General features: G+C 38.0%; 103 protein-coding genes and 1 tRNA gene (2 of these 104 cut by a window edge). 46 read left to right on the forward strand and 58 right to left on the reverse strand.

From position 1 onward, the window contains the following. A protein-coding gene (locus DI076_RS08820) for a hypothetical protein (RefSeq protein WP_108959577.1) crosses the window boundary here: on the forward strand, positions 1-808 show its 3' portion. The gene continues 41 nt to the left of window position 1, outside the view; 808 of the gene's 849 nt are visible here — the last part of the coding sequence; the start codon falls outside the window, past its left edge; its stop codon occupies positions 806-808. On the opposite strand, the gene DI076_RS08825 is transcribed toward DI076_RS08820, so the two are convergent. Next, entirely contained in the window at positions 759-968 is a 210-nt protein-coding gene (locus DI076_RS08825) for a hypothetical protein (RefSeq protein WP_100718732.1), read from the reverse strand. The genes DI076_RS08820 and DI076_RS08825 overlap by 50 nt on opposite strands. 60 nt (positions 969-1,028) lie before the next feature. Continuing rightward, on the reverse strand, positions 1,029-1,925 hold the full coding sequence (locus DI076_RS08830; RefSeq protein WP_108959578.1) for an aldose 1-epimerase: 897 nt from the start codon (positions 1,923-1,925) through the stop codon (positions 1,029-1,031). Between the two features lie 55 nt (positions 1,926-1,980). On the opposite strand from DI076_RS08830, the gene sppA reads away from it, so the two are divergent. From sppA to DI076_RS08845, 3 genes are read left to right on the forward strand one after another with little or no spacing between them, the layout of a single operon-like run. Beyond that, positions 1,981-2,979 (forward strand): signal peptide peptidase SppA, encoded by a 999-nt coding sequence (gene sppA, locus DI076_RS08835; protein ID WP_108959579.1) that lies wholly within the window; start codon positions 1,981-1,983, stop codon positions 2,977-2,979. Positions 2,980-2,999: 20 nt separating this feature from the next. Beyond that, positions 3,000-4,427 (forward strand): MBOAT family O-acyltransferase, encoded by a 1,428-nt coding sequence (locus DI076_RS08840; RefSeq protein ID WP_108959580.1) that lies wholly within the window; start codon positions 3,000-3,002, stop codon positions 4,425-4,427. Further along, entirely contained in the window at positions 4,393-5,106 is a 714-nt protein-coding gene (locus tag DI076_RS08845) for a hypothetical protein (protein WP_174705044.1), read from the forward strand. Before DI076_RS08840 ends, DI076_RS08845 begins: the two co-directional genes overlap by 35 nt. A 62-nt stretch (positions 5,107-5,168) precedes the next feature. Here the strand turns inward: DI076_RS08845 and DI076_RS08850 are convergent, their stop codons facing one another. The 3 genes from DI076_RS08850 to DI076_RS08860 all read right to left on the reverse strand — a co-directional run bounded on the left by DI076_RS08850 (position 5,169) and on the right by DI076_RS08860 (position 9,253). Then, positions 5,169-5,609, reverse strand: coding sequence for a tetratricopeptide repeat protein (locus tag DI076_RS08850; RefSeq protein ID WP_100718736.1), 441 nt, complete (start codon positions 5,607-5,609; stop codon positions 5,169-5,171). Between the two features lie 267 nt (positions 5,610-5,876). Beyond that, positions 5,877-8,294: a penicillin-binding protein 1A gene (locus tag DI076_RS08855; protein WP_108960876.1), complete on the reverse strand. Its 2,418-nt coding sequence runs from the start codon at positions 8,292-8,294 to the stop codon at positions 5,877-5,879. Between the two features lie 5 nt (positions 8,295-8,299). After that, positions 8,300-9,253, reverse strand: coding sequence for an MBL fold metallo-hydrolase (locus tag DI076_RS08860; protein ID WP_174705069.1), 954 nt, complete (start codon positions 9,251-9,253; stop codon positions 8,300-8,302). Positions 9,254-9,311: 58 nt separating this feature from the next. Between DI076_RS08860 and DI076_RS08865 the strand changes: the two genes are divergently transcribed. From DI076_RS08865 to glyA, 3 genes are read left to right on the forward strand one after another with little or no spacing between them, the layout of a single operon-like run. Then, on the forward strand, positions 9,312-10,136 hold the full coding sequence (locus DI076_RS08865; RefSeq protein WP_108960877.1) for a rhomboid family intramembrane serine protease: 825 nt from the start codon (positions 9,312-9,314) through the stop codon (positions 10,134-10,136). Then, positions 10,133-11,002, forward strand: a complete 870-nt coding sequence (locus DI076_RS08870; protein ID WP_108959582.1) for a lipoate--protein ligase family protein — start codon at positions 10,133-10,135, stop codon at positions 11,000-11,002. Before DI076_RS08865 ends, DI076_RS08870 begins: the two co-directional genes overlap by 4 nt. Then, positions 10,999-12,249 (forward strand): serine hydroxymethyltransferase, encoded by a 1,251-nt coding sequence (gene glyA, locus DI076_RS08875; RefSeq protein ID WP_108959583.1) that lies wholly within the window; start codon positions 10,999-11,001, stop codon positions 12,247-12,249. The genes DI076_RS08870 and glyA overlap by 4 nt, the downstream gene beginning before the upstream one ends. Positions 12,250-12,253: 4 nt before the next feature. Here glyA and DI076_RS08880 read toward each other — a convergent pair whose 3' ends face one another. Next, positions 12,254-13,048, reverse strand: a complete 795-nt coding sequence (locus DI076_RS08880) for an NRDE family protein (RefSeq protein WP_108959584.1) — start codon at positions 13,046-13,048, stop codon at positions 12,254-12,256. Positions 13,049-13,152: 104 nt separating this feature from the next. On the opposite strand from DI076_RS08880, the gene DI076_RS08885 reads away from it, so the two are divergent. The 3 genes from DI076_RS08885 to DI076_RS08895 are packed head-to-tail and all read left to right on the forward strand — an operon-like array spanning position 13,153 to position 15,870. Next, positions 13,153-13,764 carry a DUF4254 domain-containing protein gene (locus DI076_RS08885; RefSeq protein ID WP_108959585.1) on the forward strand — a complete coding sequence of 204 codons (612 nt, stop codon included), beginning with the start codon at positions 13,153-13,155 and terminating at the stop codon, positions 13,762-13,764. Then, positions 13,761-14,819, forward strand: a complete 1,059-nt coding sequence (locus DI076_RS08890; RefSeq protein ID WP_108959586.1) for a glycosyltransferase family 9 protein — start codon at positions 13,761-13,763, stop codon at positions 14,817-14,819. The genes DI076_RS08885 and DI076_RS08890 overlap by 4 nt, the downstream gene beginning before the upstream one ends. Positions 14,820-14,865: 46 nt before the next feature. After that, positions 14,866-15,870 carry a hypothetical protein gene (locus DI076_RS08895; RefSeq protein ID WP_245918353.1) on the forward strand — a complete coding sequence of 335 codons (1,005 nt, stop codon included), beginning with the start codon at positions 14,866-14,868 and terminating at the stop codon, positions 15,868-15,870. Here DI076_RS08895 and DI076_RS08900 read toward each other — a convergent pair. Both DI076_RS08900 and DI076_RS08905 read right to left on the reverse strand, forming a co-directional pair. Then, positions 15,867-16,493 carry a hypothetical protein gene (locus DI076_RS08900; RefSeq protein WP_108959588.1) on the reverse strand — a complete coding sequence of 209 codons (627 nt, stop codon included), beginning with the start codon at positions 16,491-16,493 and terminating at the stop codon, positions 15,867-15,869. The two genes, DI076_RS08895 and DI076_RS08900, sit on opposite strands and share 4 nt — an antisense overlap. Beyond that, positions 16,490-17,779, reverse strand: coding sequence for a glycosyltransferase (locus tag DI076_RS08905; RefSeq protein ID WP_108959589.1), 1,290 nt, complete (start codon positions 17,777-17,779; stop codon positions 16,490-16,492). The genes DI076_RS08900 and DI076_RS08905 overlap by 4 nt, the downstream gene beginning before the upstream one ends. A 49-nt stretch (positions 17,780-17,828) precedes the next feature. Between DI076_RS08905 and DI076_RS08910 the strand changes: the two genes are divergently transcribed. The 3 genes from DI076_RS08910 to DI076_RS08920 are packed head-to-tail and all read left to right on the forward strand — an operon-like array spanning position 17,829 to position 22,992. Beyond that, positions 17,829-19,166: an O-antigen ligase family protein gene (locus tag DI076_RS08910; RefSeq protein ID WP_108959590.1), complete on the forward strand. Its 1,338-nt coding sequence runs from the start codon at positions 17,829-17,831 to the stop codon at positions 19,164-19,166. Then, positions 19,163-21,139, forward strand: a complete 1,977-nt coding sequence (locus tag DI076_RS08915) for a glycoside hydrolase family 5 protein (protein WP_108959591.1) — start codon at positions 19,163-19,165, stop codon at positions 21,137-21,139. The genes DI076_RS08910 and DI076_RS08915 overlap by 4 nt, the downstream gene beginning before the upstream one ends. Next, complete coding sequence (locus DI076_RS08920) at positions 21,136-22,992, forward strand: adenylate/guanylate cyclase domain-containing protein (protein WP_108959592.1); 1,857 nt, start codon at positions 21,136-21,138, stop codon at positions 22,990-22,992. The genes DI076_RS08915 and DI076_RS08920 overlap by 4 nt, the downstream gene beginning before the upstream one ends. A gap of 3 nt (positions 22,993-22,995) precedes the next feature. Here DI076_RS08920 and DI076_RS08925 read toward each other — a convergent pair whose 3' ends face one another. The 10 genes from DI076_RS08925 to DI076_RS08970 form a co-directional block, all read right to left on the reverse strand. Further along, positions 22,996-23,640, reverse strand: a complete 645-nt coding sequence (locus tag DI076_RS08925) for a hypothetical protein (RefSeq protein ID WP_108959593.1) — start codon at positions 23,638-23,640, stop codon at positions 22,996-22,998. Next, positions 23,627-29,515 carry a TIGR04388 family protein gene (locus DI076_RS08930; RefSeq protein WP_108959594.1) on the reverse strand — a complete coding sequence of 1,963 codons (5,889 nt, stop codon included), beginning with the start codon at positions 29,513-29,515 and terminating at the stop codon, positions 23,627-23,629. Before DI076_RS08930 ends, DI076_RS08925 begins: the two co-directional genes overlap by 14 nt. A 33-nt stretch (positions 29,516-29,548) precedes the next feature. Beyond that, the gene (locus DI076_RS08935; RefSeq protein ID WP_135358385.1) at positions 29,549-32,086 is read right to left on the reverse strand and encodes an AcrB/AcrD/AcrF family protein; all 2,538 of its coding nucleotides are present in this window, start codon (positions 32,084-32,086) and stop codon (positions 29,549-29,551) included. 131 nt (positions 32,087-32,217) lie between these two features. Then, positions 32,218-35,196 carry an efflux RND transporter permease subunit gene (locus DI076_RS08940; RefSeq protein ID WP_108959596.1) on the reverse strand — a complete coding sequence of 993 codons (2,979 nt, stop codon included), beginning with the start codon at positions 35,194-35,196 and terminating at the stop codon, positions 32,218-32,220. Beyond that, positions 35,193-36,623, reverse strand: coding sequence for an efflux RND transporter periplasmic adaptor subunit (locus DI076_RS08945; protein ID WP_245918354.1), 1,431 nt, complete (start codon positions 36,621-36,623; stop codon positions 35,193-35,195). Before DI076_RS08945 ends, DI076_RS08940 begins: the two co-directional genes overlap by 4 nt. Beyond that, a complete protein-coding gene (locus tag DI076_RS08950; protein ID WP_135358386.1) occupies positions 36,587-37,195 on the reverse strand; it encodes a hypothetical protein in 609 nt (202 codons plus the stop codon). Before DI076_RS08950 ends, DI076_RS08945 begins: the two co-directional genes overlap by 37 nt. A 5-nt stretch (positions 37,196-37,200) precedes the next feature. Next, positions 37,201-37,722 (reverse strand): hypothetical protein, encoded by a 522-nt coding sequence (locus DI076_RS08955; protein ID WP_108959598.1) that lies wholly within the window; start codon positions 37,720-37,722, stop codon positions 37,201-37,203. Beyond that, on the reverse strand, positions 37,719-38,240 hold the full coding sequence (locus tag DI076_RS08960; protein WP_108959599.1) for a hypothetical protein: 522 nt from the start codon (positions 38,238-38,240) through the stop codon (positions 37,719-37,721). Before DI076_RS08960 ends, DI076_RS08955 begins: the two co-directional genes overlap by 4 nt. Then, positions 38,237-39,601: an Ig-like domain-containing domain gene (locus DI076_RS08965; RefSeq protein ID WP_108959600.1), complete on the reverse strand. Its 1,365-nt coding sequence runs from the start codon at positions 39,599-39,601 to the stop codon at positions 38,237-38,239. The genes DI076_RS08960 and DI076_RS08965 overlap by 4 nt, the downstream gene beginning before the upstream one ends. Further along, positions 39,588-41,120, reverse strand: a complete 1,533-nt coding sequence (locus tag DI076_RS08970; protein ID WP_108960879.1) for a TolC family protein — start codon at positions 41,118-41,120, stop codon at positions 39,588-39,590. Before DI076_RS08970 ends, DI076_RS08965 begins: the two co-directional genes overlap by 14 nt. Before the next feature lie 142 nt (positions 41,121-41,262). Between DI076_RS08970 and DI076_RS08975 the strand changes: the two genes are divergently transcribed. The 4 genes from DI076_RS08975 to DI076_RS08990 are packed head-to-tail and all read left to right on the forward strand — an operon-like array spanning position 41,263 to position 44,350. Then, positions 41,263-41,985: a FecR family protein gene (locus DI076_RS08975; protein WP_108959601.1), complete on the forward strand. Its 723-nt coding sequence runs from the start codon at positions 41,263-41,265 to the stop codon at positions 41,983-41,985. Positions 41,986-41,987: 2 nt separating this feature from the next. Further along, positions 41,988-42,905 (forward strand): DUF4384 domain-containing protein, encoded by a 918-nt coding sequence (locus tag DI076_RS08980; RefSeq protein WP_108959602.1) that lies wholly within the window; start codon positions 41,988-41,990, stop codon positions 42,903-42,905. A gap of 41 nt (positions 42,906-42,946) precedes the next feature. Next, positions 42,947-43,150 (forward strand): hypothetical protein, encoded by a 204-nt coding sequence (locus DI076_RS08985; RefSeq protein WP_108959603.1) that lies wholly within the window; start codon positions 42,947-42,949, stop codon positions 43,148-43,150. 3 nt (positions 43,151-43,153) lie between these two features. Continuing rightward, a complete protein-coding gene (locus tag DI076_RS08990; RefSeq protein ID WP_108959604.1) occupies positions 43,154-44,350 on the forward strand; it encodes an LIC_12337 family protein in 1,197 nt (398 codons plus the stop codon). A gap of 133 nt (positions 44,351-44,483) precedes the next feature. Here DI076_RS08990 and DI076_RS08995 read toward each other — a convergent pair whose 3' ends face one another. After that, a complete protein-coding gene (locus DI076_RS08995) occupies positions 44,484-45,629 on the reverse strand; it encodes a phosphoesterase (RefSeq protein ID WP_108959605.1) in 1,146 nt (381 codons plus the stop codon). Positions 45,630-45,747: 118 nt separating this feature from the next. On the opposite strand from DI076_RS08995, the gene DI076_RS09000 reads away from it, so the two are divergent. Further along, positions 45,748-47,211, forward strand: coding sequence for an ArnT family glycosyltransferase (locus DI076_RS09000; RefSeq protein ID WP_108959606.1), 1,464 nt, complete (start codon positions 45,748-45,750; stop codon positions 47,209-47,211). Here DI076_RS09000 and DI076_RS09005 read toward each other — a convergent pair. After that, the gene (locus DI076_RS09005) at positions 47,208-47,606 is read right to left on the reverse strand and encodes a thiol-disulfide oxidoreductase DCC family protein (protein ID WP_108959607.1); all 399 of its coding nucleotides are present in this window, start codon (positions 47,604-47,606) and stop codon (positions 47,208-47,210) included. The two genes, DI076_RS09000 and DI076_RS09005, sit on opposite strands and share 4 nt — an antisense overlap. Before the next feature lie 73 nt (positions 47,607-47,679). On the opposite strand from DI076_RS09005, the gene DI076_RS09010 reads away from it, so the two are divergent. After that, complete coding sequence (locus tag DI076_RS09010) at positions 47,680-49,626, forward strand: M3 family metallopeptidase (protein ID WP_108959608.1); 1,947 nt, start codon at positions 47,680-47,682, stop codon at positions 49,624-49,626. On the opposite strand, the gene DI076_RS09015 is transcribed toward DI076_RS09010, so the two are convergent. Then, complete coding sequence (locus tag DI076_RS09015; protein ID WP_108959609.1) at positions 49,597-50,172, reverse strand: SCO family protein; 576 nt, start codon at positions 50,170-50,172, stop codon at positions 49,597-49,599. The genes DI076_RS09010 and DI076_RS09015 overlap by 30 nt on opposite strands. Further along, positions 50,169-50,654, reverse strand: coding sequence for a copper chaperone PCu(A)C (locus DI076_RS09020; protein WP_108959610.1), 486 nt, complete (start codon positions 50,652-50,654; stop codon positions 50,169-50,171). Before DI076_RS09020 ends, DI076_RS09015 begins: the two co-directional genes overlap by 4 nt. Here DI076_RS09020 and DI076_RS09025 point away from each other — a divergent pair. Continuing rightward, positions 50,614-51,633, forward strand: coding sequence for an alpha/beta hydrolase (locus DI076_RS09025; RefSeq protein WP_108959611.1), 1,020 nt, complete (start codon positions 50,614-50,616; stop codon positions 51,631-51,633). The genes DI076_RS09020 and DI076_RS09025 overlap by 41 nt on opposite strands. On the opposite strand, the gene DI076_RS09030 is transcribed toward DI076_RS09025, so the two are convergent. Then, entirely contained in the window at positions 51,613-53,514 is a 1,902-nt protein-coding gene (locus DI076_RS09030) for a hybrid sensor histidine kinase/response regulator (protein WP_108959612.1), read from the reverse strand. The genes DI076_RS09025 and DI076_RS09030 overlap by 21 nt on opposite strands. A gap of 23 nt (positions 53,515-53,537) precedes the next feature. On the opposite strand from DI076_RS09030, the gene DI076_RS09035 reads away from it, so the two are divergent. The 3 genes from DI076_RS09035 to rktP all read left to right on the forward strand — a co-directional run bounded on the left by DI076_RS09035 (position 53,538) and on the right by rktP (position 55,692). Next, positions 53,538-53,807 (forward strand): Sec-independent protein translocase subunit TatA/TatB, encoded by a 270-nt coding sequence (locus DI076_RS09035; RefSeq protein ID WP_108959613.1) that lies wholly within the window; start codon positions 53,538-53,540, stop codon positions 53,805-53,807. Positions 53,808-53,878: 71 nt separating this feature from the next. Further along, a complete protein-coding gene (gene tatC, locus DI076_RS09040; protein ID WP_108960880.1) occupies positions 53,879-54,595 on the forward strand; it encodes a twin-arginine translocase subunit TatC in 717 nt (238 codons plus the stop codon). Next, a complete protein-coding gene (gene rktP, locus DI076_RS09045; RefSeq protein ID WP_108959614.1) occupies positions 54,592-55,692 on the forward strand; it encodes an Arg-Lys translocation region protein phosphatase RktP in 1,101 nt (366 codons plus the stop codon). The genes tatC and rktP overlap by 4 nt, the downstream gene beginning before the upstream one ends. Here the strand turns inward: rktP and DI076_RS09050 are convergent. The 9 genes from DI076_RS09050 to DI076_RS09090 all read right to left on the reverse strand — a co-directional run bounded on the left by DI076_RS09050 (position 55,669) and on the right by DI076_RS09090 (position 63,021). Continuing rightward, positions 55,669-55,950, reverse strand: a complete 282-nt coding sequence (locus tag DI076_RS09050) for an MBL fold metallo-hydrolase (RefSeq protein ID WP_245918355.1) — start codon at positions 55,948-55,950, stop codon at positions 55,669-55,671. The two genes, rktP and DI076_RS09050, sit on opposite strands and share 24 nt — an antisense overlap. Before the next feature lie 111 nt (positions 55,951-56,061). Beyond that, complete coding sequence (gene clpX, locus DI076_RS09055) at positions 56,062-57,342, reverse strand: ATP-dependent Clp protease ATP-binding subunit ClpX (protein WP_108959615.1); 1,281 nt, start codon at positions 57,340-57,342, stop codon at positions 56,062-56,064. Between the two features lie 12 nt (positions 57,343-57,354). After that, positions 57,355-57,957 (reverse strand): ATP-dependent Clp endopeptidase proteolytic subunit ClpP, encoded by a 603-nt coding sequence (gene clpP, locus DI076_RS09060; protein ID WP_100716412.1) that lies wholly within the window; start codon positions 57,955-57,957, stop codon positions 57,355-57,357. 3 nt (positions 57,958-57,960) lie between these two features. Beyond that, positions 57,961-59,307 (reverse strand): trigger factor, encoded by a 1,347-nt coding sequence (tig, locus tag DI076_RS09065; protein ID WP_108959616.1) that lies wholly within the window; start codon positions 59,305-59,307, stop codon positions 57,961-57,963. 62 nt (positions 59,308-59,369) lie between these two features. Next, positions 59,370-59,441 (reverse strand) — tRNA-Gly (locus DI076_RS09070). Positions 59,442-59,592: 151 nt separating this feature from the next. Beyond that, the gene (locus DI076_RS09075; protein ID WP_108959617.1) at positions 59,593-60,288 is read right to left on the reverse strand and encodes a TenA family protein; all 696 of its coding nucleotides are present in this window, start codon (positions 60,286-60,288) and stop codon (positions 59,593-59,595) included. 11 nt (positions 60,289-60,299) lie between these two features. After that, entirely contained in the window at positions 60,300-60,962 is a 663-nt protein-coding gene (locus tag DI076_RS09080; RefSeq protein WP_108959618.1) for an arylesterase, read from the reverse strand. Between the two features lie 93 nt (positions 60,963-61,055). Then, complete coding sequence (locus tag DI076_RS09085; protein ID WP_439957309.1) at positions 61,056-62,174, reverse strand: hypothetical protein; 1,119 nt, start codon at positions 62,172-62,174, stop codon at positions 61,056-61,058. Positions 62,175-62,334: 160 nt separating this feature from the next. Next, positions 62,335-63,021 carry an OmpA family protein gene (locus DI076_RS09090; protein ID WP_108959620.1) on the reverse strand — a complete coding sequence of 229 codons (687 nt, stop codon included), beginning with the start codon at positions 63,019-63,021 and terminating at the stop codon, positions 62,335-62,337. Positions 63,022-63,321: 300 nt separating this feature from the next. Between DI076_RS09090 and DI076_RS09095 the strand changes: the two genes are divergently transcribed. Beyond that, a complete protein-coding gene (locus tag DI076_RS09095) occupies positions 63,322-66,090 on the forward strand; it encodes a hypothetical protein (protein WP_108959621.1) in 2,769 nt (922 codons plus the stop codon). A gap of 74 nt (positions 66,091-66,164) precedes the next feature. Here DI076_RS09095 and DI076_RS09100 read toward each other — a convergent pair whose 3' ends face one another. After that, on the reverse strand, positions 66,165-67,334 hold the full coding sequence (locus tag DI076_RS09100) for a DUF3095 domain-containing protein (protein ID WP_108959622.1): 1,170 nt from the start codon (positions 67,332-67,334) through the stop codon (positions 66,165-66,167). 91 nt (positions 67,335-67,425) lie between these two features. On the opposite strand from DI076_RS09100, the gene DI076_RS09105 reads away from it, so the two are divergent. Then, complete coding sequence (locus DI076_RS09105; protein WP_108959623.1) at positions 67,426-69,192, forward strand: glycoside hydrolase family 3 protein; 1,767 nt, start codon at positions 67,426-67,428, stop codon at positions 69,190-69,192. A gap of 7 nt (positions 69,193-69,199) precedes the next feature. Here the strand turns inward: DI076_RS09105 and DI076_RS09110 are convergent, their stop codons facing one another. After that, positions 69,200-70,342, reverse strand: a complete 1,143-nt coding sequence (locus tag DI076_RS09110; RefSeq protein ID WP_108959624.1) for a hypothetical protein — start codon at positions 70,340-70,342, stop codon at positions 69,200-69,202. A gap of 44 nt (positions 70,343-70,386) precedes the next feature. Between DI076_RS09110 and murA the strand changes: the two genes are divergently transcribed. From murA to DI076_RS09135, 5 genes are all read left to right on the forward strand, one after another. Then, positions 70,387-71,691, forward strand: coding sequence for a UDP-N-acetylglucosamine 1-carboxyvinyltransferase (murA, locus tag DI076_RS09115; protein ID WP_108959625.1), 1,305 nt, complete (start codon positions 70,387-70,389; stop codon positions 71,689-71,691). Beyond that, on the forward strand, positions 71,692-72,378 hold the full coding sequence (locus DI076_RS09120; protein ID WP_108959626.1) for a 4Fe-4S dicluster domain-containing protein: 687 nt from the start codon (positions 71,692-71,694) through the stop codon (positions 72,376-72,378). A 169-nt stretch (positions 72,379-72,547) separates the two neighbouring features. Further along, a complete protein-coding gene (locus DI076_RS09125; RefSeq protein WP_015678495.1) occupies positions 72,548-72,862 on the forward strand; it encodes an LIC10235 family protein in 315 nt (104 codons plus the stop codon). A gap of 90 nt (positions 72,863-72,952) precedes the next feature. Beyond that, the gene (locus tag DI076_RS09130; RefSeq protein WP_108959627.1) at positions 72,953-73,783 is read left to right on the forward strand and encodes a hypothetical protein; all 831 of its coding nucleotides are present in this window, start codon (positions 72,953-72,955) and stop codon (positions 73,781-73,783) included. A 76-nt stretch (positions 73,784-73,859) separates the two neighbouring features. After that, complete coding sequence (locus tag DI076_RS09135; protein ID WP_108959628.1) at positions 73,860-75,224, forward strand: FliI/YscN family ATPase; 1,365 nt, start codon at positions 73,860-73,862, stop codon at positions 75,222-75,224. A 1-nt stretch (position 75,225) separates the two neighbouring features. Here the strand turns inward: DI076_RS09135 and DI076_RS09140 are convergent, their stop codons facing one another. Beyond that, positions 75,226-78,423, reverse strand: coding sequence for a SpoIIE family protein phosphatase (locus DI076_RS09140; protein ID WP_108959629.1), 3,198 nt, complete (start codon positions 78,421-78,423; stop codon positions 75,226-75,228). A gap of 31 nt (positions 78,424-78,454) precedes the next feature. Between DI076_RS09140 and fliJ the strand changes: the two genes are divergently transcribed. Together fliJ and DI076_RS09150 are read left to right on the forward strand one after the other, a co-directional pair. Continuing rightward, complete coding sequence (gene fliJ / locus DI076_RS09145) at positions 78,455-79,054, forward strand: flagellar export protein FliJ (RefSeq protein WP_108959630.1); 600 nt, start codon at positions 78,455-78,457, stop codon at positions 79,052-79,054. After that, positions 79,054-79,704, forward strand: coding sequence for a periplasmic-type flagellar collar protein FlbB (locus tag DI076_RS09150; protein ID WP_108959631.1), 651 nt, complete (start codon positions 79,054-79,056; stop codon positions 79,702-79,704). The genes fliJ and DI076_RS09150 overlap by 1 nt, the downstream gene beginning before the upstream one ends. A 38-nt stretch (positions 79,705-79,742) precedes the next feature. Here the strand turns inward: DI076_RS09150 and DI076_RS09155 are convergent, their stop codons facing one another. From DI076_RS09155 to flhF, 9 genes are all read right to left on the reverse strand, one after another. Beyond that, complete coding sequence (locus DI076_RS09155) at positions 79,743-80,312, reverse strand: guanylate kinase (RefSeq protein WP_108959632.1); 570 nt, start codon at positions 80,310-80,312, stop codon at positions 79,743-79,745. Beyond that, entirely contained in the window at positions 80,309-80,593 is a 285-nt protein-coding gene (locus DI076_RS09160; RefSeq protein ID WP_100716396.1) for a DUF370 domain-containing protein, read from the reverse strand. Before DI076_RS09160 ends, DI076_RS09155 begins: the two co-directional genes overlap by 4 nt. Before the next feature lie 12 nt (positions 80,594-80,605). After that, on the reverse strand, positions 80,606-81,481 hold the full coding sequence (locus DI076_RS09165; RefSeq protein WP_108959633.1) for a hypothetical protein: 876 nt from the start codon (positions 81,479-81,481) through the stop codon (positions 80,606-80,608). Positions 81,482-81,527: 46 nt separating this feature from the next. Beyond that, positions 81,528-81,818, reverse strand: coding sequence for a hypothetical protein (locus DI076_RS09170; RefSeq protein WP_108959634.1), 291 nt, complete (start codon positions 81,816-81,818; stop codon positions 81,528-81,530). A gap of 12 nt (positions 81,819-81,830) precedes the next feature. Next, positions 81,831-83,822 (reverse strand): FapA family protein, encoded by a 1,992-nt coding sequence (locus tag DI076_RS09175; protein ID WP_108959635.1) that lies wholly within the window; start codon positions 83,820-83,822, stop codon positions 81,831-81,833. A 6-nt stretch (positions 83,823-83,828) separates the two neighbouring features. After that, positions 83,829-84,629: an RNA polymerase sigma factor WhiG gene (gene whiG / locus DI076_RS09180; protein WP_012387953.1), complete on the reverse strand. Its 801-nt coding sequence runs from the start codon at positions 84,627-84,629 to the stop codon at positions 83,829-83,831. A 97-nt stretch (positions 84,630-84,726) separates the two neighbouring features. Beyond that, a complete protein-coding gene (locus tag DI076_RS09185; RefSeq protein ID WP_108959636.1) occupies positions 84,727-85,200 on the reverse strand; it encodes a hypothetical protein in 474 nt (157 codons plus the stop codon). Next, positions 85,201-86,124: a MinD/ParA family protein gene (locus DI076_RS09190; RefSeq protein ID WP_108959637.1), complete on the reverse strand. Its 924-nt coding sequence runs from the start codon at positions 86,122-86,124 to the stop codon at positions 85,201-85,203. A gap of 35 nt (positions 86,125-86,159) precedes the next feature. Then, positions 86,160-87,500: a flagellar biosynthesis GTPase FlhF gene (gene flhF / locus DI076_RS09195; protein WP_108959638.1), complete on the reverse strand. Its 1,341-nt coding sequence runs from the start codon at positions 87,498-87,500 to the stop codon at positions 86,160-86,162. A gap of 181 nt (positions 87,501-87,681) precedes the next feature. Between flhF and mnmC2 the strand changes: the two genes are divergently transcribed. Together mnmC2 and mnmC1 are read left to right on the forward strand one after the other, a co-directional pair. Beyond that, complete coding sequence (gene mnmC2 / locus DI076_RS09200; protein ID WP_108959639.1) at positions 87,682-88,410, forward strand: tRNA (5-methylaminomethyl-2-thiouridine)(34)-methyltransferase MnmC2; 729 nt, start codon at positions 87,682-87,684, stop codon at positions 88,408-88,410. A 5-nt stretch (positions 88,411-88,415) separates the two neighbouring features. Beyond that, complete coding sequence (gene mnmC1 / locus DI076_RS09205) at positions 88,416-89,612, forward strand: FAD-dependent 5-carboxymethylaminomethyl-2-thiouridine(34) oxidoreductase MnmC1 (RefSeq protein ID WP_108959640.1); 1,197 nt, start codon at positions 88,416-88,418, stop codon at positions 89,610-89,612. On the opposite strand, the gene lpxK is transcribed toward mnmC1, so the two are convergent. Together lpxK and hisE are read right to left on the reverse strand one after the other, a co-directional pair. Further along, on the reverse strand, positions 89,548-90,657 hold the full coding sequence (gene lpxK / locus DI076_RS09210; protein ID WP_108959641.1) for a tetraacyldisaccharide 4'-kinase: 1,110 nt from the start codon (positions 90,655-90,657) through the stop codon (positions 89,548-89,550). The two genes, mnmC1 and lpxK, sit on opposite strands and share 65 nt — an antisense overlap. A gap of 28 nt (positions 90,658-90,685) precedes the next feature. After that, positions 90,686-90,964 (reverse strand): phosphoribosyl-ATP diphosphatase, encoded by a 279-nt coding sequence (hisE, locus tag DI076_RS09215; protein WP_015678552.1) that lies wholly within the window; start codon positions 90,962-90,964, stop codon positions 90,686-90,688. Positions 90,965-91,063: 99 nt separating this feature from the next. On the opposite strand from hisE, the gene DI076_RS09220 reads away from it, so the two are divergent. Next, positions 91,064-91,885 (forward strand): thioredoxin fold domain-containing protein, encoded by an 822-nt coding sequence (locus tag DI076_RS09220; RefSeq protein WP_108959642.1) that lies wholly within the window; start codon positions 91,064-91,066, stop codon positions 91,883-91,885. Between the two features lie 43 nt (positions 91,886-91,928). Here the strand turns inward: DI076_RS09220 and DI076_RS09225 are convergent, their stop codons facing one another. The 4 genes from DI076_RS09225 to DI076_RS09240 are packed head-to-tail and all read right to left on the reverse strand — an operon-like array spanning position 91,929 to position 95,509. Beyond that, positions 91,929-93,233, reverse strand: a complete 1,305-nt coding sequence (locus tag DI076_RS09225) for a UDP-glucose dehydrogenase family protein (protein WP_108959643.1) — start codon at positions 93,231-93,233, stop codon at positions 91,929-91,931. Positions 93,234-93,292: 59 nt separating this feature from the next. Continuing rightward, the gene (locus tag DI076_RS09230; RefSeq protein ID WP_108959644.1) at positions 93,293-94,480 is read right to left on the reverse strand and encodes an ABC transporter ATP-binding protein; all 1,188 of its coding nucleotides are present in this window, start codon (positions 94,478-94,480) and stop codon (positions 93,293-93,295) included. A gap of 6 nt (positions 94,481-94,486) precedes the next feature. Next, on the reverse strand, positions 94,487-95,236 hold the full coding sequence (locus tag DI076_RS09235) for an ABC transporter permease (RefSeq protein ID WP_108959645.1): 750 nt from the start codon (positions 95,234-95,236) through the stop codon (positions 94,487-94,489). A 57-nt stretch (positions 95,237-95,293) separates the two neighbouring features. Next, positions 95,294-95,509: an LIC12298 family protein gene (locus DI076_RS09240; RefSeq protein ID WP_100716383.1), complete on the reverse strand. Its 216-nt coding sequence runs from the start codon at positions 95,507-95,509 to the stop codon at positions 95,294-95,296. 302 nt (positions 95,510-95,811) lie between these two features. Here DI076_RS09240 and DI076_RS09245 point away from each other — a divergent pair, with 302 nt between their 5' ends. Continuing rightward, positions 95,812-97,353: a hypothetical protein gene (locus tag DI076_RS09245; protein WP_174705046.1), complete on the forward strand. Its 1,542-nt coding sequence runs from the start codon at positions 95,812-95,814 to the stop codon at positions 97,351-97,353. On the opposite strand, the gene DI076_RS09250 is transcribed toward DI076_RS09245, so the two are convergent. The 8 genes from DI076_RS09250 to DI076_RS09285 all read right to left on the reverse strand — a co-directional run bounded on the left by DI076_RS09250 (position 97,350) and on the right by DI076_RS09285 (position 105,040). After that, positions 97,350-97,832 (reverse strand): LIC_11959 family protein, encoded by a 483-nt coding sequence (locus tag DI076_RS09250; protein ID WP_439957310.1) that lies wholly within the window; start codon positions 97,830-97,832, stop codon positions 97,350-97,352. The two genes, DI076_RS09245 and DI076_RS09250, sit on opposite strands and share 4 nt — an antisense overlap. Before the next feature lie 101 nt (positions 97,833-97,933). Then, positions 97,934-98,881 carry a HEAT repeat domain-containing protein gene (locus DI076_RS09255; protein WP_108959647.1) on the reverse strand — a complete coding sequence of 316 codons (948 nt, stop codon included), beginning with the start codon at positions 98,879-98,881 and terminating at the stop codon, positions 97,934-97,936. A gap of 109 nt (positions 98,882-98,990) precedes the next feature. Beyond that, positions 98,991-99,464 (reverse strand): response regulator, encoded by a 474-nt coding sequence (locus tag DI076_RS09260; protein ID WP_108959648.1) that lies wholly within the window; start codon positions 99,462-99,464, stop codon positions 98,991-98,993. Between the two features lie 49 nt (positions 99,465-99,513). Then, complete coding sequence (locus tag DI076_RS09265; RefSeq protein WP_108959649.1) at positions 99,514-102,027, reverse strand: glycogen/starch/alpha-glucan phosphorylase; 2,514 nt, start codon at positions 102,025-102,027, stop codon at positions 99,514-99,516. Positions 102,028-102,079: 52 nt separating this feature from the next. Next, a complete protein-coding gene (locus tag DI076_RS09270) occupies positions 102,080-102,544 on the reverse strand; it encodes a DUF192 domain-containing protein (RefSeq protein ID WP_108959650.1) in 465 nt (154 codons plus the stop codon). Between the two features lie 11 nt (positions 102,545-102,555). Continuing rightward, the gene (locus tag DI076_RS09275) at positions 102,556-103,320 is read right to left on the reverse strand and encodes an enoyl-CoA hydratase-related protein (RefSeq protein ID WP_108959651.1); all 765 of its coding nucleotides are present in this window, start codon (positions 103,318-103,320) and stop codon (positions 102,556-102,558) included. An 11-nt stretch (positions 103,321-103,331) separates the two neighbouring features. Continuing rightward, a complete protein-coding gene (locus DI076_RS09280) occupies positions 103,332-104,699 on the reverse strand; it encodes a PP2C family protein-serine/threonine phosphatase (protein WP_108959652.1) in 1,368 nt (455 codons plus the stop codon). Then, positions 104,696-105,040: a hypothetical protein gene (locus DI076_RS09285; protein ID WP_100716376.1), complete on the reverse strand. Its 345-nt coding sequence runs from the start codon at positions 105,038-105,040 to the stop codon at positions 104,696-104,698. Before DI076_RS09285 ends, DI076_RS09280 begins: the two co-directional genes overlap by 4 nt. Before the next feature lie 19 nt (positions 105,041-105,059). On the opposite strand from DI076_RS09285, the gene DI076_RS09290 reads away from it, so the two are divergent. The 10 genes from DI076_RS09290 to DI076_RS09335 all read left to right on the forward strand — a co-directional run. Next, entirely contained in the window at positions 105,060-106,082 is a 1,023-nt protein-coding gene (locus tag DI076_RS09290; RefSeq protein WP_108959653.1) for a hypothetical protein, read from the forward strand. A gap of 25 nt (positions 106,083-106,107) precedes the next feature. Continuing rightward, positions 106,108-107,379 carry a hypothetical protein gene (locus tag DI076_RS09295; protein WP_439957311.1) on the forward strand — a complete coding sequence of 424 codons (1,272 nt, stop codon included), beginning with the start codon at positions 106,108-106,110 and terminating at the stop codon, positions 107,377-107,379. A gap of 97 nt (positions 107,380-107,476) precedes the next feature. Further along, on the forward strand, positions 107,477-109,222 hold the full coding sequence (locus tag DI076_RS09300; RefSeq protein WP_108959655.1) for a HAMP domain-containing methyl-accepting chemotaxis protein: 1,746 nt from the start codon (positions 107,477-107,479) through the stop codon (positions 109,220-109,222). Positions 109,223-109,231: 9 nt separating this feature from the next. Continuing rightward, positions 109,232-109,735, forward strand: a complete 504-nt coding sequence (locus tag DI076_RS09305; RefSeq protein WP_108959656.1) for a chemotaxis protein CheW — start codon at positions 109,232-109,234, stop codon at positions 109,733-109,735. A 3-nt stretch (positions 109,736-109,738) separates the two neighbouring features. Further along, a complete protein-coding gene (locus DI076_RS09310; RefSeq protein WP_108959657.1) occupies positions 109,739-111,670 on the forward strand; it encodes a chemotaxis protein CheA in 1,932 nt (643 codons plus the stop codon). Next, a complete protein-coding gene (locus tag DI076_RS09315) occupies positions 111,667-112,710 on the forward strand; it encodes a protein-glutamate methylesterase/protein-glutamine glutaminase (RefSeq protein WP_108959658.1) in 1,044 nt (347 codons plus the stop codon). The genes DI076_RS09310 and DI076_RS09315 overlap by 4 nt, the downstream gene beginning before the upstream one ends. After that, on the forward strand, positions 112,707-113,963 hold the full coding sequence (locus DI076_RS09320) for a sensor histidine kinase (protein ID WP_108959659.1): 1,257 nt from the start codon (positions 112,707-112,709) through the stop codon (positions 113,961-113,963). Before DI076_RS09315 ends, DI076_RS09320 begins: the two co-directional genes overlap by 4 nt. Position 113,964: 1 nt before the next feature. After that, complete coding sequence (locus tag DI076_RS09325) at positions 113,965-114,324, forward strand: response regulator (RefSeq protein ID WP_108959660.1); 360 nt, start codon at positions 113,965-113,967, stop codon at positions 114,322-114,324. 1 nt (position 114,325) lies between these two features. Beyond that, positions 114,326-114,706 carry a response regulator gene (locus DI076_RS09330; RefSeq protein WP_108959661.1) on the forward strand — a complete coding sequence of 127 codons (381 nt, stop codon included), beginning with the start codon at positions 114,326-114,328 and terminating at the stop codon, positions 114,704-114,706. After that, a protein-coding gene (locus DI076_RS09335; protein ID WP_108959662.1) for a PAS domain-containing sensor histidine kinase crosses the window boundary here: on the forward strand, positions 114,693-115,343 show its start. 1,836 nt of this gene lie beyond the right edge of the window; 651 of the gene's 2,487 nt are visible here — the first part of the coding sequence; its start codon is at positions 114,693-114,695; its stop codon lies off the right edge, out of view. Before DI076_RS09330 ends, DI076_RS09335 begins: the two co-directional genes overlap by 14 nt.

Genomic DNA, 115,343 nt, shown 5'->3' on the forward strand with positions numbered 1-115,343 from the left:
AGAACATCTCCCTATGGTAGAAACCAAATTACAAAAAAGGATTCTCGATTGGGAAGAATTTGGATTTCAAAACTTCCATCCCTACCAAGTTACCTCATGGAAAACCAAACCGGAAGCATTGTCTCATTCGAGTGTTTCCTTCGATTTTCTTTATGAGTTCTCGAATTTTGATTCAATTTCCTTTTTTTTATTTCCCAAGTCCTTTGAAACTAAGAGAAAAACTCAATTAACGGAAGTTTTACGATCAAACATCGAAAATAAAACAAAACCGAAAAACAAACCAAAAGTTTGGGAATCCATAGAACTATGGTGGAAGGAACCATCCCTGTTAGAGTTAGGAAATGTAAGCATTGTGAATGCCAGTTTGGATATGGATGGATTCAAGAATCCCATTGACCATCGCCATTTACAAATGGTTTCAGGGGCATCCAAACTTTTACTGAGGATTGGATATTTAAAGGGAATCCAATACAAATTTCATAAAAAAACGTTTAAGCCACCTTACCCAAAATTTGGTGAGTGTTACATCAAAACGAGAGACACTCATTTGGACAAAAGTTTAGGTAAGGTTTACTTTAGTTTTTTAGGTTATTTTTTCGAAAACCAAACTGACGAATACTTATTACCTTTTTTTGGATTAAAACCACTGGTTCCAACTTCCATTCGATCCCAAATCCCAAATGAAATTTGGAACCAATGGAACGAAGGAGAAACAACAGATTGGATTGAATCCAACTTAAACGGAGAAGAATTTGAATTTAGGCCTGTCTACCAGGTTTCCATTTCTTCGCAGCATCATCTAAAATAATGAAACGCGAATTTTTTCCAATCACTACTTCATTGATTTTTTGGTCTTGTAAAGCTCGGTAAACAGAAGTTCGGCTAGTGTTTTTTTTCTCTGCGAAATATTTGATTTCCAAAAGGTTTTTACTAATTTGTTTACAAGTATTCACTAGGGCATCTGACATTGGGGGACTATCCTCTTTTTTTTTGTTAGACAGTTTGTTCGATAAAGAGAATTTTTTTTTTTAGAATTGATCCAAACGAATCGAAAATTCGATTTTTTTTTCGGAATGTGCTTTGATAAGACTAGGATTTGCACCAGGGAAATGTAAAAAATTGCCAGTGCTTGTCATAGGTTCAATCGCAATCGACCTTCTGTCTTGTGGCGTGTACACTTGGTAAAAATTTCCACCGGAGATGAGTAACTTCTCCTTTTTGTTCATCGAGAAGAGTCCTATATAAGGAATTTCATTTCCAGTGGCTCCATACAAATCATCCAAATTTTTTCCCATCAGTGACAACTCACCATTGAGTAACAACTCACCACCTAATACACGTTCAGGCAAAAGGTAATCTCCTAGTTTGATTTGGTGGAATCCAGACCCAATGAGAAACAAATCATCAATACTTTCTTCTTCGTTCCAACGGAAATAAGGATGGATTCCAAGTGCAAAGGGAAATTCTTCTTCTGATTGGTTCTTTAATTCATAAATGATTTTGAGTTCCGATGAGGTAAGTTGGTACACTTCCGTCACTTGGATTTTGGAAAGTAAGGTCCCTTCCCAAGTTTCAGGAATCACCATGGAAAATTTAACGGTAGATTCCATGTCTCCTTGTGTTTCGGAAAGGATGGTTCTTGGAAGGTTGTGAAATAGCCCATGGAGTGGGATTCCGTTCCCGTCTGTCAGCCAATGGATACTGGGATAAAAGGGTTCTCTTGCCCATGGATTTGGTTCCAATCGATTGACCCATGGGAACATCAAAAACGAACCTGAGGCAAAAAATGGATCCGGGGCTTTGTGGCCTGCAACAACAGAGACTTTGGAGCCATCTACGGGAGAATGGAGATTCAAATGCAACCATTGCCCACCTCCAGTGGGTTCTGTCCCAAAACTAGAGTATTTTGTTTTCAGTAGGTGCAAGATTTATCTCCCAAAAATGATTGAAGTCAGAGTTTGCCATCTTAGAAAGGTTTGTATGCCTTTAAGAAAGTTTGGTCTAATTAGTTCCGTCGTTCTTCTTTCGATTCTTTTTACAGAATCATGTGTCATTGGGAATAGTATGAATTTATTCCCTCCAACAGCTAAGTCTGAATTCGAAGAGAAACTCATTGCTGGAAAGGATCAAGAAAAAATCGTAATTATCTCCATTGAAGGGATGATTTCTGATGAAGGAAGAGAATCTTTTTTTGGACCTTCTTCTGATTCTATGGTCGTCCGAGTGAAAGAATCACTGAAACGTGCCGAGAGAGACCCTGATGTCAAAGGTGTGATCTTAAAAATCAACTCTCCTGGTGGAACTGTTACCGCAAGTGACATCATCTACCAAGAAGTGAAAAAATTCAAAGAACGAAAAGGGATCCCTGTTTTTGCAGGATTTATGGATACTGCAGCAAGTGGTGCTTATTACATTGCAATGGCAACAGATTCCATTGGTGCCCACCCAACAACTGTTACAGGTTCTGTGGGAGTGATCATGTCTGGGATCAATGTGAAAGAAGGTTTAGACAAAATTGGCGTCAAAGACCAATCCTTTACCTCTGGTCCAAACAAAGCACTCGGTTCACCTACAACAGAAATGACTGCGGAACAAAGAAAAATTTTACAGTCCATCATTGATAGTTTGTATGCTCGATTTTTTGATGTCGTGAAAAAAGGAAGGCCTAAAGTTTCTGAATCCAGACTCAAAGAAATTTGTGATGGAAGGATCTTCACAGCGGAACAAGCACAGAAAGAAGGGATGATTGATTTTATCGGTTACTTTGATAATTTTGTGATCGAACTCATGAAACACCCTAAGTATGAAGGGAACCCACAAGGATCACCTCGCATTGTTACTTACCAAAGAGGAAAAGTGCCTGTGGAAAATATTTACCAAGCAACTGACGTGAAAGGAAATCCTATTTCATTTGGTATCGCTGATAAACTTCTTGGAACAAATACAAACTCGAAGTTTTTATACCTCTGGGATATCTAAATTTTAAGGTTACCTAATTCATGTTATTCAATTCGATTCCGTATTTAATTTTATTTGCGCTTACCTATTTAATTTATTGGAACATTCCACAAAAGGGGAGAAAACCCCTTCTTGTGGTTTCATCTCTTATTTTTTATGCCTATTTCAGTTTTCCATTTTTATTTCACTTCCTTTTAGTCATTCTTGTTAACTACGCGTTTAGCGAATGGATGTTTCGGAAAAAAGAAAAAAGCGAAAATCACAACAGTGTTTTATACACAATTGTCGTTTTAAACGTATTGAATTTAGCGTTTTTTAAGTATTTTTACTTTATTACCGATTCATTATATTCTTTAACAGGGTATCCAAGTTTTAAAGAAATTGCTGGTTCATGGAGTATTTTTTTACCACTAGCGATTAGTTTTTATACCTTTCAGATCATTGCTGTACAAGTGGACATCCACCGCGGGATCATAGAAAAAAGAATGTCCACTGTGGACTACTTCTTGTTCATTTTGTTTTTCCCTCAGCTCATAGCAGGTCCGATTATGAGGTCACAGGATTTCCTCCCTCAACTCGACCACCCAACCATAGACCAAGACCGAATGAAAAAGGGAATATTCCTCATCATAGGTGGATTATTTAAAAAGGTTATCATTGCAGAAAACATCGCACCGATCATTTCTCCTTTGTATCTGGACCCAGCGAAATACGATAGTTTTTCGATTTTCTTTAGTGTTCTTGCCTTCGCGATCCAAGTGTATTGTGACTTTTCTGGGTATACGGATATGGCAAGAGGATCTGCTAATTTACTGGGATACGAAATTCCAGAAAACTTCCAAGGTCCATTTTTTTCACAATCCTTCAGAGAACTTTGGAGCAGATGGCACATCACATTGTCATCTTGGTTACGTGATTACATTTACATTCCGTTAGGTGGGAGTAAAGGAAGCATTTTCCGATCCAATTTAAATTCCTTTATCACCATGTGCCTTGGAGGGTTGTGGCATGGAGCCAATTGGGCCTTTGTCCTTTGGGGTGCGTATTTAGGAGCATTGATTTGGATCGAAAGGTCTTTATACCTCCACCGCGGGAAAAAGAAATTCATACCAGATACCTTTCCACTTGCAGGAATCATTCGAACCATTGTGATCTTCATTGTATTTACATTCTCTGGAGTGTTTTTCCGTGCGGCAGCAAGAGGAGCAGAATCCTTAAATGTTGCCTATGAAATTTTTAAAGGTGTTTTAACCCTTCGCAATACTGGTGATACCTTAAGCCGAGTTGATGAACTTCCCACTTTCATTGCCTTAGGACTCATGTTCAACTGGTTCCAATACTCACCGTTTGTGTATGAAAAACTAAAACCCTTTCAAAATATTTTACTCCCCATTTTATCCGTCGTAATCTTACTTTTACTCGGAATTTTTGGAGATGGTGGACAAGATTTTATTTACTTCCAATTCTAAATCAAATTGTAATTCCAATTTGATTTTAGTACTAAGCCAAAAGAAGAAATTCCTTCTTCTTTTGGTGTTTTGCCTCCCACTCTTTTGCACACCAAAACTTGGATGGATTCGGACTTTACCAACAGAATTTCCAAAAGATTCAGACTTACTCCTTGGGTCATACAAGAGGCCTACCGAAAAAAAATCAGCGATGGGATCAAAAGACTTCCAACTCTTTTGGACAGAGTCCATTTACATCGAACCAAATCTCGAATTTAAAAAAATATGGAGAGAATGGAAGGTATACAAAGACCACTTCCAATTTCGCCAAATCGTTGGGAAAGGTTCCATTGAGAAATCAAAGGAATGGGTCCTTTTAACAACAAAAGAATTGAATGTAAAAGAATGTCGTTGGGAACAAACCAATATCCAAATCACAAAACAATTCACAAATCGGATTCCATGCGAGGTATTTGCAGTCGATTCCACAAAAAACTACCAACATAAACTACTCTATTATTATGACGGAAAATCTTTATACCCACTTCAATATGAATCTGGTTATACAGAAGCCAATTTTGGGATTGCTTGGGAATCAGACATCCCTTATGAGAAATCGAGATTATTTGAAATTGCGATACGTAAGTATGGAAAAAAAGAATTCCAACCTCACGTGTATCATCACGTGAAGTTGGATTGATTCGAAGGAAGAATCAAAAAAGGGTAACCATCTCTAGAAAGAATCATAACAACAAGTATTGATTAACGAACTGCCACCACTGCACAAGCCTTTGCAAATTCTTTTGACTCCAATTCAGCTTTGTGTTCGAATTTAGAAATTCCATGTGCACGGAAAGCATCACTTGCTTTTTTTGCATAAGTAGAAGCTTCACAAAAGTTACCAGCTTTTGAATAGGCTTGGCTTGCTAGGTATTGGATTGAAGCAAAACTTTTATGGGATTTCATACCAATAGCTTCACGAATTTTAATCGCACGGTCATAATGAGTAGAGGCTAAATCAAACTCTCCCATTCCTTCTTCTTCGTTCGCCATTTTCACAAGTTCATTGGAAATGGCAGCCAAGGTTTCGTTATCGTATTGGCCAATGAGGGAAGCTACATCATCATTCAAAAAGGAGGACTCTCCAGCTTTCACTGAGAAGTTGATTGCTAAAATGATGATGGTTAAGAGTAGTTTTTTCATATTCCCTCCGAACTGCTGTTCATGAGAATAGATGCAACTATCGTGCCAACATGAGATCCCTCTAAAACCCCATAGATCTGCCTTTTGCGGAGATTCGGAAAGGATTGGGCCCTTCAATGTGCTGAAAATTTACGCAGATTGAGTGGTTTGCAAGAAATTGCCTAGAAAAACAGGGAAAACAAAGCAAATCCCCCTCCTTCCTTGGTTGGGAAGAAGGGATTTGATTCCCATGTGACTGGTCTTGGTAGGTTGATTTTGAGCTGAAACTTACTTCAATTCGTCGTCAGAGATTTCCAATTCACGTTGTAAGAAGTCATTTAGGTCCATCGATCTGTAGTGGTCTCTGTCCCCATCACATTGCCGTCCACCAGGGACAGACAAGGTTCGGCCCGCAATTGTGATTGGTTTTAAGAATAAATTTCCGGTGAGAGGGCAATTTGGTCCTGGTGAAAGTCCGTTAAATGCACAAGTTGCCCCTTTGACCACATCGGCAGGAATTTCATCCGATTTGCCATTGGGGTAAAAACTTGGATAAGGCCCTTCGTTGTAAAAACGAGAATACATTTTCCCCCAAATGGGCGCTGCAACACCAGCCGCTGTGACTCCTTTTCCAAGAGAAAGAGAAGATTTATCAAAACCCATCCAAACAATGGATGTGTATTTTGGATCAAAACCAGCATACCAAACATTGGTATAAGAAGATGTAGAACCTGTTTTTCCACCAGATTCCCCTTTATAATTCCCTTTGTCTGCAGCACGCAGGGCCTGGGTTGGTGTTCCTCCCATGGCCACACCAATTAACATTTGTTTGATAATATAAGCTGTGGCTTCTGGAATGATTTGGATGGTTCCATTTTTGGCTTCTTCTGCCAAAGTTTCTTGGACTTCCTTTTCTTTATTATAAACAACAGTTCCACTTTGATTTAACACATAACGAACACTAAATGGGATTACATCTTTTCCTTTGTTTGCTAGGATAGAATATCCAAGAGCCATTTCATAAGGTGTGAGTTCTGCTACACCCAGTGCAAGAGCAGGTCCTGTTGGGAACCTGGCTTTATTTGTTTTTGTGACTTTTGATGCAAAATCAATGACTGAATCTGTTCCTGTTCGCATGAGAACTTGGACTGAAACGATGTTAAGTGATAAAGATAAAGCACGAGATAATGGAACCATTCCTCGGAAATCACCAGAAATGTCTTGAGGGGAATACCCTTCCCCTTCTTCCGTAATGGTTGTAAGTGGTGCATCCATAATTCCCGTTCCCGATCCAACGGCCCGGTTTTGGATGGCAGCTGCGTATACAAATGGTTTGAATGCAGAACCTGTTTGGCGTCTTGCTTGCATCGCACGGTTAAATTGATTTTTAGGAGAGAACCTTGAACCACCCACCATGGTTTGGATATAACCAGTTTGGTGGTCGATGGTAATGATAGCACCTTCTACGTGTAAGTTGGAAGAAAATACAAGAGAGGATCTTTGGAATTCTTTAACAGCTGCACTTTCGTTTTCGGAAGGGATAAAATCCGTTAACAATTCCAGAGCCGGTGCCATTTCTTTTTCTAAATGCAAACGAAATACTTGTCTATCATCCAAACTTGTTACGTATGGAACACCAACTGGAAAAATAGATCCGAACAAATTGTATAAAGAAACAAGACCTCGATCGGCACGACCCGCATAACGGAAGTTTGCACCAAAAGCGGATTTGTCTTGTTCGATAAGACCCATTCTCAGTTCTTCTTCTGCAATTTCTTGTTTTCTCACATCAAGTGTGGTATAAACGCGAAGCCCACCAGTGTATAAAGCCTCTTCTCCCAATTCCTTCTCCAAAATTTGGCGTACCCACTCTGTAAAATATGGGGCACGGTTCAGTTTGGCACCCCAAGTAGAACGAGATGGTGATTGAGTGATGACAACTGGCCAATACCGTTCCCAAAAATCATCGTGGATCTTTTTTACTTGGTCTTTGGGAATAAAACCATTTTTTGCCATGAGTCCAAGCACAACCATATGAGCTTGTTTGGCTTCTTTCGGGTTTTTGAAAGGGGAATAGGTAACAGGTGCCTTGGGAAGTCTTGCTAAAAGTGCTGCTTCGGCGATACTTAAGTCTCTAACATCTTTTTGGAAATAAACATTGGCTGCAGACGACAAACCAGTTGTTCCATGGCCCAAATAAATTAAGTTAAAATAAATTTCTAAGATTTCTTCTTTGGTGTATTCTTGTTCAATTTGTAAGGTAAGAAGTGCTTCGAGGAATTTACGTCCAAACGTTTTTTTCCTTTGTTGTAAGATGGTTTTTGCTAACTGTTGGGTTAAGGTGGATCCACCTTGTACAATCCGTCCTGCAAAAATATTCTTGATCGCAGCCCTTACAATGGCTAAAAAATCAATACCAAAGTGATTGAAAAAATTATCATCCTCTACTGATAAAAATGCATGGATCACATGAGGTGGAATATCACTGTATTTTAATAATTCTTGTTTGTGGCGGTATAACTCTGCAAACAAAACTCCATTGGTATCATATAATTTAGTAGGAGTAGTTGGTTGGTAAGATGCTAGTTTTTGTAATTCTTTCCCTTTGTTCACTTCGGAAAGAATGTATCCAAAAAAGAGTCCTCCAAGAAGTGCGATACTAAAGAAGGTAGTGATGGTAATTCGAAGTGTTTTTTCTTTGTTCATAGTCATTATAAGTGGAATCTAAGTCCTTCTCTTGCTAAATGAATTTTCAATTTCTTCTCGCCTAACTGCTGCTGGTGGAGTTTTGCGTTTTCATAAATATCATAAATTTTTTCATCAGAGTAACTTGGTTCATGGTGAGTGAGCACTAAGTTTTTCACACGCCAAGAAGAAGCACAATTTACGGACATCGTATAAGCCGTGTGGCCCCAATCAAATTTGGAAAAGGATTCATCCAAGGTGTATTGCGTATCTAAAATGAGTAAGTCTGCATCCGCAAAAAAAGGCAAACAGTCGTGGATGAGGTCCATATCAGCTCCCGTAAATTCTGCATCCGTAGCAAAGATAAAAATTTTACCGGCACGGTTTGTGAATTTATACGCAAACGACCCACCTGGGTGTTTTAGAGGGTAACACTCTACTTTGAGACCTGATGGAAATTCCAAAACATCCCCAGGGAAAAAGAGTTTGAACTCTTTGGCTGAACCAGTTCCGTCCAGTGGGACAGGAAAAAATTCTGGTTCTTGTTGTCTTTGTAATCGTTTTTCTAAATCAGCATAAGGAGAATAAAAATGCAAATGGAAGTCTGGGAAATAAATAGGCTTAAAAAAAGGAAGGCCTTGGATATGATCCCAATGGGTGTGTGTGATAAAAAAGGAGACCGTTTTTTTCAATTGGTTTGTGAAATATTCAGAAACAAGTTCATCACCTAAATTGCGAAGTCCAGTCCCCATATCCAAAACATAGGTTTGCCCATCATCATCAGTCACCGAAACACAGGTTGTGTCAGATCCTGTGACAAATTTTAAGTGGTAGGGAAGATTTTGCCAAAACTCATCCACAGATCCCACAGCCCCTGATTGTTTGTAGAGGTCCAGAATCTCGATTATCTTTTTGCGGTAGTCTTGGTTTCGGAGTGGGCTCGCAATGGAACCGCGGACTCCGTAGAGTTGCACAATCACTTCCTCGATGCTAGGAAATCGACTTTCCTTGTCACTCAAGATTTACGACCTTGAATTTATGGCCTCTCGTACCCCAGGATATGAACTCCGATTTGGACCACCTATGGTTCCCGTTGTCCGAACTCTAATTTTAGTCAATGTCATCTTTTTCATTCTGCAACTTTTGACAAAACTCAGCTTCCATACTCCCCTTGTGGAACTCTATTTGGGTCTCTCACCCGAACTTGTGTTCCGAGGATGGGTTTGGCAACTCGTGAGTTATGCATTTTTACACGGAAGTTTTATGCACATCCTATTCAATATGCTGAGCCTTTGGATGTTTGGCTCAGAACTTGCTGAAATTTGGGGGGAACGTGCTTTTCTCAAATTTTATTTTTTCACTGCTTTTCTCGGTGGGATTGGAACGATCACAGCACAATATTTGGGAATCCCACAAGGTGTCGTAGTCGGAGCAAGTGCCAGTATCTATGGCCTACTTGTTGCGTATGGAATGACATGGCCAAACCGCGAACTTTTGGTATTTCTCATTTTTCCCATGCGAGCCAAATACTTTGTGATGATTGTGATGCTTATGGTACTGTTTGCACAAGGAGAACGAGTCGCACACTTTGCTCATTTGGGTGGGGCGATCGGCGGACTCATCCTTATGAAATTGTACACAGGTTGGAAAGGCACAAAATCCTCCCTTCCCACTTGGTCACTTTCTCGTTACCTACAAAAACGTAGGTTTATGCGGTACCAAGAAGAAATGGCAAAACGAGAAAATGCCAAAACCAAAGTGGATGAACTGCTTGAAAAAATTTCGAAAAACGGAATGGAGTCTTTATCCCGAAAAGAACGTAAGTTTTTAAACGAAGCCTCACAGAAATACTTCAACGAGTGACAAAAAAAGTTTTTTTCTTTCCCCCTACTCCTCCAAGATCGCCTTACTACAATTTGGCGATTGAAGAATCCGTTGCCATCCAAATGGTAAGTTCTGGGATCACAGCAGGGATCAGGTTATGGAAAAATCCGGATTCCATCATCCTTGGGCTTTCTGAAAATCCTTACCGCAATATCAAAGAAAATGTAGTGAAAACCTATGAGAATGAAGTAAGGTCATTTGGATTTGGGAAAAAACCAAAACCAAACTTCTGTTACATCGCTAGGCGTGCCTCGGGGGGAGGGACAGTTTTCCATTCCCTTTCTGGGAATATCAATTATTCGCTTTATTTTAACTTAGAGGAACGAAAGGAATTATTCCCTGTCAAAGAAAGTTACGACCGTATTTTAGGAATCATTTCCAAATCCCTCTCCCACCAAAACATCAACTCTTTTGCCAAAGGCAAATCAGATCTTGTGTTAGAAAAAGATGGAGTTTTTAAAAAAATCTCAGGAAACGCACAGTTTCGAAAACGAAATTGTATTGTCCAACATGGAACTCTCATCTTAGAAGAAAGTCTCATTGAACGTGTCTCCGAAGTATTACACCACCCACCCGAAGAACCAGATTACCGAAAGGAAAGAGGCCATAAGGATTTTTTAACCTCCATTCCTGGTTTTTTTTCCGAAGAAAAGTGGGCCATCGATTTGGTTAGGGAAGTATTTTTGTATTTAGAAGAGCCACTTCCGTCAGATTTTTCAAACATTTCCTTCTTTGGCAGGGACTTTTCTACTTTTCGGAAACAAGTGCTCAGAGAATCTGAATTTATTCGCAAGAAGAAATACCAAAATCCAGAATACACACTCCACAGAGAAATTCCGACATGAGTTATTTACAAAAACAAGATCCTGAAGTTTATGCTGCCCTAAAAAAAGAAGACGAAAGACAAGAACATTCCCTCGAAATGATTGCGAGTGAAAACTTTGTTTCTCGCCCTGTTCTCGAAGCTTACCACTCTACACTGACCAATAAATATGCGGAAGGTTATCCTGGAAAACGATACTACAATGGCTGTGAAAATGCTGATAAAGTAGAAGAACTCGCTATTGAAAGAGCCAAAAAAATGTTTGGTGCCGAATATGCAAATGTACAACCACATAGCGGTGCTCAGGCGAATATGGCGGTATTTCTTGCCACTCTAGAACCGGGTGATAGTTTCCTTGGAATGAATTTGGCACACGGTGGCCACCTAACACATGGTAGCGCAGTCAACATCAGTGGTAAATATTTTAAACCAATCCCTTACGGTGTGGATGAAAAAACAGAAACTATCAACTACGATGAAGTGGCAAAACTAGCAAAAGAACACAAACCAAAACTCATCGTTGTTGGTGCATCTGCTTACCCTCGCATTATCGATTTTAACAAATTCAGAGAAATTGCAAATGACATTGGTGCCAAAATCATGGCAGACATTGCACATATCTCTGGTTTGGTGGTCGCTGGCGAACACCCAAGTCCCATCGGAGTTTGTGATTTTGTAACTACTACAACTCACAAAACATTACGTGGACCTCGTGGTGGACTCATTCTGTCTTCATCTGAAAACGAAAAAGTTCTCAATTCTCGAGTCTTCCCAGGAATCCAAGGTGGACCTCTTATGCATGTGATCGCAGCAAAAGCAGTTGCCTTTGGGGAAGCTCTCCAACCAGAATTCAAAACCTACATCAAACAAGTTGTGAAAAACGCGAAAGTCCTTGCAGAAGTATTCCAAAAACGAGGATTTCGTGTTGTGTCAGGCGGAACAGACAATCATATCGTTTTACTTGATGTGTCTGTAAAAGGTCTCACAGGTAAAGATGCAGCAGATGGACTTGATCATATCGGTGTGACTGTGAACAAAAACGCGATCCCTTTTGATAAAAACCCTCCTGCAGTTGCGTCAGGGATCCGACTCGGAACTCCTGCTCTCACCACAAGAGGCCTCAAAGAAAAAGAAATCGAAGCCGTTGGCAATTTGATTTGTGATTACCTAGATCATTTTGGCGATACAACTTGGGAATCAAAGGTAAAAGCAGCTGTAAAAGAAATCACAGATGCTTTCCCGATGAAACATTTCCGATTGGAAGACTAAAAACCTACCTAACCAAAACATTTCTCCGTTCCGTATATCCATCGGATAACGGATCGGAGAAGGTTCTCTCAACCAACTCTAAAGATTCTCTTCCATAAAATACTAAAGTGGAAGCTCTTGTTCCATACTGAGGAGTTTTGATGCGGACAGAGGAAAGACCCCTTTCCCGTTCAAGCCCAATCCCTGTATCTGGTAAGGACTCGTCCTCTCTGACAAGTTCCGCATCATTTAACGAACGAAAGAGTTCCCATTCGATTTCGGATTTGGAAATATTTTTCTCCTGCCATCTCGCTACCAATGGTTTCATTTGGGACAAAAGTTTTTCCGTTTTTGGCCAATGGGTATCCCAACTGGCATTACTCACTGCATGAAACCCAAACTCCACTTTTTGAGTGGTAAACGGATCTCCACCAAGTACGATAGCCTCCTTTCCATCAAAGAGAAATAAATTGAATCCTTCATACTGGTTCTGGTTGGCCTTCACTTCGTCTGCATAAAGAGATGAGGATACGGAATCACTTGATTCTAAAAAACGAATCACAAGTTCCCCTCTGGATTTTGGGTTGGGATGGTGGGGTTTTCGGAAATTACGAACATTTGTGAGAAAAGCAACTTTCCCATCTTGGTTCGCTCCAAGCCAAGTCCCACCCGCTTTTAGGTCTTTGCCTGCAATGATGGTAGGTTCTGTTTTCCAAATATGTAACACTTCAGTGGGACGTTCAAAAAATTCATCACGGTTGGAGGCAACTACCAAAGGAAAATCTGGATGGATGCCATAGGCAATACCAACTAAACACATCTTTTTTCAAAAGATCTTGTGCTTTGGTAAAAGAAAGCGAAAAACCTAAGAAATATTTGGATTGAACCCCAAAAACCATATGAAAACGTGAATTGCATTACGATATGAAAGCATTGGAAGCCATAAAAGCCGTCGCTATTTTCCAAGAATCTGTTTTGGATTGGCATAAAAAAGAAGCCCCCCATCCCAATCCCTATCCTGAGGGAACTTTAGAATTCACACTATACCAAAAAAACCACATCGATACCATCCAATGGCACATCGAAGATGAAATCCGTAGACCAGACATTGCTTTAGAAGAAGTTGTGGCTCTCAAACGAAAAATCGACAAACTGAACCAAGACAGAACTGATATGGTAGAAAGGTTGGATGATTTTGTCATCGAGATGTTTCAAACAGTGTCTCCAAAACCAGATGCAAGGCTCAATTCTGAATCGCCTGCTTGGTTACTCGATCGAATGAGTATCCTAGAATTAAAAATTTACCATATGGAAGAACAGGTAAATCGGAAAGATTCATCTGCCACCAAAGAACACATTGAAAAATGCCAAGCTAAGTTAACGGTATTACTCGACCAAAGAGAAGACCTAAAACAATGTTTAGAGGAATTGTTTGATGATTATGCCAAAGGAATCAAACGAGTCAAAGTATACCGACAAATGAAGATGTACAATGACCAAAATCTAAACCCATCTCTTTATAAGAATCAAAAATGACAAACCTTCTTGTACTTCGGTTTTCAGCGATGGGGGATGTTGCCTTAATGACACCAGCACTCATTGCAATCGCCGCAAAATACTCCAATACTCAATTAACGGTTGTTACAAGAGGAAACTTCGCACCATTTTTTTACAATATCCCCAACTTAAATGTTTTAGGTATCAATCTAAAAAAATACAAAGGAATCCTCGGTTTATGGAGGATGTACAGAGACATTGATAAACTCGGTCCTTTTGGTTATGTAATCGACCTTCATGGTTCTTTACGTTCCAGACTCATTGCCTTTTTTTTCCGATTAAAAGGTGTACCTTATTCTAAAATCATCAAAGGTCGTAGAGAAAAATTAGCACAAACTAGACGTTATAATAAAAAATTAAACCAACTCCCCCATACTGTGGAACGTTACTTAAATGTATTTCGGAAATCAGGATTTGATGCACCCATTCGAAAAGGTCCATGGTTAAATGTAGATGGTGAATCCAAAATGTTCGCCAAAGATTATTTTAAATCCATTGGCATCGATAAAAAAGATGGGCAGTGGTTTGGATTTGCACCTTTTGCTGGACACGCACTAAAAGAGTGGAGTTTTGAAAAATGCAAACGCCTTGTAGAAGTTTTGGTTTCTGAATTTCCAGATTGCCATGTATTCTTATTCGGTGGTCGCGATGAAGCCAAGGAATTGGAAATCTTAAAAAACAACCTAACGCAAGTTCATATCGTTCAAGGTGGTCATTTAGGGATTCGCGGGGAACTTGGGATTATGGACCGTTTGGATGTAATGATTGGAATGGATAGTTCAAACGTTCACATTGCTGCCTTATTAAAAAAACCAGTCATTGGTATTTATGGAACCACTCATCCGGTTTCTGGATTTGGACCATTTGCACAAGAAGATTCAGGAGTCTTACAAGTTGACTTACCATGTAGACCATGTTCCATATATGGGAATACGAAATGTTGGAGGGGTGATCACGCATGTATGGAACTCATCGATCCATTGGATGTTGTGAGAAGGATTCGCCTCATCCAAAATGTAAACACACTCTGGTAATTGGGTTTCCTTAAGTCAAAACGAACGAATTGGTAGGAAAAAAACTGTGAATCAAAAGTTATTCCATTTGAGTTTGGCAACTATCCTTCCTTTTCTCATTATCTCCATTTTGTTTACCCCGCTTTTTTCCCAAGAATTCGATTCCCAATTCCAAGAAGTCGAACTTCCATCACCTAACAAAAAAGACTTCGAAGAACAAATCAAATGCCAAGAAGGAATCTGTAAACAAATCAAGTTCACAGAAGATGGGAAATACTTAGATGAAGTTTGGACGGAACTTGGGAAAGGTGGAGGGAAAGTTGTTGTAGATTTTTTAGATTTCCCCATGTCATTCAGTGAATCACGTATGGAACCCATTGCAGAATACCTTCGTGAAATAACCAAACGAGATGGCCATGTTAGTTTTGAACCGTTTTACATCGCCACAAGAGGGATCGGTTTTACAGACATCCCCATTGTAAAAGATTTATTCGGATTATCATATAACATATTCAAACGGATTCGATCTTTTGTCAAATTTGGAAGGATGGAATCTTATAATGCGAAAGTATTGTACCATCCATCTAACGGAAAAGTTTTACAAGTTTTCTTTTTCCATAAAAATTATGGCAACCTTTGTGAAACCGTTTATTCCACATGTGATCGCATCGAATACATAGATGATGAATTATTCGACAAACAACTTTCTTTACGTTTAAAAGAAACAAGGCAGAGGAATATTGAAATTCGATTTGGCCAAACACCTGCTGTTTTACCAACAGCAAAACTTGATATTGGGAATTTATTAGATTCAAATCGATCTGCAAGGCTTTATAAATGGCTCATCATTTCCAAAAAAACAGAAACCAAAACAGTTAAAAAAGATAGGTTTCTGACACTTGAGCTCGCAATCAAAACTATCGACTATACACTTAGTGCTTATGAACTCGTAGAAACAATCCAAATGTATATCCCTGCTAGGTCCAAACAAGCAGAGATCATTTACGAAGATACAGAAGAAGGCAAACAAGTACGGTCCGTCGTTTTTTACCCACTACCAACTAGCGATTAGTCTCCATTTTGATTTTTAAATATTAAAATTGGATTTTTGATTTGTCGGTATTTAACAAGTAATACAAAGAAAAGGCATGCAAGCCCTGCAGAACCAGGAAATAATATAGTAGTTAAATTCCATTCCGCCAATGCAAAAATCGCAAGTGTATTCCGAAATAGGAATACCAAATAAAAACCAATAGGTTCGGAATTTGGCAATACATACCCTTTTCGAATTGTTGGAATAAATCCAAGGGTATCAGCAAAGGATAATACAATCACAGCCGCGAGAGGACTCGAAAAATGAAACCAAAAGGGTATACTGGATAAAGCCAAAATAAAAAAAAACCAATCTACTTTTGTAATTTTAATTTCACCACGTTTTCGATAGGCAAACAGTGCAACTAACAATGTTGTGATCCCGGATATTGCGATAGGAATTGCTCCAATCCCACCTTTCCCAGCGATCTGTGCAAAAAACACAATGCAAGTGGTGACTCCCCAAATGATCCAAGAAAACACATGAGGTTGAATTTTCCCGTTCGCTATCCCTTTTAAGTACGGAATGTATGCTAATATTGTGAGAACAATTGCAATTACGCTTAAGATCGAACGAATTTCAATTCCAATTGGATTTGTCATTGCATAAAATCAAAAAACAAATCGAAGATCGTAGTCTTTTTCACTTTGCCTTTCATTGCTTCAATGACTTTTCCATACACTTCTTCCATTGCATCCACACATTTTTCCATTTCATGCCCAGAAGCAACGTGAATGGAATGTTTGGAAAACTTAGAATACAAACTTGGATTGCGAATGATCTCAAGTGCACCTTGTGCGATTCCTTTTGCATCAAAAGATTTTGCGATGAAACCATTTTCACCATGGCGAATGAGTTCCGGAAGAGCAAATGCATCAACACCAACTGCAGGAAGTCCACAAGCAATTGCCTCCAATACAACCAATCCTTGTGTTTCCATTGTAGAAGCAGTTAAAAACACATCATACTGAGGGTATACTTCGTGTAAAACTGCATTCGGAATAAATCCTTTGAATTCAACAGAATGATCAATGCCAAGATGTTCGGCTTGTCTTTGTAAGGATGGGATGGCTGGTCCTTCTCCAATGATGGTTAATGTGGCCTTTGGAAATTGTTCATGAATGAGTTTGAATGCATTGATGACAATATCACAATTTTTTTCATACGAAATTCGCCCTACATGCAAAAACTTTGGTGCCTCACCACTCAAATACTCCTTTGGTTTTCCTTGGAATCGTTTTAGATCCATGCCATTGGAGACCACAGTGATCGGACGAGTGATCCCATATTCAATCAACTGTTCTTTGATCAAATGACTAGGGGAAATGACCACATCACATCGATTATAGATATCATTACAAATTTTCAGAATGATTTTTTTACGTATGTTGAAGTTATCAAACTTAACAATTTTGTCCAACTCTTCAATGTTTAACTTTTTTTTGAATTTGTTTGCTTTAAAAAATAATTTGTCTAGTTTAAAGAGACGGTAAAAGGAAACATACATCTCCTGTTCTGCCATCAGTGTGTGATAAGTTCCAATCGTAGGAACCCCAAATCGTTCCGCAGCATTCACTGCATAAAGACCGAGTAGTCCCGGTGTATGGATGTGGATTAGATCAGGTTTAAAATCTTCGATGATCCTTTTGATTTTTCCAGGGGAGGGTAAAACCACCTTAATATCAGGGTAACTTGGTAAATAACCCGATCGAAATCGAATCACCTGGATATTGTCAGTCATTCGATCAAAGTCCCCGTCCCCATACTTGGGGGCACAAATGCAAAATTGGTGGCCTCGTAGAGCCAAAAGCTCTGAAAAATTCTTAATGGAAACAGCAACCCCATCGGTTTTTGGCAAAAAAGTATCGGAAAAATATAAAACTCGCAACTGTTACCTCTTTACAAATGAGAGAAAAAGATTACTCTCATCCAAAGTTATGATTTACCGACTCTATCGTTCGTTTCTTGCCTTGTCCATCATTTCCTGTGCCCTTTCTGTTTCTCTTAGCCAACTTTTCTTATTGTTATCTTTTGTTTTTTTCCTTTTCCTCGACGGAAAACCCAAACTCTCAAGCCAAATTGTCAAAATTCTTTTTATTTTTTACCTCTGGCAAATTGTAACTGTTTTGTATCATTTCGCTGGTGAAGGTTTTGATGTTACATCCATCAAACATGCATTCCGCGATGAAATGAAAGATATCTTTTTAGTAACTGCTTTTGTATCCGTGCAAGGAATCAAAAAAGAAGATAGGACTTATTTGTATAAATCGTTCTTTATATTTTCAATACTAATTGTTATCTCTGGATTTATTTCTATCTTTTCGATGACTCGTTTGTCTAGGCTTATCTCTGATTTGTACAAAACATCTAGTTCTTGGCCGTACCAACACCATTACGGTAACATTGGAAAACTAAATATTTATCTTCCTATTGGACTCATGAATACCCATTTGACTTTTGGTGGACTGCTCGCATTTATTTTCCCAGGTTTTGTCTTTCGTTTATACGATTCTTGGTATAATAAATCATCAAAAACCAAAATCACAATCGATGCGGTATTACTTCTTCTTGTCTCCATTGTATTTTTATTTAATAATGCAAGATCTTCTTTATTCGGAACACTCGTAAGTGTTCTGTTTGGAATTTATATTCTCATTTTTATCGACAAAGACATTTCCAAAAAAGTGATCAAACGAACCAGTTTCGCCATTTTTGCTTTTTTGATTCTCCTTTTTATCGGATACCTAAGTACAAATGCTGTCAAACGAGTCGTCGATCCGTTGTTTGGCGGAGAAAAACATACGGATTCAGGTAGAACATTTATTTGGGACTCAACGTTTCCACTGATTGAGGCAAATCCTATTTTTGGGATTGGTTCAGGAAATTACCAAAAGGAAATCGAAGTTTCTAGAAAAACGAAAGAAAAAGAAAACCGAGAACTCGCTTTTTTTTATGAAGTGACACAAAGAGGTCATGCACATAACGATTACTTTCATTTAACAGCCATATTTGGATTCCCGCAAACCGTATTTTATTTGTTTTTGTTTGGTAGCATTTTATACATTCATTTAAACCAAAACATACCAAAACAAATTCGATTTATGACCTATGGACTTGTTGGATTTTTCTTTTCTGGTTTATTACAATGTTACTTCCAAGACGATGAAGTTCTGATTGTATTTTATTTTTTACTAGGATATCTAAACTTATACACAGAAGAAAATTTGAATATATTACAATCTAAAGAAAATGAAGAAAGTAGGACCGATACATGACATTAAAAAAATTATCTCCCCAAGGTGAATGGTTTGTTGATGAGTTTGGAAGAAAAGTAATCCTTCGCGGTGTAAACTTAGGTGGCGATACGAAAGTTCCGTACCCAAATGGCGGAACCCAATTTCCAACCGATTTTTCAGATCACAAGGAAGTGAGTTTTATAGGACGGCCTTTTCCTTTAGAAGAAGCCGATACCCATTTTACTAGATTAAAACTTTGGGGATTTAATGCCTTACGATTGTTAACCACATGGGAAGCAGTGGAACACAAAGGCCCAAACCAATATGATGAGGCTTATTTAGATTATTTTACAGAAATCGTTCGGTTGGCAGGTGAATACGGATTTTACGTTTTTATCGATTTTCACCAAGATGTTTGGTCAAGAATGACTGGCGGAGATGGTGCTCCTGGTTGGATTTTTGAAAAGTTAGGAATCGATTACAAAAAACTATCGGAAGCGGATGCTGCAATTGTAATGCAACGCGCGTATGATTATTCCATTCCAGGCATTCGGCAAGAAGATAATTATCCAACGATGTGTTGGTCACAAAACTATCGTTATGCTGGAAATGGAATTTTGTGGACTTTATTTTTTGGAGGAAAGGACTTTGCTCCCAATTTCCTCATCGATGGGAAAAATGTCCAAGATTACTTGCAAGACCACTACCTTGGTTGTATGATTCAAATTGCAGAAAGAGTCAAACAATTTGATTTTGTTTTGGGTTTTGATTCTTTAAATGAACCTGGCAAGGGATTTATCGGTCGTGCCATGAATGATCGTGGACTTATCAATAAAGAAGAAGACCCATCCAAACCTGGACTTGCTTGGTCCCCTATTGATGCATTATTCTCTTCCCATGGCCATTCCATTGACTTACCTTACCTTACTCTTAAAGTTTGGAAAGGTGGTTTTGTTCCTACAAAAACAGTTACGGTTAACCAAAACCAAATTTCGATTTGGTTACCTGAATCACCAGGGGATCCTTTCCAATTAGAAGGTGCTTATACCATCACTAAAGATGGAACTCCTTTCATCGAAAAAAATGATTTTTTCCAAAAGGTGAATGGTAAAGAAATAGATTTTGATAGAGACTATTTGATTCCATTTATGCGATCTGTTGGGAAAACGATCCAAGCCATTAGAAGTGATTGGATGGTCTTCATTGAACGAGAAGCATCAGACGCATTCACTCATCCACACTTAAATGGAGAAGTTCCCAAACTATCAGTGAACGCTGCGCATTGGTATGATATCCTTACACTTTTATTCAAAACGTTTTTGTATCCGATTGCAATTGATACACTTACCAAACGACCAGTATTCGGGAAGTCAGGGATTGAGGCCATGTATATACGCCAACTAACAAGAATTAAAAATACAGCTGATTCAGTTCCAGGTAAAATTCCAAGTCTTGTAGGAGAATTTGGAATCCCATTTGATTTGCAAGGTGGGAAAGCATACAAGGAATGGAAAAAAGGGAATCATTCTCCTAAAATCTGGAAACGCCATGTCATGGCATTGGATGCAATGTACAATGCCATGGACAAACTTTTTTTATCTAACACACTTTGGAACTATACCGCTTCCAATCAAAATGATTTAATGGTTGGTGATGGTTGGAACCAAGAAGATCTAAGCATCTTCTCCCTTGACCAGATCATCCCAGGCTCAGACCCAGATGTTTATGGTGGCGGAGGAAGGGCCATTGAAGGATTTTGTCGACCTTATGCTGCCAGAATCCAGGGGACTCCAACCAAGATGGAATACAATTTAGATGCAAGAGAATTCATTTTGGAATGGGATTCAGATGTTTCCATAAAAAATCCAACTTTGATCAAATTACCAAGATTCGTTTACCCAAATGGCGTACAAATTGTACTTTCTAATGCAGAAAAAATTTCCGAAACTAATGGAGAATTAACAGTCAAAGGAAATGGAGGGAAATCCTCGGTTACTGTTAAGCCATTATGATTGATTTAAACACCATCCTTCAAAAATACCCTTGGGAAGATTCGTGGAAATCAAAAGGGAAACCAATTGATAACCTCTGGGAATTTGGTTTATCCGTCACGCGCGAAGAAATTTGGCCATATCTCATTGATACGTCCTCCTTTAACAAACGGATCGGTCTCCCAAAATTCCAATATCTAGAAAAGGATGGTAAACTCATAGGGAAAACAAAACAAGCTGGTTTTCAACTTGAATGGGAAGAGGTACCTTGGGAATGGGAATACTTAAAAGAACTAGGAAATGCTAGAATTTATTCACGAGGATTTGCCCATTACATCCGAACCAAAATCATAGTCGAACCGTTAGGTGAATCGCGCTCCAAAGTTTACGTTTATTTAGGTGCCATACCCAGAAATTTTTTCACTCGAAAGATTTTGAACATAGCGCTCCCAAGACTTAAGGATTCCTTCCAAAATGGTTTCCATCAAATTGAAAGTGAAATCAAACGTGGAAAACCGAAATTCAATCTGAATTCACCAAAGGAAACAACATTCATTCCTGATGCCCAATGGATTCACCCAGAAAAATTAGATAAACAAATTCCAGTTTTAATCCAAAAAGGAATCTCTAAAGATACAATCACCAAGGTATTTGAATGGATTAAATTATCATCTGATAATGATCTTGATCGAATTCGGATCAAACATGTAAGCCGAATCCTTGACCTCGATCCAGATGAAGTCCTTTATTTATTTTTGCAAGGTTGCCGACTTAGTATTTTTACCTTAAGTTGGGATATTGTTTGTCCCCACTGCAGAGGTGTTAGAACCTCACTCACTAAATTGGGCGATATGCCAGAAAAAGACCAATGTGATGTTTGTGAAATTGATTTTGACACGACGGGAGTCAACTCAATAGAAGTTACCTTTCATATCCATCCAAGTGTACGTATTGTAGAAAAACAAATTTATTGTGCAGCAGAACCTGCAACCAAACAACATATTTTACTGACGAAAAGAATTGGAGCAAAGAAATCATTTTCATCCAATTTACTCATTGGATCCGGTGTATATCGATTAAGAAAAAAAGGTGAAAAAAAATACAGACTAGTCGATTCCAAACAGTCATACCACCAAACAGATATTCTGTGGCTACCAGAAACAAACGAAGAGGAAATCAAAGTAAGCCCGAAACCAAACTTAGTGTTTGAGAATGAATCCGAACATGATGTTACCATTGTCTTAGAAGAAAGAAGTGAAGACCAATTTAGCTTACGACCTACCGAAATATTTGATTACCAAGAATTTCGCGATTTATTTTCAGAGGAAGCAATCGCCACCAATCTACAGTTAGACATCGGTATCAAAACCATTTTGTTTACCGATATCGTTGGTTCTACTAAGTTTTATGAAACCGAAGGTGATCATGGTGCATTTTTGCAGGTTCGAGAACATTTTATCAAAACAAACCAAATCATTCAAAATTTCAGAGGTGTAGTTGTAAAAACGATTGGTGATGCAGTGATGGCAAGTTTTTCATCACCTCTCCAAGCGTTAAAAGCTGCGAAGGAAATGCAAGAATGGTTCCATCCAGAAAACAAACATACTCCTGTTCGCATTCGGATTTCCATTCATACTGGAAATTGTTTGGCTGTAAATTTAAATAGCAATATTGATTACTTCGGCAATACTGTAAATTACACCGCAAAACTGCAGTCAGTTGCGAATTCAGGCGAAATATCCTTCAGCGAAACCATTTTTAGGGACAAAGATATTCGGGACTACTTACGCCAAGGAGAAATCAAACTGAAGAAAGTGGAATTCCCACTTCCTTGGGCCAATCGTACAGACTTTGTCTATGTCTGGAAAGTGTGATGATTAACGTTTCTCTGGAATTGGTGGTACTTTGGTGGATATAAATCCGTTGAAAATTTGATTTTTAATTGGTTTTTCCTCTATAAATAAAATAGATTTATATTTGTTGTTATTAGAAATTTCAAACTCTACAAGCTTTCGATTTCCGAATTCTATTTTTCTTAATACTTCTTTATCAACTGGATCAGATGTTATTGCACAATATAAATATAATATTGGAATTTTAAAGCTTTCACATTCTTTATTTATACACTTTTGTTCATAATACCAATTATTTTGTACTGGAAATATTTTACCTTGACCAATTAAACTGCGTTGGCTGGGCTCTTTATCAGGCCCTCCTTGAAAAATTCTAAAATCTCCTTTAGAATCAATAATATAAAATAACGTTTGTTGATCTTCCCCAACCCATGTTTTATTAAAAAATATCTCCCCTAGTTTGGATCCTCTAATTTCGTTTAGTGTTTTGTAACAACTTAATTCTTCAATTTTAGTTAAACATGTGTTATTTATTTCAGGATGTAAATAACATCCATTTTCCATTTCATAAAAAAAAGGTTCATCTTTCTCTACAGTATTGGTTTTATTATCTTTGCAATAACTGAAAAAAAATATAATTAAACATAATCCAATATTATACATTTTCATTTTTGACAGTTCCTTGCGGTTTTAAATTATAAAATTCAGAACGGATTAAATAATCAGAATGAATGTCTGGAATTTTCAATTTTGAAATTTTCTCACTAATTTGGGTATCAGACATTTTTTGAGATTTATATTTTGATGTTAAATTTGTTATTATTTGCTTATTCGTCTCTGCTCTGATCCATCGATTTTGAACTCCCTTTCCTCCAGCTGATTCCGAGATCAGGTATTCCATCACTCCTAATGTTGGATTGAATTGTTTTCCGATGACAATATAAATATGATCTGATTTCATAGCATCTCGTTTTGTTCCCTCAATCGTTTCCATTTTCCTTGTGATTCCAATGGTACCAACTTTTAGATCAGGGATGATACCTTTTGCCTTATGAGCTTTCAATTCAGTTTCCGTTGTGAGTCTTTCTGAAACTAATTTCGTAAAACTACCAGCTTGTCGGAAGTATTCCACTCCATTTTTGTGAACATAACCAGAATTAAATTCAGTAGCCATCCGTTCCATTTCTTCAGGAGTTAAGTATACATCTGAATTTAAATTGGCAAAATTTCCTTTCTCCGTTAATCCCGCACCAAATAACACAGCACCTATGTATCGGATACAATCTGTCTCCGAAATTTTGCGAAAACCATTTTCATCTACCGTGTTTACAGCAGATACAACTTCTTTTCCATCAATTATTTGGGATTGTTTGTATTTTATTTTGTTCATCAGGTTATCACCAAGTAGTTTGGCTACATTGGCGCAATGTTGGGATACGAGTTCATTTGTAGAGAGGTCAACATCTTGTGAATATTTACAGATTTCATCTCCCAATCGTTTTACATACGCATCTATTGTTTCCTTCTTTGGATCAAATGTGGCGTTTACCTTGGAAAGAGCATCACTGGAACTCACATATTCCACGAGCTCGGAGCCTATTGGACGAACTGAACGAGATTCGCGTAATCGTTTGTATTCATTAAGGGACTTTTCCACTGCCTTAGACATGGTAACATCTTTTCCACCACGTTTTACTTTGATTTTCGCTTCAATATCAGTGGTATCCACTCCTGCTTGTTTCAATTCGTAGAGTTTTTTTTCGGTATCTAACCTCGAGTCTTTCTTATAATCATCGATGATACTTGTTTTTAATTTGGAAATTCGATCAGTTTCTTTTGCCGATAATGGCAATTTTGTATTTCCAACTTGCTGGTTGGACTGCTCTGGGGTAAACGTATCAGCATACCTGCTAACAGATTCACCAAACCAAAACAATCCTTTTTGAATCGGGTCGGTAAAACGGCTAAGGATAGACCGATCTGAATTGGATTCAAATTTCATTTTACCCATATCCGATCCAACTTGTAGGAAACTACTACCTCCACTCATTCTATTTCGCAGTAAATTGAGAGCGCCAAATCCACCTAACAATAAACTACCGAACAACCCAATCTGAGCAACTGTGTCGGAAAGCGGACTATCACCTTCATTTTCAATCACATTCCCATTTTGATCAGTAACATCGCTTGCGTCTTGCGCCATATTGATGTTCTGATTGGCAAAATTGAATTCCTCAAGTTGGAATCCGTCTTTTGAATTGGTTCCTATATTGACTCCCTGTAAAGTTGAAGTATATGCAATACCACTTGGGTCTATATTGGATGTGACTCCGAGTTTTGAGTTTGGTTCTGTATATCCAACACTACCACTGAGTCCCGATCCTTTTAGATCATACATCAAAGAGAAATTCCAATTTTTCCTTGGACCTTCGCCTGATGGATTATAATTGAGACCAAAATTATAATTTTGATTTGAAGTAAAGTCTGTTGCAAATTGTAGACCCTTTGCGATGGCCTGTGAAAATTGTAAGGAGGAGTTTCCTTTTTCAGATAAAGAATAACTCACATTATTAATTGAATTTCCTACACCAACAGTACCACCCCATCCATTTTGTTCTGAATAAGTGATACCAATTCCTGGCATCATACCTTTGAACATACCGGATTGGAACTTCCCAAACATATCTGTCAGACCTAACAAGGAACCATTGGCAAATCCTGCAACTGCACCCTTTGTTCCCTCATGACTACCTGCTGCTGTTTGTAAGACTGTCGATGCGACCACTTGCCCCGCTCTTGCCGTTGCGGGGATTGCCCCTTTTGTCAAAACATTCGCAAATTTTCCAACTTTAGTCAAAGCTGAATTGGCACTACTCCAAACTCCACTTGCACCCAAAGTGATAGCTAAAGAAGCAGAATTAACAATCGTTTGCCGAATAGCAGTATTTTGTGCTTTATCTTCTGATTTTTTCTTCTGGTATTTTCCATAAACACCATCCAAAGATTGTCTCACAAATGATTCATCAATCCCATATTCCTTTGCTAATTCTTTCGCTAGTAATGTTTTTCCAAATTCTACCATCACAGCATTTTTATCATTTAGGTTGAGATTTGAACTTTGGTGTTTTGTCCAATTAGCTTGTAAACCGAATGTCTGCAAGGTATATCCGTAATTAGCTTTAGAATCAGAGATTTGGTCTAAATTTCTTGCATTGGCAAATGTATGAGCATCTGTCATGATACTGTAAATTTCTTCATCTGGTAAACCAATGGCAACAACTGCTGTTTTCAGAATCCCTCCTATTGCGCCCGTGATTTGTGAACCTATGTCTGAAATGATATCGTTTGACATCGCTTTATCTGCTTTTTTTGCTTTCTGTTGCCCACGGATGTCACCAATGAGTTTAGCAATAGTGTCGGTTGGTAAACCAGTTGCACGTGCAAGAGATAGCGAAACACTTGATTCTATAATTTGTTCTTCGTTCTTTTTGATTTCTTCCAGCCGTGTTTTCGATCCAGAAATTTGTTGGTTTAATTTTTGGTAATTTTTATCTCCTATGAATTGTTTTGTTACAGCCATAACACCAGATAAGGCTAAATTGATTGGCACAGTCGCCAAACCATTTGTCACTGTATCAATCGCTTGTATTGTATGAGAAAGAGTTTTTCCCATGATCGTTTCCAATGATTGTATTGGATTTTTGATGGACACGAATTGATCACGCGCATTGATTTTTTTTGCGTTCAAGCGTCCTCGCATAAAGTCGATTGCCATTGATGCCATTTGGATTTGTTTATCATTCCCTCCTGCTGCTTTGATCCAAACTTTAGCGATTTCAGTATTTATCGATGATTCTAACTTTCCATTTAACGAAGCTTTCACTCCCGCAACACCACCTGATAGATAAGCGAGTGCCATTTCTTGTACAAAAGAATCTATATTCTCTTGTGATTCTTTTTTTGTTACGTATTTTTTATAATTATTTGCATTTAATGATTCAATTGCATTCAAATTTGTAATTAGCTGATTTTGGTCTTTTTTTAATGACTGAGTCGCAAATTTATCAGCGATCTGATTTTTTCTATTTTGCAGGGCTTCCCAATCTTCTTCTGTCCATTCAGTAAAAAAATCTTTTCGATCGATACTTTGGATTTTTCCGATAGAACTTAATGAAATTTGTTTACTTATCACAGACATTGAGGCATCATATTCGCCTTCGTTATTTCTAGAACCTAACATCCCATTGTAGATTTCTTTACTAATATTGATAATTCCATTTTTCCCTGGATCAGAGACTACATACTCTTTTTTTAACAATCCATTACATTTTGTTCCGCTTGGATCTTCATAACATTTTCCAAATTTAGTTTTTTCTTCATCAGTTAAGCTTTTATAGTCTGCACTTCCGACTAAGATCATTTCTTCTTTTGACAATTTTCGATCACCGATCACATCTGTGTTTAAACCATACACATATTGGTTAATGAGTTTGTTTTGTTCCTTCTTTTGGAATTCCTCAAGTTCATGATTCATTTGGACAACACTAGCGTATTGACTGACCCCAAGCACTGTTCTTTGAAATGTTTCAACCAAAGAACTTTGTCCAAACTGAATTTCATTTAAATCATTCCCTAATAGAGATTCATTTCGAAAACTGAATAGTTTCCCTTGGTCTTGGATTGTTTTAAAATTAGATTCAAATTGTATAGGTTCTCCATTAGAAACTTTTGTTGTTACATCCCCTCTTTCATACAACTCACTCCAGGATTTCCATCCTTTCTCATTTTCTTCTTCTAACTTTTGTAACCAATTTTCTTTCGACGATTCTAAGTTCATTCGATTTTTCTGGTATTCGAGTTTTGCTTCTTCAATGAGTCCTTCTCGAACTCCAGCCCATTTTTTAAAACTGTCAGAATATTCTTTCACTCGTGATTCCCAATGAGTGATTGCTGGTAACAATTTGTCCGTAAAACTTTTGTTTTGTTGGTTTAATTGTGAAAAATTAGAATCCCAATATAAAGACGTAGTATAGGAATTATCATCATACATTTCATACAAAACAGAATAACCGATAGCACCCATTTGGTATGAATAAGTTCCAGGAGTGAAAATTGTTAAATTACGTTCTGCTTGCCAAAAACCATACTTACTCTTCCCATCTAAGATCAAATTCCCTTGTGTATGATGTGCATTCTCGAATGGAACTCCTAGTCCCATGATCGTGAAATTGTTAAGAAAATGGTAAGCATCGGTATACAAATTGGCATTGATCAGATTCTGAACCCTTCGACCGTCTCCCAACTTTGCATTAATAATATCTGTTAATTGATGATAATCAGCATTATGGATGGAACGAAAAAATGATTGTAATTCAGAATCTTGAATCCCTGCAAATACTCCAACATCTCCGGGAATGTTACCCCAATTTTCATACTTAACATCACTTGACAATTGATTGTAATTTTGATTTCTCAAAATCCATTCTGCTTCTCCAATATTAAAACTTGTTTTTGAATTATTTAAATTGATTTGTAAGCCAGTTTGGTATGTATAAATCCGATCTTTATAATAGGTTTGTTCAACGAATGCTTTATTTGATTCGTCTGCCAAAAAATCCCGCATCTTCGTTGCAACATTTGTAAACAATAATTCAGGATCTTTTTCATTTGAGGAAAGGACATCGGAAATTTCTGTAATCAATTTTGAGAATATCTTACCTGCTTCGTTATAACTTCCATCATAGTTTCGATACAAACATCCAGTTGTAATTTCACAAGTACCTTCGATTCCATCTTTCATTTGTTGGATCATGGAAGCCAAAGCCGTATAGACCGTTTGTCTGTATTCGTCGATAACATTCAAATTGCTAATGAATTGATTTTCTGTTTCCTGGAGAGTTGATAAGTATTTGAGATAATCCTCATCAAGTGATGCTAATGAAGACGCAAAAGAGTCTAACCCCTCTTGTTTTGATTTTTCCCATTGGTATTCCCATTCCTCAGCTGCCCGCAGGATATTTTCTCGATTCTCAAGTAACAACTTTTCTTCCTGGGTATATGATTCATAAATGGTTTCTTTTCCAATCCTTTGGAAATAAAGGGCATCTACTTTCCCTGTTTCTAATTTTTCTAAAAAACTGGTTCTGTTAAAAAAATAATCATTTACTAAATTACGTTCCCATTCTGCATAAAAGACCGATGCTTCTGAAAGCAAAGAGCGTCTTCTCTCATCCACATAACCTTCATTTGAGATAAATTCATCCTCTCCTGTTTCTTTTTGTAAAATTTCTTCAATCTGACGATTTGCCTCTGTTTGCCAAGAAACAATCGCATTTGTCAATACTGTCTCGACAGCCTCTTCCCAATCTTGCAAAGAAGTTGAAAAATACAGTCTACCATATAAGTCTGCATATTCATTTGTCTGATAACTTGGGACTTCCCAGGTATCTTGCAATGATTGGGAAAATACAACAGTAGAGTTTATTATATAATAACCAATGAAAACAAACGAAATGGCTCTAAACCAATATTGATATGATAACATAAAGACCCTCAGATTAAAGAGGTGAACTTTTCGTTATCTGGTTCTGAAATTTTTTAAACTGTTTTTGCACTTATCATTTAAGATTCCAAAAACATGGAACAAAAACAGTGACTGGAATAAATAAACACCCGATTTCCATGGATAAAAATAAGAACCAAATAACAATCCAACGTAAGGAAGGCTTAGGTAAAAAGAACTGATACCCTTATCAAAAGAATTCATTCGAAAAAAGAGAAATAAGAATGGGATAAAGCATAATTGATCATAATTTCTTGTAAAAAATTGAGTTTGCCATTTACATAGGATTACAAATGCAAACATAAAAGATAAAAATTCGATCCAGTACTTTTTCCGAAATATCAATGGCATTAGACATAAAAGCAAAAAAATAAATTGATATTTGATTGTCCCAGGATTTGTTTTCGTTCGTTCTACCAATTGAGTCTTATCATTGGCGAGTAATCTTCGAATCCCCTCCTCCATTGCAAGCCAATCGATATCCACACCTTTGACAAAGATTTCCAGACTTGTCTCTGAATTCTTATGGTATATTTTCCCCAAATTCTGTTGGGTTGAGTAATGCCTTAGTGATTCAGTATAATGAATTTTCCCATTTCCAACAACAATTGGCTGCTTTCTGAAATTCTCTGTTGAAATCGTATGATTTGCACTTAATTTTACATCAACTAACTTTCCACCGTATAACATTTTACTAACGATATTCGATTGTAATAATAGATTTGTTTCCCGAATCGAAGGATCAAGACCTATTCCCATTTTGGTCAGATGATACGCATTGGAATTAAACTCGATGCCTTCCACTGAAGGTTGAAATCCTAATACCACTTCCGTTACTTTTTTTTGAACCTGAACCCAAGGAATGATCTTTAAAACTGAAGTTTCTAATGATTTTGGATCCGGGTTTGAGAACCTTAAAATGGTTGATTCAAAACCTTCCATTTCTTCTAAAAAATGAAAGTAACCCATTTCCGAAGGTAAGTTCATAAAATGAAGGGAATGAATCCCTTCCTTCCATTTCATATAAAAATCAGACCTAGTATTCTTATGAGTCACAACAAGTAAGTTTGTCAATTTGTTCTGAAGGATTGATTGTTCCACTTGTTTTGTTATACGGTTTCTTTCTGATTCTGCTACATAAGAAGGGAATTCCAATCTTGCCAATTGAATGTTTTCTAAATGGGGAATGGAAGATACTGGATCAAAAAGCACTGGCAGAGAATATAAGAAGAACAGAAAAAAGAATGAGAAAGAAATAATGTCAACAGTATTGAAACGAGGAGGTTCCCTCTTTGAAACCAATTCATTTAGCTTCTGTATTTGCAATTCGAATAAGGAAAAACTTTGTTTTCCTTTGATCTGCCAAAATATAAAAAACAAATGTAGAAGGATTGGATAAAAAACGAGTGCAAATAAAAAGATAAGAACTAAATTTAAAATCGAAATGGGAACCAAATGAAAATAAAGTGCGAGGCACAAAATCGAACTTGCAAAGTACAATTGTTTTTTATGCACAATCATCCTTCGAAAGGAAATAAAAGGTAACTGGACTTTTAAAAGTAACAAAAATACAAAACCAGAGATTCCGATAGTTAGATCCAAACACGTGAGACTAAAAAATAAGCACACAAGAAACAAAATAAATGTTAACGTGTGTATGATGCTCAAGCTCCATTGCTTTTTCAAAATACCAAAATAAATGAAATAAAAAACTTCGATTACTAGATAAAGGTAAAAAATGATCTTTATATTCTCTAGGAAATCCTCTTGGCTTGAAAACACAAATTGCCAATCGGGGAACTCAGATAGAAACGAATCTAAAAGAAACGATAATTGAATGAGTTGGAAAGGATTGTTTGTAACGATCACGATTGATTCAAAACTCGAACCATTGATTCTTGTATGATTTTTTCCATACACATTCGTTATACTCGTCGTTGCAATTTTCCCCAGAGTAAGTAAAGTTTTCCCTTGTATCAAGATTAAAACTTTTTCCCATTCGATCGGATCAATTGGATACTCTTTTACAAAATATTGCTTTTGACTCGGATCATAGGAAACCGAATCTAAATGATGGCGTAAACTATCGTAAATTTCCACCATGGATGGGCTCACGCCATTCAAAAGACGATTATGTTCTACATTGATTTGAATTTCTGTTTCAGATTCCGGTTGGTATGATACTTTTTTAACACCCGTTAAATTCTGAATTTTTCTTAATAACCCAGCAGGTGGTGGCATTGTATTTTTGGAAATTCTACGGAGGAGGATCATATTTGAATCATTTCCAGAATCAAACATAAACCTAGGAAACAATACACCTTTTGGGAATAGAGTTTGATTCAAAATATATAAATTTCGAATTGTTCGAATGAGATCCTCTTTTTGGACTCCTTCACTCAGTTTTAAGTGCATGGAAATACTTCCAAACTCCGAAACAGATTTGAGTTCCAAATACCCACTCACCGATTTTAACACCATCTCCCAAGGTTTCGTAAGTGACTCTTCCATTTGGCTCGTAGTTTTGCCAGGCCAATTTTGTGATATAATCAATGTATGTTGGTCAAATTTCTCCCTACTTTCACTTATTAAAATTTCCCGACATGTCATTAGAGAAATCAAAATGACAGTGCCAAAAAACAAAAACCATTGGTATGGAAACTTTTTGGCAAAGAAGAAACTCATTACATAAAACCAAAAAATTTGGTGAAAATTCTTGGATAAAGGTAAAACACAAACACATAAGAAATGAGAATTCCGATACACATTGTCACAGCAATCGATCGGACAAATTCGGATCCTGGTAATATTATGAAAACAACTGGAATCAAACCAAAAAACGTACTTCCAAAGTTAAGTAAAATTGGTTTTCGTAACCAATCAAAAACCGATTTAATTCTAAGTGAATTATCAAAAATCTCTTTCGTTAACTCCCATCTTTCGCCATAAAGCGAAATACTATCAATAGATAAACCAATCAAAATAACGAGTCCCATATAATGTCCAAAATGAATTTCAGGAATTAATAAAATCAAACACATGCTTACTGACAGAAAATAACATATACTTATTGAAAGATATATAAATGGCCGATAAAAGGATTCGTAAATCCCAACTAACGCCAAGTAGATTAAAACAAAAGAACAAACCAATAATAGGAGTAATATCTTATAAAAATTGAATGTTTCTTCATTTGCTGAAGTGATATAGTATTGTAGTCCCTCTATTTTTTGAGAAAGGATACTTTTTTCGATCCCTAAATTGCCTTCCCATTCCAAATAAAATTTTTCTGATTCCCTTTGGTAAACGGAAAACGTTTTTTGTTCCGTCATTTGGAATAATGATTCTGGAAAAATCCGTTCTTTGCTGACCGATTTAAAAAGTGGCAATGAAGAGGAAGTAGGCAAATTTAAATCGTCAGATCCTTTGCTAATTGATAGATACAATGGGAGTAAATTATTTTTGCCTAAAAGGCCCAAGTATTTTGGCGAAGATCGGTATAGTAGATTTTTTTCCAAATCATCTATGTCTGGTTGGACTTCCGAATTGGGTAAAATTTTCGATTTCCAAACCTTCAATGTGATGTTTGTTGGCAAAAAATGGAAATCACCACCTAACTTCTCTTTTGAATTGGAATGAATAACTTCGTTTGCAAAACGATTCAATTGCTCCCAATCTTCATGCAGTAAAACAATTTTATTTACAGGGAGAAATGGTAAAGAATGCGATAATTCGGAATGAATCTCAGCTGTTTCCACTTGCCAGCGATTCGGGTTTATCAATTGCATCACTTCAGAGAGCCATTTTTCAGATCCATCAAAATCAAACCATTTGATGACAAAAGGAACAGCATTTACATTCGGATCCAATTGGTCCAAGTGAGGGTTTTGAGGTAAGATTACAATATTTTGAAGTAAATGGTTTCCATTGAATCGACTCAGAATTTCTTTAATGAGGAATTTTTCTTCCACAAACTGAATCGTTGATTTTGGAACCACATGGATCATTTTTCCAATCGGTTTTGGTTTTGGAAAGATTTGGAATTGGTCGTTGTTCCAATAAGAAACAGATGTTAAAAATATTAGCAACAAACATGAAAATGCGATCCATTTTTTCCAAGGCCATTTCAGAAATAAATCCCAAGGTAATTGAAATAGATCCTTCTTTTGATGAATTGTCTTTTTGTGCAGCGAAGGATTAAAAGTAAGGAATAATAAAGGAATGATCGTGACCGATGTCACAAAACTGGAAAAAATCAATAAGACAATACTGAGTCCAATATCATAAAAAAAATCCCTCCACTCATGTGCATATAACAATAAAGGGAAGATCACTACCATGGTAGTTAATCCAGAACAAAACAAGGAAATCAAAACATTTTTTACACCTTCCGCGACACTGTTCACATTCACTACTTCCTTTCGGCATTGGGATTGGATGGAGTAATAAATCAAATTATTTGCATCGAATAACATTCCGATTCCAACTGAGATCCCACTGAGACTCAATAAGTTGACTGAAATGGAAAAAAGATTCATGAGATGGAAAAAACAAACAAGAGAAAAGATAACGGAAAATAACAAACACAATACAGGAAATAATTCTTTGTACAAAGAGTAGGAGAACACGAGAGCAAATAGTAAACTTGCCAATAGAAAGAAAATGAATTGGTATAATTGATTAGTTAATTCAGTTGAAGTATCAGAGTAAACAACAGGTTTAATGGATTCATTGTAGTTGTTTAATATCAGATGGATTTGAGATGAAAGTTTTATAGGATCTTGAGATCTTTCTGCATAAATGGCAAAATATACAGATTCATTCCCACCATGTTCCACAAGTTGATTCTGTGAAGAATGATGCATCGATGTTTCTGCAATTGCTTCTAGTGGGATGTATTTTGTATCTCCTAGATGAATTGGAAATTTTCGAATCTCTTCTAATGAGGAAATCTCAGGCCCATATTTAATTTCTGTTTCCCTGCCTAAATCAAAAAGTTTCCCAAGAGATCCTGCCTGGATGGCAGAAGTAATTTGTAACTCTATGTCTTTTATTTTGATTGGATGAAAGTTTAATACTGCTTCTCTTAATCGAATTAATCCAAAAGATTCAGAATCACCAATTTTTTTCACTTCGATCACTCCAGAAATTCTCTCCAGTTTGTATTTCAGTTGATTGATCAAAAATGAGAAATTTTCATTTGTTAAATTGGTTCGTTTGGAAATCGTAAACTCAAAAAATGGATTTTGGTTTTCACTTCCCATTTGAACTTTGGGAGTTCCAACCCCAAGAGGTAATTCATCTTTTATTTCATACAATAACTGAAATAATTCTTCTTTAAATTCCCAGAGAGATACCTCCGATTGTAAATAAATTTCAATCTTTGAATGTCCATGATCCGAATGTGTTCTGATTTGTTTGACCGCATTCAGTGAAGAAATGCGTTTTGACATAGGCAAACTCAATGTCATATCCACTTCTTCAGCTGAATGATTCGGAAATGCTGTTGTAATCTGGTATTTTAGCGGAGTCAGATTTGGCAATAATTGGAACCGAAAACGATCCATTTGAAAATAAATGCCGATGAACATTAAAATGATCCCAACCCAACACAAACGATTGTGTTTTTCGAATAATTGGATCAGGTTTCTAACAAATATCATTTTACATTGATTTGAAAAAAATCTTCTTCGTTTATCCCCACGAGGATTTCCATTTCTGATTGGTTATGAGGTTTACATTCAACATATCTTTTTTCAATTCTTTCACCAGATTTGACCATCAGGTAATAACCAGATGAAGAATCACCAAACACTGAGTTTGATGGAACAAGAAGACTATCCTTCATTCCTTCTGTTTCTACTTGAACAATACCAAACATACCAGGCAAGAGAGAGAGTTGATTTTTCTGCAACTTTGCTCTAACTCCAATTCCATGGGAACGAGCATCCAAATAACTGCTTATCTTATCGATTTTACCAATGGCAAATGGAGAGCCCTCTAAACTCGGTTGAAACGTGATCTCCTTACCGAGTTTCATCAGCCGTAGGTCTGATTCACCAATTTGATACGATACAGAAAGATCTCCATTTTCAATGAGTGTAATCGCTGGGAGATGATTGGTGAGTTCCCCTTCCTTTAAGTGAACTTTAAAAATAGATCCGGATTTAGGTGCATATAATTTAAATTCTGAAATCATTTGTTGATTTGTTTTGATCTGATTTTCGAGAATTTTTGTATTGGTAACACTTAAATCATATTCAGTTTTCTCAATCAGCGAATTTTGACGTTTCCAAATTTTAACCCTTTCACTCACAGAAACTGTATCTTCTGGAAAATCCAAACGAAGTGTTGTGACTAAACTTTCTCTGTCACGGATTAGATTTTTATAATTAGCTTGTTTTGTATCTACATCCAATTTCCAACGATCAAGCTCCGATAAAGAAACAAAACCTTCCTTCCACATTGTTTCTTTTTTTTCTTTTGTGATTTTTGCCGTTTCCCATTCGGCTCTCGCAACATCTACTAATTCCGTTTTTTTATCAATTTCTCGGATCTTAACTTCGATTAAATTTTCCGCATTTTTCCATTTTTCCAATGCGATGATCTGATGTGCTTTTGCGACTTCTAAAGAAATCGATAATTTTTCTCCTTCTAAACGGAGTAATTCATCATCTAACTGTAATAACAATTCTCCTTTTTTAACGGTTTGGCCATCGGCAACATGAAGGAACTTAATCCTACCAATATGTTTGGTCTGCAATTGTATTTCCTTTGTTGCTTCCACTGTTGCAGGGAATTCCAATGTAATTCGCTTTTGGATCACATGTGGTTTTTGAAACAATGGAGTTTCCTTTGGATTCCCGATTGCATATACATTTTGATCAGCTTGGAACCAATCCTTGTGATACAAGATTGTTGTCAACCAAGGGAATCTAGTTCGTATGTTTTCATTTGAAAACCAGGTAAATAGAATGGAAAGAGTTGTGGATATAAAGAAGTAAAGTATAAAGTATTTCAATTTTGATTTAAGTATCTGGAGGATTTTCGCTTTCATATACTTACGATCCAAAACATCAATCCTGACCATAAGAGTGGGATTCCATAACCAATACTTTTTGTAATATTAGGATTCAAATTCGTCACCATTCGAAGGGTAGAGGAAAACGACCTTCCATTCACTCCAATAAAAATGAAAAAGAGTAAAATCCAAAAAACTAACAGATACTTGGAATAAAAATGAGATTCTTGCAATAAACTTATTGATAGATTCCCAACATACAAACAAAGTATAAGGAGAAAAAACAACTGAGTTATTTTTTTAGAAAGTTGGAAGAGTTGGTAATTGATGTTGATTCTCTTCAACTTTAAAAATAGAAAAACCAAAAGAATGGAAAAACAAAAATAAAACAAATACAGAAAGTAAATCGATACAATTTGAAATGGATATAGTTGCCAAAAAGAAACACTTCCATACCGACTCACCATCTCCAGTTCTATCTGGATGTTTCTTAATTTCAGTTTGTCCCAGGAATAGAAACAATGGAGAAAATACAATATGGTATAAAGGAGAAAAAAAGACCAACCTTTTGACCACAAAAGATTCCAAATAAAAGTGCTTACGTTTGCAATATGACGAGTATGTAATTGGAGAAACTGCATTACCTTCATTTTTTTGATATCTCCTGGTTCATTCTATCTAGATAGTTCTGAAATTGTTTGATTTGGGCCAAAAATAATGATTTATGTTTCGTTTTTACTCGTTTTTCATTCCATTGAAGATACAACAAACAAGCCTCAGGTGAGACAGCCATAAGCTCTAATAATCTTTTTTCCTCTTCCTCCCCAATTTGTTTTTTCTCTTTGGAAAGTAAGATCACTTTAAAATAATACAAGATCAGTTCTGGAGTTTTTCTCTCGAACCCTTTCCATTCTTCCAAAAACGCATTCCATTCACTCAAATAAAAAAGAGATTTTAAATATAAACTTTCTTCTTCTATGGAAAGTTTCCTTTCCTTTTTTCGATCAGATAGGATAGCCTGTACTACCGTTAAATGGCCAGTATTGTATGCATCCTTGACGATTTGAAATTCCTTTAGATCCACTTCTGGTTCTTTCTCACAACCTAAGAAGGAAAAAAAAATAACAAAAACCACAAACCAAACTCTTCTAATATTTTCTGCTTTCATGGGTTACCTTCAGGTATTGGGAACAATGGTAAGTCAGACTTGGGATTCCATTCCCAATCAAATTGTTCGATTTGTTTATCCTTTATGTGGAAAAAGGTCATTCTGATTTGATGGTTTGGATTCCCAGTCTGATAAGGGAACCTAACAAAGAGAACCAAAGGAATTCCAAGACCATTTGCTATCTCAGACCAGTATGAAAACCGGGAAATGTTCTCTTCATTCTTAGGCAATATTAGTTTTTGAAATTCACTTAAATGATTGGTACTATTCAGATCGTTTTTGAATTCATGAATTTCATCTCGATGGAAAACTGAATACCCGCTTCGTTCTAATGATTCCGAAATTTGAAGGATCACTTCTTTTTCCAATAAGTAATGATCAGAATAAAAGGAAGAAACTGTGGGTACCAAAAGAATCAATTTCCCATTAGGAAGTGGAAATTTTTGGTACCTCACAGTTTCATGAAAGAGGGAGCAGGAAACAGAAAAAAATAGAACGATTGTGATGAGGATTTTCATTTTGCCTCCATTTGAATGACAAAAGGAGCACTCATTTTTTTTCCATTTGCAGATCGAATGTCTGCATCTAATCGAAATTCATAATAAGGATAAAAATTGGGAGCGTTCGATGAACTTGCCAAATTAAAGTCCCCACCAGTTGTATTATTTCCAAACAAAGCTCCATTGCAACTAGCTTCACTTTCTGCAAAGGAATATGTGATTTCCTTACATCCATATGGATACACAGATTGGCAATGGCTCCATTCCCATGTCGACAAACGAATATTACTTGATGGCGGAGAAATTTTTGTCAACCGACTGGAAGAGATAACCGAAATAGGATCCATATATTCATCAAAAAATAGTTTGAAATTGTCGGTATTCACATCCGCACAAGCAGAAGAACTCGCTATACCACCTGTTTCGTCATCTCCACCTCTAAATTGGTATTGGTGTGGAGAAAGAAATGACAATCCTTTACTCCAAAAACATAGGTTAGAATCCCAACGACTCCCAATTGTACTTCCTAATTCTTGGATTCCAATTCCGCACAATTGCGAAGCAAGTCCAAAGCCTACGACTTCAGGAGCCTTTGCCCCTTCATTAGTGTAAAAATCCATTCGGATTGGTTTTTCTATTTTTGTTCCATCCAATGCAGAAACACCAGAAGCCAAATTGATTTGGTATCTCGTTTGGCTTTGTAAAGGTGTATCCAATTTCACCTTAACTTGGGAGGGGTTTGTCCATTCTAAGTGGTAGGATGAATTTGGTTCCATTCGGAATCCTAGGGATACATCTGTTTGGTTCATGGGTTTTGAAAATACAATGGTTATGGGGGGGATTTGCGTATGACCCGAACAGGCAGTATTCACTTCTTCTAAAATACGATCCGCGAATGTCCCACCTGACAAACATTCATCATACGTTCCAACTGAAATCAATATTGAATCAATAGTAGGTGGAATCAGTGAGTCTTTCACTTGGACACCGAATGGTATTGAATAAACACGATCCAAATCTTTTCCTTTTTTGTTTTCACATTGTTTGGTGAGGCGGATCACATACCCACCAGGCAATAATTCTTGGTTCGGTATGAATTTTAAGGAAATATCAGTTGTTTCGAAATTCCCTTTTGTGTTTGGATCAAGAGAAAAAGCAGTCACACAGGATTGTATTTCCATCGGTTGGTTCCAGAGGATAAAGATATTTGTTTTAGGGGATACCGATTGTTCTCCGGAACTAGGACTAAAGGATACCACCGTTGGAGTATCATCATTTACAAACGTAGCCAACCAATCTTTAGAGGAACCCATCTTTGCATGGCAATGATGGAAAACAAACAATGGTAAAAGATACCAACTCCATTTAACGCATTTCATACGGATCCTCTAAATAAAATGGGGTAAGTTTGCCTTTGGTTGGTTCCCTTTTTTCTAAATTTTGAATTGGTATTTGTTCCCTCCAATCAGACAAAAGTTGATTGAATTCACTTTTATATTTATGGTGATGCAAATGGTAATAACGATTAGAGAAAGGATCTTCTCCAAGTAAAATAACTAATTCTAAAGCTGTTGCGATGTAAGTAAAATAATGATCAACAGTCTGTTCAAATGCGACAAAAACTTCCTCTTCGGTTTTTAAATATTCAATTTCTGTAATCTGATTTAATTTTTTCTCTTCCGCTTTTTGTTTTAATGTTAAAAATGCAGATCTCAAAAAATGTAAATACAATGTATATTTTTGGTATTCTTCCACTAACTTAACTTCAGTGGATTTGGAAACATTCCTTAAATAAAGTTCGGTTTGTTCTCGTTCTGTGTGAGACTGAAGTAAATTGTATCTGGCATCATATCGTTTTTTATCACGATTGACTTCATCGAATAAATTGAATGAACCACTTTGAAATGCATTTTCCCCTGGTCCTACCGCTTGGGGACCATACCCTGGAATTCGTTGGATTCCATTCCCTTCGGACTGCATTCCATTCTGGGTATTGGAAACAAAACTGGAACCTCCCAGATTAGCTTGGAATCCTATGCTCACTCCATAAATTTCGTTCTGGAGTGGGAATCCTTGGTTTCCATTCCTGCCCAAATAACCACCTAACACAAGCTTGGGTTTCCAGTCGTTTTTAAGAGATTCCTCTTCCAAATGGGCAAGTTCCAATTGGTACCGATTTTTTTTTCTCATAGGATGGTTCGCATCTACTTCAATTGGCGAAGAAGTTGGTGGGAAAATTTCAATCCTTTCTGTTATTCCAGGTTCCAATTCCAAGCTTTCATTTTGGTCAAGATACATTGATGATTTTAGTTCTAAATAAGAAGTTTCTCTCAAAGCTTGGGAATGAATTCGTTTGGCATAAAAATCCACCTCCCATTGTTTTAAGGATTTTGCCTCTACAGCTTGTAATAAGTTGGTTTGGATTTCTAGATTTCGTTTCCTATTTTCTAATTGGTAACGTTCTAATCTGTGGTCATACATCGATTGGATGAGAATTCGTTTATTTGCATTGAGATATGCCAGGGAGATGTTTTGGAAAATCTTTTCACGTAAGATTTTTTTATCCTCCAATTGGATGAGTTGTTTGATCTCAATTTTTTGTTTTTCTCGTTCAATTTCACCACCATCATACAATAATTGTTGGATTTGGATCCTTACATCACGATACTCTTGGTCTAGTTGTTCTCTGTTCCTTGAGAAAATTCCAAAATAATGAACTCCTAATTTCGGTAGGTATTGTTTCCATTTTTCGCTGAGTAAAATTGGGAATAGTTCTGATTTTGTTTTTTCTAATCTGAATTGGGCATTCCGTTCGAGACCCACCCAAATACAATCTTCCCATAAAAAGAATCCCTCGGCATGTAAGGATCCAATTCCCAAAGAAAGATATATGATCATAAGGAAGAGAACACGCCACATATCAAAAGATAGGTGGTATTAATTGATTCTGGTTCTAAATGGATTGATTTGTAGGGAATTTTTTGATTTTTTTTTCTGATTTTTGACTTGTAAGGTAGCGCTCGTACCTTATAAAAGTGGCATGATCCGTTTGATTCCCTTATTTTTGTTTTTAATCACGACCACTACCGTATTTGCTGAAGAAGTAGGAGTTGTTAGTTTCATCCAAGGAAACAATTACCTATCAGGTCCCCGGTTTAAAAAAGCAAAAGAACCAGTGAAATTAGGGAGTGTCCTAAAAAAAGGGGATACCATCACAACGGAAGATGGAACTTGCGAAATCCAATTGGCAACACAAGCAACCATTCGATTGGCGAAATTTTCGGCTCTCCGTATTGACGATTTATTGAATCCAAAAACCAAATCCACCACGCTCAATTTGGTAGGTGGCAAATTATTTGTAAAAGCACACAAACCGCCAGGTGGTGGTCCTAGTGATTCCCAATTGAGCGTAGTCAACCCAAGTTTTGTTGCGGGTGTACGTGGGACAGAATTCCTCGTGGCAACACCAAACCAAGGCGGGGAAGACGAAGACTTAAAAGAAGTGGAAACGGGAGTTTATGTGAATGAAGGTACCGTTGCTGTTAGCCCTGACAAAAAAGGCAAACAAACGCTAGTGGGTCAAAACGAAGAAGTGGTAGTTTCAGGCAAAGAATTGAAAAAACAGATTTTGGATGAGTTTGTAAAAGAAAAAATGCGTATCTTTGAACAATTCAAAGCCATCAAAGAAGAAAACTACCAACGCATCAAAGAACAGTACGAAAAAAATGATCAAATCATGAACGACTACAAAGGACAAGGTTAATCATGAAACGTTTTTTGGTACTTTTCGCAGTTGCCGTTTTATCTGTATTCTCTGCAGATCGAATTGGTACAACACCAGTATATAAAATTGCGATAGAGGCCTACCCTTCCACAGAAGAAAGTCGGGCTTTGCGAGATTTTATCAAAGAACAAATCCAATCCACTGGCCGTGGGCAAATCGTGGTATCCTTTCCTTCGAGTGAATCCAAAACCTGGGAATTTGACAAACGAGGAGAAGCGACAACCGAAACAAAGACCAATTTACAATCCTTAACCCAAGTTGATAAATTGGTTCTCGTTTCTTTAGAAGATGGAGAAGCACTTGTTTCCTTTGTAGATGTTTTACACGAAACTTTGGAATACCGAAATGCCCTCCCTGAAACTTTATCTAAAACGTTAGTGGCAGACTTTCTAAGTTACTTAGACAAAAAAAACATCTACCTTGCGCTCTCACACACAGGATCCAGTACAACATCCCAAGTCAAAATCAACTCACTCAAATCCACTTATGTGGCGGGGGAACCGATCCGTTTTGAAATCGAAACTGCCGAAGACAATTATGTGTACGTTGTTCTAGTTCCTGAAAACCAAAAAGGGGAACCAGTGTTACTCTTTCCCAATCCCATCCAAAGTGATAACTTTGTAAAAAAGGGAGAAAGGATCACAATCCCTGACAAACGTATTTCGTTCAAAGCGGCACCAACTCCTTCGAAAGATAGGATCAGAGCATTTGTCACAAGAGAGGAATGGAAAGAATACCAACTCCGTGGGAAAAAAGAAGATTCCTTCTACCGGTTATTACCACCAGCAGTTACTGGCACAAAAACATTAGCACGTTCCCTCACACCTCCACCTACCATCACATCCCCGATCGAACAAAGTTTGGTGAATGAGTGGGAATACCAAATCTTATCTCGCTAAAATTCTTGCAAATTACACTCATACCTTTTGTTATATAAGGTATGAGAAACTTTCGAAAACCACTCCTCACCATCTTACTCTTTAGTTCTCTCGTCTCTTGTTCACTCTTTCAAAAAGAGGACAATCAGGACAAAGATGCCATCAGTGCCCTCTTATTATCTCTTTGGGCTTATAACCAAGCGGCAGGTTGTTCCGGACCAAAGTCTGGATTCACTATTTGTATTCCTAAAGGCATTGCGGATTGAGTGATGAAACAGTTTATCTTCCTCCTACTCTTTTTGGGAATCAGTTTCCAGGTTACAGACTACCAGTACCAAACTCGCAAATCGGAAAAAACCCTCCTCTCTGAATTATTAGGGGATTCCATCCATTTTGGATTTGGTTCCGAAAGACTTTGGTCAGCGACCAGTGCTGACAACTGGGGGTTTGTGAGACAATCTGCCACCTGGGCAAGAGGGAATTCTGGAATCATTGATAACTTAATTTTAGCATTAAAGAATGCTGGTTATTTTAATAACCCAAGTGCCTCCCGTACGGATGTGCTCAGTAATGTCAATTTAAGTGGGTTTGGATCTGCCACTCTTACAATCAAAATCAACACTCCAACAGCAAATATTGCCTCCACTGCATATGCAGGGAATAAAACCTTTAACCATTTTCTAGAAATCAAAAAAACTGGAGCATCAACTCCTTCTTTACAACTATTTTTTGATGACCCAAACACTACTTTGGGCAATGATGGAGCTCTCGTTTATTACCGGTTAGTTGATTTTGGGAATCCTCAGTTTGCCAATGTAGGTGATGTGATCACCGAAAGTTATACGGGAAATGATTCTATTTATGGAACCAAATTCCAAACCTATACATGGCGGAATGGCCCAGAAAACTCCTCGTGGATTAGCAAACACGGTCGAGTGGTGTTAACAGAAGTAGATTCTGGAAGGCAACTTTGTTTTCGTTCTGTTGTGCGACTGAGTTTTACCAAATTAAAGGAAATCAATCCATCGAATACAACGGCACTCGACCAATTAAAATCGGCATGTGGTGGCAGTGATCAAATTTATTATGTTTTAGCATATATGCAAAAATTTGATTCACCTTTCCAAACAACTGCAAAAGCGAGTTTCACAACCAATGCGTCACGTTATGAAACAATTTGTAACCTATCTTTTCCAGGTGCGAAATTATCTTATGGTATCTTTAATATCAATGGGTATGTAACTGACCAATTGAATGCAGACCAAGTTCCTGCCGATTATCCAAGTCCAACTGTTGGTGGTTCCGATTTTATGTCTGTTGATGAAGCATTTAATCGAACGTATGTAGCAGCTGGAGCCAGTATTTCTGGCCAAGCAAGCTTGGGCGTTGTGAAACAATATGAAGAAACATCAAAAACATATCTAGATGCTTTTGATGGATCCGCTCAAAATCTAACTTTTAAATAAGGAAATAAAGAACACTAAAACCAAGGAACGGAATCTTTGATTTTGTAGATTCCAATCCTATGGTAGGATTCTTGAAACAATCAGTGGATTTTTACCAAGGGATAAAGTTCTTAAAACCTAAAATCAGTTTGTTTTAATTCGTTCTAAACATTGCATTCGAAAGGATCGAACCTGTGAGTGCAATGAGTTCCACACGGACATAAGGATCCGATTCCATCATTTGGTAGGTGGCAGAACTCGTATCAGGACTTACTTGTAAAATGTCTCCCTTTTGGCCAATGAAACGAATTTCCAAATACCGTTCCTTCGAAGTCACCTGGATTTGGTTTTTATCATTCACTTGGATTTGTGGGACCATTGGATCAAGTGCACCTTGGAAGAATTTTTTCACACAATAAAAAGATCCTGTTTGTAATGCTTGTATAACAGAGGTTTGGTCTTTAACACCGTCATTTGTGACAATGTAACGTAAAAAACTCTCCCCTTTTCTTCCTCGTTGTCCACCTAATGTTTGGATCCAGTTTTTCCAAAATGGTTGGTCAAATTTTTGTATAACTGATTCTGGAAAATAATGCAAATCGTCACTTGCCATACAATGAACATTTTTACCTGAACTGAGAAGAGTATCTAATATTTTTGCATCATCGCCAAACGGAGAGTATACTTCTACCGCTTGGAATCCATCTAAAGCAGACATCTCTTCCTTGGAATACGAATCAAATAGTTTGGGATGTGGTAAGATTACATACCCACCTAACTTTTTCATACGATCCATTACCCAATTTAAGTTCTCTCTAGATGCATAGATTGGGAAATAATCATAAAATGCTTTTTGAATCCCAATTGCCAAAATATGACGTTTTTTCACATTCTGACCCCATTCCATTCCTCGGATATAAGATGGATCTTCTGCATTCGAAACCTGTCCATAATCAGTGACTGCGATATTGGAAAAACCTTCCTTCGCATATTCAGTTTTGATTTCGTGAATCGTATGCCTTTCAGGAGTGAACCATACTTCATCTGAATGTGTGTGTAGGGAAATTTTTTCACCTTTATTTCCATTCCAATGGGAGTATGGGTTTATGATCTTAGATCCAGAAAATGGTGAATCGGAATGTTCGGAAGATTTTCGAAGGAGTAGTACCACTGCAAGTTGGTAGAATACGAGAATCCCTATCATTGCCATCGCAAATAATGTGTAACGGTACTTCCAAAGGGAAGGCCTTGTGACTTTCGCTTCTATGTCAAGGACAGGACCTGGGATGTGCAGTAACATAAAAAAAGTCTACAAAATCTATTTTCCAATTTGATTCCAGTTATGTTACAAAATGGATACAAAGACTGTATCTGAAATTTGGTTTTGACAAGGGTGAGAGGGTTTTCCTTCTGGGAATGTGCAATTTTTCACACCAAAACGAACATTTTTCCTCTTATTTTTAGCCCTCTCCGTGTATTTGTTCTGGGGGAATTGTTCCCCTCTGATTGACCAAGATGAAGCAGCCTATGCAGGTTTTGCGAGTACCATGGCGGAAACTGGAGATTATCTCAACATGGAGTTCCCCTATTCAGAACCTCACAGAAAACCACCTCTTCATTTTTGGATCACATCCTTTTTCTTCCAAACATTTGGGACGAGTGAGTTTGTTCTAAGGTTGTTTCCCACAATTTGTATTCTAGGAACCGCTGCTCTAACATACCATTTAGCATATGTTATGTTTAATAGTAGAACAGCTTTATATGCATTTAGTATTCTAAGTTTTTCGCTTTATTTTCCACTCAACGGAAAAATCGCACTTGTAGATTCCTTATTGGTTTTGTTTGGAATGTTGGGATTTGTAAACCTTCATCATTTTATTAGGACAACAAAATGGATCTACGCTTTCCTATTCTGGTGTTCTGTGAGTATCGGTGTTCTCATCAAAGGACCACCTATCCTAATCTTTTTAGGGGGGACTTGTTTTCTTTTACTCTTTTTTGCTAAAACAAGACCCATCATTTGGAAACTCCATCCCTGGTTCGGATTACCCATGGCCTTGGTTCCCATTTTACTTTGGGGGTATTTCTCATGGCAAAAAGATGGAGGGGTTCTCATACGATGGATGGTCGATTGGTACATCTTACGTAGGGTCACAAATCCAGTCTTTGGACAATCTGGACCACCTGGCACCTATTTGGTGTTATTTGTGATAACACTTTTCCCATGGACAAGGGTTTATCTTTCTTTTTTAAAAGAAATGTTTTGGCGATTTGTGTCTCATTTGAACGCAAAGGAAATCAAAGATTCTATTTTTTCTTCCTTTCGAAATGGGATCCTTTTACCACTCTCTCCTCGCTCTTTTTTAATGATTGGTCTAGTGTTCTCTTGGATCTTTTATGAGTTTCTATCGAGTAAACTCCCTTCCTATCCTCTGTCTGCTTATCCAATCCTTTCCATCTTACTTGCTGAACAATTATCAAAAAAACACAATCAGATTTATTTATACAGATTGTATTTAACAACTTCGATTCTGATGATCCTTTTTATTGGATTATTTGTGTTACCAAAATTCCATAATATGAGAACAGAAACAAAAGTATTAGCTGAAACAATCAAAAATCGAATCGAAACAAATGAAACCTTATATTCGTATGGTGGACTTGGAATCCCCAGTTTTGCCTTTTATTTTCATAGACCCATAAAGGAAATTGATTGGAATGAACTAACGAATGTAAGTGGAACCATCCTTATGACCGAATCAGATCGAATTCTTTTTGATTCCATGGGATTCAAAATGAAACAAGTGGGAGAACCCATCTCCATTTATGCGTATGATCGGAACAAAACCTTAAAACTAGTACTTGTGAAAAAAGAACCTTAGTCTAAAAACCTTTGTTTCAATTCTGGTTTTGGTACCATACATGTTTCTGCTTTGCCAAACCACTGGTACCGGTGTTTGGCGATCAAACGATACAACAAATTGCGGAGTGATCTTGGCACCATCCAAAAGAAAACTCCCAATCGCCATGGCAAAGTTAATTCTTTTGTGATACCAAGGATGGCATCTGATTCTTGGTACAATGTACCTTCTTTCCAATACAAAATGCTATCAGGGAGAGAATTTCTCACAGGTTCGGGAATGAGTTCTAGAAAAGTTTTGGACCCAATTGCAGAAAAGGAGAGAGATTCTGTTTTGTTGTGTTTTAATAAAAATTGAACCGAACCCATACAAAGATGGCACACTCCATCAAAGAAAACAATTTTCCTTTTTTCCACTAGCAGACTTTCCCCTTAACTCCAAATTGGTTGATAAGCATTCGAAATCGAGTCTAATTCCTAAGAGGTGCAGATGTTTCCAGAATTTCATTCCGACAATTTATTACAAAAAGAATCGACCATTTTAAAGAAAATGGAGTCGAACAAAGAATTCATCCAATCTCTTCTCAAAAAAAGTCCCATCTCGTTTCAAAATTTTTTGAAACCATACCAAAGGATACAAACAGAACTTGGAGATTTGGTTACAGAAGTATCTCACATCAACTCCGTAAAAAATAATGATGAAAGCCAAACAATCTACAGTCGATTGTTGCCTAAACTAAGTGAATATTTTACAGACTTAGGACAAAATGAAGAAATTTATGCGGCTCTACTCAATATCCAGAAGAATGATCAATCTCTCAACGAAGAACAATCAAAAGTTTTAGAAAATGAAATTCGAGATTTCCAATTGTCAGGAGTTGGACTCAATCCAAGTACAAAGGAAGAACTGAAAAATATCCGCATCCAATTATCAGACCTTACCAATCAATTTTCTCAAAATGTACTTAACGCAACGAATGCCTTTGCTCTTTTTTTGAATGAGGAAGATGTAAAAGGAATTCCGGAAAGTGACAAAGTTTCAGCCAAACAAGAAGACGGAACTTACAAATTCACACTTCATTTTCCATCTTACATTGCTTATATGACTTATGGCGAAAACAGAAAAATCAGAAAAGAACTTTATGACGCATATTGCACAAGGGCTCCGGAAAATGGTGCACTCATAGAAAAAATTTTAAACCTTAGAGACAAAGAAGCAAAACTTCTTGGTTTTGAAACCTATGCACATTTGAGTTTGGCAACAAAGGTTGCCAATACTCCAGAAGAAGTGATAACATTTCTCGACCACTTAGCGGAAAAAGCAAAACCCATTGCGGAAAAGGAATATGCCGAGATCAAAACTTTCGCAAAAAAAATGGGAGAAACTCAAATTGAACCTTGGGATCTCACATACTATGCTGAAAAATTGAAAAAAGAATCCTTTTCATACGACGAAGAAATTTATAGACCATTTTTGGAAAAAGAAACCGTCATCCAAGGTACCTTCCAATTTTTGGAACAACTACTTGGAGTTAGGTTCCAAGAAGTAAAAACGAATGTATGGGAACCATCTGTCCTTTGTTATGACTTAGTTGTGGAAGGGGAAACTCGTTCCAGGTTATATTTAGACTTGGAAGTGAGAAGTGAAAAAAAAGGTGGGGCATGGATGCACAACTGGAAACCACATTTCCAAGACGAATCTGGCAAAACAGAACTTCCCATTGCCTTTGTAGTTGCAAGTTTTCCAAAAGCCACAGCTACACAACCTAGTTTACTCAGACCGAGTGATGTTGTTACATTGTTTCATGAATTAGGCCATGCCCTGCATCATCTACTCTCAAAAGTGAATGAAGCATTTGTGAGCGGAGTGAATGGTGTGGAATGGGATGCGGTAGAGTTTCCATCTCAATTTCTTGAAAACTTTGTATATGAGCCAAAGGTTTTACAACTTTTTGCGAAACATTACCAAACAAAAGAACCGATTCCCAACTCTTATATAGAGACAATGGTAAAAGCAAAAAATTTTATGTCGGCTATGGGAGTTGTGAGACAAATCGAATTTGCAAAATTTGATATGTTGGTACATAAAGAAAAACCAACTGAGGCCAAAGTACAAGAAATTTTAAACCAAGTTAGAAAGGAAATTGCTGTTCTAGTTCCTCCTTCCTATAATAAATTCCAAAACTCGTTCACTCATATCTTTGCTGGTGGTTATGCTGCTGGTTATTATTCCTATAAATGGGCGGAACTTTTGTCAGCCAATGCATTTTATTCATTTGTAGATAAAGGTGTGTTTGATTTGGAACACGCTTCCCATTTCAGAAAAACTGTTTTGGAAAAAGGTGGTTCAGCAAATGCCATGAATCTTTTCCGTGATTTTTATGGAAAAGATCCAGACATCCAAGCATTACTTCGATTGAACGGAATTGCTGCTTAAAGCCAAAATAGTTTTGGATATTACCTCTTTCCCATCGGTTGACTTGATGAGTTTTCGAGTTTTCCTTTGGGAATCTAAAACATAAAGATACGTCGAATGATCAAAAGCCAATCCATCTTTTGTTTTTTCCACATAAGCCGCATATTGTTTTAACAATCGATTGGTTGTGCTCTGATCAAAACTATACCCAATTGAATTTGGAATATAAAACTGAACATACTTAGTGGCGGTTTCTGTAGAATCTCTTTCTGGATCAATTGAAACAAATACAACACGGAAATTTTTCTTTTCCAGTTCAGAAAAATGATCAGTCGCAGATTTGATTTTTGCCAGAGTATTCGGACAAAAATCAGGACAGTATGTATAACCAAAAAAAACTAATAAAACAGGTTCTTGGAAATTTTTAAAATTCACTTTTGTTCCCGTTTTGTCCATGGCCTCTATGTTTCCACCTATGGGAAGTTCTGTGAGCTCAATTGCCGACCCACAATAGAGAATATTAAAAAAAAGGAATATAGTAAAACTAAGAGTTAAAATATTTTTCATAACGATTTTTTCTCCACAATGTGTTTTTTAACCAAACCATTTGAAAAATGAATTTGAATCAAAAGCTCCCCACTTGAATTTTCTTTCTCATATAACATAAGATGTGTGCCATTTCGTGTAAGTTCAATTGATTCATTTGGTTTCATGAAGATCGGATAGTCTAGTTTTCTCATCCTCATGATCCCTTCATTCTCCATTGACATCGTATGGAATTCAACAGTTTTGTATTGGTTACTAGAAACAGAAAGGATTGAAATTTCAGAATCAGTTGGATTTTGGATGGTACCATAAACAGCCGTTGTTTTTGCTACATCAGGCACAATGGGAGTCCAGAAAGAATGTTCTCCATTCGTTTTGTGACAGAAAATGAACAAATTGACTTGAATTAGAAACAGAATTCCTAAATTTGTAGTATTTACCTTTCGTAACAAGAGAACCTCGATGAGATTAATAATCAAATGGGTGACCGCAATCACTCTCATTCTTTCTTCCTTTCTAGTATCCACTTACAATTGGTCTACTGGTGAATACAATTATGATTCCACTCGAAAATTCGAAAATTTCGAAAGCTTTTACCAAAACGAACTCGAGATCAGTAAAAAAGAAAATACAAAACCCAATAATGAAGAATATCTAATCCGAGTTTCAGAAGAACCTACACCCATAACAATTTTATACCTACATGGATTTGGTGCAAGCCGAGGTGAAGGGGAAGAAGTCACAAACAAACTCAGTGAATACTTTGGTGCCAATACTTATTACGTACGCCTGCCTGGTCATGGAACCAATATTGAAGACCACCTCCATACTCCATTCCAAAAATACTTACAAGACGCAGAAGATAGTTTGATTTATTCAAAAGAATTAGGTCACAAAACGGTCGTTATTGGAACAAGTATGGGTGGAAATATTGCAACTTACTTGGCTGCAAAACACCCAGACTTAGTAGATAGTTTGATCCTTGCGTCTCCTTTTTATGATTTTGATGATCCCACTGCTCACATCTTTCGATTTTATTGGGGAAAATCTTTCATCGATGCTATCAAAGGAGAAATTCGAATTTCAAAAACTGATCCAAAAGATGAATCCGCTAAGTATTGGTATTTGGACCAATATTATGGTGCCATCCAAAACATTCTGGATCTAAAACGATTTATGGATAAAGAAAATCCTTACCCGAAGGTTAGCACACCTACTCTTTTAATGTATTATTATAAATCCGAAAGGGAACATGATTTTGTTGCTTCCATAAAAGCAATGTTAGATGTATTCGACAAAATCCAAAAAGGACCTAATGCCAATCCTAAAAACCGATTATTAAAAATCGAGGATGGGGCTCATGTCTTACTTTCTAAATATGTAAAATCCGATAAAACACTGATTGAAAAGGAAATGATCCAATTCATCAAAGACACAACAGGAGCCGAAGAAGTTAAAAAATCAAAGAAATCCAAAAGATAACAAAATCGATTCGTATAATTCATCAACGGATATTGGTTTGGACCGAACCAATATCCCTTCTTTAGAAAGTTCCTCTGCATCCAATCCATCCATATTTCCTGTATATAAAACTGCAGAAACACCAGGTGATACTTGTTTGATTTTACGAATCATTACTAGGCCACTCATTTCTCGTAATCGGTAATCAGATAAAACAAAATCAGGAATTTCCTCATTCAAATATTGGATCGCTGAGGTAGAAGTGGAAAAAACTTTTGGATTGATTTGTTTTTGAGATAAAACAAAGGAAATGGTTTCACTGGCAGCTTCGTCATCTTCCACGATCCAAATTTTTTTCTTCGAGATTTCAGACCAAACATCTTTAGGTTTTGTTTCAGAATTCATCTTGTATGGATTGTGGAGTGGAATTGACTCTTCTAATGGTAAGTAAATAAATACTTTTAAAGTCATGGGATCCGGTTTGTCTAAATAAAACTCACCTCCCCAATTCTTCACATAACGATTGATTAAATGGATTCCCGTCCATTGGAAATCCTCATCACGAAAATTTACCAAATCCAAGGTGGTTAATTCCGATAAACTGGGTAAGGACAATCCTGTAAATTCCAAGGAGATCAGTAACCTTACTTCATCCATGGGTTGTGTTTGGATTTGGACGAGTCCACGTTTCCTGTCATCCCATACAAAAATACCACCAGAAGTTAATTCACATAGAATTTTAGAAAACTGAACAACATCGACTTTCGTAATCAATGGTGATTTGTAAAAATCGAACTGTGCCTCTACGTTTTTAGGTAATCCGGCAACAAGTAATGGAATGGTGGACTCTATAACTGATGATATATCAATTTTGGAAACAGAATGTTCGTTTTTTGTTTTAGAATAATGAATGATCCGATGGATCATTGAACGAGCATTATCCGCTCCCATTCGAATTTTTTCCAAATAATCTAAAATTTGGTTTTGGTCAAATTTTCCTAAAGTAATTTGTTCTTTTCCGAGTTGGGAAAAGACATGGATTGGTTGTAAGTAATTATTGAGGTCATGTGCTATATTGGTAGCAAGGCTTCCGATGGTTTCCATTTTTTGAGAGTGTAACTGATATGATTCTAATTGTTTTTTTTCTGTAACATCATCCAAAAATACATAATAAAAGTCTGGTTTTCCTTGTGAATTTCGGAAGGCACTAATTCGTCGGTAAACATTGATTCGTCGGCCATCCTTTCGTGTGAGCCGAGATTCTTCTACACCTTCCTTGAAAAAACTAAAGTATTCCATTTCTTCATCCGAAATGGGTTCCCCTTTGATCCTTCGAATATTAAGATCTGTTAGGTTTTGAAAACTATACCCTGTGATTTCTGTGAACCTTGGATTGATGCGGAAATAACCTCCTTCCCAGTCTTGTAAGGCCATACCCACGGATGCGTTTTCAAAAAGGCCTAGGAAAAATTGGATTTGTTCTACGATATTGATTTCATTTGTTTTTTCATTTGTGACATCTCTCACAAACACAAGATCTAGAACTGAATCCATTCCGGGAATGTTCACTTTTCTTTTTTCAAACTGGAACCAGCGAACAAGCGTTTCATTCGGCATCTGAAACCGGTAATCTCCTACAATTTGTTCGCGATCATTTCGTTTGTTTGGAGATAGGATCTGTTCTAAAAATGCTTCTTTGTCATCCTTAAATACCCAAGCAAGTAAATCAGATTCCAAACAATCTTTGCCGGGTTTTTTACATCCTAAATTGTCCTTAAAAAAATCATTGGAAAATAAAATTTGGCCCGATTTGGGATCAGTGAGATACACTCCCCCAGAAAATAGGTTTGGCAAGACCTTAAAGAATTCTATCATTCCGCTTGCTTCCAGATTCGTTTGCATAACTCTTGCCTTAAGAGGGAAATATGCCATCCAATCCGTTTTCTTTTCAAGCACCTATTGCTTTTTTTAATTTAGGACCATGGGAGATTGCACTCATCGTTTTTTTAGCCTTACTTTTTTTTGGTGGAAAACGATTGCCAAGCCTTGCCAAGGACTTGGGTTCTGGGATCAAGGAATTTAGAAAATCACTCACTGGCCAAGACGAGGAACCTACCCAAACGAGTTTTCCTGTGGAAGAACCAAAACAGACGTCACAGCCCAACACAAAAGCCACTAAAAAGAAAAAAGCTTAATCCCACCATTGGCTGACAAAAAAAGAACCGCACTGCCACTGCCGGAAGATTCGGAAACCAGGGAAAAATATATGTCCCTGGGTGACCACTTAGAAGAACTCCGGCAAAGACTCATTTATTCAATCTTAGTTGTTTCTGTTTTTATGATAGGAACTTTGTACTTTGGAAGTGAGATCCATAGTATTCTCATCCAACCTTACAAATCGGTGCTTGGGCCTGATGCCCATTTTTTCCAGATCCAACTCATGGCTCCGTTTCTTATTTATTTGAAAACGTCCTTTATTTTGTCGGTTCTAGTCTCCCTTCCTTTTTTACTCTACATCCTATGGGGGTTCATTGCTCCCGCGGTAAACCCCAAGACAGAAAAATGGGGAAAGTTCATCATCCTCTTTTCTACCTTACTCTTCTGGTCTGGTCTTGCTCTTTGTTGGTTTACTGTCTTCGAAAATTTTTTGCGAGTTTTCCTTGTGGTCTTAAGGCCAGATGGAGTGGATCCCTACCTTCCCATCGATGAGTATTATGATTTGTTTTTTAACTTACACCTAGTCTTTGGAGCATCATTCCAATTACCAATCGTTCTGATTTTACTCGGTCGTATCGGAATCCTATCTTCAAGGTTTCTGATTTCCCGATGGAGGGAAGCGGTGCTTATCATTGCAGTTGTTTCTGCGGTATTATCACCAGGTCCCGATGTTTTTTCGATGCTCATGTTACTCTTACCACTTAGTTTTTTATTCTTTTTATCTGCTATTTTAATGAGAGTATTGGAAGCCACTGATTCAAAATGAGTTACCGCGTTAAACTTCCCATTTTACTTGGCATCATAAGTTTTTTATTTTTTTTCATTCATTTTTTATTTGCTGAATTCACATTCACACATTGGCAAAATCCAAAAGGTGAAAATGCTCTTAACTTCAATTTAGTTGGGATTTATAGTTCTTTTCTTTTGGCGTTGTGCATTAGTTTTATCGTATATTATTTTCTTGGATTTTTATACCAATACATCCTCCATATCATTTTCCATATCCAAGATAGTGAAAACAAAATACCTAAAGACATACGTAACTTAAATCGAAACTCTGATGAGTATAAAATTTATAAATCGGTCATGTTCACCCTATTACAAGGAGAAGAAGGACTTGGAGAGGAACAATTTGAAAACAAATTTGATTGGAAGACAATCCAAGCAACTTCCTTAAACAAACAAATTCCTGATATCAAAATCCCAAATTCACCTGGTTTTGATGTAGCAGTATTCCCATCAGTGATGCGTTATGCGGGAGCTGATTACATTCGTATCGTACGCGCCAAAGATGGACTTTTTGGAATCATTGCGGGCCACATGGAACCTGGGATTTTAGAATCCTCTGAAAAAATATTCATCCATGGGATCGTATCCTCTTTTGGGGATGGGCTTTTCTCAACGGAAGAATTACTGGAAAAACTAAAATTTGCCCTCCACCAATTTGCTTTCCTAAAATTAAAACTCTCTGCCTTTGTGATCCAAAACAAAGATGATAAAATGTCTTTTTTACACTACATGGATATGCCGATCTTCCAATTTTCTGATCATGGCATCCAAGTGATTGAAGGAAGTGGAGATGACCATTGGTATCCCAATCATAAACATCCCGTCTCGATGGCAGATGGGATCGAAGTTGGAGATTATTTGGTTTGGGCCAGTGATAGAACTCTCACTCAGTTTGGTCTCACATCATTTGAAATCATGGAAGAATTTGTGGACTACTTACTAGACCTGAGGCCCAGTTCTTCGAGACAAATGTTACTCGCCATTGCGAAAAAAATGAGTGCCCTTGGACGGGAACGAAACCTCACAAACCCGATGGAAAAACTTTCGATTTTAGTGGTTCGGCGAAATAAGTAACCGGATTGTATGACGGAGTAAGTCTAGTTTCCCCCAATTCCCGTGTCCAGACACAACCACTTCTGTCGTGCTAAAGACAGGGATGTTTCGTTTTAAAAAATTGGGAACACCCGCCATACGGTCGTCATGTGCTTGGGTCACAATAAGGAATACAATTTGTTTTTGAAACTTTGTCTGGATACTTTGGATGAGTTCTTCTGTTTGTGGTTCGGTCCAAGGAGTGTCGATCACAACCACACCCTTGTTTGTTAATACCACAAGTCCATTGGATGGATAGAGTTTCCCTTGGAAACTGCCAAAACTTTTGTGGATCCAAACGACAAATATAGAACCAAAAGGGAAACTTTTGATTGCATCAAAAAACAGAGATTATGCGATCTTTTCAATATCACCTTTTAAAATCGTAATCGGTTCTTCTTTTTTGAGAACGGTATCGTCAGTGACAACCACTTCCAAAACATCCTTTCTAGAAGGAATTTGGAACATGAGTTCCATCATGATCTCTTCTACGATGGCACGTAATCCGCGAGCTCCACTTTCCCGTTTGATTGCAGTTTGGGCAATGGCTTCAATTGCAGATTCTGTGAACTTGAGTTTTACATTCTCGATATCAAACATCTTTTGGTATTGTTTGAGAAGGGAATTTTTTGGTTCTGTAAAAATAGATTTCAAACTATCGATTGTTAACTCATCTAGAGTTGCAATGATAGGAAGTCGTCCTATGAATTCTGGGATCAGACCAAATTTCATCAAATCATCAGGGATTACATGGTGCACAACCGATTCCCCTTCTTCGATTTTCCTTCCTTTGTCGTTTACCACTTCGTTGGAATGGAAACCAATGGATTTGACACCTACTCGTTGTTTAATGATGTCAGTGAGACCCACAAAAGCTCCCCCACAGATGAAGAGGATGTTTTTGGTTTCGACTGGGATGTATTCCTGGTGAGGGTGTTTACGTCCGCCTTGCGGTGGCACATTTGCAACAGTTCCTTCAATGATTTTGAGAAGAGCTTGTTGTACCCCTTCACCACTCACATCACGAGTGATGGAAGCAGAGTCAGATTTACGAGAAATTTTATCAATTTCGTCAATGTAGATGATTCCCATCTCAGCACGTTTCACATCATTGTCAGCATTTTGGATGAGTTTGAGGATGATGTTTTCCACATCTTCTCCCACATACCCTGCCTCTGTTAGGGCAGTTGCATCCACAATCGCAAAAGGAACTTTTAGAATCCGAGCGAGTGTTTGTGCAAGTAAGGTTTTTCCAGAACCCGTTGGTCCAATGAGCATGATATTGGATTTTTCCAATTCCACGTCTCCCGCCTTACGTTCGTTATGGAAGATTCGTTTGTAGTGATTGTAAACGGCAACAGACAAAGCTTTTTTTGCCTGTTCTTGCCCAATCACATACTGGTCTAAGATTTTTTTGATTTCGGTTGGTTTTGGGATGTCACCCACAATTGCGGTTTTTTCACCTGATTGTGGTTCTTCGGCGATGATTTCGTTACATAAGGAAATACATTCATCGCAGATATAAACACCAGGACCTGCGACAAGCCTTCTTACTTCGTCTTGGGCCTTTCCGCAGAAAGAACAATGTAATTTTTCTCTGGAATTACCCGTTTGGCTTGCACGTTTGGTCATGGAGACGCCCCCTTAGGCTTGTGGCATTTGTTTGCGTTCTTGGATCACGTTGTCGATGATGCCGTATTCTTTGGCTTCATCTGCACTCATAAAGAAATTTCTTTCGGTGTCTTTGCGGATTTGGTCAGCAGACTTTCCTGTGTGTTTACCATAAAGATCGATGAGTTTGTCTTTGATCTTGATGATTTCTTTCGCTGAAATTTCAATATCAGAAGCTTGTCCACCTGCTCCACCATAAGGTTGGTGTAACATAATACGTGAATTCGGAAGGGCAGAACGTTTTCCTTTGGCTCCACCAGCGAGTAAAAGTGCAGCCATAGATGAAGCCTGTCCAATGCACAGTGTTCTCACTTCTGGTTTGATGAGCTGCATAGTGTCATAAATCGCAAGACCAGAACTCACATACCCACCAGGGCTATTGATGTAGAGATAAATATCTCTGTCTGGGTTTTCCGCTTCTAAAAACAAAAGTTGAGCAGAAATCACATTCGCATAGGTTTCGTCGATGGCAGAACCTAAAAATATGATCCGATCTTTTAATAACCGTGAAAAAATGTCGTATTGGCGTTCGCCACGGCTTGTTTGTTCAATGACATAAGGCATCAGTGTGGACATAGTTTACTCTTCTTTCCCGCTAAGAATTTTCTCAGCTTCTTCCGTTGAAATTGCTTTTGGCGATTTTTTCTCTACCTCAGCGTAAACAAACTCGTCGATTTTATCAAACAGGAATTTGTCACGGTAGTAGGTTTCCGCCTTCTGTTTTTGGACTTCTTTTTTGAGAGTTTCGGCAGGAATTCCTTGGGCAGACGCCTCTTTTTCGTAACCGGCCTCTACTTCCTCGTCAGAAATGACAATTTTGTAGTCATCAGCGATTTTTTGCTTCAAAATGTAAGTTTGGATCCGTTTTTCAGCAGCTTTCGAGAAAGATTCCCTTACTTCTTTTTCTTCTTTTCCAAGGCGTTTTGCATAGTCGGAAAGAGAAGAGACAGGAAGGCCAAATTCACGCATGAAGTTTTTGAAAACAGTTTCTGTTTCTTCATAAATGAGGGATTCTGGGATGATGAATTTCGATTCTTTGATGATTTCGTTGTAAGCATCATCTGTGGCACGTTTTGTGAGTGCATTTCCAAAAATCTCAACGAGTTGTTTTTTTGTTTTTTCTTTTAACTCTTGTAAGTTGGCAGAACCATCTACTTCAGAAGCAAAATCATCATTGATTTCAGGGTAAGTTACTTTGTAAATCGCAGTCACTGTTACTGTGTAGATAATGGATTTTCCAGCAGACTCAGGAGATGCAGGGTATACATCTGGGTATGTGAATGTGAACTCTTTTGTTTCATTGAGCTTCATTCCAAGGAGATTGGTCTCAAAACCTGGTGGGTTTTGAGGAGCACCCATTTGGAATTTTCCAGTTTGGTTGGCATCTGGGTATTCTTTTCCCGTTTCTTTAAACTTATAATTGATTTCGAGTAAGTCAGAAGCCTCAACCGGTTCGCCTTCTTCTTTCAAAGAATTACGAGCCATGTTTTTTTGGATTCCTTCCAATTCTTTTTGGATGTCAGCATCCGAAATTTTAATTTCTTTTGGTTGGATTTTGATTTTCTTTAACTTTGGTAAGGTGACTTCCGGCTTTGTATCGTAAGTGGCTTTTGCCTTTGCACCAGTATTTTTATCAAACGTTTCCATTTGGAATTGTGGCAAACGGATTGGTTTGTGTTCCAATTTGTCAAAGAGGTCTGCCATTGCTTGGTTTAACATGATGTTGGCGGCATCGTCCATCACGGTGTCACCAAGGACCTTTTCCACCATATTCAGGGGAGCTTTTCCTGGTCGGAAACCAGGGATTTTTACTTTTTCAGCTGCATTTTTGTAAGCCTGTGAGTAGGCGGTGCGGACTTCTTCAGCGCTAAATTGAATGCTGAGGTCACAAGTTGCGTTGTTATTTTTTTTAGCCGTAAATTCCATCGTATTATATCCAGTGTAAAAAAAGAGAGTGTAGTGGAAAGAAAAAGAAGAAGACCTTCATTAGCGGGAAACGGGACTTGAACCCGCGACCCTCTCCTTGGCAAGGAGATGCTCTACCGCTGAGCTATTCCCGCAGAAGGTTTGTGAAACCATCATTTGGAACCTAATCAAATCGGCAAGGAAAAAAGTCGAAAAAGCATGAATGGAAATCCATCCCAATTGGGTATGGAAATGAAATTGATTTTAGTGGTAGGGTTCCAGGTGGTAATACCACCTAACAAATTCTTATCGAGATGGCCAGTTTTGGTTTGTCCACGCCTGCTCCCAAAACATCCATTCATAATTGCAACTTTGTTGGAATGCTACTTTTGCACGGTTTTTAGACTCTGAATCAGATAGGTCAGCGTATTTCTGTAGCCTTGTCAGTAAATTGGACATGTATTCATTAAAACCAGGATCGGAATACATCGTAAGCCAAGATGCATAGGGATGGTCATCCGGGATCGAACCTTTTTCTCGCAATATGTGTTGCCCAAGTTCCACATACAACCAAGGGCATGGGGCGATAGCACATAACCCTTCGAGGATTGTGCCTTGTAAAGCCGTTGCCACCATATGGTTCTGGTATGCTAAATTGTTTGGGGTTGGTTCTGTATTCGCGATGGTCTTTGCATCGTAACCTAAGGATTTACCATACCCTAGATGGAGTTGCCCCTCCACTACAAGTGCCATCCTTGCAGCATCGATAAACCATAGTTTATCATCAGGGTCTTTTACCTTTGTAGAAAGTATGGCGCAAGCATCAGAGAATGCTTCTAAATATTTTGCGTCTTGGATTTGATAAAAACGAAAGAGTTTGGGATCGAGTGATCCGTCTGCCAAAGACAAGACAAAAGGATGATTAAAAGAAGCACCAAACGATGTTTTTGCGAATGTTTTACATTCTAAGGCAAAGGGTGGTATCAAAAAGGGACTTTGCATATAATGAGATCCTATTTTTCTAAAAGGGGTTTGATATAAGGATACACTGTATCGGCAACGAGTTTGTGACCGGCTTCTGTAGGATGGATACCATCCTTTTGGTTGAGTTTGCGAATGGTTGCTACTTTTTCTAAGATAAAAGGGACAAGTGGAATGTTTTCTTCTTTTGCCAGTTCAGGATAAATTGTATTAAAAGCAGAAGCATATTTTTTCCCCATATTCGGCGTTGCCATCATGCCAACTAACAGTATTTTGGTGTTTGGGTATTGTGATTTAATTTGTTTCACCATGGTTCGTAAGTTTTCCTTTGTGACAGTTGGGCTTATGCCACGTAACATATCGTTTGCACCTAATTCTAGAACAAAGATGGATGGTTTTTCTGCGAGCACCCATTCCAATCTCCCGAGGCCACCACTCGTTGTATCACCTGACACACCCGCATTGGTCATTTGGTACGAATACCCTTCGGCATTGATTCGATTTGTGAGAACATGAGGCCAAGCATCTTCATAATTCAGAAGGCCATAACCAGCCGTTAAGGAATCTCCAAAATAAAGAATCCGCTTGGTTTGGTTTTCAGTGGGAACTCCCGTTTTCTTTTCTTTCTCTGGATCGGAAGGATTCCCACATTGGAATAGTAGGAGAAGGGATACAATTGTTATGAAATAAGGCATCTCTGATTAGATTGGTCTCAATCAAAGAAAATGCAAACATTTTTAACAAACGAATTTGGAATCTAAAACCAATTGGAAAGGAGAAACAAACTCCTAGTAAATTTTATCTTCGTCATAATAGAAGGAAACACCAGGCATGATATAAAATTCTGTGACCGTATGTTTGATGGATGTTGACATTTCCGAAAATCCAATATAAACACTTCTGGCAGAATAATCACTTCTTGGCACGGAACCAACCGTGTCTCCCAAATAGGTTTCATAGGTTCGTTTGATATCTTGGCGGATCATACCTATGTCCAAGGAAAAACGACAATATTGGAAAGAAGTTTCCAAATTGAGAATGGTCCCTTTGTCTCTGACCCTTCCCCCATACGCAGGAATCACTGCGGAAAGAGTAGAAGAATTATCATTGAATACTTCTTGGATGATTTGAGAACCTAACACAGAAAAATTCCCTTTCCTGTCCAGAAGTTCTAATCGTCCTCGAATCTCCCACCAATCTCTTAATTTTAATTTTGAATAGATACCTGGCAATATTCCTTTCATTGAATATTCGGCATTGGCATCACCACCAATCGACCAAGTGGTTTTATTGGGTACGTTTGCTTCAGGACGACTTGTCGAATAAGAACCATAGGAAATATTGTTTCGTTCCGTATAACGATGGAAATTGATCGATGGTCCAACCATCAATATTTTGGTGATAGGATGTGTGTAGGAAAAACGTAAATTTTGGCTTACTCCTTCAAAACGGAGCAATCGGTTCCCTTCAAAACTACTTGCCCAATAAGCATCTGTCCTCGGGGAGATAAAATTATTAGAAGCAGGAAGGTTACGGCTGTAGACACCTAACGAAGTATCTTCGGCATATTGGATTTCGTATTTATTTTTATAACCATACCGAATGTCAAAAAACTGCGAGTTAACACCTAAATCTTTTGCAGGTTTATAGGGAATGGCAAGTGGAGCACCTGGTTCTGTGATTTGGCGAAATAAAGAATTTTGGAACCAAGCAGGTCCCGTTTCATTCAGGATCGCTGGAGATAATTTTCCAAAACCAAATCCACTTCGAATCATCAATCGGTGTTCGTATACTTTGTTAAAAATCTCCATGGGAGTTTGGTTGTCTTCTCTCCGTTCCAAACTCACGAGTGGATTTGTACCGGGTGGTTCGGATACCGAAGTTGTTTCGGTTTTTGGAGCCACAATTGGATTTGTTTTTTCTGGTGTTGTAATCGAATCCTTTTTTGCTTCAACAATTGGGTTTGTCTTACTTGTTTCTTCAGCTGTTAGTTGATTCTCAAAAAATACTAAACGGATAACCAATACAAGAGTGAGAACCAATTGCCATTTTTTTCGATTTAGATTTTTAGTAAACAATGCGAACTGTCCCTACGTAAATTTCAGTTCTACGATTTTTCTTTTCAGCTAACATTGTATCTACGATCTTATGTAAATCAGCATAACCATCCACTTCTTTAAATCGTTCTTCTGCGATTTTATGAACAAGTTTGAGTTCTTTTTTTACAGATTGAGATCTTTCTTTACTGAGTTTTAAATTCATGGAAAATGCCCCAACACTATCTGTGTGACCACCAATCCGGCAATTGGTTTCTGGATAAGCTTCCATGGCGTCTCCTACTTTTGCGATGAGTTCCTTTGCTTTGGGTGTTAACGTAGATTTTCCTGATGGGAAAGCAACGTCCCCGTCAATGATGATGAGAAGTTCACGAAGTCTTTTTTCATCGTCTTCGATTCGTTTGAGTTCGACACCTTTGGCAACCAAACTTCCACCCACTTCTTCAAAAGGTGTACCTGTATGTTCAAAATCACTTCGTAGTCCCTTGTATAATTTCTCTAAATAATCAGAAGTTCCAAATTTATCGAGGGAACCAACAGGTAAACTTCCCAAATGTTCACTGGGTTTTGATTCATCAATATGAACACAGCCACAAAATCTTTGGAAGGTCTCTGATTCCATCCATTCTGGTTTGGTGGTCGTCTGGCAATAGGTAAAGGATAACGAAAGAACTGTGAACAATAATTTTCTAAACATAGAACGAACTGTCCCTATCTTTTGCACCAAGAATAGAAATCAATTGATAATTCTTTTAAGAGATGATTGGAAATTAATTTCAAACTCTTTCCTTCGATTTAACCTACCTTTGACACATATGACTAGTAAAAATACGGAACAAATGAATTACCCTTACAAATCTCTGCTTCTATAATAAACATTGTTTAACGTACGTTATTTGTACATTCTTTCTACACTAAGATGAGATTGTCGTTGCCATGAATGGAAAGGCATCGATATATTGTTTTATAAAAAAGATTGGTATACGGGAAATTTAGCATGAACTCCACCAAACATCGACTGGCATCTTCCTTGTCATTATTCTTAGTATCACTCCTAGTGAGTTGTAGTGGAGCCGCAACTGCTGGAGATAATCTCTTATTTGGTATTAGCGAACGTTTTGAACGAACATTCGGGAATCCGACGACTACTTGTTCCTCTGATGTTACCATTTCAACAAAACTTGTTTCCCTTTCAGAAGATGGAGATGTGAACTCGACCTTTAGCACAGTGAATGAAAATGGTTTAGACGATGTGGATACAGATGGTGGGACATCATGGGGATATCGTTCCTTCCAAACCTGTATTTATCCCAATGCTCCGTTTAGTGGGAGTTTGGAAATCCCTGTATCAGTCACTTCGAATTATGGAACTAGGATCACATCACTGAGAACCTATCCTGCTCCCGATGTTGCCATCCCCACCAAACTCACGTTTACTGGAAATGGCGTGGCAGAGAGGCAATGTTTTAAGTTTACTGCGGTACAAGACACAGATAGAAGTGCTAAGGTAGATCCGATGACAGTTGCACTTGGAACCATGGTGCAAAAAAACGGAAGTGGTGAAGAAGTTTCGGGAACCTACACTGGAAAAGATGCCTGTGATATTTCAGTTGCCGTTGATGACGATGAAGGCCCTGGCGTTCGTGTCTCCAATATCTCTCGAGTGATGGAAGAACCAGGCCCATCAGCAACTGCAACAAACGGAACCTTCCAAGTAAAACTCCGTACAGCACCGACTGCGAATGTAACCATTCCCATCAATGAAGTGTTTGATTCCGTCAACGCTAGTAACCGCGAAGGAACAGCCAATCCAAAGACACTCACATTCACAACTGGTGCATGCCCAGGAACCGGAAATTGGTGCACACCCCAAGATGTTACGATCACATCCGTTGATGATTTGGAAATTGACGGCATCAAAGTGTATACTGTGGAAGTATCGAATACAAGTAGTTCTGACGCCGATTATAATGGAATCAAACCAAGAAACGTTGTGGTTTACAACCGTGACCAAAGTGTTCCCGGTTACGCCTATGTCAAATTTGACTCTACTTCTGGAACCACAGGAGCATCTGGTGGAGCGATCAATCGGTTTGCCACAGACGAAAGTAATCGATTTGGAACTAAATACTCACAATTCCAAATCAAACTCCGCACCAAACCGACAAATACGGTCACACTTAATTTTTCTTCCAATTGTGGGAATAAATGTAATATCCTCACACCGACTCTCAGTTTTACGACATCTGATTGGAATGTATACCAAACCTTCCAAGTCGAAGGGAAATCAGACTCAGCAAACACAGGAAATGCGGACTATACCGTTTCCTTTGTCGCATCCTCTGCCGATGCCACTTACAATACAACGGTCGCAGAACCTACGTTTAGTGTTCGTTCCTGCGACAATGATGGGACACACCTCCTGCAACCTTGTAATTTTTCAGGTTCTTCCTATGGAACTTCTGGTAACCGATTGTCTGCCGTGGAAGGAGGGTCTACGAATATTTGGATGATCTCCCAAGCCGCACCAAGTTCCGACATCAACATTGGCCTCACAAGTTCCGACACAACAGAAGGGACTGTACCGGGAAGTGTGACTGTATCCTCATCTAACTATAATTTCATGGAAGCTGGCGGGACAAACCAAATTGTCCTCACACATGTGGATGATGTCCTTGTGGATCTCACCCAAAACTGGACTGTCACAACGGCCTTATCCACGGGTGGTCTTTCCTATGATCCCATAGATGTCTATGCAGCCACAACTGATGATGAAAAATCTTTTTATATCTCTCACGTGGGAAACACTCGGGAAGGAACCACCAATACAGCAACGGTATCGGTTTGTTTAGGAGGGAATAACCCAACACAACCGGTGGTTCTCAATATCAGTTGCAAATCCTACTCTGCTGGAACCGCATCTGCTGGTGAATGTGGGACCATCACTTCCTCTCCCATCACCTTCCCTGTGAATAGCGAAGTAGAACCTGGCAATGCTTCCGATAGTGGTTGTGCAAGCTCTGCCAAAAAACAAACCTTCACCGTTGCGGGACTTGATGATACCTATTCGGATGGGAATCAAAATTTTGACATCCAACTCTCCATGGTCGCAAACACCGACACAAACTACCAAAATGCAACTAGTCCAAGTGACCATTCCATCACAAACGAGGACGATGAACCTGCTGGGAAAGCAATCTTTGTGACCACATCGAGTTATAATGGGGAAATGACCGCACAAGGTGTGTTTGGTGCTGATGATACATGTAATAATAACAAACCAGGTGGAGTTCCAGCAGGTACTTATAAAGCACTGATTGTCAGTGATAGCGCGGGAGGAGTAACAAATGACAGAGTTCCCAATGGAACCAACTGGGTGTTAACTGCTGGTTATCATTATTACCGTTGTAATAACTCAGGGTATACCAATTGTAGTGATGAACACTCTAGGTTATTCATCGCCAATGGCTCAGCAGGATTTGATCCAACAAGTATCTCTCGGTCTTTTTCAACCGTGGGTGATCAGTACTGGACGGGGATGACAACGAGCCTAACAGCGGCAACACAGGTTGGATTTACACCGGCGTGTACGGGTGATGGATTAACTTACCGTCACAACTGTAATGGTTTTACGTATCAAAACTGTCCATCTACTCCAAGTTCTTTTCTTTATGGACAAACTTGGACCATGGCATCCAACACAAGTGTCACAAGCCAAGAAGCCATTTGTTCTGCTACGAAAAAGTTGATCTGTGTGCAACAGTAATCATTATGAGCACTATAGGATCAAACGAGTAAAGTTACACGAGAACAATCACATCAGAAAAAAAAATAAGGGGCTCAATGCCCTTTTAGTTTTTCCTTCAGGGATTTGGCGGCCATCGCAAAACCGCCATCTGCCCCATCTACAAAATGAACTTCATCTGAGGATGCTACTTTTAAGACACAGGTCATGAGTGACCGATTCGAAACAAAAAGTCCGTATTGTAATAAACCTTCCGCTTCTAATTGTGACAAAAAAGTTTCTAATGCTAACCGATGTTTTTTGGTCCCATCAATCACCATTTTGAGAGTGCCATCATATTTGCGAAAATCAGCACTCATCACCTGGTATTCCTTTAATCGATCTAAGGAATAATGCCCTGACTTGAATGGTAATTTCCATTTTATGGCAATAGCCATCACCGTCCTTTCGATCCAAATTTTGAATAAGGTAAGGGTAAATTTAAATCCAGAGTGTTTGCCAGTCCTTGCGATTGCCTCTTTCCTGAGTTCTCCACCAGTTCCCAATTTGATTTGACCAAGGCTTAGAGGATGGTATTCCTTTTCTTCTCCATATTCCGACTTGATAAAGTTTAACACTCGTATTACGATCTTCTTACAAACTTCTAAATCGGAATGGTTTGGTTTGACAATGAGAGACACAATTTCCCCTCTTTCACTTGGGACATCCTTCCAACGACAAGTAAAACCTGTAAAGTCGGCTGGTAGGATTTTTTCATTTTCACGGACCAAATAGGATTCGTCTTTGCCTTCTTTGATCCATTGTTCCGCAAGTGGAAGTGCCGTTCCAAAGAGGGAACATTGTACGTAATGATCAGAAGCTTTGAATTTAGTTAAAAATAATTCGGTTCCCGCTCGGTACAATTCTTGTACAGGAACAATACCAGCTCTCATCGTAAGTCCAAAAGCAGACTTCACTTGTAAAATCGTATCTGCAATGGCAGAACGAATGGGGAATAATAAATTGATGGGTAATAGAAATGTGACACCATCACCTCCAAACACAAATGGAAAGTCCATATGCCCATACACATTGGCGACCGCAATGGCCGTAAGACCACCAGCTGTGTTCACATCTTTATATCTCCCCTCCTCAATTGCCTTTGTGGAGCCAACAATGTCTGTGATGAGGACAAACCAGTCATCAGGAACTTTGGCGATGGTAGCCTCTTCAAAGATACTTTGGAACTGAGAACTGGGTTTAATGTTTTTATAAAAATCATCCACTATATACTCAGACGACCCAAACCAAAGACATATGAGAGATTTTTCGTAGTTGTCTTAGAAAAGCGGATCGTAAAACGTACCATCATACTCTATGAACCAAGTTCTTCTACGTACCACCTTTTCTCTTTTCCTTTTGTTTGGATTTTTTGGCTCTTCTTATTGTTTTGGTTTTTACCTCACGGAACTGGCAGCAAACGAACGGAAACGATGGTTGGATGAAAAAGCATGGTCGATCACAAACAACATGTCGGAAGAAGAGTTGGTAGGCCAAACCATCCACATTGCCATCCCTTCCAAAACTGTTGACCAAATTGCATTAGATGAAATCAAACAAACAAAACCAGGTGGAATCATCCTCTTTGGAAAAAACTTAGGCAAAAAAGAAGAGATCCTTTCTCTCACTGAAAATCTTCAAATCGTGGGCAAACAAAATGGCTTACAACCATTTCTCATCTCAACAGACCAAGAAGGAGGCCGTGTATTCCGTGTTCAAGATGGAATCACACATTACCCAGGTGCAATGGCTGTGGGACAAACTGGGAAAAAGGAATGGGGAGAAATTGTAGGTTTTGTCACTTCCTATGAACTTAGAAGTTTAGGTTTGAATTTTTTATTTGCACCTGTTTTAGATATTAATAACAATCCACTAAATCCAGTTATTAACACTCGTTCGTTTGGATCGGATGTAAACCGAGTTTCGGAAGTTGCCGTTGCGTATGAAAAAGGTGCAAGGGCCGGTGGTTGTTTACCTGTGATCAAACATTTTCCAGGCCATGGGGATACTACTGTTGATAGCCATCTGGGACTTCCAATCATCAATAAAAGCCTAGAGGACTTGGAAAAACTGGAACTCGTTCCATTCAAACAATCCATCCAAGGTGGGGCAGAAGCGGTGATGTCTGCTCATATTGTGTATCCCAAAATTGATCCTAATTTTCCCGCCACACTTTCCAAGACAATTCTAACAGATGTTTTACGAAAATCACTTCAATTTGATGGGATCATCATCACTGACGCAATGGAGATGCATGCCATTTCAAAAAACTATGAAAAAGATAGACCAGGTGTTTTAACAATCCTTGCCGGTGCCAATATCGTTTTACTCACTAGTTGGGGAGAAACAGCCAAAAAATTCAAAGCACAATTGATGGATGCATACAAAAAGGGAGAATTCCGCTTTGTAGACAAAGAAGGAAAAGAACGTGACATCTTAAAAGAAGCTGTCCAAAAACAAATTCGCAAAAAATTGGAACTAGGTATCTACGATGCTAATTCCATCTTACCAACAGTATACGAAGAAAACCAAAAACAAAAAGAATTCCTAACGGCTTGGGAAAAAGAAAGGAACGATCGTTACACAACACTCAGTAAGTCACTTTTTTTTGCAAAAGAAATCAATGAAGATTCGATCCGTGCTTACCCAAAAGTCGTAAAAACTTCTCAAATTTTACCAGAACAAACTCTTTCCTTTGTTAAAAACCCAAAACTCAAAGAAGTTTTGAAATCTAAAAAAATCCAATCTGTTCCTGCAAAATCATTTGGGAGTTATGTAAAACAAAAAACATATACTACCTATATATTTGATTCCACATCAGAACCTGAGATTCTATATTTTGTCAATCTTGCCAAAAAATTCCCAAACAAACGTTTCCTTATACTGCACGGAGGAACACCCTTCATCCAATTACCGGAAATTCAAAACGTAGAGTATCTATTATCTTTTTCGTTAACGGTTGGTTCTTGGGAAGCACTTGGAGTGAAACTCACTTCTGGAAAAGAGATTCCAAAAGTGGATTTGATTTTATTAACAAAGGAATCGAAGACACCTTCCAAAGGTGCCTTTCCTGAAAGTTTATAATCTTAGATTAAGTTAAAACCTCTCTCACTCCCCCACGTTTGCGGATTTCTTCATACAAAGACTTCCGCATGGTTTCATCCGCATCTACATATCGCAATAAGTATATATCTGACTTTTGTTTGGTGGGCATCATCTTTGCACGGATATTGAAGGTTGGTCCTTTATCAAAACTAAAACTGACTTCCCATAAATCTTGGTGTTTCCAAATTTCAGAAGAAATTCCTGTAGGGAAGGTAAACAATATCCCTCGGTCAGACAATCGTTCCGAAAGTGTGATAAAAGGTTTTGCGGTTTCTTTGATCTCGAATTTTTTTTCGTTATTTTCTTTTTGGTCTTTGGCAATGCGTTTTAAGACTTCCAATTGTTTATCGATGTTTTCTTCGCTGAGTAATAATTTATGTTTATCTAACTCTAAATCTTTTTTTTCTTCAGGAGGTGGCCAAGGAGACACGGTAATCGACATTTTGTCCATTAACATCAAATGGGATTCCCCTTTTCTTTCGATTTTACCATTAAAGTGAAAAACCACCCCACTTTCATTTGTTTTGATCACCTTGCCATCTAACAAATAACCACCGCTACTAGGACGGAATACATATAATTTTGCTTCTTTTCCTGGAACAAGTAAGTCTTTCGACAATCCCTTGGTGGATAAAAGTAATTCGTCGGAAGTTTTTTGCATCACATAGGTAAGTTCTTCTCGTCCGTCTGCTTCCAGGGCAGCAACCTCGCCAACGGTTAAATCGTTTAAGGATAAAATTTCTTTTTTGAATTCAACACCAGAACGAAAAAGTTTATCAAAAAGATTCACTTCCTTCTCTGTTGTATTTGCATTGGATTTTAGAAAATAACGATACAATGCATTTTTGAGTTTGTTCCTGTTTTCAGGGAGAAGGTAAATCTCACGTTCCTCTTCACTCAAATGGTCATAAAAACTATGTAGGATATTGAGTTCTACTTGGTTACATTTTCTTGCAATGGCATACCTTTGGAATTCGACCCAGTGGTTTACCACACTTGTTTGTTTGTTTTGTAAGTAGTTCATGACCTTTACGTAAATAAAGGCTGCAACGCCCATGAGAAAAATGTAAAAGATGTAGATTGTATCAAATTTTGGAAAAATCCAAACGACTTGTGCCATAAAATTCATAAATTACTTTTCCTCATATCTCTGTTGTGTCGAATGGAAGCAAGGTGAGCTCTTCCTACTTTAAAATTATCGGCAAAAATCCACTCCACGGGACAATTGTTCCCCAAGGGAATAAAAACGAAGCACTTCCCCTCCTAGGAGCTTTACTCTTATGGGAAGGAGATGTGATTCTAGAAAACCTACCCGAAATTGCCGATGTCCAGAAACTCATGGATGTACTCCGCCACATTGGCGTGGAAATTACTTCCCTCGATACCAAAGGATCTTACCTCTTTCAGAAAAAAAATCCAGTGAAATCGGATTTACCATATGAACTTTGTTCCCAACTGAGGGGAGCTGTGACTCTAGCAGGACCCATCCTCGCAAGAACCGGGCGTGTATTTTTACCAAAACCAGGCGGAGACAAAATTGGTCGCCGTCGTATGGACACCCACCTCCTAGCTTTAGAAGCCCTCGGTGCAAAAATTGAAGTGTTCCCAGATGGTTATATGATCACTGCTGATCGTTTGTTCGGAAAAGACATCCTCCTAGACGAGGCATCTGTGACCGCTACAGAAAATGCAGTGATGGCAGCAGTTTTTGCAGAGGGAACCACTATCATTCGCAATGCTGCTTCCGAACCACATGTACAGGGACTTTGCCGATTTTTACAAGCGGCAGGCGCCAAAATCGAAGGGATTGGGACAAACCACCTAACAATTACAGGTGTGAGTTCTCTATCCTCTCCGAGTGGTGGTTTAAAACACCGCATTGGGTCAGATTATTTAGAAGTTGGATCCTTTATCAGTTTAGCTGCCGTAACAGGTGGAGAAATCCATATTACCGATGTTAATTTAGAAGACATTCGAATGATCCGAATGGTCTATTCCCGGCTTGGGATTGAAGTGCGACCAACAGAAACTGGTATCCTCGTCCCTTCCGACCAAAAAATGGAAATCATCCCTGATTACCACGGTGCCACTCCCAAAATTGATGATGCACCTTGGCCTGGATTCCCAGCCGATATGACGTCAGTTGCTTTAGTGACTGCCACACAGTGTAAGGGAACCGTTCTCATCCATGAAAAACTCTTTGAATCCAGGCTCTTTTTTGTGGATAATATCATCGCAATGGGTGCCCAAATCATCCTCTGTGACCCACACAGAGCCATTGTGATTGGAGCCAACAGATTATATGGACAACGAGTGGCAAGCCCAGACATTCGAGCGGGAATGGCCATGATCATTGCTGCTCTTTGTGCGGAAGGCCAAAGTGAGATCCATAACATCGTACAAATTGACAGAGGATTTGAGTCAATTGATACAAGGTTAAGGTCACTCGGGGCACAAATCGAAAGAATTCCAAGTTAAATGAAACGTAAGGATCTTTTCCGAGAAGGATTTAAATCCGTTTTCCAGTTTACCTTTACGAAAGCGGATGAAATTTCCGAAGCCATCAAAGAAGTTTGGCAGGAAGAAACAGACCAAATCCCTAAAAAAACTTCTAAATCCAATCCAAAACCAATCAAAAAGAAAACAAAACAAAAGAGTGAGTCGACTCTTGTTCGGAAACGTAAGACAAAGATGTTCCAAACTCTTTCTTTACCTCCGGGAGCGACAAAAGATTTTTTTTCTCTCTGTACGGGTTGTAACGAATGTATTTTTGCCTGTCCTTACGCCGTCTTATTCCCTGTTACAGCAACAGATTCTGAAAAAACTTATCCACATTTTGATCCAAATGCAAAAGCCTGCCACCTTTGTTCTGATTGGCCATGTATCGCAGCCTGTCCTGAAAACGCATTATTACCGTACGAAGTGTCCGAAACGACACCAAAGTTTGGTAAGGCGAAACTTTTAAAAGAATTTTGTATCAATGAAAAAACAGGGGAATCAACCTGTAATGCTTGTTTTGTTACCTGCCCCATCGCAAAAACCGTTAAATTTAAAGGGAATTTGCCAGTTTTTGCACAATCTAGTTGCACAGGATGTGGTTTATGTGTAGAAACTTGTCCAAGTTTTCCAAAAGCAATTCAGATTAAGTTATTTAAAAGCGAATGATCACCTATCAATCGTTTTAGAAAAAAAACTTCGCAAAACATCAAAAAATTGTTATTCGGTAAAAAAAATATCTTGAATTTTTATGAAAGTGGAGAGATACTCTTGTTAGGGCAAAGGGTTTCCCTTCGTCAAAAAAAATATAAATTTAATTTAAAGGAAAAAGAAAGCTATGGAACCACAAAAAGTAGGCCCAGGACAAATCGACAAAATCGCGGATGATCTTAAAAAAGACCCAGAGAAGTCGATTGGGAATTACCTTTTCAAAGGATTCAGAATTCAAATCTCCAAGTACAAAGCGTCTGGAGCGGAGAGAGTTCAACAACTTTACAAAAGAAGAAGAGCACAAGGTCTATGCATCGTTTGTGGTACTAAAGTAACTCGTAAAAACCCGGTAACAGGAATTCTTTACAGACTTTGTGACACTCATAGAGCAGAAATCGACCAAAAGAATAAAGAAAAAGCAAAAGCGAAAAAAGGAAAATAATTTCCTTTCCATTCACTTTTCTAACTGAAAGGGGACACTAGGTCCCCTTTTTTGTTTACAGAGACAAATCTTACCGTAACTTCATTTCCTATGAAAACTCTCCTTCCTCTTCTCCTGCTTTCTGTTTTTGGATGTTCACAACTCATTTGGCGTGATGCACAATTGCCAGAAGAAATCTCACCTAGTAATGATCCGAATGTGAACCTGGTCTTAACAGTCGCCTACCAAGAGAAAGATTCTTGGAACCCTCTCAATGGAACCACTGACAAACGTGATTACAAAAGTCATATCAAATTAGTAACGAATGGCGTTACGGGTGGAAAAGTGATAAGGGAATGGGATTTGCCATCTTGGGCGCTCGGGGATGGAATTTTTTACCATACAAAATCGAACACTTTATTTGTGTTATACGGTAAAAATGACGAGTATGGAACCCTTAACCAAACCCTTTCCATCTACCCAGAAGTAGGTGGTGCATTCTCGTATCCGGCAACTCCAGAGAGGAAAATTATTTTCCAAATGGCTCCCTCCCCCAACGGAAATTTAGTAGCTCTCATCACAGCAAGTCCAACCAAAGAAGATGAATTCACTGAATTCGAATTGTCCATCCTGCAAACTGCGGACAAATCAGTGCAGTCTTTCCCTCTCAGTTTCTGGACCGCATTACCTTTGTATGGGATTCGCTGGGCAGAAGATGGAAACAAATTGTACGTTCGAACACCAGATCGTATCCTCGTTTGGACAGGTAAAGAACTGTCGGAAACCAAAACCTTCCCAGATTGTTTTACAATCCCAACCAATTTTGGCAAATGGGCGTACGAAACGGCAAGCCTTGCGGAAGGTGGGAATGTCAAACTCGGGAAAAAACTGCCCTCCCCCAAATTGATCTCCAATATCGACCAAATCAAACTCTGTAGATAAAGTTCAGAAGGGAATCTCGGGGTCTCAATTCGCTTGATTTAATTATGTCTCATGATTCGATGAGTGAAAAGACCCCATGATCGAAAAAAAATTCACAGAACAAATCGATGCCATTTCGAAGTACCTGAATGTCGTCGAAAAAATCGAACCCATTCGCAAAAGTGGGGTCGTTGTTTCTGTTGTGGGGAACGTGATCTATTCCCAAGGTCCACCTGATTCCAAAGTAGGTGAAATTTTGGAAGTCGAACGTGGCTCAGACAAAGGGTATTTGGCATGTGTCCTTGTTGGATTTAAAGACCATCTTTACACCTTAATGCCGTTGGGTGACACTCAAGAAATATTCCCTCATGCCTTTGTATTTTCTTCTGGAAGACAAATTACTTTAAATGCAGGTCCAGAACTTTTAGGACGAGTTTTAAATGGTCTTGGGAAACCAATTGATAACAAAGGGATTCTCATCACAAAAGAAGAAAGAGCATCCGAACCAAGGTTTTTAAACCCACTGGATCGTCCTCCAATTACGGATATTTTAGAAACAGGCGTTCGTGCCATTGATGGCATGTTAACTGTTGGGCGTGGACAACGGATTGGAATTTTTTCAGGTTCTGGAGTTGGTAAATCCAGCTTACTGGGAATGATCGCCCGTTATACGAACGCAGATGTAAACGTGGTTGCTCTCATTGGAGAAAGGGGCCGCGAGGTAAATGAATTTTTACACGTAGAACTAGGGAAAGAAGCATTGGCAAGATCAGTTGTTTTTGTTGCAACTTCTGATTCTTCCAAAATGGAACAGGTAAGTTGTGCAAACCTCGCTTGTTCGGCAGCAGAATATTTCCGTGAAAAGGGAATGTCAGTCAATTTGTATATGGACTCCCTTACTAGGTATGCAGAAGCCCTAAGAGAATTATCGATCGGCGAACCTGTCGTCACAAAAGGATATGCGTCCAGCGTATTTACCAAAATGGCAAAACTTGTCGAACGAGCCGGAACATCACATAACGGTGGCTCCATTACTGGATTTTATACAGTATTAACTGATGCCGAAGACGATATGGATGATATTGTGGCTGACAAGGTTCGAGGTTTTATTGACGGGCATATAGTCTTAACAAGGAAACTTGCCGAACAAAGCCATTATCCTGCCATTGACGTTCCCTCTTCCCTTTCTCGATTGATGCAAAAAATTGTGAATGAAGATCACTATATGCGTGCCTCCATTGTAAGAGAGTTAATCTCCAAATATAAAAATTCAGAAGATATTATTTTGCTCAATGCCTATGTGCGCGGTGCTGATGAAAAAATTGACATGGCAATTGATAAAAAATCGCAAATTGATGACTATTTAAGACAACGAATTGAAGAAAAATCCTCTTACAACGAAGCGATCAAAAAACTGGAACTTATCTTACAATCTTCATCAAGAACTGATGATGAATTTTAATTTATTCAATTTCTAAGATGACGAGTGTAACGTCATCATCTGGGGTTCTATTTCCAGTAAACTCTTTGATTTTTTCGAGTAACAATCGTTTTGATTCTGTGAGTGGATAACCACTATAACGGTGAGTCATCGTTTCCCAATTTTCTTGGCCAATCATTTCTTTTTGTGCATTGGTTGCTTCTGTAATTCCATCTGTATACAATACAATACGATCACCAGATTGGATTGGGATGTGGTCTTCCTGAATATCAAGTTCCGGAATCCAACCGATTAGTTTTCCTTGTGGCATACTGAGTTTGGCTTTATTTTCACCTTTTCGGTTGAGGATAAGAGGGGGATGTCCACAACGAGCATGGGTCATTTGTTTGGTTTCCAAATTGATATAAATATAAGATGCTGTCACAAATGCACCTTTCATCTTTCCTAGAAGTGTTGCATTGATTTGGTTCAAAAGTTGGGAAGGTTCTTTCGCAAGTCGCACTTGTGTGGAAAATGCAATTTTTAACATCGCTGACACTAGGGCAGCTGGGATTCCATGCCCTGATACGTCCGCGATGAGAACTCCTAGTTCTATTTCAGAGATCGCATGGAAATCAAAAAAATCTCCTCCTATGCTATCCATTGGTTCATAATAAAATTCTGTTTTGATTCCGACTACATTTGGTGCTTCTTCAGGTAGAATGGAATACTGAAGTTTTCGTGCTAAACCCAATTCGTTTTGGATGGCGATGAATTTGTTTTGTTCTTCTACTGCTTTTTTTAAGGTAATCAGGTTTTTAGCACGAGAGATCAATTCACGTTTGTCAAATGGTTTTGCCAGGTAATCATTTCCACCTGCCTCCAAAGCAGCGATAATGTCAGCAATTTGGTTTTTTGCGGTTAAAAACAATATGGGTAATTGGTATAAAGAATAAGATTCTCGTAAAACAGCACAAACATCATATCCACTCATCCCCGGCATCATAATATCTAGGATCATAAGTTCGAATGGTCCTTCGTCTCTCACGAGACGAATCGCATCCACACCATTTGCAGCTTCACTTACATCACACCCAATCAGAGTTAAATGATTTTTTAGCACCTGACGGTTGATAGGTTCATCATCCACAACAATGACTTTTAGTTTTTCACCTTCAAATTCTTCCTCTGTGTCTTCTATTGGCTCAAAATCAAAATTGTCTCCTCCAAACCACATCTCCGTTTTTTTCATTGGTGGTTTTTCGATTGGGATCTCACCTTCTCTTGCTAATGGCAGTGAAAAAGAAAATACAGAACCTTCTGATGGAATGGATTCTACCCAAATATTTCCTCCATGGAGTTCAACCAAACGTTTTGAAATGGCGAGTCCAAGCCCAGTCCCACCAAACTTACGTGTTGTGGAAGAATCGACCTGTTCAAAGGAACGAAAGATGTCAGAAAACTTATCTTTAGGAATTCCGATCCCGGTGTCTCGGATGGAAATCACTGCCATTTTATCGACAATTTCACAAGAAACTTCTATCCTACCTTTTTCTGTGAACTTAATTGCATTCCCAATGATATTGAATAAAATTTGTTGGAGTCGTGCTTCATCACCAAGAATCGGTGGAAAATCGATAGGAACATTATTCCTAACGGTAAGATTTTTTGTTACATATAAGGGTCTTGAGATCACAAGGACAAAATCACAAATTTGGTGTAGGTCAATTGCCTTTAGGTCCAAATCCAAATCACGATTTTTCATTTTGGAAAAATCTAAAATGTCATCAACTAAAGAAGAAAGTCTTTTCCCAGAACTGACGATCATTCCTAAGTTTTGTCTTTGTTCTTGGTTTAGTTTTCCACCGATTCCATCAAACATAGATTCGGCGATGCCGATAATTCCATTTAAAGGTGTTTTTAATTCATGAGAAGTATTTGCCAAAAACTCATCTTTCAATTTATCCAAAGCCATTAAACGTTTCGATAAAGTTTCCACTTCTGAAAATGCAAGGCTAAATCGTCTAGAAAGTGTAAGAGATTGAACTAGGATAAAAACAAAAATTCCAATTGGAATTGCTTCCACCGAATAAAAAATTTGGTTTGCGTTTAACAAATCGACAAGAGCTGCAATCGCTACTGTACAGATTCCTACTAAAAACAAAAATCCACTTTCTTTTTTGTGGATGGCTGCTCGGAACACTCCTTGTAAAATCATAAGGATCCCAAACAAAAATACAATTTGGTAATAACTATTTAGTTCTGTATAAATTTGTGTTGGTAATACTACTAAAAATGAAATAAACAATAGTGTAGGAAAAAGAAGTAACCTGTGCATCCATTTTGGATAAAAATCAGGATAAAACTCGCGAAAAAATGCAAAGAACAAATAAGGTGAGATATAAAACGTAAAGTATTCAATTCGTAAACAAACATTCCAACTTAAAATTGGTGCTAGTTCATTGAAGACAAATCTTTCACCTGTGAATAAAGTTCGAAGTGCTAAGAGTAAAGCAGCAAATCCAAATAATAAATTTCCTTTGTCTGTGCGCCGAAAGTAAAACAATCCAAAATGATACAATGCAATGATAAAGACAGACCCAGCCAAAAACAAGGAAGAGGCAAGGTCAGTTTCACATTCTCTATACAATTGGTTCCACTCACCAATGTAAGGTGGTTCCCACATTCCACCTTTTGCATGATGGAAATTTGAAATTTCAATGAGTAACTCGTTTGGTCCATCTTTCCAAGGTAAAGGATACAACTGGAATTGATAAGAAGGGTCAGACTTTTCTCGTGTTTTTGCCACAACTCCAGAAGAACCAAGTTGTTTGCCATTCCAAAACACACGCGAGGCAGTTGCCACATCCATGATTTTGATTCCAAACACTTCCTCATTTGCCAAATAACTTGGTTTCTGCAAAACAAGACGGTAAGTTCCATACCCTTCCCCTGAGCCGAGGACAGAGTTCCAAATCCCAGGAACCGATAACATTTGGAAAGGAAGATCCCGAGTTTCCACTTCCGACAAAAACACTCGGGGGAAAAATTCCCAATCCCCTTCTAAATGGATCGGGTTTCCACCACTGGATTCCACTGAATCACTTAGTGAAGTAGCAAAAGCGGGAGAAAAGGAACCTAAAAACTGGCTCCAAATAAACAATAGGAGATGTAAGTATTTATGGGACAATACTGCAAGTTTTACGTATTTTTTTAAAAATACGAGTAAAAAAGAGTACAAAAATTATTTAGAACCGAAGAAATAGACAGCTGTGAAACGATTTCGCTTCAGTTTGGAGACAGTTTTAAAACTTCGGGGCTTAAAAGAAGAGGAAGAAATCCGCCGTTTGTCAGTGGTTGTATCCAAACTCAATTCCCTGATTTCCGAAAAGGAAAACAATGAAAAAGAAATCGAATCGTCCTACGAAGCCATTGTATCTTCTGCAAAAGTAGGGACAAGTTTATCAGACTATTTATCCATTGAACAATACATCAAAGGTCTCATCCGTCGGAACGAAGAATTAGATCATAGGATCTCAAACCAAACCGAAGAAGTTAACTTGGTACGTAAAGATGTGATGGTAGCCAGAATGAATAAAAAAGTCATCGAGGTTTTAAAAGACAAACGATTCCTCGAATGGAAAAAAAAGCGAAATCGAATGGAACGTAGAGAAGTGGAAGAATTCAATTTCCACCTGAACAAACAGTCGTTATTTGATTCCTTTGAAAGTTTTGGACCGAAGGCCTCCAAAAAAATTCCAAGAACTTTCAAAATTTTAAACAGGGAAGATGGTGGAGACGAACTCGCATCTGACTTTAAAACTCTCCGCGATTTTTATGAAAAATATTACTTAGGACAAGGCAAATCATAATGGCAAGTGTAACTGACAGCACAAGATCCTTCTTTTTAATTGTATTGATTTTTTTTCTAGTGGCGATTGGTTTTTTTGTTTTTGACTACTTCCAAGTCATTAATGCAGAGGACTACCTTCCTTTCTTAAAAAAACAAGCGGGACTTGTGAACCAAGACCTTCTCTCTCCCACTGAGTTAGAGAAGTTGGAAATGGAAAAAGCAAAAGAAAGACTCATTGCTGACCGTGAAGAACTCGAACAAATGAAAAGTGAGTTAGAAGAAAAATCTTCCTCACTCAGTGCCGACAAAGAACGATTGGAAGAACTCAAAGAAGGGATCCAACGGAAAGAAAAAGAAATGGCAGAAAAAGCGAGAAAGGACAATGCTCGTGCCGAAAAAGTAAAAGTTCTTGCAAACAAAGTTGCGAACATGCCTCCAGAATCAGCAAGAGATATGCTCATCAATTGGCCAGACTACGATATCATTGAAGTATTCGAACAAATGGATCGGGATGCTGAAGAAGAGGGAAGGCAAACCATCACAACCTATCTACTCACTTTATTCCCTGCGGAAAGACGATCTGTCATTTCGAATAAATGGCTCGATGCGGGTGCCAAAAATGTTCCAAACTACGGCAAAAGTATTGATGAGGAAAACGACGAACCTTAAACCAGGATTAAGATAACTTTTTAGTTGGCTTTTTTTACTTAGGGTTTCGGTTTTGTTCCGCAAAGAATGGCCTTCACTTCTGTGATGGCATCTTCTAATTTATCGTTGACAACCACATAATCAAAGCTAGGTGCTTCATCTAGTTCATGAATTCCATTTTCAATCCGTTTTTCGATACTTGTTTTAGAATCAGTTCCTCGTCGGATGAGGCGTTCAATCCAAATCTCACGGCTTGGAGGTTCGATGAAAATGGTTACAGATTCTGGCCTTAGTTCCTTTACCGATTTGGCACCTTGGACATCCAAATCGAGAAGTGCCACGCGGTGTTCTTTGATAGCCTCTAAGATGGGAGCTTTTGGAGTTCCATAATAATTGCCATGGACTTCCGCCCATTCATAAAACTCACCAGCAGCGATTCTTTTTTGGAACTCAGGAATGGTTAGAAAATAATATGTTTTCCCCTCTTCATCCCCAGGCCGTGGGTCCCGTGTTGTACAGGAAATGGAAAAATAAAACTCTGGGTTCTCTTTGAGAAGCGCTTGGATGATGGTCGATTTTCCTCCACCAGCAACAGAAGAGATGATATAAAGATTCGGAATTGCTTTCAATCTTCTGACTCCTCTTCCCCTTCTCCAATGTGGTTGTCACCTGTTTCCAAACGTTTGGATAAACTTTCAGGGCGAATGGCTGATAATAGTATATGGCCTGAGTCAAGGACTAACACAGACCTAGTTTTCCGTCCACAAGTAGCATCAATGAGACGATTCTCGGATTTTGCTTCGGTTCGGAGTCGTTTTGCTCCAGCTGAATCTGCCAACAAAATGGTCAGAATCTTGGAAACAAAAACAACGTTAGAGAATCCTACATTGAGAACCGGAAACGAAGACATGGAAACATATTTTTAGATTCTTCTAGATCGATCAAGTCGAATCGTTTCAATCAAATGAATTTCATGGATACCTATGTTCATTGCTTCCGAGATTTCGTCGTGTTTGTATCCCTTTTTGATGAGATGAACTACTTTATCTATCTTTGTTGCAGATGTTGGTAACTCTTCCAAAGCAGACTCAATGGAAAATTCCACTTTGTCTAAATTCATCCTTTGGTAAGAAGAAAATGCTGGATCATTCGCTTTGGAAACTTCATTTAAGAATTCTCTTTTTTTCTGACCTTCAATGGTTTCATTGCGAATGGCTTCCGTTGGTTTTTCTTCTGTGAAAGGATTACCACCTACCGTATAATTCATCTTAGGCTGAAACGTAGGAACTTCCAAATTTTCGATTGCTTCTTTGGATGGTTCACTCAAAGGTTCCATCCCAAACATTCCTTTTACGGCCTTTCCCAATTTTCCAAAGGCTTGGTTCACTGCCCCTTCTGTTGTTTCTGCCTCATCGATTGAAACGGGGATTTGGTTTGCTTGGTAAATTTTACCAATGCCAGTCCTTTGTTCTTTTGTATCAAGGATCGGTTCTTCAGATTCAACTGGAGTTGACACTAACTCTTGTTTCATTGAGAGTCCTTGGTTTTGGTAGTGTTTGAATTCTTTTACCAAAGCTTCGCCCTTCTCCATCATGGATCGAAGTGCTACCATCTTTGATTCAATGATACTCACAGTGGCATCTAACTCGCGTATGGTTTCCGCAGTGGCCATATCGATGGCCCGGTTTAGTTTTTTATCGTAGTATTCACTGACAGCTTTTTGGACTTTTGCTGAGATGAAAACATACATCATCCCACAGAATAATAAATTAACAAGTACGAGAGAAAAAAGCTCCATATGTTTCTCCTAAAGAACATTTCCAACAACATTCCGTAGAAAAAATTTAAGCTTTTGAATCAAAACGAGATCCACGTTCCAAGTTGGGACGATCATAAATAATCCCTTCTTTGGAATAAGCAAATACCGAATTTTCTTTGTCTTGTTTCGGTTTTGCTGCCGAACCTTGGTATCCTGATTTCGCATCAGGGACCGTTTGGGCTCGGTTTTGTGTTTGGATCACCACCTTTTGCAATTCCACCACTTGGTTTTGGTGGGTGAAGGGATTTTCAGCCTGAGCCCTACGTGCAAAATCGTAGTGGTGGGCGATACTGGCAAAATTTTCGTTGAGTATCATCTGGAGTCCCTCCTAATTCTTAGACTTACCACGCCCTCTTTTTTTTCTCCAGTCATTTTTCGTTTCGTCTGGATCTTCGTATGGCTGACTTCGGACTTGGGACTCTTCCTCGTAGAAGGTTTTGGCCTTGGTCTCGTGGCGGAGTTTGTATTCTGCATTGCGGATACGGATGGTAACACCAGGGAAAATGGTCTTTTCTACGGAAACACGACCATTTGCTGCCTGTTCGTCCATGTACTCGGTGAGAGTTTGGATGTCCTTACTGGCCTCAGCGATTCGTTTTTCGAGTTTTTTGGTACCAGCTTCTAATTTTTGTAAATGGGCATCTTGTTCCGCGGTAAAACTCGCGGGGTCAGCGTCTTTTCTCGCTTTGAGGGTACGCATGGTTTTTGTGAGTTGGTCTAGTTTGTCTTGGTTTTCTTTTTTCTTCTCTTCGAACTCATTGATTTGTTTTAAGATCTTAGGATTGTTTCCGACGATGAGATCGGTTTGTGGGTTTGCTTGGGAGCCAATGATTTTGGCCGAAATGAGTTGGGCCGCTTGGATGGTCCCCCCCACAATTTGCCCCCGTTTCCCCTTACAGGAAATTTTTCCCCCAGCCATGAGATGGGAATGTAAAATCCCTTCTTGGACGATGATATCTTTTTCTGTGATGCAAGTGGCGTTCTGGATGAACTTGGCGACGATATTCCCACCGGTGGACTCAATCCTTGCCTCTTCACGCCCTGTGACCCCTTGGCGGACGATGATGTCCCCATCAGCTTCCACAATGGCCTTTTGGACCGTTCCATAAATTTCGATATTCCCTGCTGCCTTCACCGAATAATTGTCTTCGACATTTCCTGTGATGATGATGGAACCAAGGAAGGTCACATTTCCTGTTCGAACTCCCACATCCCCATTGATACGGTAAACGGTTTCCACAGACAGACGACCCGCTGCGTATAACACTTGTCCATTGACTTCGGCGGTAAGACGCATTTTGTCTTCTGAAAGAATGGTTCCTTTCCCTTGTTTGAGTTCTGTGTCTAAACCATCCTTGGCTGGTAACACCATTCCAAATAAATTACGACCAAACTTTCCTTTTTCGGCAGGGAGCTTTTCAGCTAACAATTGTCCAACGACAACGTTTTCGATCATATCCAAATCTTTGTAGTCCACACGACCGGATTGGTCTTCTTTGAAATTGATTTTCTTTTCTGTGCGAACATAGTATTTGACTTCGGCATTTTTCCCGTTCACAGGGAAATCACCTTCGGCGCCAATGAATGGTTTGTTATGGACTTCTTCATCCAAATGTTTGCGGATTTCGTCTTCTTTTAATCCATGAGCAACACCCATCCCTTTTAAGGCGGCAACGATATCGGCTACTTCTAAATCACGCCCACCAGGCCTTGCAGGGAATACGGTGACAAAGGCCCGCATATTCTCTTGGGCAATCTCCACATTACAACTGGAGTCGTTTCCAGGTTTTGGTTTTTGGTTGGAGATAAGAACTGGTTCCCCTTTTTTCTCTTTGAGGATTTTATTGATGAGGTTTTGGTCAACACCTGCCACACCACGAAACGACAGTTTTTTGGAAACATCCGCCATCGTCATTTCAAGTCCTTCCCCGGAAGGAGGGTAAACAGTTAAAAACACACCTGTTCTGTATATTTTGACAACCACTCGACCGTCTTTGTTTTTTGGTGTGACGAGTTCTTTTAATTCTTTAGAGACTAATTTTCCACTACCACCCGTTAGGTGTTCATCTAATAAGCTCAGTTCATCAAGGAGCATATCATCAGGAATGATGGAAGCACGGATATGATAAGGTTCGGAAAAAAACAGGGATTTTTTTCCCCGTTTTAAAACAGTATAATCAATTTCGTGGACTTTACGACCAAGGTGACTGGACGCAATTGCCAGACACTCTTCGATGGTATCGGCAATGACTTCCACTTGTTCTTTTTCCTTACGATCGAACTCTTTCAGTTCCTCTGTAAGAAATTCCGTGAGAGACATCTTCTATTACCTTTTTTGGATCGCTGATTTGACTTTGGAAAGTTTGCTACGTAGTCTTGCGACTGCTTTGGTGTGAAGTTGAGAAATTCTAGACTCAGTGACTTCTAACACTTCTCCAATCTCTTTTAAGGTTAAGTCTTCGTAATAATAAAGTACGATGACTTTTTTCTCTTTTTCAGGAAGGGATTGGATGGCTTCGACAATTACGTTTTTGATTTCTTCTTTTTCGATGATATTGTCTGGGTTCATATTCATCGGAGACTCTAAGGTTTCCATAAAGGAAACTTCATCATTCTCATCACCGAGAAACCAAATGTCATTTAAAGAAACAAGTGAGGTACCAGATAATTTGGCAAGGAGAGAGTTGTACTCTTCCATTGAGACACCAAGTTCTTTGGCGATCTCTTCATCATCGACTTTTTTGCCCTCTTTGTTTTCGAGCATGGCAATGATGTTTTCGAGTTGTTTTGCTTTTTGGCGGATGGAACGAGGGATCCAGTCCACACTTCTGAGTTCGTCAAAAATGGACCCACGGATACGGGTCATCGCATATGTTTTGAATTTAATTTCGCGAGAAGGGTCAAACTTCTCTATCGCATCTAACAGACCAAAGACGCCATAACTGACAAGGTCTTCGAATTCCACATTTTGTGGCATTCCGATCGCAATCCGCCCAGCCACGTGTTTGACGAGAGGTGAATATTTTTCAACAAGGTAACTTCGGATCTCCGCGTCTTTTTTGACACGGTATTGTTTCCAAAGATCTGTCTCATCAAACTGATTGTATTTGTCTAGCAATCTTGACATTGGGAACCAGGGTACGGGATCTCTTTACTTTATAAATCGTAAAGAAATGAAAATTACAAGAGGATTTTTTCTTATGTCCTCTAAAAACAGTAATTTTTCAACCCTCTTGCGGGTCATCCTTAGCCATCATGGTTCGAATTGCCTCTGCCATGAGTTTTGGCTCGTTTTTGATCGCAATTTTGTCTACGATGATATGGTCTCCAAACTTTCCTGATTTTGCCATCGCAAGTTTGGCATCCATTGCGGCGTCACCCACAGGTTGCACACCAAAGTCATCGGAAGACCCACCAGAAGCAGAAGTTGGTTCCATTCCCCCATGTTCATGGTCGAAGTCATCTGCATGGTCTCCGCCCCCAAACCCACCAATGGAAAAAGTAGATAAAAACTCTAAAAATTCAGGGACTTTCTTTTGTAAGACACTAAAAATGCCAAACCCAAGCCCACCAAACGCAAACGTAGAAATCAGAGAAACAAAGAAGATATAACCGATTCGATTTCCGACTAAAAACCCACAAACGGAACTAATGATGGCTCCAAGGATTGCAAATCCCAGTACAAATCCGACGAGCATTTAGTTGTCTTCCTCCATTCTCGATTCCATTTCTTTTTCTTTGAAGTCGACAAAACTAAAGAACTTCTTAAAAAATCCAGTGAGGCCTTCTTCATCATCATAACCACCTTCTGTTTGTAAGAGGGTGTGAGTGATCCGTGTGAGGCAAGCAGCTGCTTTGGAACGAGGAGCTCCAATGATGAATGGTTTTTGTTCCCGGATGGATTTTTCAACTTCTTCATCTTGGAAAATAAAACCTAAGTTTTCCACTTGGACTTCTAAAAATTGACCCGAGATATCAATCACTCGGTCGGCTACCTTTTTCCCTTCAATGGCAGAACGCACACGGTTCACGATGATTTTGAGATTTTTGTCTTTGGATTGGGAAACAATGGACTTAATCAGACCATAGGAGTCTGTAATGGAAGTTGGTTCTGGAGTTGTGACAACAACCACTTCATCCGCAGGCATCACAAGGCCAATGACGTTTGCAGAGATCCCGGCACCTGTATCAATGATCATCACATCATAACGATCGAGTTCCGCAAATCCCTTGATGAGGTTGTTTCTTTGGGTTTCATTGAGGTTTGCAAGTTGGGAATACCCTGAGGCACCGGCAATGATGTCCACACCTTCTGGGGTGGAAATCACGATGTCTTTTAGGGACTTATGGCCTTTTACCACATGGTATAAATTGTATTTCGGAATGATGCCGAGTAGGACGTTCACATTGGCAAGGCCCAAGTCACCATCGAAGATGAGAACCTTAAGACCAGTTTTTGCGATGGAGATGGCTAAGTTGACCGAGACTGTACTTTTACCTACTCCTCCCTTTCCAGAGGCAACCGCGATGATTTTGGTCTTTTTAGCGGCATCCTGGGGTTGAACGAGTTTTAATCCAGTACCAGTTTCTGTTAACTTTCGAAGATTTGCTGCTTGGTCCATCGTTACCCCTAGGTATCAGGATAACGATGCGCACCTTACACAGTCTTCTCGAAGACTTCGCCCGCTATCCCTTTCAATTTTTCAGGAAAAATTACACATTCGGCAAGGATTTTTTTGGTGGCATTTAGGATATCAAATGGAACATCCTGGCCAACACTTAAGAATGCGAATTCCCTGTGAATAGTATCGGCTAATTCTACTACAGAACCTAAAAATTCTGCTTCATCGAGCTTGGTTAATAAAATTCTTTTATAACCAACCGACTCATACGCGTTTGTTACCGCAAGGGCATTGTCTTTGGAAACCGTAGAAGAAAGTACCAAGATGGTTTCAATCTGATCCTTTTCCCCAAAAACTTGGTAGAATTCCTGAAGTTTTTCCAGGTTTTCCGATTTACGGTGGGAGTATCCAGCTGTATCCACTAAGATGAGTTCGGATCCATCTCGAAGGATGGCTTCTTTCCATTTGCGTAAGTCTTTAGCCGCATAAAACGGAAGGCCCATGGCATCAGCATAAAACTTCAATTGGTCAATGGCCGCTATGCGGTAATTATCTGTTGTATACAGAGAAACTTTTTTCCCCATGTGCAAACTGTACTTAGCAGCTAACTTTGCTATGGAAGTCGTTTTTCCTGAACCAGTAGGACCTACAAAGAAGACAACCTTCCGTTTGCCACGAGTGGTTCCGCTAAAAAGATCCGAATCCACTTGGATCCTTTCTTCTAAATAAGTCACTGCTTTGTCTGTGACATTCGCATAACGACTTAGGTCCACTGCCGAAAGACGAGAAGTCAAAGTGACAGCCATTTCATCTAAATAAGATTCAGAAAATCCTTCACGTAACAGACGATCGACGAGCTTTTGGATATGGGGATGTCTTTCCTTTGTTTGGGGAACTGTTTCCGTTTTTGGTTCGAGTAAGGATTCCTTAGCTTCTGCTAAAGACAAACCAACAGGTCTTTCTTCATACGATTCGATTTCATAAACGGGTTGTTCTTGTCTTCGTTTGCGTTCTGAAAAAGGCCGAACGGATTCTATATTTTTTTTACGATTGTTGTAAGATAGGTTTGTGTTTTGCGAAGAAGAACCGACACCAACTCCCACAAGTCCAGATACAGGGAGGGATTCTGTTCTCTGTTTTTGTTTGATGAGTTCTTTGAGGTCTTTGAGTTTACGTTCGATTCGTTCTTTCGAATTTTGTTTTTCAGGGACACCCACATCAATTTCATACATCCGTTGTGCCATAAGACCCGTTCCAAAGAGTCCACCTTCTGTAATCACTCGTTGGTCATACAAATGGGCCTCAGGACCATATTTCATTTTCATCTGCATGATGCAGTCTTGTAAGTCTTTGCCTCGGATTTTCACAAAATCCATAGAATCTCCCCCAAACCTGGGAAAAATATGAATTGTACCCTCAATTTGGAAAGTCTTTTTTATGAGACATAATAAAATTGACTAATTCAGATCCGTTTTTGCCCATTTCCAAGTTACCATTTCAGATTCCGTTTCCCTTCCCGTTTTGTTCCCTCATTCTGGCAATAAATAGAAACCTAAGATGGACCCAAACAATGAAAAAGTCGGAATTGAAATGAAGGATGGAGTTCCCGTATCTCTTTCGTTCGATGATGTTTACTTTTCTAAAGAAGGTGGATGGGATGAATCCCGTTACGTGTTTGTGGAAGGGAACCAAATCCCAAATGTATTATCCGAAATCGAAGTTGTATCCATTGGAGAATTAGGGTTTGGCACGGGACTCAATTTATTTGTGACCTTAGATCTATGGTTAGGTGCAGAGAACCCACCTTCACTAGAGTATTTCAGTTTAGAAGGATTCCCTTTACCGAAAGAAACCTTACTCACACTCAATCATTCCTTTCCCGACAAACCTTTATGGACAGAAACATTACTCAATTCCTATGAGGAACAATTCCAAAAATGGGAAATGAACCCAAATGAGAGGGAATGGAAAACACAATTCTTTCACCCAAAGGGAAAAGCAAAGTTTCACGTCCATTTGTTCTTTGGTGATGTGGGTGTATGTTTAGATGAGTTTCCAATCATCGATTTTTGGTATTTGGATGGATTTTCACCAAGTAAAAATCCAAAGATGTGGTCCGAGGGTACATTATCAAAATTGCGTAACCATTCTAAAACGGGAACTCGATTTGCTACTTTCACAGCAGCTGGGTTCATCCGCAGGAATTTGGAAGGATTGGGGTTTCATATCCAAAAACAAAAAGGATTTGGGAAAAAAAGAGAAATGTTAACAGGAGTTTTACGCTAATCCTCATGAACCCATCTCAATCCAAAACAGCATTGGTGGTGGGTGCAGGAATTGCTGGTGCGAGCGTATGTTATGCGCTTTCCAAACAAAACATCAAAACAATTTTATTAGAACAAGAATCCAGTGCTGCCGAAAAAGCAAGTGGCAATCCAATCGGAGTTGTGTATCCTTTTCTCACCAAACACAAAACGCTTGAGTCTGAATTCTCTCTACTCGCATATCAGTATTTTTTAGAACTTTGGGAATCTTTGGATTTAGGGAAACGAGTACCACATGTGGATGGAATCCATTTTTTACTCGATTCCACTTCAGCATATGACCGTTATTCGCACTCGCTACATTCCCATCACATTCCAGAAACGTTGGCATGTCTTTCGAAAGAACCAAATTCAAATCTTGATGCACTACTATTTCCAAAAGGGAAAGCGGTTTCTCCTGTTTTTCTCACAAAAGAACTCATTCGAATTGCAAATCCTATGGAACACTATAATTCAAAACTCATTTCTTGGGAAGTGAATGAGGAAAATGGAAATCTAATTTGTCATACAGAAAAGGAAATCTTATATGTTGATTATTTATTCTTAGCACAAGGATACCAATTTGTAATGGATCCAAAACTCCAATGGATTCCCATGAAACAAGTACGTGGGCAAATTGTACGAATCCCATCCTCCATTTTCCAAAACCAATTTTCCATTTTGTATGGTGATTATTTAACTGCCGAAATTGGCGGCGAACGAGTACTTGGTGCCAGTTTTGATGAATTTCATTTGGAAGAAGAGACGAGGCAAAAAGAAACATTCGATTTATGGAATGGCTTACAAACAAAACTTCCAAACCTACTTCCCAATTGGAAAGAAATCGAAATCCAAAATTTTGGCACTCGGGTGAGTTTTAGAACTCAGTCCCAGGACAGACACCCAGTTGTCGGCAAACTGCCCAATCATTCACTTTTAGATACATCCGTAAAATACCAAAATTTATTCCGAAAAAATGCGAAAACCTTTCAAATTCCCTATTATGAAACAGTTGGGATTCTGAATGGGCTCGGATCTCGTGGGTTAACACATGCACTACTCGCAGCAGAAATTTTAGTGTGTGATCTTCTCTCTCAGAAGTTAGAGATTTCTGACACGATTAAGAAGGCTTTGAAACCAGACCGTTTTTTACTTCGTAAGTGGAAACGAGATGAGCTAACATAGACTCAAAAACAGATTGTTCATGTAACACCACATCAACTCGGATGACAAAAAGTTGTATTTTGTGACGTTTTAATTCTTCGATAAATTTATTTTGTGTTCTTACCTTTACCCAATCTTTTTCCGTTGTCACAAAAATCGTTTTTTCATCTTTAGCATCCAGTAAAGCAAGTAATACCGTTTCTTCAAATTCATAATGGTCAGGGAAAAATCGAGATTGGATTTGATTTGTATTTAAGGTAGAGATCGTTGTTTCCAAAACATGAATTGGATTCCCAACACCAGTAAACAAAAAATAACTATAGTTAGGCCTGACTTCTTGCTCTCGTGAATTTTTAGGAACCAATGTTTGTTCGAATGTATCTAAATTAATTTGATAGGCATCTGCTCGGAAGGAAGAACCAAAGGTAGGCAATTGAATTCCTAATCGGCCGAGTGTTACTTTTCCTTTCTCGAATTCTTTTTGATTTGTTTCCGTAATTTTTGTAAATACAATGACGTTTGCACGTTTTAAATGCGAAATTGGTTCTCGTAAATACCCAAGTGGGATCGTAAAACCATTTCCAAATGGAGCATTATTGTCGAGTAGTACAATGTCAAAATCTCTATGAATTTGGTTGTGTTGGAATCCATCATCCAAAATCACAATATGTTGTTTGGACTGAATTTGATTGTATTTGAGAAAACTATCAATTCGATTCTGCCCAATCATAACTTGAACACTAGGAAATCGTTCTTTGTGTTCGCTAGGTTCATCTCCAAATAGATTTGGAAAATTGCCATCAGTAAGGATTGCACCTTCTTTTGACAATTTTGCTTTGTATCCACGAGATAGGATCGTAATCGCATACTCTTTGTTAGTTTTCTGGAAGTATTGGACTAAATATTGAACAAAAGGAGTTTTCCCAGTACCACCTACCGTGATGTTTCCAACACTGATCACTAAGGCATTTGGCAAAACGGTAGTTTTTTTTCTCCCTTGTGACAACCAAAAGAGAAACTGATACAACCAAGTAAGAGGTAAAAATAAAGTGAAAAAAACTTTCATTTCGTTTCGCGAGAGGAAACTACTACTGTTAACTGTGTCTTTTTTCTAATTCTTTTGCGATAGTCGATAAGCTAATCCCTTTTTCCACCATCAATACTTCTAAATGGAAAACCAAATCTGCAATTTCGTGAATGAGTTCTTTTTCGTTTGGATTTTTAGCGGCAATGATGACTTCACCCGCTTCCTCACCTATTTTTTTAAGGATACGATCAACACCGTCTCGAAATAATTCAGCTGTGTAAGATTTTTCAGGTAATTCTTCTTTTCGTTTGCGGAGTAAATCTTCCAATTTTAATAAAAATTCCATTTCGTTTGCCTTCTAACTACCATGGAAACTGCCCATTCTATTTCGAAAAAGCGAAAATTGGTTGTTGGTAATCTCCGAAATCAGCTAGAATGAGAAAGGATGTTACGTTTTACCACTCTCGTTTTTTCCTTCATTTTTTGCTCGAGTTTATCTGCTGAGTCAAGTTGGGGCAATTCCATTCAAAAGGGATTTGAAACCGCCAAACAGGAAAATAAATTCATTATCGTTGATGTATTTGCAGATTGGTGTACGTATTGTATGGTTTTGGAAAAAGAAATTTTCCCAGACCCAGAAGTGAGTCGCATCTTAGACCAGTTTGTTCGAGTACGACTCGACGGGGAAGAATTCCCCAACCTCCGTAAAAAATACAATGTAGAAGGTTATCCTACGATTTTGTTCTTAGATGGGGATGGAAATTTTGTCACAAAGATCGTAGGCCTTGCAACCAAGGAAGATATTGTATCCCTTTCCAAAAGGATTTTACAAGAACCAAACTTAGAATCTTTTTTAAAAACTGAAATTAGAAAAGAAAAAGAGAACCCTCATTTAAACTTTCGTTTAGGTTTGTTGTACTTTCAAAACAAGGAATATGAAAAAGCAGAAGAACAATTTCTAGCTTCCATTCAAAAATCAAAAAACATTCCCATTGTAAAAGAGAACTCTCACTTTAATTTAAATTTGATTCGATCTGTCAATGGACCAAAAGATGGTGCTGTATCTTCTTGGAAAGAATTCATCAAAAACTATCCAAATTCCAAACGAATCACAACCGCAAAATTGTATTATGGGATTAGTTTAAAAGAAACGGGAGACTTAAAACTTGCAAAATCCATTCTTACCGAGATCCAACCGAAGTTAGTCTCGGAGTCAGACAAAACAATTTGTAAAGAAACTCTCCTGCAAATAGAAAAGGGTTTTTAATTTAGAAATCACTTAGGCAAACAATGGTTTGCCTAAAATCTAATTAACGATTCCCAATGGAATAATATGTAAAACCTAATTCTTGCATAAGTGTAGGTTTATATTGATTTCTTCCATCAAAGATAAGGGGAGCCTTTAACAAGGATTTAATCTTTGCAAAATCTGGTTCCCTGAATTCTCGCCACTCTGTTAATAATAACATAGCATCTGCACCTTCTAAAGTAGAATATGCATCTTCTTTATATTCTACTTTGCCATCAAAATAATACTTTGAAGTCTCCATAGCAGCTGGATCAAATACTTGGATTTTGGCACCGTTTTTATGGAGTTCATAGATTAGTGGAATTGATGGAGCTTCTCGCATATCATCGGTTCCTGGTTTAAACGATAGGCCCCAAATACCAAATGTTTTCCCCTTCATATCAGTTGCTTTGAAGTGTTGGAAAATTTTATCAGTAAGTCTTGTTTTTTGTTTTTCATTCACATCTTCTACGGATTGGATGATGTGCATTGGTGCATTGACTTCTTCTGCTGTCCTAAGAAGTGCTCTCACATCTTTTGGGAAACAAGATCCACCATAACCAATACCCGCATATAAGAATTGTCGTCCAATTCTTGAATCTGTTCCCATACCTTTCCGAACATCATCATAATTGGCACCTAACGCATCACACAAATTGGCGATCTCATTTACAAAGGAAATTTTTGTCGCAAGGAAAGCGTTACAAGCATACTTTGTGAGTTCCGCAGAGCGTATGCTCATGGTGATAATTGGGTTTCCATTCAATACAAATGGAGAGTATAACTCACTCATTTTTTTAGCAGCGTGGTCTGATTCAGCACCAATCACCACTCGCTCAGGACGCATAAAATCTTCAATTGCAGCCCCTTCTTTTAAAAATTCAGGATTTGAAACGACATCAAACGAGTGTTTTGTGTTTTTGGCAACAATTTCTTTTACTTTGTCTGCAGTTCCAACGGGAACAGTTGATTTATCAACAATGATTTTGTGTCCATTCATTGTTTTACCAACTTCTTCTGCTACAGCGAAAACAAATCGTAAATCGGCAGAACCGTTATTGGATGTTGGAGTTCCAACGGCAATGAATACGAATTCAGAAGACTCAACTCCATCCTTTAACGATGTGGAAAATTTAAGTCTGCCTTCTTTATAATTACGTTCTACCAGTTCTGACAAACCTGGTTCATAAATCGGTATGATCCCTGTTTTTAAATCACTGATCTTTTTTTCATCTTTATCAATACAAATCACATCATTGCCATATTCAGCAAAACAGGTACCTGCAACGAGACCCACATATCCGGTTCCGACTACGCAAACTTTCATAGGATTTCCAGAATTTCTATTTGGACCAAAAAGGAAACTGTTTTTCTAAATAGAAGAACCTACTCTTCTCGGATGTGAAATTGTGTTGGGATATGACAAATTCCTACGAATTTTTCAATTTTCCCTGATTCTACTTCAAAATCTAAGATGGATTCCCGCCAGAAATAACTCCCTTCAATATGGGATTCACCCTTATGGATTGAAACCCCAATCGTATACTTTCCTTGGGAAAACTGAATTGGGAATTCAAACTCTACCAGGTATTCTTTGCCCTTTTTGAAACTCCGATTGCCATCACCTAAGTGATGCGTATTTGTTCCAAAGATACGAATCCCTTTTTCATTATCGATATGAAAACCAACGGTGACATCCTCTATGAATGTATCGGATTGGAATACTAGTTTTAAGCGAACCTGTGCTCCTATAAAAAATACATTTGAAGAAACATCATTCTGATTTTGAATGCTGACATTTAAATTTTGAATGGACTTGGAGGAATAGGAATCCGGTGGACTTGTCTCACCAGCTAACACATGCATATATTGTTCAATTGTTTCTTTAGGATTTCCTTCATAAAGAAGTTTGCCTTTATCTAATAAAAGGGCACGTGTACAAAAATAAGAAACCAATCCTAAATCATGACTCACCACAAGTATAGAGGTTCCTAATTCAGAAAATTCACGAATTCGTTTCAGACATTTTTGTTGGAAACTTGCATCTCCCACAGCCAAGGCTTCATCGACGATGAGGATGTCTGGTCTTTTTGCCGTGGCCAAACTAAAACCAAGTCTCATTGCCATACCAGAGCTATAGTTTTTTAAAGGAGTGTAACGAAACTCTTCCAGTTCCGCAAATGCGAATATATCATCAGATAATGATCTGATTTCTTTTGGTTTGTATCCCCACACAAGACCATTGAAAAATACATTTTCTTCACCTGACAATTCAGGGTTAAATCCAACACTTAATTCAAGTAAGGCACGAACAGAACCATTCACTTGTAAATTGCCTTTATCTTTTTGGATCACACCAGTGATTAACTTTAAAAGAGTCGATTTACCGGCTCCATTCCTTCCAATGATGCCAAGTATTTCTCCTGGACTTACTTTTAAGTTCAATGAATCAATTGCCGTAAATTTTGAGTCAATCCCTAAGTAACCAAAACTAAGTCCAGCAAGGATCCGTTTCCAAGGTTTGGAAAACCCATGATAATCCTTGGAAAGATTTTCAATCAAAACTGAATTCATTTGAACTTAAAGATGATCCAAAATCACGGATTGGAATTTCCGTTTGGCGAGTAAATAAACAAGAAAAAAGAAAAGTAAAAATGGCATTATGTGTAACCACTCAAACTGAGACTGGAACCCACTAATCACAGTTGTGCGAAATACATCCAATGGGATAGTGAATGGATTCCATTCATTCCATTGTTTAAGATACCCTGTTGGGTAATACAAAACAGGAATCCCCCAAAATACCAATTGGCTCACCAAACGAATTAAAGGTGAGATATCCCTTAAGAGAATATTGAGTCGAGAAAGATAATGTAAAAGTAACATCAAATACAGTCCAGACAGAACAAGGACTGTATAACCAAAAAAGATTCCCGTTAGATTTAATGTTCCAGAATACCCTAAGTAAAGGAACACCGGAATGGAAGTGATAAAACTATGAATGAGAAACTGAACAAAAGGAATCCATAAAAAAAGATCAATGCCAAGACTTGAACGTTTGAGTAAGGAACGATTGTCAGTGAGGATACCTGTGCCTCGGACGAGTAATTCTTGGATGGGAATCCAATACAATAGTCCAGTGAGTAAATAAGCAGTGAAATCTTCTTGGGTGGATGGGTTTCTAAGATTCAGGACTAAAAAGACAAGAGCGTACAAACTGATCAGTACTAAATTCTGCAAAAACATCCAGGAAATTCCCAAAAAGGAACCTGCATATTGCAGAGCATAGTCACGCCGAACGAGTGCCCAAAGTATGGATAGTTTCTCCATACTTTGATTGTCGGCCCCCAGTCACTGATTCTAGACCAGAAACCAGGGCATTGGTCCTTACATCTTCCTTAAGTTCTTTTGCCCTAAGTCAGAAAGATTGGGGGATACCCAATTCCCTTTTTGGACCACCTCTCCTTGGAACGCTTCCATGAGGTACTCTTCGAAGGTTTTTCCGGATTGGTTTTGGGCAAATCCCTTTTTAGGACCTTGGCCAGCGAGCCCAGAATCCTTATGGCGGTTGTAAGCGGGTTGTTGGATGGATCGAACGATCATAGGTTTTTCCTCCCCGTCATCATGTTAGACGACATAAAACTAAAAAATAATACCAATAATATACTAAACGCTTGTTTACACTACTTAACATATGAGAAGTTAAGTCAATATTTTTTTCACGTTTTTATCGGTTTGTATTAACAATTTAGCATTCCTCTGGGACAAAACCCGCCCTAGATGGATTTTTTTTTCATCGTTCTCTAGAATATGTCCCTTTTTCAGAAAAAAGCAAACGGAATGAGGGAAAAAAAGAACAAAATTGAACCCCAATCCTGGTGGATTGGCAGAAAATCGCGCTTTTTTTGTGGTTTATCTTCGTACAGTCATTGTTTGCTGGCGAGAAATCACCAAAAGACGTATCTGTAGCCAGTTTACTGCGTGTTGGATTCTCTCCAAAATTAGTGGCCCTCTGGCAACAGAAGGTAAAGGCCCCACGGACAGAGTTTTTCCAATGGAAACGTTCCCTGCAAGGTAAGGATGCGGCACTTGTCTCCAAATTATGGAAAGTCGAGAACTTGAGTTACCCCCCTCCAAACCGGGAAACAAAACCAAACATCCCCCATGACAAAAAGAAAATCGGGAATCATGGCATTACCGAAAACAAACCCCAAACAGACATTCCTACCAAGGATCCATTTTTAGAAGACCATTTGTTTTTAGGACTTGGGTACCAAAACTTGGATGTCCAATACCTTCCGAGAGAAGAAAAAAACCATTCCGCCTTTGCCTTTGGGGGAACCCAAAAAGGCCAACGATTTTCCTTTGAAAAACGTGATGAAAATTTTTTATACGGCATTCATTTAAAATACAATTCTTTCCACATAACATCTGGTAATCGGTATAAACCAATCCCTCAGTTTTACTTTGCCAAAGATCCCAATTTTTATTCTCAAATGGATAGACCCAATTCACCACTGCCCCAACCTATTCAAAGTTCTCATTTTTTCGGAACCCAAAATTCCCTATTTGGGAAGATTGCTGATTACGGGGTATATTATGCACCAGGGTTTTCGGTCTTCCCTGGCATATACTTTTCATCACCAAACAAATCCTATTCGGGAGTTTGGTCACCAGGTGAAAATAAATCCAGTTTTTTTATCAATGATACCTTACAATTACAACAATTTGGGAAACATAGAATCCAATCAGAATCAATTTTAAACCACAAAGAGTCTGTTGGTTTTTACTATTCAAAATCAGAATTTCTAGACTCAAAATTTTTAGTTGATGTTACCGTTTACAGAGACTCACCACTTCTGTATGGCAATGTCGCCACTGGAGACATTCGCCCAGAAATCCCACAAACTTTAGGTTATATGAGAGGTAGTTATCAAAACATTTTAGGGGGAGAGATTTTATCCTCGCAGGAAGGTCATCGTTATGAAAGTGGTGGTTCTGGTTTTTTACCCATCATCGCTACGCAGTTTGGGAATGTCCTCTATCGTTATAGACAATATAATGAAGTTGGCAACTACCAATACCAAGAAACGGGAAGAGCCATATTCTATGAATGGAGAAAAGATCGTACCGTTTATTCCTTTGGGATGGAACGACGAGAATTAGGAAGCCAATGGGAAGGAAAAATTGCAATCCCAATTCAATTTGGACATTTATTGGAACTAAGTGCGATTTTTAGAGAAGGGAATTTAAAAACAAGATCTTGGTTTGAAAACTGGACGTATGCATCCGATTTTAATATCAATTTAACAGATAGAGAAGAAATCATCAAAATTAAATATGTAAGTCAATTTGTTTCATTAAACGTCAGTTATTCTGAGAAAAAAACATCTCCCACACCTATTTTATTCATCAATTTTCAATTTTTACATTTATTTGATCTCTAATACAACAAATCGTCGGTTCTGATTTCTTGGTAAGTTTGTAATTGGAAAATAGGGATCGATTGTTTGTCGATGAATTCATTTTTTTCGCCAGGAAGTTTTTTGGGAGTGGGTAATGATGACCTCTTTCCTCTTTCATCTACTGCATAATGATAGTATCCGATCCATTCCCCTTTGACTAAATAAGGATTGCCAATAAACAAATCTTTGACAAAAAATTCAGCGTCCAAATCAAACTTATTCCTACGGTACCGAAAGTGAATTTCATCTCCATTTAAATCATAAAATACAACAAAATCCCCTTGTTTCCCTTTAAAATACAACTTCCATTCTAAAGGAAAAACTCCCGTTTTTTGGAATTCCAATTTACCATCTAAGATTCGTTTTTCGGAACGAGAGATTGGTCCTGTGTATTTGGATTCTGTTTCCGCAAAAAGACCAATGGATAGAAATAAAAAACCAATGAATCCAAAGATATGCATCTGAGAAAAAAACATCTTAGTTTGAATTGAAATATTTTGATATCGTATTTGATTCCATCGTAAGAGAACCTTATAGATAAAATTTGTAGACCAAAAGAATTTCATTTCGGTTCTTCTTCTGGTTTATCCTCAGTGGTTTTGTCGTCGTCAGAGGAATTGTCTTTTCCATTGATCATATCAATGGCTTTTTTTGCTGCTTTTTGTACCTTGGGACTTGGGTCGCGGTCTCGTTTGTATTCCAATAATTCCAAAGCTTTGGGATCACGTAAATTTCCCATAAATTCAATGGCTCGTAATCTTACCATACTATCATCATCACGAGCAAATTCATTCAGTTCTTGGAAAACTTCTTTATCACCCATAGTTACTAAGGCACCAATAGCATAAATTTTGAGTGATTGTGCTTTTTTAGCATCCAACTTTCCAGAGGTTTTTTTAAGAGAATCTAGCAGTTCATATAACTTAGGTTTTGCTGCTTCTGATTTAAGTTTTCCCAAAGTATTCATCGAATAACAACGGAGAGTTGTTGGTTGGATATCGTCAAAAGCTACTTCGAGAAGTGCAGACTCCGCATCTTGGTATAAAACGGTTCCAAAATACAATGCAATTTGCCCGCGGATATCGGCATTATTAAACTTCTCTCTAAATTTTGTTTCCAAATATGGTGCCGCAATTTTTCCCTCAGGTAATTCGGCGAGAGAACTGATGTATAAACTAAGAGAATTTGAATTTTTAGTGAAATCTTCTTTTTTTACTTTTTCTAAGAGTGGGTTTGTTGCTTCTGCAAGTTTCATTTTTTTTGCAGAAGTTACCGCTTGTTTGTTCACATCTTCATTTGGATCTTCAAAGAGTAAAATAATGGTTTCATGGTTTTCTTTTAGATTCAAATCGCCTACTGTTTTGAGTAAGACAATCTTCATTCCCATATCCTTTTCTGTTTTGAGTTGTTCTCCAACTAAAACATAAAGTTCAGCTGCATTTTCCTTCGGAAAACGTACAAGTTCACCTAATGCTTGTTTTCGTTCTTGGCTCGTACCATAACGAATCATTTTAGAAAGCACTTCTTTTTTTTTGGAAATTTGTTCAGAAGAAAGTTCTTTCTCTTTTCCAAATAAAGGGGAAAGAGAGAGAACTCCAATGAATAAAAAACTGAGGAATTTATTTCGGTTGGTTTGTTTCCAACTCCAATATCCTTCGGTTGAGGGCTTGGATGAGGTGTTGGTTTTCCAAATTTTGACGGAACTTATCCAGTAAGTCTTTGATGTCTTTGGATAACTCTTCAATGTTCCAAGGTTTTTCGACATACCGACTGAGTCCCCCATTATTGATGGCATAAATTGCGGAATCAAGTCCCGCTTGCCCTGTGAGAAGGATTTTGATCGCATCAGGGAGGCGTTGGTGCACCTGTTCCAAAAATCGATCCCCTTTCATTCCTGGCATCACCTGATCAGAAACGATGAGTTCTACAATATCGTTACTACCAATGATTTCATCAATGAGAGAAAGAGCTTCTTCTGCACTACTTGCTGTCTCGATGATATGGGATTCTCCAAACCGAGCCAGTAGTTGCTCCGCAAGCGTCTCCAACACTGATACTTCATCATCGACACATATAATATAACCTTTACTCATTTGAAACCCTTCCCTTGGAACGATAATCCTTTTGTTCTATATTGTCGATTCAGTTTTGTGGCAATTTATAGATAGTTTGGGGTGGAATTGTGTCAAGAAGCGGGACTTTCCAAATGTCCTTGGCATACTCCCGGATAGTCCGATCGGAAGAAAATTTGCCAGACCTAGCCACATTGAGAATGGACTTTTTGGTCCAAGTGGTACCATCTAAAAAGTCATGGGCCACTCGGTTTTGTGTTTCATCGTAGGACCGAAAATCAGCCATCAGTAGATAATTGTCTGTATAAAACAAACTATCGTAAATGGGACCAAAAACACCTGGTTCCCCCAAAGAGAAAAAATTCTCACGGATCATAAGCAAAATTCGGTGTAAGTCTTCATTCTGGTGGATAAAGTCGGATGGTTTGTAACCTGCTTCTTTCATTCGAAACACTTCTTCTGTATGGAGACCGAAGATATAAATGTTTTCCTGTCCCACTTCTTCCAAAATTTCAACATTGGCACCATCTAATGTTCCGATGGTCAATGCACCATTTAACATGAATTTCATGTTACTTGTTCCTGATGCTTCTGTTCCTGCAGTTGAAATTTGTTCTGACAAATTACTTCCAGGTATAATTTTTTCTGCAAGGCTCACGCGGTAATTTGGAATAAAGACTACCTTCAATCGTTCTGCCACGTCCTTATCGCGGTTCACAACCCAAGCTACATTATTGATGAGTTTTATGATCAGTTTTGCCATATAATACCCTGGAGCGGCTTTGCCCCCAAAGATGACAGTTCTTGGTGTGATTTCTGAATTGGGATTTTCTTTGATCCTACGGTAAAGTGCAATCACTCGTAAAACATTTAACAGTTGGCGTTTGTATTCATGGAAACGTTTGATTTGTACATCAATGAGTGAATGTGGATCGATTGTGATTCCTGTTTCACTTTTGATGATCCTTGCGAGTTCATTTTTGGCAGTAAACTTTACTTGTTTCCAATCGTTTTGGAAATCGGCATCATCCACAAATGCTTCTAAATCCTTTAACTTATATAAGTTGGTTGTGAATTCATTCCCTATTTTTTTAGATATTAAATTCGCAAGACTTGGGTTCGACTGTAACAACCATCGTCTTGGTGTGATTCCATTCGTTTTGTTATTAAATTTTTCTGGAAATACCTTTGTGAATGGTTGGAAAATGGTTTTTTGGATGAGATCAGAATGTAAGGCGGCAACTCCGTTCACACGGTAAGAACCGATGACCGCTAAGTTTGCCATTCGCACTCGTTTTTCACTACCTTCCTCAATGATACTTACTTGTTGTATTTCAGATTCTGATAAAACACCTTTGTTTCGAACATCAGTTAGAAATCGATGGTTGATTTCATAAATAATTTCTAAGTGTCTTGGTAATAATTTTTCAAATAACTCTACACGCCAAGACTCAAGGGCTTCTGGTAACACAGTGTGATTTGTATAAGAAAATACTTTTGTCACATTCTCCCATGCAGGTTCCCAATCCATTTCCTCATTGTCTAAGAAAATGCGCATGAGTTCTGCAATTCCAATGCTTGGATGTGTATCATTTAATTGGATGGCTATGAAATCTGGAAGTTCCTTCAAATTGTATTTGAATTCACGAAATTGAATTAGGATGTCCTGTAAGGAAGCACACACCATAAAGTATTGTTGTTTGAGACGTAACACCTTCCCTTGTTCGGTGGTGTCATTTGGATATAATACTTTAGAGATATTTTCAGAGATTGATTTGTCTTGTACGGCTTTCATATAATCGCCGTGGTTAAAATAATCTAAGTTGAATTCCTCTGATGATTTTGCTGCCCAAAGCCTAAGATAGTTCACCGTACTCGTGTTAAATCCAGGAATAGGATAATCATGAGCGGAAGCAAGAACGGTTTCATCTGGTACCCAATCATGTTGGATTTTTCCCTTCCCTGAAACCCGTGTTTCTGTGTGACCAAAAAATCCAACTGAAAACGAAATATCAGAACGAACGACTTCATAAGGAACACCATCTGCATCCCAGTGGTCGGGCATTTCTAATTGGCTACCATTGGCAATGATTTGGTTAAAAATCCCATAATCATATCGAATTCCATAACCAAATCCAGGTACGTTTAAGGTTGCCATAGAATCTAAAAAACAAGCTGCGAGTCGACCTAGTCCCCCATTTCCTAAACCAGCATCCGTTTCAAATTCTAAAACATCTGTTAGTTCAAAACCAATCCCCCGTAACATTTCTTGAATTGTTTCGTATAACCCAAGATTGATGAGAGCATTCATGAGAGTTCGTCCCATTAAAAACTCTAGAGAAAAATAAAAAACTTTTTTTGGGTTTTGTTCTCGGTAACGTTCGTGAGTAAAATTAAGTCGATCAATAAGGAAGTCACGAATGGTATGACCTAACGCCTTATAAATATCTTCATTCTTTAAATTATAACGATTTTTACCAATGGTATATTCTAAGTGGTGAGCAAATTGTTTTTCCATCGAAGCCAGGTCGGCTTTTTGTTCTTCGGATAATAAATTGATGAGACGAGGGTTGTTGACTACCATGATTCGAAATGGTATACGTCTCGAAATGAAGATTCAAGTAAAAAGAGAAAATTTAATCTTTTGCGGAAACTTTCCTTTCTAGGGTGAGCACTGCATCTTTCCCAATTTTATGCTTCGCAAACCAACCTTGGTTTACTTCAAGTGCATACATAGCAGGTTTTGTTCCGTTGTACACCTCATCAGTTTGGTTCGGTTTCATGTCGAATGATTCTAAAAGTCGCATATCTTCTGAAAAATAACCAATGGATAATGGGATCAGGGTATTTTTCATCCAAAAGTTTAGGTAATCAGGTTTGGGGAAAACAAAAAGCATCCCCTCATCTTCTCCCAGTTTCGTGCGGTACATAAGTCCCGTAGCACGAGTGGATGGAGTATTTGCAATTTCCAATTTTAGTACACGGTCAGCAACACTTCCAAACATTACTTCTGGCGTGTTGGTTTGTGAAGGGAATGACTCCGCTTGTTTACAAACCAATCCAAGAAGTAAAAAAAGAAGGAAAATGAACCGTGTCATCATAAATGGATTCCTTAAAAATTTGGTTTTCGTTTTTCGAGGAAGGCGGAAAGACCTTCTTTTGTTTCTTTGTCTGCGAATCGACCACCAAACAACTGCTTTTCCCACTCAAGTCCACGATCCATATTTGTTTCTAAACCTTGGCGAATCGCAGTTTTAGCCGCCTTGATCGCGTTAGGTCCTCGAGATAATATTGTGGATAGTGTTTTTTCTGATTCGTTTAGGAGTTCGGCTGGATCACAAACTTTATTGACTAAGCCTAATCTGAATCCTTCCTCTGATGAGATCATATCACCAGATAAAATGAGTTCCGTTGCTCGACCTACACCAATGAGTCTAGGTAATCTTTGGGAACCACCAAATCCAGGCAACAATCCTAAGGTAACCTCGGGAAGACCCAATTTCGCAACTGTTGACGCATAACGAATGTCACATGCCATTGCTAATTCCATTCCACCACCGAGACAAAATCCATTGATGGCAGCAATCGAAATGAGTCCTGACAATTCCATTTTACGGAATACAGTTTGTCCGAGTTCCGAAAACAATTGTCCTTCCTTGACATTGAATTCTTTCATTTTGGCAATGTCAGCACCTGCGACAAATGCTTTCCCTTCACCAGTAAGAATAAAACCTCTCACTTGAGAGTTAGCTTCTAATGTATCGACCATAGCACCGATTTCAGTGATGACAACATCATTTAGGGCATTGAGGGCTTCTGGTCTTTTGATGGTGACGATTGCAAAATTGGATTTGATTTGGATATCTAAAAAAGACAAATGATTTCTCCTTATTCTTCTACTTCCAATATGAGGAACATGGTGTCATCTGAAAAAGTATCTAAACCGAACTTGGTTTTAAGTTCATATAATAGATTGTTCTCTAATTCTTTTACGTTTTCGCTATTCCTGTGGCGATTGAGGAGAGCAAGTAACCCTTCAGTACCCAAACAATTTCCATTATGGTCCATGGATTCAATGAGTCCATCTGTATAGATAAAAAACCTGTCCCCTTTTGTGATCGGAAGTATTTTCTCAGAAATGGGTGGGACTTTTATATTAAAACCAAGGATTGCGCCTTGAGTTTCCAATTCCTGGAAATCCTCTCCTTTTTTTGCCAAAATCAAATAAGGATGGCCTGCATTTCCAATGGTGAGTTTTTTTTCGATAAAATCAAAAAACAAATAAATTGCAGATGCATGGTATTTATTCAGATCATTTGCAAGACGGTCATCTAAATAATCCATCAAACGTGCCGGTGCCGTTTTAAAACGATATGGGATCGTAGACACAAGAACCTTCATGATGGAAGCAACCATTGCAGAAGAAATTCCATGCCCAGCTACATCGGTAAGAAACACACCTACGTTTCCTTCCCTGAGTTGAACAAAATCAAAAAAGTCACCACCGATCACATTTGGGCTTTTTCGATAAAACGTAAACGTTAAGTTTGGGATTTTGATATTCCCTGGGAATAGTGCATCTTGTACACGTTTTGCAAGTTCTAACTCTTGTAACATAAATCGTTTTTCTTCGGACAAACTGTACATATCAGTTGTGTCTTTGCGTTTATTATAAACAAAAATGACTCCAAGAAGAGCACTGCCCCAATAAACTAAGAGTAAGAAGTATTGACTGAAATAAGAAGATCTTTCAGCAATCTCAATCGGGAGAAGGAAAATATACGAAAGATGGAATCCTGTAAAATAAATTGCACTTAAGATACACCCCCAAGGATTCAAACGTGTACTATACAACAAAATGGGAATGATGAAGGACATGAGGTAGGAATTTAAAAGATAAAAATGACTGAGTGTGGGAAAAGTTTCAATTCCTTTTAAAAATACCAAATAGATAAGTCCATCGGAAACAAACCCGCTAAAATAGATTACCTTTTCAATCGATATGGATTTTGTATAAAATTGTAATAACAAAACAAATCGAAGGATAGTAACCCCAAGTAAATAAGGAAGAATTTCCATTCGAATTTCGGCAAAAGGAGGAACGAAGAGTAAACTATAAACGATGAAATGAGTTAAAAAAACGGAATATGTATATTCTTTATCAAAACGAGGTTCCGCTAATTTTAAAATGTCCCATTCTTGTTTGGTTGGTTTATGAAAAATTTCTTTAAAATAAATATAAAACGAACGAGTCAATCGGGTTCTCCCCACACCAAAGTTTGGATTTCGGATCCATTCAAGGTGATGGTGAAACTTTTTCCTGTGTCCAGAAACTTGTCCATTTGATTCGCAAGTTCCATGGCTTTTTTCTCATCTTCCATCCGAAAAAAAAAGGGATGGGACATTGCTTTATAATTGTAAGGGAATCGTTCCGAAACAAGTAAAGTCACTCGGAAATGATCGGGGCGTTTTTCCAAAACAATATGCGAAACTTCTTTTCTAGTTAAGATACGCACATTGGGTCTTAGGTTCCATGGATTTATTTCTGCGAAAAGGATTCCTGGCAAAAAAAAGCATAGACCAACAAATCCTTTCATATAGAAATACCATCGGCAAATGAAATCAATTCCTTCTCTCTTAACCTTCGTATCATTTCTTTTTTTGGGATGTTCCCCAAAAGATTTCAATTTACCCGAGAACACATATGCCACTTGGGCAAAAACAAGCCCTGGACTTCAATTCGATACAATCCCTAACCAAAAATCTGAATGGAAGGATCGTATATATCCACTGGATGCAAAACGATTCAATACTCTTGTTGAAATCAATCAAATTGATGGTATCGAAGATATTCCCACTGGAACCAAAGATTTGAGCTTATGGAAAAAACGTATCGCGGAAATCCATTCTTCCTTTCCTAGTCCCTTAAACAAATTGGCAAATGAGTTGTTAGTTGGCATTTATTTTGTATCAAATCTTGGTTCAACTGGACTAACAGGGATTTTGCGAGATAAAAATGGGAACCCAGTTGCAGGGATCATTTACTTAGATGCAGACTTGTTGAATGTGGGAGGAAATGACTGGGCAACCAATCGAGAAAATACTACTTTTAAAAAAGATCCGATTTACTCCATTAAAATCCAATTGGATCCAACTAATTCCTTAAATTCAGCTCTCTCATTTATCATATTACACGAATTAGGTCATATTGTTGCCATTGTCAAAGGTTACGCACCTGATTACTCAGAACCAAAACGTGACTTTCGAAAATATCCATATTTTGAAGGAGTATGGTTATCTGAAACATACTCTCCATATGAAGGTAGTTTTTTCCCAGAACGATCCAATATCAAATTTTATCAAAAAAATCCAACGACTCCCATTTTCCCTGACGGAAAATTTTTATACAAGAAATTGACAAACACACAGTTTGTGTCCTTATATGCTGCCACCAATGCAGATGATACATTTGCAGAAGCCTTCGCGCAATATGTTCATGTGCTTATTTTGAAAAAAGAATATAAAGTAATTTTCCAATCGAAAGGAGAAGAGGAAGTAATTCTACTCAACCCTATTCAGAAAGAAGGAGGTAGAAAATTTCGTGAGTTATTCCAAGATCTGTTTGCGAAAACTTTATGAATTTATTTTTATCACCTTTTTCTTTTTGATTCTACCAGTCCAAGTCAGATCTGAAACAAAATCAGATGATTCAAAATCTATCACAATTGATACTCATACCGAAATTGTGTCGGATTTTATTTGGAGAGGGAATTCATTTGCAGGGGAAGGCCAAAACCGTAGGAATGGATCGTCCTACCAAAGTTTTACGTATGCACCAGCATTACAACCGACAATTACAGTTTTATCACCAGACAAAAAAATGGAATGGATGTTATTTGGAAGTTTCCAATTGACAAACCGAAGTGATAAAGATTCAGACAAACGACTTTTCCAATCAAGTCCTGGTGGTGTAGGCCCTTCTTATTTAGGGGAAGAATCAAAGTCTTTTGATCCTTATAACCAAGACCTTTGCGTACAATCAGTACAAAGCCAATTGATTTCTGGGACTCCTTCCAACTTAAATTGCCAATCGTTCCTACCAAACCAAGGTTATGGTCCCAAAAAAGAACCCAATGGTAACAAACGTGTGGACGGGATGTTTTTTTCCATGATGTATCATTTTGACCCAAGTGTTTTAGGTGACTTCAGTGTGGGAATATGGTTTTATAATACGTTCCAAAAAACTCCAAATTCACTCCTTCCCCCAGCCACACAAAAACAAAACGGCGTGGTTTCTGGTGGTCCAAGTAATACTTTCAATGCCAACAATCCCGATGCACAAACAAGGCTCACTTGGCATGAATATTTTTTCCAATGGAAATTACCTTGGGTGCGAATTGTAAAACCTACCATTTCTTATTACACTCAGTATTCTAATGAGAATGGTGGTTTATTTGCAGGGAAAAATTACCTTTCTTTATCTGCACAATATACGTTTTTTGAAGGGGATTTTTTCCGCATCCAACCTCATTGGAACCTCGGTTATGCCATGAGTAATAATGCCATTGACAACCGAAATGGGATTCAAGACATAACCTCATCCATCTCCTTCTTTTTTGGAGATTTTTTTCTAAAAGGAGCCCATATTTTACGACCCAATCCTTATCTCTTCGATACCAATAATTACTTTGGATACCCAAATGGGGATCCAGACAAAGCGAATTGGAATCGGAGTTCGGAAGATGGAAAAGTGGTCAACCCATCACGGATCAATGGTGCGTACAACACCTCAATCCTAAATGCGATCGACCAAATTTCTACAGGGAATTCTCTAAACGATTCGATCATCAAAACTTTTTTACGAGAATCGTATACGTTACAAAAGATACCAATCCATTTATTTTATGTTAGCTTCGGGTATTCAAAATCATTCTAACTGATTCGGGTATTATAATTTTAATCAAGAATATTAGGAAAGGCTTGACTATCTAATATTTCGATTCATACTTTGCCCCACCTCTTGGGGACTAATTATGAAATGGATTCAAAATTTAAAAATTCGCGCAAAACTCCTTCTGGCATTTATGATCACGATTCTCTTAATGATCGTGGTTGCTTCCGCTAGTTTTTATTCAGCCAATCAAATTTTAGCATCCTTACACACAGTTTTTGAAGACAGGGTTGTGCCCATAAGCCAAATCAAAGAAGTTTCAGATGCTTATCTCATTGGAATTGTTGATGCTGCGAACAAAGTTCGTGCGAAAAAAATGTCAGTGGAGGAAGCTCTCGAATCCATCCGAGAATCAGAAGCTAAAGCGGATGAAGTATGGAAAGTTTATTTAGGAACTTATCTTGTCCCGGAAGAAAAAGCAATCATCGATGAAATGGAAAAAGAGTTCCCACCACTAAAAGCTGGGGTCAAACGATTGCGCATCCTTTTGGAAACTAGGAATGAAGCAGAAATAGAAAAATTTGTTTCTGTTGATATGTATCCAATTTTTGAACCTCTCACCCACCATTTAGATGATTTGATCCGAGTGCAACTAAAGGTCGCAAAGGAAGAATACCAAAAATCAGAAGCACATTTCCAACAATCTTTGGTGATTGTAACAGTAGTGGTCATTGTTTCCTTTGTATTGGTATTTTTAATCGCTTTTCTTTTTTCCGATGCAATTGCAAGGCCCATGAAAAAAATAGTATCGATTGCCCAATTAATCTCAATTGGCGATTTAAATGTAAATCTAGAATCAAACAAAGAAACGATCCAATCAAAACACTTAGAAGGAAATGAAATCCAACAACTTTCACAAGCCTTTATGGAATTAGTCGACTTCATTAAGGAAAGAGCAGAACACTTGGAACGAATTGCAAATTCTGATTTAAGTTCCGATGTAACCTTAAAATCGGAACGGGACCAATTGGGCCTGAGTTTAAAAAGAATGTTAATCAATTTATCTGAGGTTGTAGAGAAACTTTATTTCACATCGCAAGAAGTTGATTTAGGGGCACAACAATTAGCAGATGCAAGTACTTCCCTTTCAGAAGCCGCAAGTGAACAAGCAAGTGCCGTGGAAGAAATCTCTGCAACTCTAACAGAAATCAGTAATAGTTTTTTATCCAATGCTGATAATGCAGAACAAATGACAGAATTCTCAGAATCCACAGCAAAACAAGCGATAGAAGGGAACAATCGGATGAAAGACCTTGTTTCAGCGATGGGCGAAATCAGCAATTCATTTGAACAAATATCAAAGATCAATAAAGTGATCAATGACATTGCATTCCAAACAAACATACTTGCTTTAAATGCAGCAGTGGAAGCTGCACGTGCTGGCCAACATGGAAAAGGATTTGCTGTTGTTGCAGAAGAAGTGAGAAACCTCGCTCAAAAAAGTGCCAATGCTGCAGACGAAACAACCCTCCTCATCGAAGCTTCGCTAAAAAAAGTAAAACTTGGAAATGAAGCAACGGAAAAAACTGCTGAAGTGCTTGGAAAAATTTCAGAAAGTGCAGATAATGTCAGCAATCTAACTAAAGACTTAGCACTCTCCATCAACGAACAAAAATCAGCTGTTTTACAAATCACACAAGGGATTGACCAAGTAACTACCGTTACATCAACCACTGCCGCCTCAGCAGAGGAAGTTGCAGCTTCTAGTGAAACACTCAAAAGACAAGTGGAGATTATGCGAAACGTAATTATGGGTTTTAAATTAAAAGAGGAAGGATCCAAATCGACTGCTTTAACTCGTATCGAAAGGCCTAGAATTATTTTATAGGATACTACCATGAACAATACATCAAAATCATGGGAGATAATAGAAGATGAAGATACAATGCGAGACTTGTATCTTTGTTTTAGCTTAGAGAATCGTTTTTATGCATTCGAAGTTCGGTATTTAACGGAAATAATGGCCCTCCCAGCCATCACAACGATTCCCGGCACTGCTCCTTTTTTGAAAGGTGTGATCAATATTAGAGGGAAAATAATCCCTGTAATGGATGTTAGATTACGTTTTGATATGGAATTCCAACCATACCATGAACGAACTTGTGTTTTACTCGTTGAACTGGATGGTCATCCTTTGGGACTGATCGTAGACAAGGTAAATGATGTAGTCAAAATTCCTGCTGAGAATGTTGATTTAGCTCCAAAAATCGGAGAATCAAAATCATCTCGTTTTATTTATGGAACAGGTCGTGTTGGTGATACTGTTAAAATATTAATCAACCTTCAACGACTACTCACCCAAGAAGAAAGTTATATGATCCAAGACATTCCTGGAAATTGAGAAATGGAAAGAGAAGATGTTTTAGAATACCTAGTCGAAGCCAAAGAAAGTTTAGAGAATATTGAATCTGGATTATTAAACTTTGAAAAAACTACCTTAGATGGTAGTTTGGTTGACCGAGAAATTTTAGATACACTATTTCGACATTTTCATACAATCAAAGGTAGTTCTGGTTTTTTTGGATTGTCTGGTATCGTCAAAATCGCTCATGCTGCAGAAAACTTACTTGATTATTTACGCAATAGACCCTCCTCACAAGACGAGGAAACATTAGAAATTTTACTTACCGCCTTAGACCTATTAAACGAACTTGTGATCCATGAAGAAGATACACCTTCTGGTGGAGATTTGTATACAGAGGAACAATATCAGTTTTTACAAAGGTCGAATGACAAATTATTAGAATTAAAAAATTCGGGATTGGATTTAAGTCCAAACTTTGAAACTGAACCAACCAAAGAAGAATTCGGACTTTTTCAAAACGATGACGTCAATCAATCACCGAAAGAAGAATTTGGGATTTTTACGAATGAAGTAACACAAAAACTCCCAGAAGAATTCAGCTTGTTTCAAAATGATACAAACGATTCCAATAATGAAGAATTCGGATTGTTTGAACCAAAAAAATCTGAATCAAATGCAGAATATGGATTGTTTATTACAAATCAAATCAATGTAGAATCACAACCTACTATACCACCAACTAACAATTCAAAATCGAAACTCGAAGAAAAAAAATCCAACCAAAAAAAAGACATCCGAATCGATACTGATAAACTTGACTCACTCTTAGACATCGTAGGTGAAATTGTAATCAATGAGCCGATGGTCACAGAACACCCTGATTTAAAAAAATTAAAATTAGAGAACTTTCAAAAGTCTGCCCTTCAATTAAAAAAATTAATCAGAAGTTTACAAGAAATCACACTTAGTTTGCGTATGGTTCCTATTTCAGGTGTTTTTTCACGAATGGAACGATTGGTTCGTGATACTGCGAAAAAAACCGGCAAACAAGTTGAACTCATCATTTCAGGAGAAGATACAGAAATCGATAAATCAATTATCGAAGAAATGTATGATCCACTTGTTCATATCATTCGGAATGCAATCGACCATGGTTTAGAAACTCCAGAGGAAAGAAAAGAAGCAGGTAAACAAACAAAAGGAAAAATTCATCTAACCGCCGTTCAATCAGGAAAAGAAGTTTGGATTGAGGTGAAGGATGATGGGAAGGGCCTACAGAGGGATAAAATTATCCGAAAAGCAATTTCCTTGGGCCTAATCAATCATCTGGAAGCTGAGAATTTAAAAGACGAAGAGGTTTGGGATTTTTTATTCCACCCTGGTTTTTCAACTGCAAAGGAAGTAACCGATTTATCGGGTAGAGGTGTAGGTCTCGATGTAGTACGAAAAAATGTAAGCACACTCAAAGGATTTGTAGATGTAAGTTCCAATTTTGGACAAGGAACCGTGTTTTTAATCAGAGTGCCTTTAACTCTTGCCATCATCGAAGGACTTGTTGTTAGAAAATCAGAAACTTACTTTATACTCCCCTCCATCGATGTAAAAGAAACTTTATACATCAAGGAGGAACCAATCCACGAATTGTATCGTAACAACCATAGTATTTTATATCGAGAAAATCAAATTTCTATTGTTGATATCGACTTATTATTTGGAAAAGAATCAGAACTAAACGATCATCATTCAATCCAAGAAAAGTATATGATCGTAGCCGAATCTCATGAAAATCAGATGGGTATCGTTTTCGATGAAATATTAGGGAACCAATCCATCGTCATCAAACCAATATCCCCATTATTTAAAAACATCAATGGCTTAGCCGGTTGCACCATTCTTGGAAATGGGCATGCAGGATTGATTTTAGATGTAAGAAAATTAATCAACCAACACATGGCGATTCAATCCACATGAGAAAACACAAAGCAATTATTGTAGATGACCAACGTACAGTTAGAAGTATGATCAAACGTTGGATAGAATCGGATAAAAACTGGGAAGTGGTAGGAGAAGCTTCCAATCCATTTGAAGCTAGAGATCTCATCATTGAGAAACAACCAGATGTAATGACACTTGATGTACATATGCCTGAGATGGATGGAATCGAATTCCTAAAAAAATTACTCCCTCAACATCCCATGCCTGTCATCATGTTTAGCTCTTCCACTACAGAAGGCACGTCTATTACTTTAGAAGCACTTGATGCAGGTGCATTTGATTACGTTACAAAACCGACAGGAACACAAGAAAGTTTAATAGAAGCCAAAGAAGATCTATTAGAAAAACTAAATGCAGCATTAAATTACAATGTTTCTCTGTTCGAACAATCCAAAAGAATTATTTCAGTCACACCAACAGAATCAAAAAAATCAATAAACTTCAGAACAAAGTTAATATTAATCGGATCGAGTACAGGAGGAACAACTGCCTTAAGAAAGTTATTGGACGAAGTAGATCATACTTTCCCCCCCATTCTCATCGCCCAACATATGCCAGAAAACTTTACTGCACTATTCGCAAGTCGACTCAATTCAGAATTAAAAACAAAGGTTGTTGAAGCAAAAGACAAACAAATTCTAGAAAAAGGAACAATATACATTGCTCCTGGAAATTATCATTTAGAAGTTCAAAAATGGAATGGGGACTTATATACAAAAATCCTCCAAACGGAAAAGGTAAATGGTCATAGACCATCTGTAGATGTTCTATTCGAATCAGCAGTACAGAATGGTTTAGCAAAAGACTCAATTGGCATCTTACTAACAGGTATGGGTAGTGATGGAGCCAAAGGTTTACTCAAGTTAAAAAATAATGGATGCTTCACACTTGGACAAAACAAAGAGACCTGTGTTGTTTATGGTATGCCAAAAGTTGCCTTCGAATTAGGGGCAGTGATGTACCAACTCCCTCTAGATAAAATGCTAGATAAAGTAAAAGAAATAGGTGCCAGATGATTCCCCATAGTTTAATATTAGAATCTTCAATTTCCAGTAATCTTTTGAAGATTTTGGATGAAATCCATTATACTTATGAACGATTGACAAAATTAGGCGATGTTTTGAATTCCTTAAAAAAAGAAAAATTCCATTTTTTAATCGTTCCTATTGAATCTTTAGATAAAGTTAGTTCCCAAGAAATTTTAGAGAGTATCACAAACTCATTTCCAAATACATTGATCCTTCTCATTACAAATTCTGATAACTGGGCACAAACAGCTTATTTACTCAAAAGGCATAGCGCTTATGATTTTTTACAAACACCACTGGAGGTCGATCATGTGAAGTTTACCATGGATCGTTCCTTCCAATATCTTAACACAAAAGTAAAAACACAATTTATCCACGAAGCAGAAAATCATTTGTACCGAAGAGTGATTGAAATCTTCGATTGGAAAAAATCGCTTACCCATAAAGAAAACCAAAATATATCTGCTGATATCATCCACCAAATGAATATTAATTTATTCCAAGGAAGTGGGATTGGCACTTTAATGAGTGTTGTAAGCATCTTACTTTCAAAAAGCAAATGGGACCAAGACAATAATCATTATACCATTCAAAAACCAATCTTAGATTTATTATCAGAGAACTATGATGCCGCAAAAAGTATGTTTGATAGTATGTCTATATCTCAGAATGTAATTGATGATAATGAATTGATCCAAACAATGGAATCACCATTAAAACTATTACCAATCATTCACTCAGAAATCCAAACATTAGAAGAAGCATTAAAAATCAAATCGCAGAAAATCAATGTAAGCCAGATTCCCAATTCGGTAAACCATCATGAAATCCGTTTTGATCAGGTTAAAATATCTTATGCAATTCGAGAAGTTTTACTGAATGCAATCAAATACTCAAAAGATGGTGATGAGATTTATATAATCTTCTTTCAAAAAGAAAATTTTCTGGAAGTGAAATTTATAAATCCTGCTTATCAGAATGAAGATGGGACAGTCGGTATTCCAGAAAAATTTGAATCAATTATATTTGAACCTTTTTTCCGAATCTCTTCAATCGTTGATGATAGTTATGCTAAATTTGAACAATTCCGATTTGGGTTAGGTTTAACATTGGTTAAAAAGATTTTAGACCAACACCAAGCCAATGTTCAAATCTACAACATAGAAGATAATTTAAAAGATGATAACAAAGTAGATGTATGTTTAACAATTCGATTTCCATTAATCAAAAAGGAGAATTAAAATGGCTAGAATATTAACTGTAGATGATGCACCAGCGGTATTAAAAATTTTAAATTTAGTACTCACCACTGATGGTCATGAGGTAGAATCAGCATCCAATGGAATGGAAGCACTGGAAAAAATTCAAAATTCAAAGTTTGATATAGGAATCTTTGATGTAAACATGCCAGGAATGACAGGGATTGAACTGACTGAAAAAACTTTAAAAACGGAAAATGGAAAATCCATGAAAATAGTTATGTTAACTACAGAATCTAGTGAAGAGATGAAAAACAAAGGCAAAGCGGCTGGTGCAGTGGGGTGGCTTGTAAAACCTTTTGCAAATGAATCACTAACAAAACTGATATCACAACTGACTTAAAATGAGTCATATTTTGGTTGTCGATGATTCTCCTGCCGTATTAAAAATTGTGCGCCTTGCTTTGAGTAGCCAAGGTCACAATATCATTATCTGTGATTCAGGAGAAATTGCCCTAGAAACTTTAAAGACAAATCCAAAAATTGGATTAGGGATTTTTGATTTTAATATGCCAGGGATCAGTGGGATTGAGTTGATTCAAAAATCAAAAAAAATAATGACACATGTAAATTTTAAAATCCTAATTCTATCGGTCGAAAACAAACCTGAAATCATTTCAAAAGCTCTTTTGGAAGGTGCAGATGCTTGGATAGTAAAACCATTTAAAAATGAAGATCTAATAATAAAAGTCAATGAGTTAGTTGAAGTGTATGATTCCTTTTGAAATTGATGTTATTTTTGCCGTTACTGCATTATCGGTAGTTGTCAATTCAGTCATTTCGATCATTATTTATTTTTTATCAAAAAACTCTAAATCAGAAATCAAACTTTCGTATATATCATTATTTTTGGCCATTTTAGTCATTCGGAACTATTCCTTATTCATTTATGGGAGCACACAAAACAAACTATATTTCTTTTTTTCAGAGTCATTAACACTTCTAAGTTCCTTTCTATTAGTATTATCTATTCTTCCCATCATAACCAAAACCATTTCCAAACATTGGGTATACCTTTCTTTCATTATTACTTATATTACTTTCGTATCCCTACTCCTAGGTAATTATAGTTTTTTTTGGTTTGCAATACCATCTGCTATTTTTAATGGATCCGCACTTTTGTTATTTGGATGCATCATATTGGGTTTAGATGAATACCCAAAAAACATCCGCCTTTATTTTTTTACAGTTTGTGTTTTATTATCACTCCAAAGATTATTTTTCCCTTATCTATTTACAATCGATTGGTATAAACCTTTAGGTTATACAATTAATACCTTGTTTATGTTTTTGTTTGGTGTTGCATGTATTCTTTTTAGTTTCCAAGTGCAAACAAAAATTTTAAACTTATCGCTATTTGAA

This window comes from Leptospira ellinghausenii, assembly GCF_003114815.1.
Classification (GTDB): domain Bacteria; phylum Spirochaetota; class Leptospiria; order Leptospirales; family Leptospiraceae; genus Leptospira_A; species Leptospira_A ellinghausenii.

Bases quoted from the DNA above. Each gene is read 5' to 3' on its own strand.
- DI076_RS08825 (WP_100718732.1), bottom strand. From the start codon at position 968: ATGTCAGATGCCCTAGTGAATACTTGTAAACAAATTAGTAAAAACCTT.
- sppA (WP_108959579.1), top strand. From the start codon at position 1,981: ATGCCTTTAAGAAAGTTTGGTCTAATTAGTTCCGTCGTTCTTCTTTCG.
- DI076_RS08840 (WP_108959580.1), top strand. From the start codon at position 3,000: ATGTTATTCAATTCGATTCCGTATTTAATTTTATTTGCGCTTACCTAT.
- DI076_RS08845 (WP_174705044.1), top strand. From the start codon at position 4,393: ATGGTGGACAAGATTTTATTTACTTCCAATTCTAAATCAAATTGTAAT.
- DI076_RS08850 (WP_100718736.1), bottom strand. From the start codon at position 5,609: ATGAAAAAACTACTCTTAACCATCATCATTTTAGCAATCAACTTCTCA.
- DI076_RS08855 (WP_108960876.1), bottom strand. From the start codon at position 8,294: ATGAACAAAGAAAAAACACTTCGAATTACCATCACTACCTTCTTTAGT.
- DI076_RS08865 (WP_108960877.1), top strand. From the start codon at position 9,312: ATGGCCTCTCGTACCCCAGGATATGAACTCCGATTTGGACCACCTATG.
- glyA (WP_108959583.1), top strand. From the start codon at position 10,999: ATGAGTTATTTACAAAAACAAGATCCTGAAGTTTATGCTGCCCTAAAA.
- DI076_RS08880 (WP_108959584.1), bottom strand. From the start codon at position 13,048: ATGTGTTTAGTTGGTATTGCCTATGGCATCCATCCAGATTTTCCTTTG.
- DI076_RS08885 (WP_108959585.1), top strand. From the start codon at position 13,153: ATGAAAGCATTGGAAGCCATAAAAGCCGTCGCTATTTTCCAAGAATCT.
- DI076_RS08890 (WP_108959586.1), top strand. From the start codon at position 13,761: ATGACAAACCTTCTTGTACTTCGGTTTTCAGCGATGGGGGATGTTGCC.
- DI076_RS08900 (WP_108959588.1), bottom strand. From the start codon at position 16,493: ATGACAAATCCAATTGGAATTGAAATTCGTTCGATCTTAAGCGTAATT.
- DI076_RS08910 (WP_108959590.1), top strand. From the start codon at position 17,829: ATGATTTACCGACTCTATCGTTCGTTTCTTGCCTTGTCCATCATTTCC.
- DI076_RS08915 (WP_108959591.1), top strand. From the start codon at position 19,163: ATGACATTAAAAAAATTATCTCCCCAAGGTGAATGGTTTGTTGATGAG.
- DI076_RS08920 (WP_108959592.1), top strand. From the start codon at position 21,136: ATGATTGATTTAAACACCATCCTTCAAAAATACCCTTGGGAAGATTCG.
- DI076_RS08925 (WP_108959593.1), bottom strand. From the start codon at position 23,640: ATGAAAATGTATAATATTGGATTATGTTTAATTATATTTTTTTTCAGT.
- DI076_RS08930 (WP_108959594.1), bottom strand. From the start codon at position 29,515: ATGTTATCATATCAATATTGGTTTAGAGCCATTTCGTTTGTTTTCATT.
- DI076_RS08940 (WP_108959596.1), bottom strand. From the start codon at position 35,196: ATGATATTTGTTAGAAACCTGATCCAATTATTCGAAAAACACAATCGT.
- DI076_RS08945 (WP_245918354.1), bottom strand. From the start codon at position 36,623: ATGGTCAGGATTGATGTTTTGGATCGTAAGTATATGAAAGCGAAAATC.
- DI076_RS08950 (WP_135358386.1), bottom strand. From the start codon at position 37,195: ATGCAGTTTCTCCAATTACATACTCGTCATATTGCAAACGTAAGCACT.
- DI076_RS08955 (WP_108959598.1), bottom strand. From the start codon at position 37,722: ATGAAAGCAGAAAATATTAGAAGAGTTTGGTTTGTGGTTTTTGTTATT.
- DI076_RS08960 (WP_108959599.1), bottom strand. From the start codon at position 38,240: ATGAAAATCCTCATCACAATCGTTCTATTTTTTTCTGTTTCCTGCTCC.
- DI076_RS08965 (WP_108959600.1), bottom strand. From the start codon at position 39,601: ATGAAATGCGTTAAATGGAGTTGGTATCTTTTACCATTGTTTGTTTTC.
- DI076_RS08970 (WP_108960879.1), bottom strand. From the start codon at position 41,120: ATGATCATATATCTTTCTTTGGGAATTGGATCCTTACATGCCGAGGGA.
- DI076_RS08975 (WP_108959601.1), top strand. From the start codon at position 41,263: ATGATCCGTTTGATTCCCTTATTTTTGTTTTTAATCACGACCACTACC.
- DI076_RS08980 (WP_108959602.1), top strand. From the start codon at position 41,988: ATGAAACGTTTTTTGGTACTTTTCGCAGTTGCCGTTTTATCTGTATTC.
- DI076_RS08985 (WP_108959603.1), top strand. From the start codon at position 42,947: ATGAGAAACTTTCGAAAACCACTCCTCACCATCTTACTCTTTAGTTCT.
- DI076_RS08990 (WP_108959604.1), top strand. From the start codon at position 43,154: ATGAAACAGTTTATCTTCCTCCTACTCTTTTTGGGAATCAGTTTCCAG.
- DI076_RS08995 (WP_108959605.1), bottom strand. From the start codon at position 45,629: ATGTTACTGCACATCCCAGGTCCTGTCCTTGACATAGAAGCGAAAGTC.
- DI076_RS09010 (WP_108959608.1), top strand. From the start codon at position 47,680: ATGTTTCCAGAATTTCATTCCGACAATTTATTACAAAAAGAATCGACC.
- DI076_RS09015 (WP_108959609.1), bottom strand. From the start codon at position 50,172: ATGAAAAATATTTTAACTCTTAGTTTTACTATATTCCTTTTTTTTAAT.
- DI076_RS09025 (WP_108959611.1), top strand. From the start codon at position 50,614: ATGAGATTAATAATCAAATGGGTGACCGCAATCACTCTCATTCTTTCT.
- DI076_RS09020 (WP_108959610.1), bottom strand. From the start codon at position 50,654: ATGAGAGTGATTGCGGTCACCCATTTGATTATTAATCTCATCGAGGTT.
- DI076_RS09030 (WP_108959612.1), bottom strand. From the start codon at position 53,514: ATGCAAACGAATCTGGAAGCAAGCGGAATGATAGAATTCTTTAAGGTC.
- DI076_RS09035 (WP_108959613.1), top strand. From the start codon at position 53,538: ATGCCATCCAATCCGTTTTCTTTTCAAGCACCTATTGCTTTTTTTAAT.
- tatC (WP_108960880.1), top strand. From the start codon at position 53,879: ATGTCCCTGGGTGACCACTTAGAAGAACTCCGGCAAAGACTCATTTAT.
- rktP (WP_108959614.1), top strand. From the start codon at position 54,592: ATGAGTTACCGCGTTAAACTTCCCATTTTACTTGGCATCATAAGTTTT.
- clpX (WP_108959615.1), bottom strand. From the start codon at position 57,342: ATGACCAAACGTGCAAGCCAAACGGGTAATTCCAGAGAAAAATTACAT.
- clpP (WP_100716412.1), bottom strand. From the start codon at position 57,957: ATGTCCACACTGATGCCTTATGTCATTGAACAAACAAGCCGTGGCGAA.
- tig (WP_108959616.1), bottom strand. From the start codon at position 59,307: ATGGAATTTACGGCTAAAAAAAATAACAACGCAACTTGTGACCTCAGC.
- DI076_RS09075 (WP_108959617.1), bottom strand. From the start codon at position 60,288: ATGCAAAGTCCCTTTTTGATACCACCCTTTGCCTTAGAATGTAAAACA.
- DI076_RS09080 (WP_108959618.1), bottom strand. From the start codon at position 60,962: ATGCCTTATTTCATAACAATTGTATCCCTTCTCCTACTATTCCAATGT.
- DI076_RS09090 (WP_108959620.1), bottom strand. From the start codon at position 63,021: ATGTTTAGAAAATTATTGTTCACAGTTCTTTCGTTATCCTTTACCTAT.
- DI076_RS09095 (WP_108959621.1), top strand. From the start codon at position 63,322: ATGAACTCCACCAAACATCGACTGGCATCTTCCTTGTCATTATTCTTA.
- DI076_RS09105 (WP_108959623.1), top strand. From the start codon at position 67,426: ATGAACCAAGTTCTTCTACGTACCACCTTTTCTCTTTTCCTTTTGTTT.
- DI076_RS09110 (WP_108959624.1), bottom strand. From the start codon at position 70,342: ATGAATTTTATGGCACAAGTCGTTTGGATTTTTCCAAAATTTGATACA.
- DI076_RS09120 (WP_108959626.1), top strand. From the start codon at position 71,692: ATGAAACGTAAGGATCTTTTCCGAGAAGGATTTAAATCCGTTTTCCAG.
- DI076_RS09125 (WP_015678495.1), top strand. From the start codon at position 72,548: ATGGAACCACAAAAAGTAGGCCCAGGACAAATCGACAAAATCGCGGAT.
- DI076_RS09130 (WP_108959627.1), top strand. From the start codon at position 72,953: ATGAAAACTCTCCTTCCTCTTCTCCTGCTTTCTGTTTTTGGATGTTCA.
- DI076_RS09135 (WP_108959628.1), top strand. From the start codon at position 73,860: ATGATCGAAAAAAAATTCACAGAACAAATCGATGCCATTTCGAAGTAC.
- DI076_RS09150 (WP_108959631.1), top strand. From the start codon at position 79,054: ATGGCAAGTGTAACTGACAGCACAAGATCCTTCTTTTTAATTGTATTG.
- DI076_RS09160 (WP_100716396.1), bottom strand. From the start codon at position 80,593: ATGTCTTCGTTTCCGGTTCTCAATGTAGGATTCTCTAACGTTGTTTTT.
- DI076_RS09165 (WP_108959633.1), bottom strand. From the start codon at position 81,481: ATGGAGCTTTTTTCTCTCGTACTTGTTAATTTATTATTCTGTGGGATG.
- DI076_RS09170 (WP_108959634.1), bottom strand. From the start codon at position 81,818: ATGATACTCAACGAAAATTTTGCCAGTATCGCCCACCACTACGATTTT.
- DI076_RS09175 (WP_108959635.1), bottom strand. From the start codon at position 83,822: ATGTCTCTCACGGAATTTCTTACAGAGGAACTGAAAGAGTTCGATCGT.
- whiG (WP_012387953.1), bottom strand. From the start codon at position 84,629: ATGTCAAGATTGCTAGACAAATACAATCAGTTTGATGAGACAGATCTT.
- DI076_RS09185 (WP_108959636.1), bottom strand. From the start codon at position 85,200: ATGCTCGTCGGATTTGTACTGGGATTTGCAATCCTTGGAGCCATCATT.
- DI076_RS09190 (WP_108959637.1), bottom strand. From the start codon at position 86,124: ATGGACCAAGCAGCAAATCTTCGAAAGTTAACAGAAACTGGTACTGGA.
- flhF (WP_108959638.1), bottom strand. From the start codon at position 87,500: ATGGATTTTGTGAAAATCCGAGGCAAAGACTTACAAGACTGCATCATG.
- mnmC2 (WP_108959639.1), top strand. From the start codon at position 87,682: ATGGACCCAAACAATGAAAAAGTCGGAATTGAAATGAAGGATGGAGTT.
- mnmC1 (WP_108959640.1), top strand. From the start codon at position 88,416: ATGAACCCATCTCAATCCAAAACAGCATTGGTGGTGGGTGCAGGAATT.
- lpxK (WP_108959641.1), bottom strand. From the start codon at position 90,657: ATGAAAGTTTTTTTCACTTTATTTTTACCTCTTACTTGGTTGTATCAG.
- hisE (WP_015678552.1), bottom strand. From the start codon at position 90,964: ATGGAATTTTTATTAAAATTGGAAGATTTACTCCGCAAACGAAAAGAA.
- DI076_RS09220 (WP_108959642.1), top strand. From the start codon at position 91,064: ATGTTACGTTTTACCACTCTCGTTTTTTCCTTCATTTTTTGCTCGAGT.
- DI076_RS09225 (WP_108959643.1), bottom strand. From the start codon at position 93,233: ATGAAAGTTTGCGTAGTCGGAACCGGATATGTGGGTCTCGTTGCAGGT.
- DI076_RS09230 (WP_108959644.1), bottom strand. From the start codon at position 94,480: ATGAATTCAGTTTTGATTGAAAATCTTTCCAAGGATTATCATGGGTTT.
- DI076_RS09235 (WP_108959645.1), bottom strand. From the start codon at position 95,236: ATGGAGAAACTATCCATACTTTGGGCACTCGTTCGGCGTGACTATGCT.
- DI076_RS09240 (WP_100716383.1), bottom strand. From the start codon at position 95,509: ATGATCGTTCGATCCATCCAACAACCCGCTTACAACCGCCATAAGGAT.
- DI076_RS09250 (WP_439957310.1), bottom strand. From the start codon at position 97,832: ATGCATATCTTTGGATTCATTGGTTTTTTATTTCTATCCATTGGTCTT.
- DI076_RS09255 (WP_108959647.1), bottom strand. From the start codon at position 98,881: ATGATTCGTTATGGTACGAGCCAAGAACGAAAACAAGCATTAGGTGAA.
- DI076_RS09260 (WP_108959648.1), bottom strand. From the start codon at position 99,464: ATGAGTAAAGGTTATATTATATGTGTCGATGATGAAGTATCAGTGTTG.
- DI076_RS09265 (WP_108959649.1), bottom strand. From the start codon at position 102,027: ATGGTAGTCAACAACCCTCGTCTCATCAATTTATTATCCGAAGAACAA.
- DI076_RS09270 (WP_108959650.1), bottom strand. From the start codon at position 102,544: ATGATGACACGGTTCATTTTCCTTCTTTTTTTACTTCTTGGATTGGTT.
- DI076_RS09285 (WP_100716376.1), bottom strand. From the start codon at position 105,040: ATGAAAGGATTTGTTGGTCTATGCTTTTTTTTGCCAGGAATCCTTTTC.
- DI076_RS09290 (WP_108959653.1), top strand. From the start codon at position 105,060: ATGAAATCAATTCCTTCTCTCTTAACCTTCGTATCATTTCTTTTTTTG.
- DI076_RS09300 (WP_108959655.1), top strand. From the start codon at position 107,477: ATGAAATGGATTCAAAATTTAAAAATTCGCGCAAAACTCCTTCTGGCA.
- DI076_RS09305 (WP_108959656.1), top strand. From the start codon at position 109,232: ATGAACAATACATCAAAATCATGGGAGATAATAGAAGATGAAGATACA.
- DI076_RS09310 (WP_108959657.1), top strand. From the start codon at position 109,739: ATGGAAAGAGAAGATGTTTTAGAATACCTAGTCGAAGCCAAAGAAAGT.
- DI076_RS09315 (WP_108959658.1), top strand. From the start codon at position 111,667: ATGAGAAAACACAAAGCAATTATTGTAGATGACCAACGTACAGTTAGA.
- DI076_RS09320 (WP_108959659.1), top strand. From the start codon at position 112,707: ATGATTCCCCATAGTTTAATATTAGAATCTTCAATTTCCAGTAATCTT.
- DI076_RS09325 (WP_108959660.1), top strand. From the start codon at position 113,965: ATGGCTAGAATATTAACTGTAGATGATGCACCAGCGGTATTAAAAATT.
- DI076_RS09330 (WP_108959661.1), top strand. From the start codon at position 114,326: ATGAGTCATATTTTGGTTGTCGATGATTCTCCTGCCGTATTAAAAATT.